Source organism: Rhodococcus sp. IEGM1428 (assembly GCF_050321865.1).
GTDB lineage: Bacteria > Actinomycetota > Actinomycetes > Mycobacteriales > Mycobacteriaceae > Rhodococcoides.
Window position 1 is genome coordinate 1 of the sequence record NZ_JBNQFW010000008.1, and the last position, 114,712, is coordinate 114,712.

General features: G+C 62.8%; 113 protein-coding genes and 3 pseudogenes (1 of these 116 cut by a window edge). 46 read left to right on the top strand and 70 right to left on the bottom strand.

Going from position 1 to position 114,712, the window contains the following annotated elements; genetic code table 11:
• Positions 1–525 precede the first annotated feature (525 nt).
• From ACQR3T_RS25700 to ACQR3T_RS25710, 3 genes are all read left to right on the top strand, one after another.
• A complete protein-coding gene (locus ACQR3T_RS25700; RefSeq protein ID WP_428695389.1) occupies positions 526–786 on the top strand; it encodes a hypothetical protein in 261 nt (86 codons plus the stop codon).
• A 132-nt stretch (positions 787–918) separates the two neighbouring features.
• A complete protein-coding gene (locus tag ACQR3T_RS25705) occupies positions 919–1,848 on the top strand; it encodes a hypothetical protein (protein ID WP_428695390.1) in 930 nt (309 codons plus the stop codon).
• Between the two features lie 141 nt (positions 1,849–1,989).
• Entirely contained in the window at positions 1,990–2,550 is a 561-nt protein-coding gene (locus tag ACQR3T_RS25710; RefSeq protein ID WP_428695391.1) for a hypothetical protein, read from the top strand.
• Between the two features lie 945 nt (positions 2,551–3,495).
• On the opposite strand, the gene ACQR3T_RS25715 is transcribed toward ACQR3T_RS25710, so the two are convergent.
• Positions 3,496–3,867 carry a transcriptional regulator gene (locus ACQR3T_RS25715; RefSeq protein WP_428695392.1) on the bottom strand — a complete coding sequence of 124 codons (372 nt, stop codon included), beginning with the start codon at positions 3,865–3,867 and terminating at the stop codon, positions 3,496–3,498.
• Entirely contained in the window at positions 3,864–4,565 is a 702-nt protein-coding gene (locus ACQR3T_RS25720) for a hypothetical protein (protein ID WP_428695393.1), read from the bottom strand. The genes ACQR3T_RS25715 and ACQR3T_RS25720 overlap by 4 nt, the downstream gene beginning before the upstream one ends.
• Before the next feature lie 171 nt (positions 4,566–4,736).
• On the opposite strand from ACQR3T_RS25720, the gene ACQR3T_RS25725 reads away from it, so the two are divergent.
• From ACQR3T_RS25725 to ACQR3T_RS25750, 6 genes and pseudogenes are all read left to right on the top strand, one after another.
• On the top strand, positions 4,737–5,591 hold the full coding sequence (locus ACQR3T_RS25725) for a hypothetical protein (RefSeq protein WP_428695394.1): 855 nt from the start codon (positions 4,737–4,739) through the stop codon (positions 5,589–5,591).
• On the top strand, positions 5,588–5,932 hold the full coding sequence (locus tag ACQR3T_RS25730; RefSeq protein WP_428695395.1) for a hypothetical protein: 345 nt from the start codon (positions 5,588–5,590) through the stop codon (positions 5,930–5,932). Before ACQR3T_RS25725 ends, ACQR3T_RS25730 begins: the two co-directional genes overlap by 4 nt.
• Positions 5,933–7,001: 1,069 nt before the next feature.
• Positions 7,002–7,235: pseudogene (locus tag ACQR3T_RS25735) on the top strand (glutaredoxin domain-containing protein).
• Between the two features lie 36 nt (positions 7,236–7,271).
• Positions 7,272–7,415: a hypothetical protein gene (locus tag ACQR3T_RS25740; protein ID WP_428695396.1), complete on the top strand. Its 144-nt coding sequence runs from the start codon at positions 7,272–7,274 to the stop codon at positions 7,413–7,415.
• Positions 7,416–7,493: 78 nt separating this feature from the next.
• Positions 7,494–8,090, top strand: coding sequence for a DnaB-like helicase N-terminal domain-containing protein (locus tag ACQR3T_RS25745; RefSeq protein WP_428695397.1), 597 nt, complete (start codon positions 7,494–7,496; stop codon positions 8,088–8,090).
• 109 nt (positions 8,091–8,199) lie between these two features.
• Positions 8,200–8,790 (top strand): DUF4333 domain-containing protein, encoded by a 591-nt coding sequence (locus ACQR3T_RS25750; RefSeq protein WP_428695398.1) that lies wholly within the window; start codon positions 8,200–8,202, stop codon positions 8,788–8,790.
• A gap of 24 nt (positions 8,791–8,814) precedes the next feature.
• Here ACQR3T_RS25750 and ACQR3T_RS25755 read toward each other — a convergent pair whose 3' ends face one another.
• From ACQR3T_RS25755 to ACQR3T_RS25785, 7 genes are all read right to left on the bottom strand, one after another.
• A complete protein-coding gene (locus ACQR3T_RS25755; RefSeq protein WP_135047241.1) occupies positions 8,815–9,027 on the bottom strand; it encodes a hypothetical protein in 213 nt (70 codons plus the stop codon).
• Between the two features lie 150 nt (positions 9,028–9,177).
• Positions 9,178–9,696 (bottom strand): hypothetical protein, encoded by a 519-nt coding sequence (locus ACQR3T_RS25760; RefSeq protein ID WP_428695399.1) that lies wholly within the window; start codon positions 9,694–9,696, stop codon positions 9,178–9,180.
• Between the two features lie 19 nt (positions 9,697–9,715).
• Positions 9,716–10,114, bottom strand: coding sequence for a hypothetical protein (locus ACQR3T_RS25765; RefSeq protein WP_428695400.1), 399 nt, complete (start codon positions 10,112–10,114; stop codon positions 9,716–9,718).
• Complete coding sequence (locus ACQR3T_RS25770) at positions 10,111–10,446, bottom strand: hypothetical protein (protein ID WP_428695401.1); 336 nt, start codon at positions 10,444–10,446, stop codon at positions 10,111–10,113. Before ACQR3T_RS25770 ends, ACQR3T_RS25765 begins: the two co-directional genes overlap by 4 nt.
• Complete coding sequence (locus tag ACQR3T_RS25775) at positions 10,443–10,961, bottom strand: hypothetical protein (RefSeq protein ID WP_428695402.1); 519 nt, start codon at positions 10,959–10,961, stop codon at positions 10,443–10,445. The genes ACQR3T_RS25770 and ACQR3T_RS25775 overlap by 4 nt, the downstream gene beginning before the upstream one ends.
• A 365-nt stretch (positions 10,962–11,326) precedes the next feature.
• Positions 11,327–11,962 (bottom strand): M48 family metalloprotease, encoded by a 636-nt coding sequence (locus tag ACQR3T_RS25780; protein ID WP_269601566.1) that lies wholly within the window; start codon positions 11,960–11,962, stop codon positions 11,327–11,329.
• A complete protein-coding gene (locus tag ACQR3T_RS25785) occupies positions 11,959–12,252 on the bottom strand; it encodes a hypothetical protein (RefSeq protein ID WP_428695403.1) in 294 nt (97 codons plus the stop codon). Before ACQR3T_RS25785 ends, ACQR3T_RS25780 begins: the two co-directional genes overlap by 4 nt.
• Before the next feature lie 215 nt (positions 12,253–12,467).
• Between ACQR3T_RS25785 and mobF the strand changes: the two genes are divergently transcribed.
• Complete coding sequence (gene mobF, locus ACQR3T_RS25790; RefSeq protein WP_428695404.1) at positions 12,468–17,018, top strand: MobF family relaxase; 4,551 nt, start codon at positions 12,468–12,470, stop codon at positions 17,016–17,018.
• Between the two features lie 142 nt (positions 17,019–17,160).
• On the opposite strand, the gene ACQR3T_RS25795 is transcribed toward mobF, so the two are convergent.
• Positions 17,161–17,904, bottom strand: a complete 744-nt coding sequence (locus ACQR3T_RS25795) for a hypothetical protein (protein WP_428695405.1) — start codon at positions 17,902–17,904, stop codon at positions 17,161–17,163.
• A 186-nt stretch (positions 17,905–18,090) separates the two neighbouring features.
• A complete protein-coding gene (locus tag ACQR3T_RS25800) occupies positions 18,091–18,591 on the bottom strand; it encodes a hypothetical protein (protein WP_428695406.1) in 501 nt (166 codons plus the stop codon).
• Positions 18,592–19,059: 468 nt separating this feature from the next.
• On the opposite strand from ACQR3T_RS25800, the gene ACQR3T_RS25805 reads away from it, so the two are divergent.
• The gene (locus tag ACQR3T_RS25805) at positions 19,060–19,413 is read left to right on the top strand and encodes a hypothetical protein (RefSeq protein ID WP_428695407.1); all 354 of its coding nucleotides are present in this window, start codon (positions 19,060–19,062) and stop codon (positions 19,411–19,413) included.
• A gap of 77 nt (positions 19,414–19,490) precedes the next feature.
• Here ACQR3T_RS25805 and ACQR3T_RS25810 read toward each other — a convergent pair whose 3' ends face one another.
• Entirely contained in the window at positions 19,491–21,224 is a 1,734-nt protein-coding gene (locus ACQR3T_RS25810) for a hypothetical protein (RefSeq protein WP_428695408.1), read from the bottom strand.
• A 745-nt stretch (positions 21,225–21,969) separates the two neighbouring features.
• On the opposite strand from ACQR3T_RS25810, the gene ACQR3T_RS25815 reads away from it, so the two are divergent.
• Both ACQR3T_RS25815 and ACQR3T_RS25820 read left to right on the top strand, forming a co-directional pair.
• Entirely contained in the window at positions 21,970–22,815 is an 846-nt protein-coding gene (locus ACQR3T_RS25815; protein WP_428695409.1) for a hypothetical protein, read from the top strand.
• A 1-nt stretch (position 22,816) separates the two neighbouring features.
• Complete coding sequence (locus ACQR3T_RS25820; RefSeq protein ID WP_428695410.1) at positions 22,817–23,350, top strand: hypothetical protein; 534 nt, start codon at positions 22,817–22,819, stop codon at positions 23,348–23,350.
• An 808-nt stretch (positions 23,351–24,158) separates the two neighbouring features.
• Here the strand turns inward: ACQR3T_RS25820 and ACQR3T_RS25825 are convergent.
• Positions 24,159–24,692: a glycine-rich domain-containing protein gene (locus ACQR3T_RS25825; RefSeq protein WP_428695411.1), complete on the bottom strand. Its 534-nt coding sequence runs from the start codon at positions 24,690–24,692 to the stop codon at positions 24,159–24,161.
• 396 nt (positions 24,693–25,088) lie between these two features.
• On the opposite strand from ACQR3T_RS25825, the gene ACQR3T_RS25830 reads away from it, so the two are divergent.
• Positions 25,089–26,543, top strand: a complete 1,455-nt coding sequence (locus ACQR3T_RS25830) for a hypothetical protein (RefSeq protein WP_428695412.1) — start codon at positions 25,089–25,091, stop codon at positions 26,541–26,543.
• Between the two features lie 41 nt (positions 26,544–26,584).
• Here the strand turns inward: ACQR3T_RS25830 and ACQR3T_RS25835 are convergent, their stop codons facing one another.
• The 16 genes from ACQR3T_RS25835 to ACQR3T_RS25910 all read right to left on the bottom strand — a co-directional run bounded on the left by ACQR3T_RS25835 (position 26,585) and on the right by ACQR3T_RS25910 (position 46,017).
• Positions 26,585–27,190: a hypothetical protein gene (locus ACQR3T_RS25835; protein WP_428695413.1), complete on the bottom strand. Its 606-nt coding sequence runs from the start codon at positions 27,188–27,190 to the stop codon at positions 26,585–26,587.
• A gap of 4 nt (positions 27,191–27,194) precedes the next feature.
• Positions 27,195–28,967, bottom strand: a complete 1,773-nt coding sequence (locus tag ACQR3T_RS25840) for a type IV secretory system conjugative DNA transfer family protein (protein ID WP_428695414.1) — start codon at positions 28,965–28,967, stop codon at positions 27,195–27,197.
• A complete protein-coding gene (locus ACQR3T_RS25845; RefSeq protein WP_428695415.1) occupies positions 28,964–29,848 on the bottom strand; it encodes a hypothetical protein in 885 nt (294 codons plus the stop codon). Before ACQR3T_RS25845 ends, ACQR3T_RS25840 begins: the two co-directional genes overlap by 4 nt.
• Positions 29,845–31,362, bottom strand: coding sequence for an ATP/GTP-binding protein (locus ACQR3T_RS25850; protein ID WP_428695416.1), 1,518 nt, complete (start codon positions 31,360–31,362; stop codon positions 29,845–29,847). The genes ACQR3T_RS25845 and ACQR3T_RS25850 overlap by 4 nt, the downstream gene beginning before the upstream one ends.
• A 44-nt stretch (positions 31,363–31,406) precedes the next feature.
• Positions 31,407–32,981: a hypothetical protein gene (locus tag ACQR3T_RS25855; protein ID WP_428695417.1), complete on the bottom strand. Its 1,575-nt coding sequence runs from the start codon at positions 32,979–32,981 to the stop codon at positions 31,407–31,409.
• A 97-nt stretch (positions 32,982–33,078) separates the two neighbouring features.
• On the bottom strand, positions 33,079–35,361 hold the full coding sequence (locus ACQR3T_RS25860; RefSeq protein ID WP_428695418.1) for a hypothetical protein: 2,283 nt from the start codon (positions 35,359–35,361) through the stop codon (positions 33,079–33,081).
• A 35-nt stretch (positions 35,362–35,396) separates the two neighbouring features.
• On the bottom strand, positions 35,397–36,140 hold the full coding sequence (locus ACQR3T_RS25865; protein ID WP_428695419.1) for a hypothetical protein: 744 nt from the start codon (positions 36,138–36,140) through the stop codon (positions 35,397–35,399).
• A 55-nt stretch (positions 36,141–36,195) separates the two neighbouring features.
• Positions 36,196–36,609, bottom strand: a complete 414-nt coding sequence (locus ACQR3T_RS25870) for a hypothetical protein (protein WP_428695420.1) — start codon at positions 36,607–36,609, stop codon at positions 36,196–36,198.
• A gap of 68 nt (positions 36,610–36,677) precedes the next feature.
• Positions 36,678–38,114, bottom strand: a complete 1,437-nt coding sequence (locus tag ACQR3T_RS25875; RefSeq protein ID WP_428695421.1) for a MinD/ParA family ATP-binding protein — start codon at positions 38,112–38,114, stop codon at positions 36,678–36,680.
• A gap of 53 nt (positions 38,115–38,167) precedes the next feature.
• The gene (locus ACQR3T_RS25880) at positions 38,168–38,785 is read right to left on the bottom strand and encodes a hypothetical protein (protein ID WP_428695422.1); all 618 of its coding nucleotides are present in this window, start codon (positions 38,783–38,785) and stop codon (positions 38,168–38,170) included.
• On the bottom strand, positions 38,782–39,432 hold the full coding sequence (locus tag ACQR3T_RS25885; protein WP_428695423.1) for a hypothetical protein: 651 nt from the start codon (positions 39,430–39,432) through the stop codon (positions 38,782–38,784). Before ACQR3T_RS25885 ends, ACQR3T_RS25880 begins: the two co-directional genes overlap by 4 nt.
• Before the next feature lie 55 nt (positions 39,433–39,487).
• Complete coding sequence (locus tag ACQR3T_RS25890; protein ID WP_428695424.1) at positions 39,488–41,110, bottom strand: peptidoglycan DD-metalloendopeptidase family protein; 1,623 nt, start codon at positions 41,108–41,110, stop codon at positions 39,488–39,490.
• Between the two features lie 115 nt (positions 41,111–41,225).
• The gene (locus ACQR3T_RS25895) at positions 41,226–43,370 is read right to left on the bottom strand and encodes a cutinase family protein (RefSeq protein ID WP_428695425.1); all 2,145 of its coding nucleotides are present in this window, start codon (positions 43,368–43,370) and stop codon (positions 41,226–41,228) included.
• A gap of 3 nt (positions 43,371–43,373) precedes the next feature.
• The gene (locus ACQR3T_RS25900; protein ID WP_428695426.1) at positions 43,374–44,042 is read right to left on the bottom strand and encodes a hypothetical protein; all 669 of its coding nucleotides are present in this window, start codon (positions 44,040–44,042) and stop codon (positions 43,374–43,376) included.
• A 45-nt stretch (positions 44,043–44,087) separates the two neighbouring features.
• The gene (locus ACQR3T_RS25905) at positions 44,088–45,410 is read right to left on the bottom strand and encodes a hypothetical protein (protein ID WP_428695427.1); all 1,323 of its coding nucleotides are present in this window, start codon (positions 45,408–45,410) and stop codon (positions 44,088–44,090) included.
• Between the two features lie 427 nt (positions 45,411–45,837).
• Entirely contained in the window at positions 45,838–46,017 is a 180-nt protein-coding gene (locus tag ACQR3T_RS25910; RefSeq protein WP_428695428.1) for a hypothetical protein, read from the bottom strand.
• A gap of 261 nt (positions 46,018–46,278) precedes the next feature.
• Between ACQR3T_RS25910 and ACQR3T_RS25915 the strand changes: the two genes are divergently transcribed.
• A complete protein-coding gene (locus ACQR3T_RS25915; protein ID WP_428695429.1) occupies positions 46,279–46,404 on the top strand; it encodes a hypothetical protein in 126 nt (41 codons plus the stop codon).
• 206 nt (positions 46,405–46,610) lie between these two features.
• A complete protein-coding gene (locus ACQR3T_RS25920; RefSeq protein WP_428695430.1) occupies positions 46,611–47,057 on the top strand; it encodes a helix-turn-helix domain-containing protein in 447 nt (148 codons plus the stop codon).
• Positions 47,058–47,199: 142 nt separating this feature from the next.
• Here ACQR3T_RS25920 and ACQR3T_RS25925 read toward each other — a convergent pair whose 3' ends face one another.
• Positions 47,200–48,219 (bottom strand): GAF domain-containing protein, encoded by a 1,020-nt coding sequence (locus ACQR3T_RS25925; RefSeq protein ID WP_428695431.1) that lies wholly within the window; start codon positions 48,217–48,219, stop codon positions 47,200–47,202.
• Positions 48,220–48,352: 133 nt separating this feature from the next.
• Here ACQR3T_RS25925 and ACQR3T_RS25930 point away from each other — a divergent pair, with 133 nt between their 5' ends.
• Positions 48,353–49,588, top strand: a complete 1,236-nt coding sequence (locus tag ACQR3T_RS25930; RefSeq protein WP_428695432.1) for a cytochrome P450 family protein — start codon at positions 48,353–48,355, stop codon at positions 49,586–49,588.
• 189 nt (positions 49,589–49,777) lie between these two features.
• Here ACQR3T_RS25930 and ACQR3T_RS25935 read toward each other — a convergent pair whose 3' ends face one another.
• From ACQR3T_RS25935 to ACQR3T_RS25945, 3 genes are all read right to left on the bottom strand, one after another.
• Positions 49,778–50,122, bottom strand: coding sequence for an SDR family oxidoreductase (locus ACQR3T_RS25935; protein ID WP_428695433.1), 345 nt, complete (start codon positions 50,120–50,122; stop codon positions 49,778–49,780).
• Between the two features lie 25 nt (positions 50,123–50,147).
• Entirely contained in the window at positions 50,148–50,510 is a 363-nt protein-coding gene (locus ACQR3T_RS25940; RefSeq protein ID WP_428695434.1) for a hypothetical protein, read from the bottom strand.
• Positions 50,511–51,262: 752 nt separating this feature from the next.
• Positions 51,263–52,504, bottom strand: a complete 1,242-nt coding sequence (locus tag ACQR3T_RS25945; RefSeq protein ID WP_428695435.1) for an amidase domain-containing protein — start codon at positions 52,502–52,504, stop codon at positions 51,263–51,265.
• Positions 52,505–53,074: 570 nt separating this feature from the next.
• Between ACQR3T_RS25945 and ACQR3T_RS25950 the strand changes: the two genes are divergently transcribed.
• The 5 genes and pseudogenes from ACQR3T_RS25950 to ACQR3T_RS25970 form a co-directional block, all read left to right on the top strand.
• Positions 53,075–53,497 carry a hypothetical protein gene (locus ACQR3T_RS25950; protein ID WP_428695539.1) on the top strand — a complete coding sequence of 141 codons (423 nt, stop codon included), beginning with the start codon at positions 53,075–53,077 and terminating at the stop codon, positions 53,495–53,497.
• Between the two features lie 289 nt (positions 53,498–53,786).
• Positions 53,787–54,890: a tyrosine-type recombinase/integrase gene (locus tag ACQR3T_RS25955; protein WP_428695436.1), complete on the top strand. Its 1,104-nt coding sequence runs from the start codon at positions 53,787–53,789 to the stop codon at positions 54,888–54,890.
• A complete protein-coding gene (locus ACQR3T_RS25960; protein WP_428695437.1) occupies positions 54,887–55,225 on the top strand; it encodes a helix-turn-helix domain-containing protein in 339 nt (112 codons plus the stop codon). Before ACQR3T_RS25955 ends, ACQR3T_RS25960 begins: the two co-directional genes overlap by 4 nt.
• Positions 55,215–56,693 carry a recombinase XerD gene (locus ACQR3T_RS25965; RefSeq protein WP_428695438.1) on the top strand — a complete coding sequence of 493 codons (1,479 nt, stop codon included), beginning with the start codon at positions 55,215–55,217 and terminating at the stop codon, positions 56,691–56,693. The genes ACQR3T_RS25960 and ACQR3T_RS25965 overlap by 11 nt, the downstream gene beginning before the upstream one ends.
• A gap of 89 nt (positions 56,694–56,782) precedes the next feature.
• A pseudogene (locus ACQR3T_RS25970) lies at positions 56,783–57,049 on the top strand (IS110 family transposase); the annotation flags it as partial.
• 34 nt (positions 57,050–57,083) lie between these two features.
• Here the strand turns inward: ACQR3T_RS25970 and ACQR3T_RS25975 are convergent.
• Positions 57,084–57,455 carry a cupin domain-containing protein gene (locus ACQR3T_RS25975; protein WP_428695439.1) on the bottom strand — a complete coding sequence of 124 codons (372 nt, stop codon included), beginning with the start codon at positions 57,453–57,455 and terminating at the stop codon, positions 57,084–57,086.
• 171 nt (positions 57,456–57,626) lie between these two features.
• Between ACQR3T_RS25975 and ACQR3T_RS25980 the strand changes: the two genes are divergently transcribed.
• Positions 57,627–58,241 carry a gamma carbonic anhydrase family protein gene (locus ACQR3T_RS25980; protein ID WP_428695440.1) on the top strand — a complete coding sequence of 205 codons (615 nt, stop codon included), beginning with the start codon at positions 57,627–57,629 and terminating at the stop codon, positions 58,239–58,241.
• A gap of 62 nt (positions 58,242–58,303) precedes the next feature.
• Here the strand turns inward: ACQR3T_RS25980 and ACQR3T_RS25985 are convergent, their stop codons facing one another.
• Positions 58,304–58,672, bottom strand: coding sequence for a nuclear transport factor 2 family protein (locus ACQR3T_RS25985; protein ID WP_428695441.1), 369 nt, complete (start codon positions 58,670–58,672; stop codon positions 58,304–58,306).
• A gap of 373 nt (positions 58,673–59,045) precedes the next feature.
• Between ACQR3T_RS25985 and ACQR3T_RS25990 the strand changes: the two genes are divergently transcribed.
• The gene (locus ACQR3T_RS25990; protein WP_428695442.1) at positions 59,046–59,237 is read left to right on the top strand and encodes a three-helix bundle dimerization domain-containing protein; all 192 of its coding nucleotides are present in this window, start codon (positions 59,046–59,048) and stop codon (positions 59,235–59,237) included.
• Positions 59,238–59,706: 469 nt separating this feature from the next.
• On the opposite strand, the gene ACQR3T_RS25995 is transcribed toward ACQR3T_RS25990, so the two are convergent.
• Complete coding sequence (locus tag ACQR3T_RS25995) at positions 59,707–60,558, bottom strand: NAD-dependent epimerase/dehydratase family protein (RefSeq protein WP_428695443.1); 852 nt, start codon at positions 60,556–60,558, stop codon at positions 59,707–59,709.
• Positions 60,559–60,647: 89 nt separating this feature from the next.
• Between ACQR3T_RS25995 and ACQR3T_RS26000 the strand changes: the two genes are divergently transcribed.
• The 3 genes from ACQR3T_RS26000 (at position 60,648) to ACQR3T_RS26010 (ending at position 64,175) form a co-directional block, all read left to right on the top strand.
• Positions 60,648–62,006 carry a PLP-dependent aminotransferase family protein gene (locus ACQR3T_RS26000; RefSeq protein WP_428695444.1) on the top strand — a complete coding sequence of 453 codons (1,359 nt, stop codon included), beginning with the start codon at positions 60,648–60,650 and terminating at the stop codon, positions 62,004–62,006.
• A gap of 510 nt (positions 62,007–62,516) precedes the next feature.
• The gene (locus tag ACQR3T_RS26005) at positions 62,517–63,074 is read left to right on the top strand and encodes a TetR/AcrR family transcriptional regulator (protein ID WP_428695445.1); all 558 of its coding nucleotides are present in this window, start codon (positions 62,517–62,519) and stop codon (positions 63,072–63,074) included.
• Positions 63,075–63,221: 147 nt separating this feature from the next.
• Entirely contained in the window at positions 63,222–64,175 is a 954-nt protein-coding gene (locus ACQR3T_RS26010; protein WP_428695446.1) for an aldo/keto reductase, read from the top strand.
• 324 nt (positions 64,176–64,499) lie between these two features.
• On the opposite strand, the gene ACQR3T_RS26015 is transcribed toward ACQR3T_RS26010, so the two are convergent.
• The 15 genes from ACQR3T_RS26015 to ACQR3T_RS26085 form a co-directional block, all read right to left on the bottom strand.
• The gene (locus tag ACQR3T_RS26015; protein WP_428695447.1) at positions 64,500–65,438 is read right to left on the bottom strand and encodes an NAD-dependent epimerase/dehydratase family protein; all 939 of its coding nucleotides are present in this window, start codon (positions 65,436–65,438) and stop codon (positions 64,500–64,502) included.
• Complete coding sequence (locus ACQR3T_RS26020; protein ID WP_428695448.1) at positions 65,435–66,625, bottom strand: aminotransferase class I/II-fold pyridoxal phosphate-dependent enzyme; 1,191 nt, start codon at positions 66,623–66,625, stop codon at positions 65,435–65,437. Before ACQR3T_RS26020 ends, ACQR3T_RS26015 begins: the two co-directional genes overlap by 4 nt.
• Before the next feature lie 48 nt (positions 66,626–66,673).
• Positions 66,674–67,819, bottom strand: a complete 1,146-nt coding sequence (locus ACQR3T_RS26025; protein WP_428695449.1) for a hypothetical protein — start codon at positions 67,817–67,819, stop codon at positions 66,674–66,676.
• A 63-nt stretch (positions 67,820–67,882) separates the two neighbouring features.
• Positions 67,883–68,341, bottom strand: coding sequence for a hypothetical protein (locus tag ACQR3T_RS26030; protein WP_428695450.1), 459 nt, complete (start codon positions 68,339–68,341; stop codon positions 67,883–67,885).
• A 73-nt stretch (positions 68,342–68,414) separates the two neighbouring features.
• Entirely contained in the window at positions 68,415–69,587 is a 1,173-nt protein-coding gene (locus ACQR3T_RS26035) for a glycosyltransferase family 4 protein (protein WP_428695451.1), read from the bottom strand.
• A gap of 20 nt (positions 69,588–69,607) precedes the next feature.
• Positions 69,608–70,279 (bottom strand): hypothetical protein, encoded by a 672-nt coding sequence (locus ACQR3T_RS26040; protein WP_428695452.1) that lies wholly within the window; start codon positions 70,277–70,279, stop codon positions 69,608–69,610.
• Positions 70,276–71,379 carry an AIR synthase related protein gene (locus ACQR3T_RS26045; protein ID WP_428695453.1) on the bottom strand — a complete coding sequence of 368 codons (1,104 nt, stop codon included), beginning with the start codon at positions 71,377–71,379 and terminating at the stop codon, positions 70,276–70,278. The genes ACQR3T_RS26040 and ACQR3T_RS26045 overlap by 4 nt, the downstream gene beginning before the upstream one ends.
• Positions 71,380–72,516: an LLM class flavin-dependent oxidoreductase gene (locus ACQR3T_RS26050; RefSeq protein WP_428695454.1), complete on the bottom strand. Its 1,137-nt coding sequence runs from the start codon at positions 72,514–72,516 to the stop codon at positions 71,380–71,382.
• Entirely contained in the window at positions 72,426–73,205 is a 780-nt protein-coding gene (locus ACQR3T_RS26055; protein WP_428695455.1) for an ABC transporter permease, read from the bottom strand. The genes ACQR3T_RS26050 and ACQR3T_RS26055 overlap by 91 nt, the downstream gene beginning before the upstream one ends.
• Positions 73,202–74,110 (bottom strand): ATP-binding cassette domain-containing protein, encoded by a 909-nt coding sequence (locus tag ACQR3T_RS26060; RefSeq protein ID WP_428695456.1) that lies wholly within the window; start codon positions 74,108–74,110, stop codon positions 73,202–73,204. Before ACQR3T_RS26060 ends, ACQR3T_RS26055 begins: the two co-directional genes overlap by 4 nt.
• A gap of 2 nt (positions 74,111–74,112) precedes the next feature.
• A complete protein-coding gene (gene hisG / locus ACQR3T_RS26065) occupies positions 74,113–74,769 on the bottom strand; it encodes an ATP phosphoribosyltransferase (protein WP_428695457.1) in 657 nt (218 codons plus the stop codon).
• Positions 74,762–75,481: a MazG nucleotide pyrophosphohydrolase domain-containing protein gene (locus ACQR3T_RS26070; RefSeq protein WP_428695458.1), complete on the bottom strand. Its 720-nt coding sequence runs from the start codon at positions 75,479–75,481 to the stop codon at positions 74,762–74,764. Before ACQR3T_RS26070 ends, hisG begins: the two co-directional genes overlap by 8 nt.
• On the bottom strand, positions 75,478–76,404 hold the full coding sequence (locus ACQR3T_RS26075) for a nucleotidyltransferase domain-containing protein (RefSeq protein ID WP_428695459.1): 927 nt from the start codon (positions 76,402–76,404) through the stop codon (positions 75,478–75,480). The genes ACQR3T_RS26070 and ACQR3T_RS26075 overlap by 4 nt, the downstream gene beginning before the upstream one ends.
• 49 nt (positions 76,405–76,453) lie before the next feature.
• Complete coding sequence (locus ACQR3T_RS26080) at positions 76,454–77,221, bottom strand: class I SAM-dependent methyltransferase (RefSeq protein WP_428695460.1); 768 nt, start codon at positions 77,219–77,221, stop codon at positions 76,454–76,456.
• Between the two features lie 165 nt (positions 77,222–77,386).
• Positions 77,387–78,409, bottom strand: a complete 1,023-nt coding sequence (locus tag ACQR3T_RS26085; protein WP_428695461.1) for a LacI family DNA-binding transcriptional regulator — start codon at positions 78,407–78,409, stop codon at positions 77,387–77,389.
• A gap of 131 nt (positions 78,410–78,540) precedes the next feature.
• Here ACQR3T_RS26085 and ACQR3T_RS26090 point away from each other — a divergent pair, with 131 nt between their 5' ends.
• The 6 genes from ACQR3T_RS26090 to ACQR3T_RS26115 all read left to right on the top strand — a co-directional run bounded on the left by ACQR3T_RS26090 (position 78,541) and on the right by ACQR3T_RS26115 (position 83,679).
• Positions 78,541–79,593: an ABC transporter substrate-binding protein gene (locus tag ACQR3T_RS26090; RefSeq protein ID WP_428695462.1), complete on the top strand. Its 1,053-nt coding sequence runs from the start codon at positions 78,541–78,543 to the stop codon at positions 79,591–79,593.
• Entirely contained in the window at positions 79,590–80,306 is a 717-nt protein-coding gene (locus tag ACQR3T_RS26095; protein WP_428695463.1) for a M24 family metallopeptidase, read from the top strand. The genes ACQR3T_RS26090 and ACQR3T_RS26095 overlap by 4 nt, the downstream gene beginning before the upstream one ends.
• A gap of 94 nt (positions 80,307–80,400) precedes the next feature.
• On the top strand, positions 80,401–81,201 hold the full coding sequence (locus ACQR3T_RS26100; RefSeq protein ID WP_428695464.1) for a glutamine amidotransferase: 801 nt from the start codon (positions 80,401–80,403) through the stop codon (positions 81,199–81,201).
• Positions 81,198–81,953, top strand: a complete 756-nt coding sequence (locus tag ACQR3T_RS26105; protein ID WP_428695465.1) for an ABC transporter ATP-binding protein — start codon at positions 81,198–81,200, stop codon at positions 81,951–81,953. Before ACQR3T_RS26100 ends, ACQR3T_RS26105 begins: the two co-directional genes overlap by 4 nt.
• A complete protein-coding gene (locus tag ACQR3T_RS26110) occupies positions 81,950–82,852 on the top strand; it encodes an ABC transporter permease (RefSeq protein WP_428695466.1) in 903 nt (300 codons plus the stop codon). The genes ACQR3T_RS26105 and ACQR3T_RS26110 overlap by 4 nt, the downstream gene beginning before the upstream one ends.
• Positions 82,849–83,679 (top strand): nitrilase-related carbon-nitrogen hydrolase, encoded by an 831-nt coding sequence (locus ACQR3T_RS26115; protein ID WP_428695467.1) that lies wholly within the window; start codon positions 82,849–82,851, stop codon positions 83,677–83,679. Before ACQR3T_RS26110 ends, ACQR3T_RS26115 begins: the two co-directional genes overlap by 4 nt.
• Positions 83,680–83,889: 210 nt before the next feature.
• On the opposite strand, the gene ACQR3T_RS26120 is transcribed toward ACQR3T_RS26115, so the two are convergent.
• Positions 83,890–84,096 carry a hypothetical protein gene (locus ACQR3T_RS26120; RefSeq protein ID WP_428695468.1) on the bottom strand — a complete coding sequence of 69 codons (207 nt, stop codon included), beginning with the start codon at positions 84,094–84,096 and terminating at the stop codon, positions 83,890–83,892.
• A 146-nt stretch (positions 84,097–84,242) separates the two neighbouring features.
• Between ACQR3T_RS26120 and ACQR3T_RS26125 the strand changes: the two genes are divergently transcribed.
• Positions 84,243–85,325: a M20 family metallopeptidase gene (locus ACQR3T_RS26125; RefSeq protein ID WP_428695469.1), complete on the top strand. Its 1,083-nt coding sequence runs from the start codon at positions 84,243–84,245 to the stop codon at positions 85,323–85,325.
• 217 nt (positions 85,326–85,542) lie between these two features.
• Here ACQR3T_RS26125 and ACQR3T_RS26130 read toward each other — a convergent pair whose 3' ends face one another.
• From ACQR3T_RS26130 to ACQR3T_RS26155, 6 genes are all read right to left on the bottom strand, one after another.
• Entirely contained in the window at positions 85,543–86,148 is a 606-nt protein-coding gene (locus ACQR3T_RS26130; RefSeq protein ID WP_428695470.1) for a hypothetical protein, read from the bottom strand.
• A gap of 51 nt (positions 86,149–86,199) precedes the next feature.
• A complete protein-coding gene (locus ACQR3T_RS26135) occupies positions 86,200–87,315 on the bottom strand; it encodes a hypothetical protein (protein ID WP_428695471.1) in 1,116 nt (371 codons plus the stop codon).
• Positions 87,316–87,542: 227 nt separating this feature from the next.
• On the bottom strand, positions 87,543–87,755 hold the full coding sequence (locus ACQR3T_RS26140) for a hypothetical protein (protein WP_428695472.1): 213 nt from the start codon (positions 87,753–87,755) through the stop codon (positions 87,543–87,545).
• Positions 87,756–88,290: 535 nt separating this feature from the next.
• Complete coding sequence (locus ACQR3T_RS26145) at positions 88,291–88,503, bottom strand: hypothetical protein (protein ID WP_358375265.1); 213 nt, start codon at positions 88,501–88,503, stop codon at positions 88,291–88,293.
• A gap of 582 nt (positions 88,504–89,085) precedes the next feature.
• Positions 89,086–89,718 (bottom strand): DUF6461 domain-containing protein, encoded by a 633-nt coding sequence (locus ACQR3T_RS26150; RefSeq protein ID WP_428695473.1) that lies wholly within the window; start codon positions 89,716–89,718, stop codon positions 89,086–89,088.
• 108 nt (positions 89,719–89,826) lie between these two features.
• The gene (locus ACQR3T_RS26155) at positions 89,827–90,789 is read right to left on the bottom strand and encodes a hypothetical protein (RefSeq protein ID WP_428695474.1); all 963 of its coding nucleotides are present in this window, start codon (positions 90,787–90,789) and stop codon (positions 89,827–89,829) included.
• Between the two features lie 2,140 nt (positions 90,790–92,929).
• On the opposite strand from ACQR3T_RS26155, the gene ACQR3T_RS26160 reads away from it, so the two are divergent.
• Both ACQR3T_RS26160 and ACQR3T_RS26165 read left to right on the top strand, forming a co-directional pair.
• Positions 92,930–93,199 (top strand): Rid family hydrolase, encoded by a 270-nt coding sequence (locus ACQR3T_RS26160; RefSeq protein ID WP_428695475.1) that lies wholly within the window; start codon positions 92,930–92,932, stop codon positions 93,197–93,199.
• A 409-nt stretch (positions 93,200–93,608) separates the two neighbouring features.
• Complete coding sequence (locus ACQR3T_RS26165; protein ID WP_428695476.1) at positions 93,609–94,070, top strand: hypothetical protein; 462 nt, start codon at positions 93,609–93,611, stop codon at positions 94,068–94,070.
• 345 nt (positions 94,071–94,415) lie between these two features.
• On the opposite strand, the gene ACQR3T_RS26170 is transcribed toward ACQR3T_RS26165, so the two are convergent.
• The 3 genes from ACQR3T_RS26170 to ACQR3T_RS26180 form a co-directional block, all read right to left on the bottom strand.
• A complete protein-coding gene (locus tag ACQR3T_RS26170) occupies positions 94,416–94,691 on the bottom strand; it encodes a putative quinol monooxygenase (protein ID WP_428695477.1) in 276 nt (91 codons plus the stop codon).
• 479 nt (positions 94,692–95,170) lie between these two features.
• Complete coding sequence (locus ACQR3T_RS26175; RefSeq protein ID WP_428695478.1) at positions 95,171–95,320, bottom strand: hypothetical protein; 150 nt, start codon at positions 95,318–95,320, stop codon at positions 95,171–95,173.
• Complete coding sequence (locus tag ACQR3T_RS26180) at positions 95,313–95,474, bottom strand: hypothetical protein (RefSeq protein ID WP_428695479.1); 162 nt, start codon at positions 95,472–95,474, stop codon at positions 95,313–95,315. Before ACQR3T_RS26180 ends, ACQR3T_RS26175 begins: the two co-directional genes overlap by 8 nt.
• 105 nt (positions 95,475–95,579) lie before the next feature.
• Between ACQR3T_RS26180 and ACQR3T_RS26185 the strand changes: the two genes are divergently transcribed.
• The 3 genes from ACQR3T_RS26185 (at position 95,580) to ACQR3T_RS26195 (ending at position 98,534) form a co-directional block, all read left to right on the top strand.
• Positions 95,580–95,945 (top strand): hypothetical protein, encoded by a 366-nt coding sequence (locus tag ACQR3T_RS26185; protein WP_428695480.1) that lies wholly within the window; start codon positions 95,580–95,582, stop codon positions 95,943–95,945.
• Between the two features lie 337 nt (positions 95,946–96,282).
• The gene (locus ACQR3T_RS26190; protein ID WP_037174519.1) at positions 96,283–96,495 is read left to right on the top strand and encodes a hypothetical protein; all 213 of its coding nucleotides are present in this window, start codon (positions 96,283–96,285) and stop codon (positions 96,493–96,495) included.
• A gap of 374 nt (positions 96,496–96,869) precedes the next feature.
• On the top strand, positions 96,870–98,534 hold the full coding sequence (locus ACQR3T_RS26195; RefSeq protein ID WP_428695481.1) for a hypothetical protein: 1,665 nt from the start codon (positions 96,870–96,872) through the stop codon (positions 98,532–98,534).
• Positions 98,535–98,738: 204 nt separating this feature from the next.
• Here ACQR3T_RS26195 and ACQR3T_RS26200 read toward each other — a convergent pair whose 3' ends face one another.
• The 5 genes from ACQR3T_RS26200 to ACQR3T_RS26220 form a co-directional block, all read right to left on the bottom strand.
• A complete protein-coding gene (locus ACQR3T_RS26200; protein WP_428695482.1) occupies positions 98,739–99,911 on the bottom strand; it encodes an ATP-binding protein in 1,173 nt (390 codons plus the stop codon).
• Between the two features lie 366 nt (positions 99,912–100,277).
• Positions 100,278–101,273, bottom strand: a complete 996-nt coding sequence (locus ACQR3T_RS26205) for a hypothetical protein (protein WP_428695483.1) — start codon at positions 101,271–101,273, stop codon at positions 100,278–100,280.
• A 208-nt stretch (positions 101,274–101,481) separates the two neighbouring features.
• Positions 101,482–101,688: a hypothetical protein gene (locus ACQR3T_RS26210; protein ID WP_008720325.1), complete on the bottom strand. Its 207-nt coding sequence runs from the start codon at positions 101,686–101,688 to the stop codon at positions 101,482–101,484.
• 472 nt (positions 101,689–102,160) lie between these two features.
• Complete coding sequence (locus ACQR3T_RS26215; RefSeq protein WP_428695484.1) at positions 102,161–102,403, bottom strand: hypothetical protein; 243 nt, start codon at positions 102,401–102,403, stop codon at positions 102,161–102,163.
• 5 nt (positions 102,404–102,408) lie between these two features.
• Positions 102,409–102,654 (bottom strand): hypothetical protein, encoded by a 246-nt coding sequence (locus ACQR3T_RS26220; RefSeq protein WP_428695485.1) that lies wholly within the window; start codon positions 102,652–102,654, stop codon positions 102,409–102,411.
• Between the two features lie 937 nt (positions 102,655–103,591).
• Between ACQR3T_RS26220 and ACQR3T_RS26225 the strand changes: the two genes are divergently transcribed.
• Complete coding sequence (locus ACQR3T_RS26225; RefSeq protein ID WP_428695486.1) at positions 103,592–103,948, top strand: hypothetical protein; 357 nt, start codon at positions 103,592–103,594, stop codon at positions 103,946–103,948.
• A gap of 275 nt (positions 103,949–104,223) precedes the next feature.
• Here the strand turns inward: ACQR3T_RS26225 and ACQR3T_RS26230 are convergent, their stop codons facing one another.
• Together ACQR3T_RS26230 and ACQR3T_RS26235 are read right to left on the bottom strand one after the other, a co-directional pair.
• The gene (locus ACQR3T_RS26230) at positions 104,224–104,592 is read right to left on the bottom strand and encodes a hypothetical protein (RefSeq protein ID WP_428695487.1); all 369 of its coding nucleotides are present in this window, start codon (positions 104,590–104,592) and stop codon (positions 104,224–104,226) included.
• A gap of 162 nt (positions 104,593–104,754) precedes the next feature.
• Complete coding sequence (locus tag ACQR3T_RS26235; RefSeq protein ID WP_428695488.1) at positions 104,755–106,371, bottom strand: PucR family transcriptional regulator; 1,617 nt, start codon at positions 106,369–106,371, stop codon at positions 104,755–104,757.
• Positions 106,372–106,508: 137 nt separating this feature from the next.
• On the opposite strand from ACQR3T_RS26235, the gene ACQR3T_RS26240 reads away from it, so the two are divergent.
• From ACQR3T_RS26240 to ACQR3T_RS26260, 5 genes and pseudogenes are all read left to right on the top strand, one after another.
• Positions 106,509–108,041, top strand: a complete 1,533-nt coding sequence (locus tag ACQR3T_RS26240; protein WP_428695489.1) for a CoA-acylating methylmalonate-semialdehyde dehydrogenase — start codon at positions 106,509–106,511, stop codon at positions 108,039–108,041.
• 16 nt (positions 108,042–108,057) lie between these two features.
• On the top strand, positions 108,058–109,452 hold the full coding sequence (locus ACQR3T_RS26245; protein ID WP_428695490.1) for an aspartate aminotransferase family protein: 1,395 nt from the start codon (positions 108,058–108,060) through the stop codon (positions 109,450–109,452).
• A 182-nt stretch (positions 109,453–109,634) separates the two neighbouring features.
• Positions 109,635–109,784, top strand: a complete 150-nt coding sequence (locus ACQR3T_RS26250; protein WP_428695491.1) for a hypothetical protein — start codon at positions 109,635–109,637, stop codon at positions 109,782–109,784.
• Between the two features lie 19 nt (positions 109,785–109,803).
• Positions 109,804–110,079: a hypothetical protein gene (locus tag ACQR3T_RS26255; protein ID WP_428695492.1), complete on the top strand. Its 276-nt coding sequence runs from the start codon at positions 109,804–109,806 to the stop codon at positions 110,077–110,079.
• A gap of 35 nt (positions 110,080–110,114) precedes the next feature.
• Positions 110,115–110,348 (top strand): annotated as a pseudogene (locus tag ACQR3T_RS26260) (NAD-glutamate dehydrogenase domain-containing protein); the annotation flags it as partial.
• A 90-nt stretch (positions 110,349–110,438) separates the two neighbouring features.
• Here the strand turns inward: ACQR3T_RS26260 and ACQR3T_RS26265 are convergent.
• Positions 110,439–111,830, bottom strand: coding sequence for an NAD(P)/FAD-dependent oxidoreductase (locus ACQR3T_RS26265; protein WP_428695540.1), 1,392 nt, complete (start codon positions 111,828–111,830; stop codon positions 110,439–110,441).
• The gene (locus tag ACQR3T_RS26270; protein ID WP_428695493.1) at positions 111,830–113,251 is read right to left on the bottom strand and encodes an NAD(P)/FAD-dependent oxidoreductase; all 1,422 of its coding nucleotides are present in this window, start codon (positions 113,249–113,251) and stop codon (positions 111,830–111,832) included. Before ACQR3T_RS26270 ends, ACQR3T_RS26265 begins: the two co-directional genes overlap by 1 nt.
• A gap of 167 nt (positions 113,252–113,418) precedes the next feature.
• Between ACQR3T_RS26270 and ACQR3T_RS26275 the strand changes: the two genes are divergently transcribed.
• Positions 113,419–114,712: the 5' portion of a PucR family transcriptional regulator gene (locus ACQR3T_RS26275; RefSeq protein WP_428695494.1), read on the top strand. It continues 314 nt past the right edge of the window; 1,294 of the gene's 1,608 nt are visible here — the first part of the coding sequence; its start codon is at positions 113,419–113,421; its stop codon lies off the right edge, out of view.

Sequence of the window (114,712 nt, forward strand, 5' to 3'; positions counted from 1 at the left end):
CGTTGATCGCGAATTCGATCGTCTCGCCGGACTCGTCGTCGATGACCGACCCGTCGATATCGTCCACCAATTGGGTTGTCACTCGTTTGGCCACAGCCGCAAAAACCTTTCATCGACACATTCGCAATGCGCAACCGCATTCGTCTTCTCGAGGATAACCAGCGTCGATATCCGCATTCTTCATCGACACGGTAATTCGAGCCGCAATCGAGCCGAATCCGATTTCCCGGAAACGGACACACAGGCTGTGAGAACGTAACACCGCTGGGCCACAGGTGAGCTATTGAAGCAACCATAGGCGTTGCAGTGCAACAGTATTCGGTCGCGTGAACGCGTCCGCACGTCCCCTTCGGGGCCGCCCCATATGGGTCACCATTTTGGTCGTACGAGTCGTCCCAGTCTGACATGCCGGGGACCCCGTCCAATCAAACCGCGGTCGCACGCTCCCAAGACGCGGTTTGACAGTCCACCCTCGTCATGTCGATAGGGGACGTCTCATCCGAACCTTTGGAAGGTGTCCCTGTCATGAACAGCAACGAATTGCTCAACGATCACCAGATCATCACCGGCCTCATCGGCAAGGCCACTCACTGCCCCGCCGAAGATCCGCGGGCGGCCCGGTGGGCCACCGAAGCGCTCGCGCTTGCGCGCGCAGTAGAGCTGCCACTTCTCATCGAGGAGGCCGAGGGAGTGCTCGGACGGATCGAGCACGACACCACCTGCCGGTGGTGCGCCGGGCAGCCGGGAGCAGCCATCCCGGTCGGATCCTTCTGGTGCACCCACTGAGCCGGACATTCCCCCCCTCTGGGGTCCCGGTCCCACTACGGGGGCCGGGACCCCCTTTTTGTCTCCCATTCCGTTACGTCAACGTAATGATATGAAACGTAACGATATGAAATGAAATGGTAGAGTTCGGTCATGACCGCAGCCGAGCCGCCCCGTAAGCCAGGCCGACCCCGCATTCACGCCAGCGCGTCCGACCGGGTGCGGGCACACCGAGCCAGAGCAGCAGAAAAGGCCGGCAAAGGCGCGGCAGTTGCCGGTGTCGACGAAGCCGACACCGCAACCCCCGAACTCGCCGTCGCCTCCCTCGCCGCTGTCCTGCCGGCCCTGGCCGCGCAGGCCGAACAGATCACCGCATTGGTCCAGCGGGTCGAATCCGCGATCGGGACCGTGTCGGACCCCAAAGCCCTCGACCAGCGTCTCGAGCTGATGCGCGCCGAAACCGCACGCACCGTCTCCGCCGCCGAAGAGCGCGCCGCGGCCGCCGAAGCGGCCGCGCATGCTGCGACCGTCCGCGCCGACGCCCTCGACGCCGAGAACGACGAGCTCCGCTCCGATGCCGCCGACGCATGGGAGCGGACCGAGGCAGCGGAGCAGGCAGCGGAGCAGGCCCGCACGCAGGTCGAGGAACAGAAGGTCGCGCACCAGCGCAGCCTCGACGAGCTCGACGCACGCCAACGCGCCGACATGACTGCCCTACAGGACAATCACGACTCCATCGTGGCCTCGCTCAACACCAGCCACCGCGAATCGATCGACCGCTACGACGAGAAGGAACGCCGCCTCGAAGCCGACCTCGCTGAGGTGCGCGCCGAGACGAAGACCCTGCGAGCAGATCTCACCGCAGAACGCGCCGCCCACCAGGACGACAACCGCACCAACGCAGCAACACTCGCCCAGCAGCGGACAGACGCCACCAAACGCGAGGTCGAGCTACGCCGCGACTACACCGAACGCATCAACGAACAAAAAACGATCGCCGCCGACCTACGCGAAGAAATCTCGCTGCAACGCGCCGAACTCGATCGACTCCGCGGCCTCGAGGAAGACCGCCGCCACAACTGAAAGGCGGGGTCCGGGCGTCACGCGGGGGAGTGGACGCGTTCACGGCACTACCTCGCCGCCTCCGGCATCGACTCCGCATCCGCGATGAAGGGTGCGCATCCGGAACAGCAAGCAACAAACCAGGAGAGCAGGGAGTGCGGGATGCGGTTCGACTACTCGACCATGACCGAAGGCTTTCGCAGTGAACGACCGATCCCTCTATCGAGCCCTCCGGAGCTGAACAAGACCGGGAGCGCAGTCGTATGGCTGTCCAGCGTCGCGGTCTACTCGTTCGGGGTGATGTTCTCGGTTTCCGCGTTGACCAGGCAGTCGGATCTGGGACTGATTCTCGGTGCTGAAGAGCACGTGGACTCTGCGCGGTATGCGTCGATTCTGTTCGGAGTCGAGCTGGGAGACGGAACAAAGCTGGCGATCGATCGGCGCGGACCGCGAGGGGTCGTCCTGGAAGTTCGGAGCTCCAACGGGAACACCGGGGCACTGCACGGCACCATCTTTCTCGGTCCCGTTCCGCCTCCCGGGCCCCTGCACATCGTGACCGCGATTCCCCGGCTCGGCGTATCGGAAGCGGCAGTCACCATCGACGGCAATCAGATCATCGAGGCGTCCGAACAGGTCGAACGCCTGTGGACGGCACCGCCGCCGTCTCACGGGCTGGGCGGAGCGGGCCTCCGCGGTGGCAGCTGGTTCAGCCGCCTCGACTGATCGCACACAAACAGTGGAGGAGGCCCCTCACCTTCGGGCCAACCCGCCCAGCGTGCAGTCCGATATCACCGGTCGTGCGAAACGCTGACTATTGCTGCCCGACAGCGCCTTTACAGTTCCTCTCCCGATGCATCGGGTTCATTCATTCGAATGACACTTTGGTGCCAACGGCTGGACGAACCGGGCGGTATGTCCTATGTTCAGGTAAGGCAATTGCAAACAAATTATACACCCATGGGGCCGCATACGTGTGGACTCTGCCCTTTGAGTTGCCCTCTTGATTTCCGTTGTGCGACAACATGTACCTGGCCGACCGGAAGAAACAAGACCGAGCGGTTTACATCGCGGCGATGTTGTGCTTAGCTTCAGCTTGCGAGGAGTGAACAGGTCACGAAAGTGGTTACGCCGCAACACTGTTGACCTATCAACGCGTCAACGAAGGTGCTTCGGTCATGCCCGCGGGGCCGGTCGGCACCTGTCCGTCTCGCGTTCGGTTCTTCTCCGACAAATGATCAAAGGGGCCTCCTCGAATGAAAATGAAACGAATCTCAGTCGCGGCCGCATCGCTCGCATGCTGTGCTGCTGTACTCGTGCCGTCCGCTGCCAATGCGCAGGAACAGCCGAGCCCACCGCCGTCGGCAACGACCCAAGGAACCAATGGCGAAGTGGGGACACTCGACGCCAATGTCTCGAACGGTTGGGTCAGAATGTACCTGTCCGGCTACCCGAGTCGCTGGTACGCGTCCTTGAGCAACAACGTTCCAGGTGGTGCCGGACTCGGGCACTACGAGGTCACGGGCCGAACGGCTTCTACTGGAACAGCCCCGATCGGGTCAATCCTCAGACCTCGGCCACCGGTACAGGAGCGGGAACGGTGTGCGCGACGTTGTGGATCAAACAGGCCAACGGCAGCTACCAGAGTGCCGGTCGACCCTGTGCGAATGTCTACTGAGCCGTCCCTGTGACGGGGTCGGTCGATCCGGCTACCTGATCGACCTGCTCGATAATTGACCGCAGCACCTGGATTTCCTGTGCGAGAGCGACTTTGCCCTCCCGTGTCAGCGAAATCCAGGTGCGCGGTCGTCGTTCGTGGTACCCCTTCTCGGATCGAACGAGAGCCGCGTCTTGGAGAGCTTTCAGGTGCCGCGAAAGGTTTCCGGCATCCATGTCGAGAATGCGTTGAATTCGCGTGAACTCCACCGAGTCTGCTGCGGACAGCACGGACATGATTCCTAGACGGGTCTTCTGGTGAATACGTTCGTCGATTCCAGTCGACGGATGCCGAACCTCGTCTCCCGACGTCTCGCCGTCGCTCACAACTCTCGCCCCCGCGAGGGCACTCGATCGACAGCGAATGCGACACACGCGCTGACGAGAAGGACCACCGCAAAGAAGTAGACATTGATGCTGACGGACTGCTCGATCGAGATGTTCAAGCCCGACGCACGTAGAGGGTTGTCCACGTTGTAAAGATTCGCGACCAGTGCCGCTCCAAAAGTCAGGGCCGAAACCAGGCCCATAGGCCAGTCCCGAACCTTCACGGCCCACGCGGCCAGGACCAACGGAATAGCGAACAGGGGGAGTAGCCCGCGCATCGAGAGGCTGGAGCCGACAGCGGGCCAGAGCGACGTCACGAGATTCGGCCACACCACTGTGCACACGACGAAGAGGCAGTAGGCGACTATTCCTGCAAGGGCAGGCACGACGTGGCTGATCCGGACGCCCTCCCGCCGTGCTCGAGCCCACACATACGAACCGACCGTGAGGTACACCAGCGGCAGAAACAGCAGCCAATAGAACTCGACGAGCGCCGGGGAGGCCGCGTAAGTCGCGCCTCCCATCAAGGCGTGCAATCTCAGATCCGGGTCGAGCGCATACATCGGACCGGCCACCGCAACCAGAACGGCCAACACGACCAAATAGATCCACAAGTGTGGACGCCCCTGCGCCGCCTCCTGTTTCACCCGAATTGCATGCTGCAGCGATGATCGTGCGTCGTCGGCCTCTGAGGTCACTGCATCTCCTGAGGTTGTTAGTTAACAATCTATTGTCGCCAAGCATGCCGACGAACTGCTCATCTGTCAACAGTCGGTCGCGCCACCCTGGCGATGCGGGGATTCGACAATCGAACGCATGTTCGACTACCTTGGTGGTAGTTTCTGCAGGCACGGCGAAAGGTCGATCCCATGGCCATCGTTGACGCCATTCGCGACCTCACCGGACTCGACAGAGCTACTCAACTCGACGTCCTACGCCGCCGCATGGCTACAGTCCCCGGCGGCCGCCGCGACCACGCACCCACCGACCTCCCCAGCATCACCGCACCCGAACCAGTGGCACCCATCGCAAGCGGTACGGACCTCGCAGTCGGGGCCGACGACTCGGAACCGCTCAGCGCCGCCGTGCGCGGCAAAACCCTCCGCACCATGCCCGTACCCCCACCACTCGCCGCACTGCTCCCGCGCCGAGCTCTGGCCCGCGGAACCGCCATCACTGTCACCGGCGCCGGATCGATACTCATCGCCCTCGTCGCCGAAGCGTCCGCCGCCGGCCACCACGTCGCTCTCATCGGCCAACCGAGGCTGAGCCTGCTCGCCGTCCACGAACACGGCGGCGATCTCGCGAAGGTGCATCTTGTGGATCCTGGAAAAACTGATCCTCTCGACGCCGCCAGCATTTGTCTCGACGGGGTCGATTTGGTCGTGACAACCGTCCACGGCCGAGACGTACCACCCACGCGCGCAAGAGCTTTACTCGCCAGGAATCGTCGGCAGGCGAGCGTGCTGATCCTGACCGACGGACACATGCCCGGTATCGATCTCACGATCACATCGACAGTCCACAGCTACGGCGGAATCGAGCAGGGGAGAGGCCGCATCAAGTCCATCACCCTCGAGACCACCGTCCATGGCCGCGGAACCCAACAACGCACCGGCCGCTACACCCTCACCGCTCCCACCTTCGGTGAACAAGGCCTGCGCTGGACACCCGCACCCGCCGACGAACTCGCAGCTCACCGGCCCGTCGCGGTCGCGCAATGACCACCAACAACGAGGCCGGCATCTTCGACGCCTGGCCCACCACCTTCGAGCCACCCACCCGCCGCATCGTCGATCCACCGAGGTCAGTGAAAGTGAGTGTGGCGCTCGCGATCGGGCGATCCGGAGGCGGACGATTCCGCGACACCACGGCCTTGAAAGTGAGGGCTGAGGGCTTGGCCATGGACACCATCGTCGAAGGAAACCTGTTCGCATGGGCCCGGACCAGTGTGGGCGATTGGCTTGCGCAAGTGTCGTTTTCGATCCCCACGGGCAACAAGAAGGGCCGACTCGACCTTGATCGGCAATGGGTCCCCGCCGACGCCATCACACCCATCACATGACCGACACCACCACCACAGTAGCCATCCGGATCGGCTTCGATCACCGACAATCAACCCGAGGGCCGCATCCTCGTCGAAAACGAAACACCAGGCCCCGGCGTCTACCCCTACCTCGTCAAACCCGACACCCTCGTACCCGCCACCACCTGACCGCTCTAACCACGACGCCGACGGAGCCACCAAGCGCGCCGAGAATGAATCCCTGCCGCCCGCTTCTCTGAATCCACCCGTAGCGGAAACCGACACCGCGCACAAAAATTGTCCAACGGCAACGGAATTGGATTACTGCATCGTGGGCAATCATCCAAACTCGACTGACTCGTCGACGACTCGAACACAGGGTCGCTGTCCATGAACCGAGAGACTGCCACACACCACCGACACCCACCGCCAACAGCAGAGCTACCGCGACACCCAGCGTCCTCACCCTCCGTCGCTCCCGCACAATCACGTGCACAGCCGTACCCCACACCACGCCGCCGTAGAGCACAGCTCCGGCGGCGCTCTGCGTCCCACCACCAGAGGCCGGCCACGCGCACAGGCAGGCCCCGGCGGGCCACACGCACCCCAACGGGCTGCACCGAACCGAACTCCGCTGCGCTCCGCACTCAACAGAGCGAAAAGAATCAATTTCTTTCGACGTAGGTGGCTTCTGGCGAGCATCCATCACCCGTGACCGCCGGCTCAACCCCTCGCTCCGCTGCGCTACGGCCCCGAGGCTCCGAACACTTTTCGTCCCGTACTCGCTGCGCTCCCACGAAAACTGTCCGTCCGAAGGGTTGCCCCGTCGTTCCCGTGCACTGGTTTCTCTTCCCAGCCACCACAGGCAAAAGAAATTCCAGGGAAGCGGTCAGGAAGGAGGGGTGCTATGCGAGACAACCTCGATAAAGAATGTCGATAACTATTAACAACGGTCCTGAAATGAGAATTCAAGGATGTTGAGTAGAACTCGAAATAGCAAGGGCAGCAACGGAAACAGAAGCAATAGCGCCGCTGTAAAGCGTGGCGCAAAACCCCCTATTGCCGTAGAATGGAAGCCAACAGCAGCAATTCCTACAAGGAGGCAGATATGTCGATCACCGTGTACACGAAACCGAATTGCAGCTAATGCGACGCAACGAAACAACGACTCGACAAGCACGGCCTCGACTACCGGACAGTCGACATCACCAAAGACGACACCGCACGACACTTCGTCACCTGCGAACTCGGCTACCTCCAGGCACCCGTGGTCGTCGTCGACGAGGACACCCACTGGTCAGGGTTCCGGATCGACGCCCTCGACAAGCTCGCCGCCGCCTGAAACCCACAAACCCACAAACACAGAAGAGGCCCCGCCATGCGACTCGTACCCGCCTACACCCCCGATCCCGACTACATCGACCGCCAGATCGACGCCGAACTCACCGCAGAACACCCCACAACACGCCATGCCGACCAGGCCGAGAGGGAGCACAGCGACATCGACAAAGCCGCATCCTGACCACCGACGCGATGCAGCACAGCCGGTAGCAACGTCCCACCGGTACGACGTCCGACCCGACACGAACACGAGGCCCAGATGAACGCACTACGCGCAGTCCCCACACCCGGATACGACCCGGCAGCGCAGGCACGCGCGGACCTCGCACCCGTCGAGGACCTCGATACATCGGTCGAACCCGGATACGACCCGGCCACCGACCCCGAAGCGATGCTCCTGTGTGCACTGATGGACGTGCGCAACCAGAGCGCCGACGGTGCGGACGTCGAGCGGATCACCAGCACGCTCACCGCGGCGGACTTCGAGGATCCTGCGCACGCGCGCATGTACGGCCACATCGTCGACCTCATCGCCGCTGGCCAACCCCACGACTTCGCTTCCGTCACCGGTGCACTCATCCGATCCGGAGCAGACGGGGCCAAAGACGCCCCGCTACGCAAACGCCTCATGGGCATCGTCACGGCCGGCGCGCATTCCGTCGCGGCCGTGCACTACGCCGACAACGTCCTGTCGCAGGCCTACCGACGCAGCTTCCACATCGCCGGCCAGCGACTGGCACAGGCCGCAGAAGAAGCACCCGAAGCCGACCTGTTCGACTACATGGTCGAACTCGGCACCCGGCAGCGGGCAGCCTTCAACCGGCTGAACAGCTTTCGGCAACCAGCAACGGCATGACCGCCGTTCGGGCAGTGCCTCGCCGCGATCGTGGCCCTCGAATCGTTCGGCGGTAGCTGACGGCGGCGCTACGGTTTACTCCCGGCGGCGACTATCGAAGGTGAGCACTGTGAACATCACGTATCGACCAGCTGCGCGACGAGCATCGACGCGGCGTGCCCGGGTGATGCTGCTCGGCATGATCGGCACCGCCGCAATCGCACTCACCGGATGCTCGACAACCGAAGCCGGTACCCCGAGCCCTCAGACGTCGGATGACGGGCTTGTCGTCGCTAGCAATAACGGCTGCGCCACTCTCGGCCGAGCAGTGCTCGAGTATCTTTCGACCGGCGACAATCGCGGTGATCCGAACCTGGATCTGAAGTACGGAGACTCGGTCGGCGTTCCGCGACCTCAGGCCCGAGCGATCGCAGATCAGGCCATCGTCGACTGCGACACCCAGATCGATGTCAGCGGCGGCGACACCGGCAGTGCCACAACGCGCACACTCGATCAGAACTCTGCCGAGGACGGCGTGCGGAAAGTGGTGACCGACAACTACGGGGCATCCGACGTCTCGAATGTGCAGTGCCCGACACAGATCCCCGTCGTCGACGGCACGAGCGTGACATGCTCTCTGACCGTCGACGGAGCCGACAAAACGGTGACGCTCACGTTCACCGGATCCGACGGCGACTACGAAGTGAGCTTGCCGAAATGACGCAGGCAATGCCCTCGACAACTGCTACGGGGAAAACCCACTTCGGGCAGAGCTGAACAACGCACCGAGCGTGATCGCGAACGCGAACACTGCCACGAACACCACGATCCGAAACACCCCACCGGCGAGCATTCCCGTCGCGCGCAACGGCGCGAACTTCCACGTGCCGTCCGCTCGCTGTCCCGACCGCAACACCACGTACGCCAGGATCGCAGCGGCCACGAGATACACAGCCATCTCCAGCCCACCCCTTTCGTTCCTCGTGTCTTTCACTCGCGCAGACGATTCGACGTGACCGGCCTCCGATGGCTGTCAGTACACACCCACCCACCGACACAGTCGGTGCCACAACCGACCGGCGATCACCGCCCGACGCACGTTCGGGACTCAGAACAGCGTCGGGGAAGCCTCATCGAGCAACGCAGCACGCACCGCGTCCTCGTCCCACCCACCGCGCACCGCATCGCGTAGCCGCCGCGACCGCGCCGCTCTCGCGGCCCGATCGGGTCCGTACCAAAGCCCGCGCTGACGCCGGCCACCGCCGCGGCCCTTGGCTCCCATATCGAGCAGGTTCTGCGACTGCGTCCCGTCGACGACATGACGCACCCCGAACCCGCCCGCTGCCGCGTCCGGATCGAGGGTGACCCGTACACAGATCGGGTTGTCGCACAGGTGCAATGCCGTCACCTCGTCGGTGAGCGGCACACCGAGCGCACGGGCCAACGCGTACCGGTGCGGGCGCACCACCCGTTGCCGGCCATTGCGTGTCAACCAGAACCGGCCGTACCCGTCGTCGGCTACCGCGCCGACCCAGATCGCACACGAATCATCGCGCGGGCCGCGCACGATGTAGCGCTCGAACCGCGCGAGTTCTGTTGCCCCGCCGATACCTAACGGTTCCGGCACCGGCCCGGCCCGCCGACCATCACCTAACGTCTCCCGGACCGAACGCCGGCGACTGCGCTTCTGCTGATGCCGGCGCGGTCTCGGCGTCGTGGATCGTCCGGAGCGTCTGCACGGCGGTGAGCTTGAGGACTGGGTCTGACGTCGCGAACACCCCGAACTTCTCCAACCGCGAGATGTCGACGGGGGAGTGCACGGCCGCGAACACTTCCGCGTCGATCGCCGACTCGAAGTCGCCGCCGGCCGCGAGAGCGTTGATCATCCGCAACAGGTCCGCGAACTGCGGCGCGGTCCGCGTGGTGATGAGAGGGCCGTAGGTGTCGAACGCCTCGTTCGCTTCCGCGGTTTGCAGCAGCGCGAGGATGTCGAGCTCGAGGACGTCGGTCTTGCTCAACGCCGGCTCGCTGCGTTCGCCGGTCATCGCGCACCCGCCTGACTCATCAATAGTTCGCCGACGGCGTCGGAGATCTCCGTCGGCGTCCCGGTCGCGTCGAGCAGGCGCAGTCCGGGGTCGACCGGACCGCCGCGCACGATCGTCGCGGCGAGGTGCTCGTACTCGCGGGTGATCGCCAGTACCCAGGATTGGGTGACGACGAACTGGGTTGCGTCGAGCAAGGTGAAGAACTCCCCGTATGCAACCGGTGCTCCCGGCTCGCCGGCACTGTCGGCGTAGGTGATCGATGCCGCGAACGTCGACGGATCGGGCCCCACCGAGTTCGACACGACGACGCCGAGCGCGCCCAGGGCGCTCACTGCGCACCCTGCCCGGCGGAGGCGAACTCCTGCGCCGCAGGCGGCGTCGCGGAGTTCGGTGCGGACTCGGAGGGAGGGGGAGTAGCGGCGTCGGCCGACTCACCCGAACCAGGCTTGGCCGACTCGGTGGCGGCGCTGGCAACACCGATGCGCACCGGCCGCTTCTTGCGTCCCGATCCCGTCGAAGCCGGCTTCGGGGACGCGATGACAGAGGTCGGCACCGTCAACCCCATGTCCCGCAACTGCTGCGCGGTCCATCCACCGTCGAGTGCGGCCCGCAACGCGGTAGTGACCGCGTCCTTGGCTTTCTCGACGGTCTTGGCCGACGACCGTTTCGCGGCGTGAGCTTCCTTGATTGCCGCGTCGGCGGCCGCACGCGCCTTCGCGTCGTCGGCTTCGGCCTCGACGACTTTCTGCTGTGCGTCGGTGATCGCTTCGACCTTCGCGATGCGCTCGTTGATCGCCGCTTCGGCGGCCGCGCGGATCGCGCCGGGGTCCAATTGGGTGACAGTCATGGTGTGTGTGGGCCTTTCTCGTCGAACCGACCGCCCGCAGACACGGGGAGAGTCGGTGAGGGTGCACGTGATCGACGTTCGGCGGAGGGCCCACACGGCACCGCTCGAACGCACTGCGAACTCTACCGTCCGGCGTCGCAAGACGACAGCGGACGGACGAGATGAACCACGTGCACGACCGGTGCACGGCCGGGAGGCGTGCTCATCGTCGGGCGAGGGGATCGGGTGCGGTGCCCCCAACTGTGCACCGGCCTTCATCCTCATATGGATGCCCGAGATTCCTCTCACCGCTCCGCTCGATCTCAGGCACCCACAATCGGGGCCGGACACACAACCGGGGACATCGCACCGGCACGCGGGGTAGGTCATTGCGGGTGTCGCGCCCGGCGCATCCGATGCGACGGGTGCGTGGGACTGATCCACGACGCCGACCGGCCTGCATGTTCGGCAAACACATCGAGAAACGCATGAACCCCCGGCGGCCCGTACAACGACGCGGCAACGGCATCGGCGCGGTTTTCGTCCGGCCACCGTACGGCCGCCATCCAAGACGCTGCCACCAGAATGAGGACGGTAGGAACCCACGCAACCCAGGTCGGCATCATCGGTCCGAACCGCCCGGGATTGGCCCAGGACTCGGCCAGGGCGGGCACTACCGCAGCCGCCACCGCACCGCACAGCACCACGTAACCGGCAAGGAGAACTCTGCGCCGCCGGCGCAGTCGATCGCGATCGAGGCGGTGGCCCAATTCGTGAGCGGCAAGGGCTTTCGATGCCAGCGACTGCGGGTCTGGCTCGGCCGCCACCCAACCACCGAAGACCGTCACGGTGTCGTGCTGGTGGTGGTAGCGCATCGCGCCCTTCAGCTCCGACGTGCAATCGAATTCAACGGCGGGCGGAGTGGTCATGCCCAACGCTGTCGACACCTCGGCCACCATGTCGACCCATGCTTGTCGCTGCTGCGGAGAAAGGGTGATCTCCGCCGGCTTCGTCTCGGTCACTTCTGGCCGCCTTCGCCCGGCAGCAGATCGCCCCCGAGCTCGTCGGTCAGCCGCTCCGCCTCCTCGAAGGACACTCCGACGATCGCCGCTGCGGTCTTCAACATCCCTGTCGTGTCCACCAGCTCGCGCAGCACGGCCGCCATTGCCTGTTCGGCCGCGTCACGTTGTGCCCGCGCTGCAGCGAAGCGCCGCGCGGCCCTCTCGCGCTCCCGCACCGCTGTACCCGCCTCGCGGGTGGCCTTCTGCCATCCCCGCTCACGGGCGGCTACCCGATCTCCTGTCGACCCCATGACCCCGTTGCCTCTCCATCTCCTGACCCCCGCGACCCCAGCTCCGACCGCCCCAAGTCTGTGACCTGGCCGAAGGCATCTGAGGGCTTGGCCTTACTGCACAGGCTTCGCCTGCCAAAAGCCTAGATGATTTACACACCTCTTGCTGAAATCCAGACTTTGGGGGGGTTCCGGCCTTCCGCCTGCCCGCCTGCGGCGTCTAGGGTGGCGGTGTGATGACGCTCCACGTACTGCACGCGGGCGATGGCTACGAGTATCTGACCAAGCAGGTGGCCACCGCTGACCGCGAACGGGAGCACGGCCAAGATCTGACCGATTACTACACTGCGCACGGCACACCGCCGGGTGTCTGGTTCGGGGCAGGCCTGGACAATCTGGAACAGATGCAGGCCGGGATCGACCCGACTGTGGCCGCGTCGATCACCGGCGGTGGGCAGGTGTCCGAGCCGCAGATGAAAGCGCTGTTCGGTAGTGGGCTGCATCCGAACGCCTCAGCACTGATCGAAGATTCAATTACCAAGGGCGCGAACGAGAAGGCCGCGCTCAAAGCAGCCCGCCTCGGCCGCAAGTTCCCCGAATTCTCCAACGACATCGAGCTGCTCCGTGAGCACAAGGCCGCCGTGGGGGAGTTCCGCAGCGAGCACGGGCACGCGCCATCGAAAGCGCAGTCGCAGCAGATCATGGACGAGGTCGGAACCTGGTTGTTCACCGACGGCCACGGCCGACCGCCGGAAGATCACCGTGAGCTCCGGTCGTGGATCAGCGCGCAGAAGTCCCGCGTCCGCCAGCCCGTCGCCGGCTACGACTTGGTCTTCACCCCACCGAAGAGCGTGTCGGTGATGTGGGCGCTCGCCGACGACGGGACCCGCCGAGAAATCGAGCGCATCCACAAAGAGACCGTCACCGACGCCCTCGGCTGGATCGAGAAGGAAGCGTGCTTCACCCGCACAGGCAACACCAGCCAGGAAGTCCAGGACACCACCGGTCTGGTCGCGACCCTCTACGACCACTACGACTCCCGCGCAGGGGATCCAAACCTGCACACCCACGCCGTCGTCTCGATCAAGGTCTGCACCGAATCGGACGGAAAGTGGCGCGCCCTCGACGGGTCGATCCTGCACCGGTACGCGGTGCCGGCCTCGCAGCGCTACAACGCCACCATCATGTCCAAGCTGCACACCGAACTCGGTTTCACCCTCGCCGCCCGCTCCACCGGCCACGGCCGGCAGGACGTCGTCGAAATCGAGCAGGTCCCGCGCGAGCTGTGCGAGATGTTCTCCTCACGCCGCAGCCAGATCGAAACGCGCAGAGACCAGCTCGTCGCCGAGTACCGCGCCGAACACGGCCGGATGCCGTCCCCCAAAGCGATGTACTCGCTCTACCAACAGGCCAACCTCGACACCCGCGCCGGCAAGCAGGAACCGCAAACGTTGCGCGAGATGCAGAACGCCTGGCTCACCCGGTCCGCGCAGATCCTCGGCACCCCACGCGAGGTCGACGCTCTCGCTGCGGGGTGGCAACAGGTCCAACGAGACCACGCCTCCGGCGTGCGCGAGGTCGGCGAGCACATGCGCACCCTCGACTCCCTCGACGACGAGGTCGAGCGTGTGCTCGAACGCCTCGAGGACAAGCGATCGAACTGGGCGATCACCCACGTCCACTCCGCCGTCGATGCGAACTTCGCCGCCGTCGCCTTCACCGACGACACCGCCCGCCGCGCCGCCACCGCCGCCGTGATCGACCGTGTCCTCGCAACATCGGTACACATGCCGCTCCCCGAGCTGCCCGAAGCTCCGACAGCACTGCGCCGCCGCGACGGCGAGTTCATCCTCACCCGCCCCGGCACCGCCTTGCACACCTCGCACAGCGTCCTCGCAGCAGAACACTCCCTGCTCGACGCCGCACAGACCCCGGTCGCGTACATCGCCCCGCAAGCCGCACTCGACAAGGTCATCACCGCCGCCGCGACAGGCAAGGACGGACGCACCCTCAACGCCGGGCAACGTGAACTCGCCGAACATTTCGTCGGGAGCGGCACCCTCGTTGCGGTCGGTATCGGACCGGCCGGCACCGGCAAGACCACCGCCATGAAGGCCGTCGCCGACACCTGGAAGAAGGCCGGATATCAGGTCATCGCCCTCGCCCCGTCGGCCGTCGCAGCGGAGACCCTCGGTGAGGAAATCGGCGTCACCGCACACACACTCGCCACCCTGACCTACCCGTGGCGAGGCAAGAACGGCAACGAACCCCTGACCCTGTCCGACCGGATCGACATTCGGCCCGGCGCGATGCTGCTCGTCGACGAAGCCTCCCTCGCCTCGACCAAAGACCTCGCCACCATCACCGAGATCGCCGCCACCAAAGGCGCAGTCGTGCGCCTGCTCGGAGATCCGAACCAGCTCGACGCCGTCGAAACCGGCGGTGCGTTGCGCCTGCTCGCCGAAGAGACTCGTGCGCCCGAACTGACCACCGTTGTGCGGTTCGGTAGCGACACCGAACAAGCCGAGAACTCGCTCGATCTGCGGCACGGTGACCCGGCCAGCCTCGAGATGTTCTACGACCGCGGTTGGGTCCACGACGGCACCGCCACGGAGATGAAGGACGCCGCCGCCGGCGCGTACCTCGCCGACATCGCAGCCGGGAAGTCCTCGCTCGTCATGCTCTCCACCGGCGAGGACGTCCGCACCGTCAACCTCGCCATCCAAGAGCACTTCCGTAGCCAAGGAACGGTGAAGTCCCGTCGCACCGCCGAGCTGTCCGACGAACTCACCGCAGGGGTCGGTGACACCATCCTGACCCGCCGCAACACCCGCGCCCTGCGCACCAAAGGCGGTCGGCGTCGGAACATGTTCGTCCGCAACGGCGACCTGTGGACCGTCACCGCCGTGGGCAACGACGGCTCGCTGACCGTCCGCAGCAAGACTCACGACGGCACGATCACCCTGCCGGCCGACTACGTGCGCAGCAAGACCGAACTCGGCTACGCCGCCACCGTGCACCGCAGCCAAGGCATCACCGTCGACACCTCGCACACCGCCGTGAGCGCGACGACCAACAGAGCCGGGCTCTACGTCGCACTGACCCGCGGGCGCACCAACAACGAGCTGTACGTGCCCGTCGAACCGGGCGTCACCCTCGACACCGAAGGAATGCACCTCTCGGAGATCGACACCCCGAACTCCCGCGAGGTCCTCACCCGCATCCTCGCCAACGACAACGGCCACAAGGCCGCCATCACCGCGATACGCGAGGCCGCCGAACACGCGAACAGCCCCGACCGGCTCCGCGAGGCATACCTCGCCGCCCACACCCGCCTGCGTGATCACTGGCTCGACACCGTCCTCGACCGGGCACTGCCGGCAGCGCTACTGGCGACCGCGCAAGCCGAACACCCCGGAAGCCTCGCAGCACTGCGCGCGACCCTCGCCGAGATCCACGACCGCGGAGACAGTGCCCGCCACGTCCTCGTCGACGCACTCGCCGCCGGCGAGCTCCACTCCGCACGCGACGTCGCGAGAGTGCTCAACTCACGCATCGTCGAGGCCCACAGCTCTGCCGCCACCACCGACATCGACACGGTGGCCGGCGCTACTGGGCGGCCGGAACACGAGCTGCCCCCGCTCCCGCCGCGCACACCCGGCACCGACAAAGAGCTCGACGACTACGCCCGACTCGTCGCCGACCGCTACACCACCGTTCGGCCGGCACCCGCCGAGACCGATGGCATCGGCCGACGGATCCGCGACTACGACGCTGCCCGCGCCGAACTCGACACCGCACGAGTCCAGCGCCCCATCAAGGCCGCATTCGACCCCGCGACCGCCGAACGCCTCATCGCCGAACCCGGCGTGCACCGCCTCGGCCGACACCTGCGCACCGCAGCGCTCGCAGGAATCGAACCCCACGAGGCACTGGCCTGGCACGCCCAGCAACTGACTACACGCGGCGACGACGTCACCGCCCGCGCCCTCATCAAAGACCTCGTACCCGCCGTCACCGACGCGGCCGAACGCGCGAACACCAGGTGGCTCGCCGAGCACGGAGACACGATGCGTGAGCACTTCCCGATCGCGATGGCCACCGCAGCACGCAGCGACGATCCCCGGTGGAACACCGCGATCGCCCGAATGCGGGAACTGACCGCACACGGCGGCTACGACCTCGACGAGCTGTGCCGCGACATCCACACCGCCACACACCCCGGCGTCCTCGCCGGAGGCATCGTCGACGCACTCGACGACATCGCGCCCACACACCGGACACCGGTCGACCAGGACGCACCGCACTGGGTGCCCTCACCGGACCTCGACGCCCACCTCGTCGATCCCGTCCTGGGCGAGCAACTCGACAACCGATACGACGACATCGCCGCCGAGCACGCCGCCGCCGTCGACCGGATCGCCGCCGTCCCCGACCCGGCCTCGACCCCGGACCTCGAATTCACCCGCCACCTCGAGCAGCGGCCCGACGACGACGCCCTCGCGACCGAATGGAATCGCACCGCCGCCGAGATCGCCGCCTACCGAGACCGCTACCAGGTCACCGACACCACCTCGATCGCCGGCGACCGACCCGAGAACCGGGCCGAGCACGCGCCGTACAACACCGTCCACACGAACATCGACACCATGCACGACCACATCGAGCAGCAACGACGCGACGAACAGCAGCGACTACAGCGCGAGGCCGAGAACATCGAGCACCACCACACCATCGCGCAGCAGAACACCGAACACGGACACCAGCGGCGCGGCCCGCGGCTGTAGCTCCGACGGTGGGCCGAACCTCACACCGAAGCTGAGCTGCTACACCGCGAGATCCGGGGAGTATTCGGCATCGAGTTGGCATGGCCCTTCGAGCAATTCACTGTTGGTGGACGTTGGTCTTAGAGGTCCGGCCGGCCGGTGGCTACGTGGTTGTCGGACGGTTTCCGGTCCATTCCTCGTGTCGGTAGAACTGGCTTGCAATTTCGACGTTCACCGCCGGAGCATTGTCACCGGCATGTGTGCGGGTCTGGTCGATCATCGCCTGCACTGTGTTCACGAGTCCCTCGAAGCGCCCGATCTTGAGTTTCGGATCCGTCGGTGAGTATCGCGCTATCGACCGTTTCGATGCGAGATCATCGAGGACCTGAGAATGAGAGGCGGGGCTGTTCTGCGCAGCCGCCCACTGTCGTAACCATTGACGCCGCGCGCCGTGATCCTGGGTGGGCTGCGACTGGAGCAACATCAACGCCTGCACGGTCAGCTCGGCCGCGGCGAAGAGCATTTCCATTGCAGGAGAGAGGTTTTCCTCGCCAACAGATTTGGCTGCGGCCAAATATTTCTCGGCCTTGAGAGTTAACTTTTCAACCTGGTCTAGATTCTTACGAAAGTCGAACCCGAGGACCCCTGCAGCACCGGACCGCCAGTACGCCACCCAGCCGCTACTGGGCTGCACTACCCCTTCTTGCGGCTCGACGCGGTCCAGATACTGGTGGCCGTCGTCCTCGCGAGAGATCGTAACTAGGAGTTTGCCGTCGACCTCCTCGTCTATGTAGATCGCTGGAGTTTCACCATTCGCTGGTAGCTCGACCAGAAATCGGCCGACGGTATGAGGGTCGTCTGGAAGGCCTCTACTGCGGAATACTGGAGCAACGAACATCTCGATCATGTTGTGGATGACCGCGGTGTCGAACTGGGCGTCGTCTTCCATTTCGGCAGGTTACACGTGCGTCGTCGAGCCAGCCTGCAGGTGACCCACACACCTGGGCAGTACGGATGTGCAGAACCGCTACGTACGACGATCGTGGTTGTGCGACCAGACCTAGGATGAGTGCGCACCGCGTCTTCCTTATGGTCACCTTTCGGTTGCAGCCCAATCTGCCACGAACAGTAGGGATCCGGGCGCAGGCGACTCAATTCTGTAGCCGGTCGCTTCGCCGTACCAGTGCTCGAGGCAGTGTGCGATGCGGTCCGCGTGGTCGGCGAGTTCTCCCGTTGTGCTCCTTGTCCCTGCATGGGGGACGTCTCGTAGGACTTCGAGGAATTCGTGGCGGCAGGTGCCTCCGTATCGGTTCCACACGGGGCTGTAGCCGAGTCGTGAGGTGGCAGCGGCGTGGCCGAGACGGTCGCACAACCCGTTCATGCGGCGCGTCGTAAAGCCAGCGACGTCCGCCGATGGGTCCTTGACCACAGACATGAAGTCGTCCAGATTGCGTTCGAGCTCGCCCACGAAGTCGATGTCCTGCGGCCAGTCGACCGCATAGAGTGCGCGCTCGACTCGCAGTTCGTCGAGTAGCTTCCACGCATTGGACAGCCAGAAAGCAGCGTCGGTAGCCAAGGGGCGTGTTGGCCGCACGGAGCTTTCTCCTCTGGAATGCACTGCGGCGTGGAAAAACTCGTGTGCAAGGTATCGCGATGAGCTTCCGGTCGTCCCTTCAGTTTCGACACGACGCCCGTCGCGGCTGAGGAGTCGATAGTTGAGAACGACCTCGGCATGGCCGTCTTCACCGCAAAATGTTCTCGCGACGGTCAGTGCATTGGCGCGATGGTTGACGTCGTAGTGGGGAATACCCAGGCGCTCGGCGACCGACAGGGCGAAATCGCCGGACAAGAGCACAGGGCATTCCGGGACGTGTGCGCGCTCAGCTGCGGCGGACACAATTTGATTCCAGGTGTGCTGACTGAAGGTGGTCGTGGTCAGATGTTCGAGGTGCACTGTCATCCCTCTCGTTGGGCAGCGTGTGCAGGGCGTGGGGGCTCGAGGATTCGGCGTCGGGGAGTGTCAGGCAGACGGTGTGTCGGCGGAGCCCCCTACATTGCACACGTGCGAGAGAACGAGATTGAGGAAGTAGCAGGCGTTCCTGAGCAAATCCTCGACGACCTCGCACAGACCCTCGTCGAGAAGCTCGACATTTTGCTCGACCGATTAGCCGATCGAGCCGTCACCGTTCCCGACGCGGGAAGCTCGGCCTGGAGATCGCAGTGGCATGACCGCGACAGCGATGCCGGCCGCGAACGGAATTCGCATCGCCTCCACGTGCGTGCCTTGATTGCGACCAAGGCAGGAGTGAGCCTGCGTGATCCGGGAGAACAGGACGAGTTTGCGCCGCCGGTCGCGCCCAAGATACGTCCGCGACGCGGGCAGCGTGTCAATGAAAATCAATTGACCATCTTCTGACCCTCCATGTCCGCGGATTCGCACGGCGTGAGTATCACTAGAACACTCGGGTCCTTGAGCTTGAACTCGATCGGCGGTCATCGTCTGCGACGGTTGAGGATGAGTCGGTCGAGGGCTTTCTGGTCATCGATCATTCGCTGGGGTATGGCAGCGGGAATCCCGGCCTGGTGAAGAAGTTCGCGCACCGAAACTGGAAGTGGTTGCTGGCTTGTCCAGCCACCGAGTAGATCGGCTATGTCTCTGTCGGGGCGCGAGAAGTGTTCGGCAATCCCCTCGAAGAGTGCAAGGTCGCCGATCTGGAGGGGGACCGGGGTGCGGGTCGATCCCCGAAGTTCCTCGAAGGACGGTCTCGATCTGGTCATCCAATCGAGCTGCACAGCGGTGGTGTTCGAAAGGCCATTGTTCGGGACCACGACGTAGGGGTAGAAGACTGGATTGTCCTCGATACCGAAGGGGAGGGTCTCTCTGACCCGTTTTGCCGTCGAAGCAATCTGCTTGAATTTTGTTGCCACGAAGGACGCTTCGATATCGGCGTTGAAAGTGTCGACGTCGCCGAGTCCCTGTGCCAAATTGGCGCTCAGGTGGTGGTTCGTAGCATCGATGACAAAGCAGGCGCGGCCGGCGACCAGCATGAAATCGCAGACCGACGGTGTGTGACCTCTGCTCTGAGTCCACTCAGCTTGCATCTCGGTTTCGCTAACCAGCCGGGTGATTTTGGAGCTGTAAGAGGCGATCCGTTCGAGGACATCGCCGGCTACCCGCTCGAAGGCGTAATTGATGGCCTGGCTGAATGCCTCCGCCGTCGATCCTGGTTCCACTGCACCGAAGGCGAAAAATGTCTGCCAGTAGAGCTGCGAGCCGAAGAACCGGTCGATGACCCACTGGTAGCGCAGTCCGAGCAGTGTGTCGGGTTCTGGCAGGAGGAAGGGGCGTTCGGTAAAGACGTACCGCTGGTCTGCAACGGGGCCGTTCGCGCGGTCACGGCGAAGCCTCTGCTCGAAACGGGCCGCGGCGTAGGCCATATTGTCGATCACGAACTGCACTGCGTCAGCAGTCGCTCCTGCCTGGATCAACTGTTCGCGTGTCCAGTCGAACCGCCCAACGATCATGGCCTCGGTGATGATCTGTCCCACCACCATGACATCGAGTAGCGGTACATGATTTGCGATCTCGAAGGCTTCGGCGGGTGTTGTGCCGATACGGGTATCGGTCACTCGGTCCGGCCATGGCCGAAACCAGAGGTCGTAGGTCGAGGCCTTGATGAGTTCGAGCTTGAGCGGTTCGTTGCTCTGGAGGTTCACTGTCTCTTCGAGGGCCTCCCTGCGGACGGCGGCCACATTCTCTTCCGGGGTATATGCCTGGACGGCCGCCATCTGTGCCCTGATCTGGGCGGGGTCGGGATTGGCGACGGCATCGAGAGGATTTACCGCGCCGGCGTGTTCCGTTGAGATGGACATGACCAACTCGAGTATGTTGGCGACCTCGATGTCTCGGACAGCGGAGTCGACATTGCTGCTGCCCCGCTCGAGAGCCTCGCGAAACAATTGAGTCATGGACCGCGGGGGGATGAGGCGATGAGTGGATCCGACCTTGGTCATGAGACGGCCAGCCCAGGTGGCGTGCGACTCCGAGAGCAGGTTGCGTTCCACTCGACCCTCCGACTGGTCGGTGGTCGACGCGACGTCGAGCCGAGACTGAACAGTGGCCAGGGTGCGAAGCAGTGAGCTGGAGTCGAATTGCTTGAGGTATTCGATGCGATCCACATGATTCATCGCCGTCAGTCCGGCGTGATCCGAGATCACCGTGGACATGGGGGTGGGTCCGTGCGCGATAGTCGGACCACTGGCCCGCGTGGCGCGATTCGGCGCTTTCGCAGATCGCGCATCTCGGCGCCGGTCTTTCGTCGACTTACCCACGCGCGGTTTACCCCGACTAGTCACAGACGCCCCCATGTTGTGGCCGGTGCCCGTCTCTCGGGCCGACCGTGCTTTGTCCTAGTTGCGAGTATTCCGGAAACGGCGGCAGTCGAACGACCGAACACTGTCAACTGATACTCGTCAGCTATAACCGGTGCCGGTCAGTCGTACTGCGGCAACGACCACTTTGCCGAACACACACCCGACATGACCGCGTGGGTGCGCTCTCCTACGGGGCAGTTTGTAGGTCTCGGTGTTCTCGTCGTATTGCCGCCGTCCGTCGTCGATTATGACTGCGGTGAAGCCGTCCAGCTCGATCCGCGGTGCTCCGATACGAAGACCGTGCCCTCGACGAGGCCGGGGCGTGCGGGCGATGCAATCCAATCTCGAACACCGCTCTCGTCGCCGCGAGGGCAAGTAATGAAATTGCACGGCAAGAAGTTTCTGCGGCATCAGCGCAAGCGAACGTGCGCCCACCGCCATAACGGACCTGAGACCCCTATGCAGCTAGGCGTTTCAAGGCGTTTCACTTGGCGTATCAGCGATGTTTCACGGTGTCTACACTGTGGCACCTGGAGGGGCAAATGGCTGCCGCTCAGGTGATGTCGGTCCAGACGCTCGCCGGGGTACCTTCTGTGTCATGAACAGCGACCCCTTTTCTGGCTTGCAGGATCAGAAGCCACCTACTCCGGACGAGGCCGTGCAGGCGCTTCTCGACGCCGGAAAACGCGGGTACGTCACACTTCGCAACGTACTAGCTCAACACCCTCCCGGAACCGCTGCTGGGACACGCGATGCAAAGCTTGCCGAGTTCGTCACCCGCCGTCAGGAACGAGCACTCGACGCCTTCTTGCTTCTACATGCTTTACAGCCGGTAGGCATCAGTGCTGACCCCCTACCCCTCGGGGCGTGGGCGAACCTCCTCAGCACGCGGAACCCATGCAGTGTCACCACCGTGTCGAAGACTTTCCGCATCCTTGAGGACATGGACTTGATTACCCGCCGCCGCCGCGGACCGTCCACCGTAATCGAACCGCTGCACGAGGACGGAAGCAAAGACCCCTGGTTCCGACCGGGCAGCAACTCGAGCATCAAGGAAGGCTTCTTCACCCTCCCTCACGAGTACTGGACGTCAGGGTATGCGGACCAGCTCCGGCTGCCGGGCAAAGCGATGCTGCTGATCATCTTGAAGGAAACCCAATCGCCCACTCGGCCGACCTTCTCGATGGCGGTCGAACGAGCCAAAGATTGGTATGGAATCAGCGAGAGAACAGCGGAGCGGGGGTACAAAGAACTTGGCGACCTCGGTTTGATCGATACCCGGATACAGCTGGTCGCATCGCCCAAACTTCCCGCGAACGTCCGGCGACAGGTGTATCACCGCGCACTGCGTGACCCGTTCTCGACCGCACGACGGGTAGCCCTGCAACGGACAGCGGCACGAGTCACCAGGACTCCCGCTCCACCTTCCACTGGAAGGCCGTGACATGACCACTGTCGAAATCTTCGTCGATGAATCTCGGCACGGTGACTACGTACTCGTTGCAGCGGTGGTCACGGCCGGCGATCTCGGGCGAGCCAAGAAGGTCATGCGTTCCCTGAAGCCGGCCAACCGGGACAGGGTGCACATGCACGATGAAGGTCGTTCGAGCCGGGCGAAAATCATCGCCGAATTCATACGGCAACGACCGGTCAGTTCCGCACTGGTCTTCACCGCTCCGATCAGGGGCCGTGCAGAGCGGCAGGTACGTAGTGAGCTCCTTCGCGCATTGACCCGTAAGGCTGTCGAACTCGGAGCCACCCGAATTTTGATCGAGTCTTGTGCCCAGGACAAGCAGGACCGGGCCGCAGTGTTGGAGGTCCTCGTCCCGCTGCGGGCTCACGACCGAGTCGTGGTGGTCGTCGATTCGCCGCGCTCCAACGAAATGCTCTGGGCGGCCGACATCATCGCCTGGTGTTACACGCATCGCGACCCCAAGCTTGCCGCCGCGAACCTCGTCGAGGTCATACCGTTGGAGTGATCGGGCCGACAAACGCAAAGGCCGGGCGACCACGCAAAGCGTGCGGGCTCCCGGCCTTACTTCCCAGGCTCTTCACCAGGGCATCGCAAGCGTAACTCTCATACGAGTATCTACAAGGATCTCTCATGATGGCACCTGACGGGGTACCCAAGAGCTTCCTGAGATGGCAGTCGGGGGTTCCTTCGCTGAGATGGACAACTCTTGCGGAGTTCTGAAATAACTCGGAACGGTCCTTGTAAGATGTGGGAATCATTCCAGCTAGACCACCACGGAACATCGTGAGCATTTGTAATCGCGATAATATCGCGTAACATCACTAGTGCCAGTACGCGTAAGTGTTCGTAAGTGTTCGTAAGTGTTCGTAAGACCCCAGCCCGGCCGACCAACAGGCCGGGGTCCCACGTCAACTACAACTACATACCGGTGAAGAGATCAGAGAAGATCTGTTCCAACAGCCAGCGAGCGGCTCCTCCGACCAGAGACTTGCCGACAAACTGACTGCAGCGTCCTGCTAGGACGCGAAACTTTCTCGTTTTGATCGCTACCACCTCCCTTCTTAGATCCAGCCGACCACCCAAGGGTGGCCGGCTAGACCTGTATTGAAAGGTCGGCGAGTTCATCTTAGCCTATGGACGGGTGCGCCGCTGTCGGACGACATGAAGGCACCTCGTGCGTGACTCAGTTGCCTCCGGACGTCGACGCAAAGTCCAGAGGCGGGTACATGCTCAAGGCCCGCCAGTCTCGTCCTCGACTCGTCTGAGAGTCAGGTCCTTGCCCTTCGGGAGCGAACCGGCGCAGTGGCGCACGATCATCTGACGGACCGCAGCAATCTCAATGCCGTTGTATCGCTATCCGGTGTTTCGGTGCCGTGGGGATTGCGGTTGCAGCTGGATATGGTCGCTTCGGTCCACAGTTCGTCGTCGACCGGCCAGCCTGCATCTCGAAGTGCGCGCACGGTGTGCCCGCTCTGGCCGGCATGTTCGTGACCGACCTCATCGAACGGCGTGTGATGGATGAATCTTCCGGCTGCGTTCGTGCACCACTCGGCATATTCACGGGTGTAAAGGATGAAGTTGTGCCAGCCGATGTCGACGAGAGGGCTCGGTGAGTAACTCACACCGGGACTGTCGGCCACCACAGCCAGGAAGCCCAAGGCTTGGTCGAGTATGCGTTCTGCGATGGAGGTGCGGTCCCGGCCTTCGATCTCGGCGGACACTCGAGCGGAGAATTCGAAGTCGTTCTCGATGCGCGCGACGAGTCGCGATCGGAATTGAGAGTCGACCGCGAAACGGCTCGTCGCAACCGAAGGATTGTCGGGATGACGGGGTCGGCGATCGAGCATGACAACATCGCCTCCACCCCCGCAGGATGAGCAGTTCGCGGTGGTGGCGAGTTCATTGGGGATCATCAATTTGCCTCTTCGAAGGAGATGGCGCGCAGCAAAAAGCTACCTTGACTACGCGGAGACGGCGGACGAGGACACGTTGCGTCGACCCAGGGAGGACGTCATCAGTCAGATGATCGGGCGCCAAGTACGACACAAGTCTCCCGGGTAGGAGATGTCAACCTTCTGGCTAGATGTAACTGGTTGTAACGGTGTCGATCTACCAGCGGTTAGACCGCTTACCAGCAGTTACGCACAGTACCGGTCGGTAGATCCTCGCGATTCGGACGGAGCGACTGGCATACTTCCTCTACGACAATGTGCCCCGTTGGGGCGCACTGCCAGGAGGCAACAATGGCTATCGATCGAAATGACTTTCCGGAGTACAACAACCACGAGCTCTTCCTTGCCTACATACGTCTCCACTTCCAAGACGCGCTGATTGCCGGTTTCGAGGACAGGCGACAGTCACCATGCAAGTTCGATGGATCGACTACTGCCTCCTCCAAGCGCTATCCCGCCCCCATGCACATGGCCGTGTGGTGGTACCGCACAACCATGCAAGAGGGCTCCACTCTGGCCGATGCGCTCAAAGCAACGAACCGAGAGACATTCCCCAAGGAATACCGAAAGCTAGAACCGCACTCCAAAAAAATTGGCAGATTCATTGCCGGCGAGGCAGCACTACCGGCCACGCTCCTCGACAAGCTGTGTGACGGACTCGGTGCCGACACCGAGCAGAGAACGTTCCTGAAGACCGTGTCGACCAAATCGGCCGGCGGATTCGTAACAAATGCACGAACCAACCTGGCCCATGCCAGCATCGCGCAGCATTCGAAACACCGCCGCACCGAGGCCGGAAGCGCACCGTCGACACTCCCCGCCGTGGAGACCCCCGGCAGAGGCTCGAACTCCACCAGTACGGTGATGCCGGTTGCGGGCACCGTAGTTGTAGATGAGGAATCAGTGGTCCTCACGCCACCGATCTCGGTGCCGTCGACACCCGACTCGCCACCCATGCCGACTCCGACTCCGACTCCGAAAACTGTCCGGCGTCGTAGGCCACGAACCGGGCAGTATCGCCCCAGACGGGGGCTGCTGCTTTCGTTCGGAGTTCTTGTGATGGTCATGGTGATGCTTCTGATGGTGACACTCACAGGCAGGTCAATGGTGACTGCCGTGGCCGCCTGGACCACGCCTTGGTTTGGCAGCATGGCCGGTGCCGGCCCGAAAACCAGCGATGGCATCCCATTCGACCCTGGTCCTGGCTCCGGAATTCTGGTGGTTCTCCCACCGGGGTCATCTCTAGAAGATCGCGATCTCGTAGAGACTGCAGCGAGGACCAGCGCAGCCACCCTGAATTTCACCAGCACGAACGATGACTACGACGATCTCCCGATCCAGATGCTTGTGCACGCACCCCCAGCTTCTGCAAACAACGCATCTCAACGACGATCGGTAGTCTCCGCAACCATCGAGGTATCGGCGCGAAGGCCCGATGAGCTTCCATCGAGCCAAGCCGTCACTGGGGACTCGGCGGACGATAGATTCGTCATGTACGACCAGCTCTACTCGGTGACGGGCTTCACGTGGTCAGGACCCAATTCCCACCGTGGATCGTCATACAGCTATCGCCTTGGGTTCGTAAACCCTGGCGCTCTTGCTCAAGCTGGCACGGTACTACGAATCGTGAACTCGGTGCTCCCGTGTGGTGTGACGCAGTTCGATGTCAACTACAAGCTGGAATTCTCCAACCCGGGTATCGAGGTAGGTCGAGCTATTTCAATCCTGTACGAACGAGCCTGCTAGCCCATTCCTAGCTCGACGCGCGTCAACTCTCAGTCAGACCCTCACCGGGCCGGGCGGTACGTCTCGGTTTCTTCGTCGTATTCCCACCGCGCGTCGTCGATGATGACGGCGGTGAAGTCGTCGGCGGGATCTTCTGCGACAGCGCGGTCGGTGTCGATCATGTCGATGACCTCCTCCATCGTCAGTTCCGATGGGGTCGCGGCGGGGACAGCGTCGTCCGGTATCGGCTCGATCGGTGCGTCGTCGCGCTCGTCGATGTCGGCGGCGATGAATTCGGCGAAGTCGTCGGCCACGGCCGGCGTCGGCGGGGTGAAGCCACACAAATGAGGGGTGCACTGCTCGAAGTCGGTGATCGACTTCATCCTGTGCACCATCGGCCAGAGAACTTGGTAGTGCCATGCTGCGGGCCCACCGTGATAGGCGTTCTTGCCCTGTTGGTACGCCTCACGACGCGCGAACATCGCTGCGGTCAGCTCCTCGACCACCGGGCCATGCTTGAACCAGCACGGAGGAATGGTGCGGCCGAGCTCGTAGCGGTCGCGCAGCCATTCCACCCAGGTGCCGAGCTCGACCCACAGTCGGGCGGCGCTGTCCTTGTCCAGGTACGGCCAGTCGATCGAGCCGGGGGTATACGCCGGGAGTGCCATGCCGTCAGCTCTTCTCGTGCCCGGTAGCGCAGTACTCGTCGAACGCCTTCTGATTGGCCTTCACTCGGGCGGCGAGCACGGGAACGTCCCAGACGGAGGGAACGTGCAGCTTGATCGGTTTGGCCTCCCGGTAACGCAGAAGTGCTTGATCGGCGGGCATCCGGGCGATGTCACTGCCGGCCATCACCGGGACCGACCGCGGCCCGGCCATCCTCGACGCGCTCATGTATTCATCACGCATCCCCAACCCCTTCGAGATCGTGGCCAGCTCGTCCGCGTCGCCGAGACCGGTCAGATACAGGCGAGTCGGGGACTCGTTGGACAGCAGCTGCCCGGCGACGTGGCCCCAGCGTTGTTCGTTCTGCAGCCGGGAGTGCACCCCGGCCCAGATCTGGATTCCGCGGCCACCGGAGTCGGTGATGAGCGAGGGCATGTTCGGGATCGCAGCCACGTTGTTCATCTCGTCGAGCACCATGCGCAGCGGAGGGTCGATCTTGTCGTCGGGCTGGGTCAGGCCGTGCGTCTTCGCCACGTGATAGAGCTCGGCCGACAGAACGGTGGTCATCGCGGCCGCCGACGCACTGCCACCCTCGGAGATGAGATAGACGGTGTTGCGGCCTTCGGTGATCAGAGAACGCAGATCCGCTGATTCGCTGAGCGGGACATTGAGCGAGCGCATCAGCTTCGGTGACGCCAGCGGCTCGAGCAGTCGTGTGCAGGCACCGATCATGTCGTCGGAGGAATCGGCTTTCGATTCCAGCGCCTGACTCAGTTCGGCGTCCCAATCCGGCAGATCCCTCGACAGCACCTCGTGTACCGCCTTGACATTGCGGGACGCGGCCCACACCCGCAGTGTGACCAGATCCTTGTCCAATACTGCTGCGGCATAGAGGTATCCGCGCATGAGCATCGCGGCTTTGCCGTTCCAGTAGCTCGCATTCGAGGTGCCGTCCATCGGCATGGCCTGCACCAACGCCGCGGCCCGCCGCATGGCCACTTCGGGGTCGTCGCAGCCGTCGAGAATCGACCACTGCATCTTGTTCGGATACACCGTCAGCCCGTCCGGATCGAACACCTCGACCCTGCCCACAGCCGCGCGCTCGGCCCACGTCGCGCGCAGAAGGTCACCGCGGGTCGAGGTGGCCACCACCGGCCCGATCGCCTCGACAACCGCCTTGTAGAACATGCGCCAGGTCTTACCGGATCCGGTGGGGCCTTCGACCAGTACACCGTCTCGGTACTGCAGAAACACCCCTTGTTTCTTGTCGTCGTACAGCGTGCCGATGCGGGTGGTCTCCGCTGCTGCCTCGATCCGGCGGACTGGGACGTCGGAGAGTGAGAGCCGGGTGGCCTTGGCTTTCTTCACCGCGCTCTTCTCGTCGATCCCGACCGTTGCGAGCGCGGCCCGGTCGGCGAATCCGTTCGCCCGCACCCGCCGAGATGCTGTGCGGGCCATGTTCTTCGCCGAGACGATAGCTCCGAGCAGGATGCATGCGGCCGCGATGATGCCGATGCACAGCCACGTCAGGACTGGGCCGCCCGGCTGTGAGTCGGCCGGCCACGCCGACGCAGGGTCGGATGGGTTGCTGAACAGGCCCGCCAACACCGGGATCACCCCGTAGATGCCGGCGGGCAGTGCGGGACCGGTGCCGGCGAGCAGCCCGGACAGGTAGCCGCCGCCGACCACGGAAACGAGCCCGCCGGCGACGAAACCGACAGCGGGCCCGGTGCCGTAGGGCAGTACCGGGGGAGTGGGGCGAAGTTCTGGTGTGCTCATCGGGGGCGGTCCTCGGTCGAGTCGGGCCGTGGAGCAGGCGCGGGAAGGTATCTGCGGACCACGTCGCTGCCGGCGACGGGAGTGGGCGAGGGTGTCGATCGTCGACGGAGTACGGCCGAGCAGAGGGTGTCGAGCTCGCCGTCGAGGCGCGTGATCGCCGCGATGTCTCGTCGCGGGTCCAGTGCGGCGATGTTGGCGCGCAGTTCGCCGATGCGGGTGTAGCGGGCGACCGCGGCGCGGTCAACGTCGCTGATGTCGGCGCTGTGGTGGACCTGGATGCAGCCCCGTTCGGTCGCTGGTGCGATGTCGCCGCCGACGAACCGATACGCCAGGACCCCGGCCACCCGTTCGGCGTCTTCGCTGTCGTAGAACCCTATCGAGGTTCTGGTGTGCGGCAAGGGTTCCGGCCTGATGCTGCACAGGCGAACCTCCACCGTCTCGGGGTCGTCGACCCGTGACGGATGCACAGGCGATGCGACGGCGTTGCCGAGTGTGTAGATCTCGGCCGTCAGAGCAGCGGGCAGCGGCAACTTCGCGCGCCTCACCCCGAGTCTGTATTCGTCGAGAATTGCCAGAGCGCACGCTGTCTCGGTCACAGAACCCGTTACGGATACTTCGTCCCACGCGCGGAACATGCCCTCTGATGCCGAATCCAGTGACGCTGTATCGCACTCGAAGACGGTGAAGTCGAGCGAGACCAGCGTGCCCCAGGACTGCGCGGCGTGCGTCAGAGCGAATGCTGTTGCTGCCGAACGAGAGCGGAACAGTCGACCTACCGCGGTACTGCCCGCCGCATCGAGGGTCGTCACGTCCACACCCACCAGAGTCGAGCGGTCGGCCGTAGGGTGCGAGAGCGCTGCGCGGAGTGAGTGGTCGGTCATGCTGCTGCTCCTTTGATCACTTCGTCGGTGTCGGTGAGCGCGATTTCCAGATCCGAGCGCACGTGTTCCATCAGGATCGGGTCGGCGTTGCTGTATTTGACCAGGCAGTGGCCCTTGGCGAGGGACATGATGATTTCGGTCGACCCCGGCGGCAGGTGGTACATGCGGGCGGTTTCTTCGGCGTCCTCGACCCGGTCCTGCCCGTAGAGGAAGACGATGCCGGCCTCTTTCATCAGCGCCCGCGCCGGCGAATCGACCGGCAGGTCGGAGATGTGGTGGAACGCCGAGACGGTCGACAGTCCCAAACCGCGCGAGAGCTTCATGTTCTCGCGGAAGACCTTTCCGGTGGAGCCGTCGGCGACGTGCCAGCCTTCCTCGACCAGCAACAGGGTTTGCATGTGCCGGGCGGACCGGGAAGCGAGCACGTTCGCCAACCAGGTGTTGATCACCGTCATGATCACCCGCAGGGCCGGACCCTTGTTCGGCAACGCCGAGACATCGAAGTGCACGAACGGATGATCGAGAGCCGCGCGAACCTCCGGTGAGGTCGCGCCGTCGACGAGGCCCTTGAGGTCGCCCAAGCACAGCTCCCGCAGCGCCAGACCGGGATTGAGGCCCCAACGCCGCGACTCCTGCGCCCACTGCTCACCGAACGCTGCTCCGCTGTCCTCGGAAGGGCCCAGGAGCTCGTCGGCGAGCTCCATCAGGATCGGTTCGCGGTTCTCGCGGGCGGCGCGGTCGTTGACCACTTGCAGGGCCAGCCCGAGTGCGGCTTTCTCGGTCTCGACCAGGGGGCGACCCATCGTGTCCTCGATGACTGCCCCGACGAGCGCTTCCTGGCCGGCCGGGGCGACTCCGTCGGTGCGTTCGACGCCGGTGGCGATCGCGGGATCGAGCAGGTTGATGCGCATTCCTGTTGTGCCGGTGCGGAATCGGATCGAACCAGCGCCCACCGCATCTGCGATTCCGCTGTATTCGCCGCCCTTGTTGCCCTGGCGTTTCTTGTCGATCACCACCACCTGCCGATTCGGAAGTGCGAGTTGGCGCAGGCACATCGCGGTCTTGATGAGCGAGGACTTGGCCTTGCCGATGTCGCCGATGACGGCGATGTTGATGTTCTCGATTTCCGATCCGTAGAGGGCGTACGGGTCGGTGATCACTCCGGATTGACTGATCTTGTTCAGCCCGGTCAGCAGGCCCTCGTGACGCACCGAGCGGCGCATCGTGGCCAGGTTCAGTGCTTCGCCCTGCCGGGTGGTCGTCCACGCGCCCTCGACGCGGATCTCGTACCAGCCCCACCGGTCCAGCCACTTCTTCCGCGTCGGCGGGTGCCGACGGGTGGCGATCAAGCCGGCGGACTTCGCAGCGGCGAGAGTGGTTGCCGCGTCGGCGCTTTCCTGCGGGTCGGGGACAGTACGCCTGATCCGCAGCCGCCACTTCGGGCTCCGACGCTCCCGTCGACGAGTCGGACGGGCAGTGCCCCCTCGGTGGTCGTCCTTGTGGTGGGTGGTCATCGTGTCGTGCCTCGTTCCGTGGTCGGCGTGGTCGCGGGTCCGGTTCATCGGGAGCGGGTCCATTTGGTGGCCGCGAGTCCGCGGCCGAGAGGCAAGGTGACGAATGCGGCGACGTCGTGGCGGTTGTCCTGCCATTCGATCTCGCCGATACCGCAGTCGTCGGCGGCCTGTTCGACGCGTGTGCAGGCCCGCAGGGCGTCGTCTTCGTCGTGGCCGGTGACCGAGACGGCGAGGGTGTAGATCATTCCGTGGTGCCCGGTGCCGGGCATGAGATCTTCACGGCGACGGGAGGATTCGCTGATCGCGACCTCCGATGCACCGTCGGTGATCTTTCCCTTGCGCTCTTCGGTGATCTGACGGGCCTTGTCCTGGGTGACGTCCTTCTTGGTCGCAGCGCGGGCCTTGGATGCCTCGACGAAGTCCATTCGTGCGGTGACCGTTCGGATGGTCGGTGCTGCGGGGATCTCGTCGTCGCCGGCGTCGGGTTCGACTCCGGTGAGCAGGGTCGCCAGCCATAGCGGGCCGACCTCGACCGGTTCGATGGCGCGGGTGGGGATGATGCCGACTCGGGTGTGCCATGTGCCGGCGACCTCGACCGATTCGTCCCGTCCGACGTAGGAGGGCCAGCAGTTGTCCCACCGGACGCCCCGGTGGGCGTCGAGGGGGTAGCTGGGGTCCTGGAATGCTCGCAGGACCGCGCAGGCGCGCTGTTCGCCGTAGACCTCCACGCGGCCCATTCCGGCGCGCTCGAGGGCGCTGACGGCGCGTGCGGTGTCATCGCGGATGACTTGGGCGATACCGCCGACCAGTGGGGCGTCCTTGCGTCGGGCGATGCGGGCGGCTTCGGCGAGGAACGAGGCCGACTTCGGGAAGATCAGCACTGCGTAGGAGCGGTGCTCTTCGGAGTACGGGCTCATGCGGTCGATCAGCTGTCCGTAGGACCGGATCGCCGGAACCACGGCCAGGTCGGGGTCGCCGGCCGCTATCTGTTCGGTGACCCAGTTCTCGTGCGGGACCATGTCGGCGGGGACGCTGCGGTGCAGCAGTTCCAGGCCGCGGACGAACGAGGACCGTTTGGCGAACCCGGCGAGTACTCGCCCGAACGCCGCCGAGGTGACCGCCCACGCGTCGTCACCGCGCAGGCCTTCGGCCAGGCCCTGTTTCGCGATGAGAACGGAGTAGTAGTCGTTGTCGCCCGGGGTGCGGTGTTCGAGGATGAACATGTCGTCGAGTCCCGTTCCGGCCAGGTCGACCGGCTCGGTGCGGTACAGCGGAACCGGAATCGTCCATCCCGGATCACGCTCGGGGTCGCCGTAGTGCGGATCGGTCGGTGAGACCCAGACGTGCTCGCCTCTCTTGCGTCGCTGCCGGTTTCGGATCGCTTTGACCTTGCGGGCCGCGTAGGACTCGTGCAGGCCGAAATCGAGGGTCGCGCACAGGACGCCGCCGATCAGCACGGCATCGATCGCCAATGTCCACGTCGACTGCCCGACCATGAACAGCAGATACAGGGCCACCACCAGCGTGGCTGCCCATGCGGCGACGACCGGCTCGGGGAACGGGAGCACTCCCCGGCGCGCGGTCTGACGGCCGAGAATCGCCGACCGTGGCCCGCTCACCGCCGCGCCCCCCGCCGCGCGGTCGGCGTCCGATACGGACCGAACCAGCCGATGTCAGCCGTGGCGGTCATGGTCTCTCCGTTCGTGTTGTGGGACATCAGTTGTCGCTGTCGGAGTGTTCGGGGGCGCTCTGCGCGGCCGCTCCGGCTTTGTTCATCGCGGCCCCGGCCGACGCGAGCGCGATCGGAGCGACGACAGTCGCGGCGCCCGCCGCCATTCCTGCTGTCTTTCCGGCGGCGGCGAGCAGCCTCGATTCCGAGCCACCTGCTTTCGCGCCGCCGTGGCCACCGTTCTTGCCCGGTAGACCGCCGGACCTCGATGCGGTCTGGCCGCTCTGCTGACCGGCATGGGTGCTCGATGCCGACGAGCCGCCACCCGGCCGGGAACCGCCGCCACCGCCACCGCCGCCACTGACGCGACCGGGTGCATCGGCGACACCGGCATTGCGCGAGGCCGCACTCCCGCCGCCCCCGGTCCCGCCGCCGCCGCCACCGGCGCGCATCTGATACATCCCAGCGCTCGATCCGATCATCTGACCCGTCGCCGACCCGCTACTGCCGAAGTCGGCGGAATCGGAGGCGCTCGGCAGGATCGGAGACCACTTGAGCAGCGCGAACGGGGCCAGTCCGACCATCACCAGGCACACAGCGATCGAGCCGAGGTCTCCGAGGGATTCGAGTTCGCCGTCGTCCGCGACCGCGCCGGCCGCGGAAATGTTGATGGCCGCGAAGATCGCAGCGAGGATGACGAACAGCAGTGGCTTGGACAACACGATGCCCTTGGACAACACGATGCCCAGGAACACCATCACCGGTCGCAGGGCCTTCTTGCGCCAGGTCGGATGCACCCACATGCCGAAGGCGATCGCCGACACCACGCCCAGGATCGGCAGGGCGTTCGCGTGCATCAAGAACCCGAAGAACAGCGACAACGCGCCGAGGAACATCAACCCGAACCCGACGATGGCACCGACGGCACCGCCGATCAGGGTGGTATCTGTCAACGGGCCCAGGACCGAGGAGATGTTGTCGACCACCTCGTCGGTGGAGCTACCGAGCAGTGAGACCAGACTGACCGAGAGCTCGTGCGCGAGCGTGATCAACAGCTGCGCGAACGAGGGCGCGAACAGCATCATCATCACCCCGGCCGGGGCGTAGGCGAACAGGTCCTTGGCCAGCTCCATAGCGGGTCTGCTGCCGTCGGAGGATTTGTAGATCGCCAGCAGCACCATCAGCGCCATGACGAAGATGCCCAGACCAGTCGACATCGCGTAGACCTTGAGAAATTCGGGGTCGGTGGGGTTGAACTCACCGACCCCGGCGAGCCCGTGCAGGACCGATGTGGTGGTGCCGACGGCAGCGCTCTTGAGCTTGTTCGCCCAGGAGTCGATGACGTCGGAGGGGTCTTTGACGAAGGCGACGATGTCGCCGACCGCGCCGACGGTGTTGTCCCATACCCAGGAGAACCCGTCGACGTACATCTTGCCGACCTTGTACTGCGGGGTCGCCTTGAACGCCGACTCGAGGGTCTCGCTCAGGCGGTCACTGAAGCTGGTGTTCTGATCGATCCAGTTCATGGTCCCGCCGAACAGCTTTCCGACCCTGGTGTTCCATTCTCGGCAGGTCACCTCATCGTCGCGGTCGGTTGCTTTGCTGCAGTTGACGTACATCGCGTGCATGCACAGCGAGCCGGGCACTCCCTCGGCGCACGCGTCGGTCCAGGCCTGCTCGGGAACCTGGTCAGCATTGGGCTGCGCCTTCATCTCGGCGAGCGAGGCCGCATCGGGAGTCGAAGCCCACTCGAAGCCCCAGGTGCTCGAAGTCTTGGTCGTCCACCTCGCGAGATCCTGTGCGCAGGTCGGGGCGGGAGGCTGCATCGTGGCATCGCCGGCGGGATAGACCGGCGGATAGAACGATTCGAGCACCGCATCGTCGGTGATGGACAGCGCGGCCTTGCGGTTCTGCTCGACCCCGAGATCGACACCGGTGGTCTGCGAGCCGACCGCGCCGGCATCGATGAGAACCCCGATCAGGACCGGGTCCTTGCGCACGGACACCGCGGCGGTCCACCGCGCGATGCGGTCGTTCTCGGTGGCTGTCCAATACAGCAGGCGGCCTTCGTTGCTCATCACCGATCCGACGTACTGGCCCATATCGCCGCCCTTGTCCTTGCAAGGCCCGGTGAACCACGGTGCTGCTTTGAACTCGTCGGTACCTGCGATGTATTTGCGGAGATCCGCAGGAAAGGTCTCGGGCAGCTTCTTCGCCGTCGTGGTCGCGGCCGACCCGCCACCGGGAACCGGTGCCGGAACAGCCGAGGGCTGCGCGGCCGCGGGCCACGCGAACCCGACGGCCGCGATGACCGCCACCGCGATCGTCAACAGAATCCTTCGCCACATCGCAGGCCGACCCTTCATCAGTTGACGTAGAAGGCGTAGAAGCCGTCCGCGGCCTGCTTGGCGAGGGAGGACTCATCGGCGGGGAACTGTGCTTCCTCAAGGGTGGGGCCGGACTTGTAGCTCCAGTCCTTGGCCTTCCAGTCGTCGTTCTCCCACACCATCGTCACGGTGGTAGTGGAGTAGATGGCCAAGATGCCGACCTTGTCGCTGTCCTGGCTGACCCGGCTCTGGCTCACTCCCATGCCCCAGACCGACACCGTCGCCGAATCCTGCGAGAAGTTCTCCACTGTGACGATCATCGGAACGCCGTTGACCGTGCCGCGCCCGGTCTCCTGGCGCTCGGACGAGACGTCGAGGACCTCTGTCAACGCCGGTGTCGGTTCTGCCGCTACGGCAACGTCTTTGAGGCGCTGAGCATCGATGCGACCTGCATAGGCTTGGCCGTTGGCTTGGGTGAAGTTCACCGCGGCGGTCTGGGCGCCCGCTTGGTCGCGGGTGTAGCCGGCGGGGACGCCGTCGATGGTGGTGGTCGGGCCGTGCGCGGCGCGGATCGCATCGGCACCGTCATCGGTGGAGCTCTCGCTCCGCCCGGATGTCAACACGACCACGGCAATCACGACGACGAACGCCACGGCGGCGGCGATCATCGCCAGCACCCACTTGGGCAGCCCGAACAGGCCCGATCCTGGCGAGCCGGACGCCGATCCCGTCGCGCTGGTGGTCGAGCCGGAGCTGCCGACTGCGGAGAAATCTCGTGCCATGTCAGTTCTTCTTTCTCATCGAATGGGGTTGAATCGGAACGTTGTTGGTGATAGGTCAGCCGGGATTGGCGACGAACATGATTGCGCCGACGATGACGCCGCCGATGGCCAGAGCGCCGACCGCGACCCCGGCGACTTTCGCCTCGCTCATCGAGTCGCTCATCTCCGCGCCGTATCCGCCGGCTTTCGCAGCGCGCATCTTGTACAGCGCGACAAGCAGTTTCACCGATGCCCCGGCGAGCAGGACACCCCAGATCGAGGCGGCGACCCGAGCCCACACGTTCTGGAAGGCCGGGCCGAGGAACTCGAACGACGGTTTGACACCGCTGATCGGGTTGAAGTCCTGGGCGGAGGCGGGGCCGGCGAAGACGACCGCGAGGGTGAGCGCGGCGGCGGTCATCGCTGCGGCCTTCCCTGCGCGACGAGCGAGGGTGCGGCCCCTGTTCGGTGTGGGAGTCGGTGTGATCATCGGTGGTGTCCTTTCACTGGAAACAGTCAGTGGGGCAACGGAGTCGGGTGGGACAAGGGGTTCGGTGGTCATCGGAACGGGTCCTCTCGGGGTGGTTGGTCTCGGGGTGGGACGGCTCGCGGCCGCCACTGCTCGCGGGGCGGGTGCGGGTCGTAGTCCTCGCCGTTGTCGTAGCTTTGCGGAGCGGGCTGCGGGATCGAGTACGGGCGGCGTGCCGGGCGGCGTTCGGCCTGCGAGGGTCGCGTGAACTCCTGCGGGGCATACACATCGGCGTATTCGGCCGCACGCTCGTACGCGCGATCGGCAAGCCTGTCGGCGATCTCCGCGGCCACGTTCGTGTACGCCTCGACGGTCGCCTGTCCCAGTTCGTGATAGCGGATCCGCTCACCGCTCGCGAACTTCGGCTCGTAGGGCACCCGCATGATGCGGCCGACCCCGCCGAGCGCGGCGAACTCCTGCTCGAGCTTGCCTTCGAGCCGCAATGCTGCGTCGACGGAGTCCTTGTCGCCGGGCAGAACGACGGTCAGGATCAGCGCCGAACGCACCAGATGCTCGTAGCCGCGGGCGATGATGCCGTCGAGCATGTTCATCGTCAGGATCGCCATGTCCCGGCGCAGCGGAAGCGGAATGACCAGCATGTCGGAATGCTGCACGGCCCACTGCCAGTTGCTGGCGGTGGCGTTGTTGCCGGTGTCGACGATGATCAGATCACGGTGACGGCGCAGCACAGCCATCAACGCTGCGCATTCGTCCCACCCGATGCCGCTCTGGCGGCTCGTCGAGCTGTCGGAGGCCAGGACTTCGTCGTGGGTGGGCTGCAGGCGCAGGTAGTGCCCCAGGGTGCCCGAGACCGCGTCGGCGGAGGCCAGCGCGCGGGCGTTCTCGAGTATGTCCCACGGTCCGAGTTCGGGGTCGGTGGTGCGGTCGGCGCGATGTCCGAGAGTTCCGGAGTTCTCGCACGCATCCCAGGCGACGACTCCGCGGCCGCGGTGAGTGCCGAAGGTGTTCGCCAGCGCGGTGGTGGTGGAGGTCTTGCCGGCGTCACCTTTGAGGCCGATGACCGAGACGACCATGCATCCCGGGAGCGGCTGCTGGACCCGTCGCACCGACTGCCGGAACCGGGCTTCGGCGGACTCGGGCAGAGGTGGGCGGGTCAGTCCCAGCGCGGCGTTGACCCGGCCGCGTAGTCCCCAGAGTGCGGGGCGGTTGTCGAGCTCGGCGGTCTCGGAGTCGAAGTCGCGGCCGCCGTATTCGGCAGGAATGTCGATGGCAGGTTCTTCGTTGGCGGCCAACGCATCCTGACCCACTTGGTAGGGGTCGGAGAACACCTCGCTGTCGTCGCTGTCGTCGAATGCGTCGGCGTCGTGTTCGTCGCCGGTGTCCTCGTCGACGGCAGGTTCGGGTTCTGGGTCGCTCTGGCGGCGCAGGCGTTGCTTGCGGAGGTCGACGGCGGTTTCGGCTTCGTAGTTCTTGCGATGCTCGCTGTACGGGTCAGGAATGCTCATCGGAGTTCCTTTCGGGGAGGGGGCGGATCCGGGGTGTGCTGCGCGGTCATCGGTCACAGTTGTTGCACCGCATCGACTTTCCAGCGGCCGTCGTCGTCGACGACGAGGACGGCGACCTGGACGGTGTCGACGCCGGCGACCGAGCCGTCGGCGGCGATGGCGGTCTGTTCGACCTGGTACATCCGGTGCACAGCGCTCGCGGTGTCGATCGCGCCCTGGTTGGGCACGTTGGACACCGTCGGCCAGACCTGGGCGTCGACCGCGGCCCATTCGAGCCACTGACCGCCCGGGCTCCCGGTGGGGGTGGTGGCGAGGAGCTGTTCACGGAAGCGGTCGGTCAGAGCGGACCCGGCGCGGGCGGCGGCGTCGTTCGGCCCGGCGTCGACGGCGGTGTTCCAGGTGAACCACGTGGTGACCACTGCATCGGCGACCGCGACAGGATCGCTGTCGTCGACCCCGGCCAGGGTGTCCGGTACCTGAGCGGGGGTGGTGGCCGGCGGCCGTGTCGCGGTGGCGCTGGGGGCCGCGCCGGGGGTCCACTGCTGCGCCGGTGCACCTGCGGTGGTGGTGGTCGGCGACGGGGTGGCGGTGTCGGTGGAGGAGCAACCTGCGGCGAGGCCGACGGCGACCAGGAGGGCGGCGGCGATGGCGGCGTTCCGTGCGGCGGTCACGACGGGTCCTCGTCGACGAACAGGTCCGAGAGCCGGATCGCTTGCCAGGCCTGGAAGCCGGTTTCCTCGCACCAGTCGACGGCGCGGTTGTCGTCGGTGATGTCGAGTTCGAGGGCGACTCCGTGGCTGGCTGCCACTCCCGCCAGTGCCGTTCCGTCGACGTGGGGGTTGCTGATGTGGAGCAGCAGGCGCACTGCCTCGACGCCGGCGTCTTCGCGGGCTTTGCCGGCGAGGAAGATCGCCTTGCCGGCGGCGGAGTCGTCGGCGGAGGTCTGGTTGCCTTTGCGGAACACCGTGTCGTTGCGGTGGAAGGTGCCGTACCAGGCGGCGTCGTCGACCGGTCCGAGAATGGCGAAGCTGCCGCGGTCGTCGCCGGCGGCGAACAGCTCGATCAGAGGTGCATTCTCTGCAGCGGCAGCAATCTCGTTTTTGCGGGTGATTGCTTCACGCTCGCGGAGCTCGTCGTAGTCGATGTCGAGCTGTTTGACGAGTTCGCGTTTGATCTTCGGCCACATCGAGCGTGCGAACAGGTTGTTCTCCTTCGCCCACGCCCGCAGGTCCGAGCTGGTGTATTCGCGGAGGGTGTCGGCGGCCGAGTGCACTGCTGCCGCTGCTTGTTCCCATTCGGTTGCTGCCGAAACGGTCATCGTGGGGTTCTGCCTTTCATCGGTGGACGGGTAGGGCGGGCATGGAAGCGTGTTGTCAGACAAAGCGTTTGGCTTTCAGTCCGGACGCGGGCGGGGTCCAGGGTGAGATCTTCACGACGTCGCCGGACTGGGGAGCTTCGACGACGGTGTTCGCGCCCATCCAGATGAAGATGTGTCCGGAGTGGGGTTGGATGATGTCGCCCGGTCGCAGGTCGGCGGGGTTGGCGATGGTGGTTCCGCGGGAGTCGGTGATCTGGGCGGAATCGAGGTGCGGGAGCACGATGCGGCCCGCGGTGGCCTGGGCGACGGCGTATTTGACCAGACCTGAGCAGTCGAACCCGACTTTGGCGAAGTCTCCGTACATATCGGCGACCCCGCCGTCTCGGGTGCCGACGGTCGGCCCGTTCTCGTCGCCTCCGCCCCAGGCGTAGGGGGTGCCGAGCCACCGGGTGGCGGCGTCGACGACGGCCGATCCGGACGACGGGCCGCCGGGAACGATCGCCGCGACCGGTGCGGTGAACTCCTCGATCGCGAATTTGCGGATGTTGGTGATGTAGCCCTGGGTTTCGCTGTTGGTGCAGGTGTGGCCCTGGGAGAGAGTGGCACCGGGGCCGCAGTTGTACATCGACAGCGCCAGATCGACGACGTCGCCGGTCAGTTGACCGTCGGCGAGGCCCTTCTTCGACAGCTCGACCATCTTGCAGTCGTAGGAGGCCATCGACATCACCGCGTCCGCGACCGAGTTCATCTCCCGCTTGCCGTCGCCGTCTCCGTCGACGCCTTCCTGCTCCCAGGTGGAGGGGAGGAACTGTCCGGGCCCGGTGGCACCGGATCGGACGTTGTAGGCGTTGACGTCGAACTTGCTCTCCTGCTCGAGCTGCCCGGCAATGAGTGGTGCGGTGATCTCCGGGCAGGTGGCCGCTGCTCGGTTGATCCAGGGCTCGAATTCCGGTGGGACACTGCCCGGTTTGAGGTCGGATCCACCGACCGCCGGGCGGGCGCATCCGGCACCGCCGATAGGACGGACCGAGGCGGCATTGACGATCGCCGGGGAGGTAGCCGCGTCCGGAGTCGTGGGGGCGGCTGGTGTGGGTTCGGCGGCACCGGCGAGCCAGGGTTGCGGGTCGGTCGGTGTTCCCGCGCCGTCGGGCAGTCGCCCGCCCTGCCAGACCTCGAAATGCAGGTGTGGTCCGGTCGATCCGCCTTCGTTGCCGATGCCGGCGATGTGTTGGCCGGCGGTGACCTGATCGCCCTTTTTCACCGTGATCGTGTCGGCGCTCATGTGGCCGTAGACGGTGGACAGGCGCTGGCCGTCGATGGTGGTGTCGATGATGACCCAGTTGCCGAACCCCGCGGCCGGACCGGCGTCGGCGACAGTTCCCGACGTCGCCGCGTAGATCGGGGTTCCCAACGGCCCTGCGAAGTCGACGCCGCGGTGCATCGTGCCCCACCGAGGCCCGAAACCCGAGGTGATCTCGTAGGTTCCGGCCAATACGGGTTGGGTCTTGTTTCCCGGCCCCGGGGCCACCTGCCCGGCCACCGGGGCGGTGGGCAGGCAGTCGTCGACCTTCTTCGGGTTGTCGCTACCCAGCACCAAGCCACCGACCAGCACCACCGCGGCCGCGATGACCGCGGCCCCGGCTTTGATGCCGTTCGAGGTGGTGCTGGACTTGCCCATATGCCTTCGACGTCCTTTCATCTGATCGGTGACGCGAGGTCACATGCGCTGCGGGTGGACAGGTGCGGTGGGCCGGATAGGTGTTCGGGGGCAACGGGTTCGGTGTCCGGCGCGGTCAGCCTCCGATTGCTTCGGTGTAGATCTCGACCATTTCCTGCAGGGCGGTGCGTTTGCCGTCGACGAGCCACTGTCCGTAGGACTCGTGCACCCGTGAACCCAGGAAGCTCGCTGCGGTGACGCCGGCGTCGACGACCTGCCCGAGAGCGGCGGCGTCCGGTGAGGTGACCGTCGCCAAGGCCGAATTCCCCAGTCCGACAAGGTCGCTGCTCTGGGCTTGGCTGCTCATCAGCGCGGTCATCGCATCGGTGGGTGCGTGCAGTTGGTCGGCGGACATCTTCTGGCTCGGTATCAGGACGCCGAGTGCGACGTTGGCGAGATCGGTTCCGATGGGCAGCAATTGTCCGAGTGCGAGGAGGTTTCCGGTCTCGACGACCTGCCATGCGACCTCTTGGAGCTGGCCGACGTCGCGGGCGAGGCGGATGACGTCGACGTTCGCGAGCAGACCGGCCACCATCGACGTCGCGGCCGCGGTGCCGGACGGGTCCGGAATCAGGCTGATCAAGCGCGCGATCGAGGACAGATCGACCCCGGCAGCCATCTTCACCAGCGGAGAGAGCTGATTGTTCAGCTCACCCGAAACACGGTGCGCTTCTTTGATGTTGCCCGAGAGCAGGAATCCTGGGAGGGCTTGCAGGTTGGCCGCGACGCCGTTGTAGTCGACCGACGTCACCCCGGTCACCACGCCCAGGACCTGGTTGATGATGGTGACCGGCCTGATGGCCGACAGAACCGATGTCGCGGTCGCGAGCTGATCTGCCGGGGTGCTGGCCAGCGGAGACACTCCCGTGCTCAGGGTCTGTGCGGGTCCGGACAAGGCCGCAAACGTGCTCGCAGCATCGGTGGGAGCCGCGCCGGCTGCGGACGGGACCGACCCGCTCAGAGCCGATGCGCCCGACAGGACGCTGCTCGCCAAGCTCACGACCTGGTCGGCGGCACCGACGATCTTGGGGATGTCGATCTGATCGAGCGCGTCGACGACTCCGCTGGTCGCTGCTTCCGGTGACCCTTCGGCTGCGGTGCGCAGGCCCTCGCGTGCGGCGGGGTTCGCCGCCATCCAGGACTGTGTCTGGGCGACGGGGGCGAACGTGCCGGACAGGAGCTTGGCCTGCTGGCCGATCTCGGCGATGTCGAGAGCTGAGGAGGTCGAGGTCGGAGCTCCGGCGTTCTGCAGCTTGTCCACCGACGCTGCCAGCGAGGATGCAGCACCGGGTGCGGCGGAGAGGTCGGCGAATCCGTAGTCGGAAGTGACAGCGTCCAGGAACGACGACGCACCCGAGCCCGCGTCGGTCCCGGTGGTCGTCCCGGTCCCGGTGGTCGAGGACGTCGACGGAACGGGGGTGCTTTCGGTCGAGCTCGAGGTGGGCAGCGTCGATGTTGCGGTGGATTGGCCGGTCGTGGTGGCCACGGTCGCGCTGGTGCCGGGTGTGACGGTGGCTCCGGCTGCTGTTTCGACGGTGCCGGGCGGGTTGGCGAGGATTCTGCCGAGCGAGGCCAGGAAGGAGTTCGAGGACGTTTCGGTGTTGCAGTACTTGTCGTCGGGGTGGCAGATGTCGAAGACCTTCCCCGACAGGGCACCGAAGCCGCGGGCGTCGGGTCCACCGATTCCCTGACCGTCGAGAGCAGGACCGACGACCTTCGCACCTGTGGTGCCGCGCTTGGGGTTGGCCAGCAATGCGACCGCGAGTACCGAGCTCGGCGGAGTGGGCCCGGACCCGGTCCCGATATCGACCGCTACGTCGTTGGCGATCTGAGCGCCCTGCGAGTAGCCGCCGATGACGAATTTCGAGCCGGGGCAGCGAGTGAGGGCATCGACCGTGGCCCGATCCCCTTCGGTCTTGGAGGTCGCGTACGTCATGCCGGACTGGAGGAACGCCTGTGCGGGGTAGGAGGGGTAGACGACCTGGATCTGAGATCCGTAGCGGTGCTGCAACTCCTGTCCGACTTGACCGAGCATTCCGGCCGGTTTGGTGGGGTCGGCATCGGCGCGGGTCTCGGTGGTTCCCGGTGCCAGGACCGCCACGTATCGCGCGCACGGCGACCCGGCTGCGGGTGCGGCCGAGGCGACCGGGGCCACGAGGACGAGTCCGGTGGCCACGGCGGCGGTCAGGGCGGCGAGTCGGACGGAGACGGCACTGCGCATGGTCTATTCCCCTACTTCGGTGATCGATTCGATGAGATGACGCCCGTCGACCACGGAGGTGGTGACGCGCTGGGTTCGGTACTTCGGGCCGGGTGTCCCGTCGGGTTGGACGAGACTGACGGTGAGGGTGAACAGCCCGGGCAGGACCGGATCGAGGTCGAGGCAGTACGTCGAGCCGACCGGGGTCGCGGCGATACCCGCGTCGAGGTTCGCCACGCTGGTGAACGGCGGGGCGGCCGGGGAGAGGAGCTCGAACGCGGCGGCACCGGACCGTTCGACGTACAGGCGGTGCTCGAATGCCCTGATGGCGTTCTCGCCGCTGTCCTGCCCGCCCGCGGGCATCGAGCAATCACCCTGCGCGGACTCGGCAGGAGTAGACGTCGGTGAGCTCTCGCTGGGAGGTGAGGTGTCGGTGGACGGCGGCGGTGCGGAGGTGACCAATGCATCGGCCGGTAGCGGGTTCTGGGCGGGTGTCGAGTCGTCACCGGTGGCCACGATGACGCCGGTGAGGATCGCGGCGGCCGTGGCGGCAGCGCCGCCGAACAGCAGGGCTGCTCGGCGACGACTGCGGCCACGGGATCCGGTCGCGGCGCGCGCTGGCTGTGGACGTCTCGGTGACCGGCTCGGGCCGGTGGCGCTGACGATCGACGAACCGTGGTGCTCACGCGCCATGAGGGTGAATCCTTTCGGGGACAGATGAATCCGGGGAGTGGGCGATCATGCAGGGGCGAAGGCGGCGTTCAATCCTGCGAGGGCGGCGTTGGCCTGATCGACGATCGGGGCTGCGGCAGTGCTGACCGCGGCGACGGCGTCGGCCACGGCAGGCTGTTCGAGGGCCTTCGAGGTGAACCCCTGTGCTGCTTCGACGGCCGGTGCGGTCCAGATCGACGCGTCGCTGACGGCCTTGTCGACGATCGGTGCCGCGTTGTGGACTGCGGTGTCGGCGGCCGCGAGAACCTGGCGGCCGTTCGGGTCAGCGGCGAGGGTGTCGCGCACCTGTCCGGGCAGGTCGATCGTGGCGGCCGGCGGGATCGTGGGGACGCTGTCGGCGGCGGGGGGAACCACTGCCGGGGCGGGGGCCGGTTCTTCGATGATCTGCTGTTCGCCGCCGGCGACGGTGGCACCGAGGATGCCGCCGATGACGGCTCCTGCGCCGGTCAGTCCCAGCACGATCGGTGCTGATAACGCAGCGCCCACGCCGGCTCCTGCGAGTGCGGCGGCTCCGGGGATGAAGACCCAGCCCACCGGTCCACCCCAGATGACCGCACCGGTGCCGGTAGTGGCGGCAACGCCGAGTCCTCCACCGATGGCGGCGGCCGTTCCGGTGATCACTGCGGCCGGGACCACCGATGCAGCCAGGCCGACCGCGCCACCGGTGATGACACCGGTGGCGGTACCGGCTGCGATGCGGTCGGCGCGTGGGGCGTCGGCGAATCCGTTGTCCACGAGCCAGTTACCGCCGTCGGCTTGGATTGCCTGGGTGGTGTTGTTGAACTGCTCGACGAAATTGCGGTCCACGATGTTCGGGTCGTACGGCACGAGTTCACCGCCGACGAGGAAATAACCGTCAGGTGCGTCGATCGGTGCGATGACCTTGCGCTGCACCGTCGGGACCGGCGGCGGTGGCGGTGGAGTCGCCTGCAATGCCGGGGGCGCTTCGCTCGGGGCGGGCTGCGGGGTAGGGGCTTCGTAGTAGGTGTTCTGGTAGTACGAGGACTGCTGGTTACCGGCCAGGTAGTCGTCGTAGCTACGTGACGGGGTTTGCTGGATCTGTGGTGAGGGCTGGTAGCCGGGTAAGTACTGACGTTCTTCCGGTGCGGCCGGCGGCGGAGTGGCCGGAGCCGTTTGCGGTGTGCCGGTGACGCCTGGCTGCGATTCCTGTGGGGCGATGACGCCCGGCTGCGAGGGTGCGGCCTGAGCTGGAGCGGCCTGCATGGTCAGGCCTGCGATCGTCACCGCGGCCATGGCGGGCAGCGATTTGATCACCCGCCCTCGCGTGTTGGATGAGCGGTGGTGTCCGGTGCCCGGTGTTGCTGGCATTGTGTGTCGATCCCTTCCTGGTGCGACCCGGTATTGGGTCGTTCTGGTGAATGCGGTTGTGGAGCAACCGTTCTGACGACAATTGGTTCTAGATCAAGAGCGAGGAGAAGGTGGATGGGTGCGTGCGATCCATAGGTTGTGGGCCAGTCGCACGCACCCATTGCTAGTGGCTCAGAGCCAGCCGAAGACCACTGACCAGAACCAAGGCTGCTGGGAAATCCACATCGGGGTATCGGAATCCTTTCTGTGAGAACGGGTGTGAGGAACGCCGGTGATGTCCCGGCGGGGTCAGGCAGTTCGGCACACGATGAGGCGGTCGAAGCGTCACTGCAAGACCCGCGCCGATCCACCGATTGAGCTGCAGGCGTCAGGAGCTCCTGCAGCTCACGACTGGGTGTCAGGCGGGACCCCCAGTCGAGATTGGGGGTCAGGCCACGTCGCTGAACTCGGTGGTGAGTCGGGGTTCGTTGGCGGGTTCGCGAAACGTCATGTCCGCGTCGGTCCATTCGCCGAGGAGCTCGCCGGTGTCCTCGCACCGCAACTGATGCACGTCGTGCGTGCCATGGCGCAGCGAGCAGATCGCGAAACCGAAAGTTTCGGTGATCATCGCCGGGCAGAGTCGCGGGTTACGATCAGAATTGAGGTGTAACACCGAGTCGAGATGAGAAGATGTCATTGTCGTCCTCCGAACCGATTGCAGTTCGTCTTGCGGCAATGAAACGGGTCGCACCCCGGTTCAATGCCTGCTTCGGTAATTGGTCGTGGAGCTCGATGGAGAAGAGGCCCTCAGCGTCGCCAGAGACGTCCAATCAACGATGGCGCTGAGGGTTTCCGTAATTTTTGGCGTGAGTCGCCACCGTGATCGCGGATGGGCGAGCGGGCGCAACGAAAGATGCGCGGCGGCGAGGTGCCGGTCCGGCACAACCTCGCCCTCGCCGCCGCACCGATGCTGCTGTCCCGTGCGGCCGGCATTCTGACGCGATCTGTGGCCTGAACTCCGGCTCGTTGATGCGTCAAGTTAGGTTTCGCCTCGACTGGGGCCAGCGGCAATTGCTCAATCGGCACTGCATTCCCTCCGTCTCGGCGTTTGTATTAAATCTATACCCTACTTTTATCACCATATTTATCAACCCCATGCGGGGACTGTATGGAACGGATTCGGGCACAGTTATGGCTCATGAGGAACGAGGAGCCCCGCGAGTGAGTCGACGCATATTGCGCGGCTTCTCGCGGGAGGCCTTTGTCGAGCAACGCGACAAGGCGAAATGCAGCCGCGCCGACCTCGCCCGACTGGCCGACATAAGCGTGGGCGCTGTGTTCGCGTGGGAGACCGGTACCGCCACCCCGCAGGTCGACACCTTGCTCAAAGTTGCTGAGGCACTGTCTGTTCCGATCGGAGCGTTCATCGAATTGAACGAGAACGACCGGTACCTGGGTGACCTCAGGGTGCTGGCCGGATTGACGCAGCCGCAGCTTGCGCAGAAAGTTGGAATGTCGACTACATCGCTGGGCACCCTCGAACGAGGGGAGGCGCGATTGAAGGACGACGTGGCGCAAAGGTTGGCAGAAGCGCTCGGGTGCTCGGTCGACCAGGTGGAGGCGGCGTACCAACGTACGCGGCAGCGGCCACCCGGCGTCGCGCCCTGACACTGACCTCAAAATCGACTCCCCGAATCTGCACAGCTCAAAATAGGCCTTGCGCATATGCAGCCGTCTCGACCAGCGAGAGCGGGGAGATCCCCCTGTGGGGGGCGCGTCTAGGGATGGTACAGAACCGGCTTTTGGGTGTCTACGCCTCGAGTCGAATAAGCACGAACGCTGCGTGGACGCCTCCTTCGAGGGTCACTGGCTCGATCACGACGTCGGCGGAGAGGTACTCGCCGTCGATCCCCATCACCCGCACTTGCCCCTCGCTGCGCCCGATACTTTCTGCCCGTCGCATCAGGAGGATCGCTTCGCCGAGATCGTCCGGGTGGATGGCTGGGGCGGGCTCGCCGGCAACGCCCTTCCAGGCAATGCGATCCGAGGCCGCCGTGACCCAGCGGATGAAGTTCAGTGTCCGGAGGCTCACGATGGCGGCGTGTTCGCCTTCTGCGCGGGCCATACGTAGATAGTGGCCTTCGAGGTGCATCAGTGATTGGGGTCCGTCCTGGACGACCTCGCCCAAATTTTGGCTGACGCCGACCGAGCAACGATGAACTTCTCCTCCACGCTCGACGTCGAGAATGCGGAGTGAGAAGTGGGCCCGCCATTGCGAACCGTCGCGACGCTCGACGATCCAGTCACCCTGGTAGCCGGCCCCGACAGTCTTCGTTTCGATCAGGCTCAGAGCGCGGGATTCCCCGCCATCCTTCATCACCACCTGATCGAACATGGCTCCGATGTGTCGCTCCTGCCCACGATGCTCGGGTGGGAGGTCGGCCATCGCGGCCCATTCCTGGCTGCCCAGAGCGGTGTAGGTGGTCAGATCGATGATCCACGCGCCTGCATCGTTGTGGACGGGCGGGGGTTCCATGCCCAACGGCACCGATACGAGCCACACTGCATGCATCCGCCCCTCGACGAGAAGGGGATGAGCAATGATTCGGCGGTCACCATATTCCGTGTCGAGAGGCTCCTTGGTTCGACGAAGCCCGGTGATCACGGAGCGAATCGTGGTGAGACGATCGTCGCTGAACATTCTGCTGAGCTTCATGAATGGCTTAGGGGACTTCCCCTCAGACACGATCGTGGGATCTCGGCTCTCGTCAAACGTTTCGATCAGTAGCCAATGCCGCGTCTTCTGACCGTTTGCCTGGTTGTTTGTCACGATCTAACCTCCCCGTTGGGACCCCGACAGGTCACCTGTATCGACATCTCGAAGCCCGCAGTATGTCACTGTGACTCGCGTCATCGGCGCGGATGACCTGTCATTCCGATCAACAGAACGGACACTCTTGCCGATGCCGCAGCACGTGACCTTCGACAGCGCATTCTTCCAAGAACCACAACACCTCTACCGGGCGTTGCGCAATGATGGTCCGCTGCACAGGTTTACATCGCCCACCGGAGTGACTGGATGGATGATCACCGACTACGACGTAGCCCGCCGCGTTCTCAATGATCGATCTGTGATCAAAACTCAGGACACGATGGCCGGGGCGGATCCAAGTGCGCAGCCGCGCGAGCTGTCGGCTCGCCTACGGTCGTGGTTGAGGGAACGAACATCACCGTGGATGGTCAGCCATATGCTCGCTGCGGAGCCACCCGATCACACGAGGTTGCGGGGCGTCGTTCAGAGCGCGTTCTCCCCCGCGGCTCTCAGAGCGCTGGAACCCGCTATCGAACAGTATGCGACCGATTTGATTGCCAAGCTGGATTCTGAATCCGGTTCGGAGCCAGTTGATCTGGTGGAATCCTATGCGTTCGCGCTTCCCGTTCAGGTCATCTGCCGAATCCTTGGTGTTCCCGACCGACACATGGGGGCCATCGGTGAGGCATCCAGAGTTTTGTCCGACGTGATCGTGGCAGATCCCGATGACCTCCGACGAGCCGCTCTGACGCTCGCCAAGATCATCTACCCGCTGATGCGTAAGCGCCGCCGGCACCCGACGGACGACGTTCTGTCCCTGTTGATGCAGGCCAACCGAGCGAAGCAACTCTCTCTGCAGGAAGCGATGTCTACAGTCGCGCTGCTCTTGATCGCAGGCCACGAGACCACCGTGAACCTGATCGCAAACACGACGCACCTTCTGCTCGAAGACCGCACTGCTCTGATGCGTCTACAGGCCGGCGACACTCGCTTGCGTGACGTCATCGAAGAGTCCCTTCGATTCGAACCTCCACTGCCGACAACGACTTTGCGGCAGGCAAGTATCGACCTCGACATCGACGGAACTCTCATCTCCGCCGGCGACATTGTGATGATCAGCTTGGCGGCAGCGAACCGAGACCCCGCCAAGTTCGACCAACCGGACACATTCGATCCTGCCCGTGCAACTCGAGGAAGCCTGGCATTCGGCCACGGGATACACCACTGCATCGGGGCGCCGCTGGCTCGGCTCGAGGCCGAAATTGCGCTCAAGAAGCTGGTCGCGGCCTATCCCGACATGCACCTCGACACCGATATCGGAGACGCTGTGTGGCGCGAAAGCATCGTGTTCCGTGGGCTTCGATCGCTGCCGACACGCCTCCACTAGTCCTTATACGCTCCCTGTTCTTTTCGCACTGGCCGCGGACTTGTGCAGCGTATCGACGCCCGTCTTTGCAACGATGCCGAAATTGACACGAAAGCGGGTATTACAGTCGTTGGCGAAGCCACGGAACGACCAGCAAGTATGCGGGGCCGAACGACCTCGTTGCGATGTCGACAGCGCGAGCGTCTGCTCCTACGAGTACGCGTACCGCTCCATTCGCAACCCCGTGCAGTATTTGGGCAACAACAGCCTCGGGATCAGTCCGCGCGAGCCGGTCGAAGGTTTGAGCCACTGAGCAATGATCCACGCCTGGTGCGACCTATGCGGGGCAATTGACGTCTTCACCCCACCGGGATACACGCACGTCACACGCATACGATCTCCGAATTCTGCGCGCATCTCCTGTGTCAGCGCTTCTGTGAAGCCCCGAACGGCAAACTTCGATGCGTTGTATGCGGACGAGTTGGGAGACGCCATCAGCCCAAATGCGTACGAGACATTGCAGATGCGGCCTGCGGCAGACGTTTTGGCTATCACAGGTAGAAAAGCTTTCGAACCTCTCCTATGGGCTTCCGCTCAGGGAGTACTCGATGTAGTGGTCGTCCCACCAACGCACATAGACTGATGAATTGGTTTCGAAGCCATCGCGTCCGTAGATGCCGAACATGAGTGGGATGAAGTGGCCGTGGATCGAGATCGATTCTCCTTCTGGGAGTTCGAGCAGTGTTGCACGATGGGACTTGATGTAGGTGCGTCCATCGAAGGGAAGGGTTGTTGGGGCGTCGTAGATCCATAAAGGGCTTCGATAGAGCAGGCCGAAGGCCGCGTACGCCGCAATCAGAACCGCTGCAATCACTTTGACACTCAGCCGGGCACGTGCGCGGCCGTGTCGGGGTTTGTCCGAATGAGGCTTCGGTGTCGTCACGATGTGGGGACAGGCTGCACGGATAGGTGCGAGACTTTCCACACTCCATCAGCGTCGACGGTCAGCTCCGCTGTGACATCCTTTTCCGAGCGCGGCGATGTTGATTGCCAGGTGCCGTCGTCCGCCTTCTGGCTCCAGGAAAGCCATGTTACGGCTCGTGCCGCGATAGTTGCTGTGGATCCGCTGATCACCGGGGCTTGCGAGGACAGTAGCTGTGCTCCGCCGTCTGTCTCGCGGTATCCACCTGCGGCTTCTGCTGTCAGTGTGGTGTCGAACGCGCGGGTCTCAGACGCGAGCGCCCCATCCGTGAAGTACTGAGCTAATTCTTGGGGGACCCGCCCTTTCTGCTCATCGATTTCGTTGGACGTCACATCGGACTGCGCCGTCTGTGCGGGTGCAATTGTGACGGTCTTTCGGGTGGAAAGAGCCTGCGCTAAAACACTCTCGATCGACGCAGGGGCTTGTGAGGATGGTGCAGTGTCCGAAGTCGGGGCGGCAGGGCTACTCGATGTGGGCGCGGTACTCGTTGTCGGGGCAGCGACCGGCGGCGTCGTGGTGCTGACCGCCGGCGGTGTCGTGGTTGCAGGGGGATGAACGGTGGTGGTAACCGTCGACGTCGGCGAACTCGGTGTTGCGGAAGGCGTGGAGGGCGTGGAGTAGGCCACGGCAGACGACAGTGAGGCTGTACCTATTGCTATAGCGGCGAGAAGGGTCAATCGGTTCAATCTACGCATGTTGGATCCGTTCCCGGTTCAGCTGACGCCGTCATTGATGTGGACGAAATATACTCGCGTGCTCTTCCAGTCATCGTTACCTTTCCACATGGACCAGAACGAGTGCTGTCGGGCATTTGTGTGCCCATCGACGCTGCCTGCAATTGCCGACTGATCACCGCTCGGTGGCAGCTCAGTGTCGTAGTCGCCGACGAAAAACGATGCGTGGTCGATCACACCGTCATCGGTCCAGTCGTAAAACATGACATCGCCGGGCTGCATTGCTGCTGGAACATTGACTGAGCTTTTGTCACTGATGCTGGTGACGCTACCTAGGTCTGTGGCGATCGTCCCGTTACCGGAGTTCGAGTTGTGAGTGAGTAACCACTGTCGCAGATCAGGTGCAACCGAGAACGAATGTGTCCAATATCGGGCACCGGTTTGACCGACCTGGCCTTCGACACCGAACCAGTTGTTCGCGTCCTCCATCGCCGCAATGGAGGGCGTTCCGCGCCACTCGAGGCCGCCTTCATGTAGGGCTTGTGATGCGAAACTGGTGCAGTCGTCGCCGAACATCGGATACTGGTCTGTGTTGAATCCGTCCCACCACTGTTCTGCGTAGGCGACGGCCTTGGCGCGGTCATAGCTTGCAGGCCAGGTGATCGATCCGCCTTCGAAGTCTTGTCTTTTACCTCCGTTGTAGTCGTACTCGTCGCTGGTGGGAAATCCGTACGAGCTGTTTTCCCACCCGGCGGCTTCCCATTGATCTCTGATAGCACCCCACACTGGGTGCGCTCCGGTAGCCGATGACCAGTAGATGGAGCCGCCTTGGAAGTGGTTGAACTTTCCGTTGTTCCGATCGACGCTGACCTCATCGGTGGTGGGGAATCCGAGTGCTCCAGCCTCCCATCCTAATTGCGCCCATTTGTCTCGTATAGCACCGCCGATCTCGTTTGCGCCCGTGGAATCGGACCAGTAAATCGATCCGTTTTCCATGGTGTTGTATCGACCTGTGTTATTAGGAGTGGAGGTTTCACGTGTGATGGGGTAACCGAGTGTGCCTGTTTCCCAGCCCCAATCTCTCCACTTGTCCCGTATCACGCCTCCGATCTGATGAGCTCCGAGGTCAGAGCGCCAATAGATGGAGTTTCCGAGTGCGGGTGCGGGGCGCTCGAAAACCTGAAATCGTCCGTCGTCGGCTGTGTGAAGTTCATCGGAAACGGCGTATCCGACGTTGTCCGGCCCAACCGCGAACCATTCTTGCTCGATGTCTCCACCCACGTTATGCCCATTGCTCGGTGTGTCCGCGCCCGCTGGTGTAGCCGCCAACATTGACAGTGCAACCGACAGTGTTGCCGCACAGGTAATTGTCTTTTTAGTCCATTTGGTAGCAGGTCTCGGCTGCACTGGCCTCAATCTTTCCTTGATGTACTGGAGCCCGGACGGTAGATCTGTTGTAAGGGGACCGAAGTAAGTACAAAGGAAGATACAGCGCGGATCTGCAGTAAGGGAATCCGAATTCGTTTCGTTCAGATTGCAATTGGTCAATATCTTCGCATTTTCTTGGTCAAGTTATTGCAATGTGAACAGGTGGTTCGATTTTATTGACTGTAGCGATACTTTAGTTCAGTGCATGTGGCTGATATTTTACCTGAAAGCAATCTCTAGGGTGGTTATGCCGACTCGGCAAGCAGCCCCTTTGGTTCCAATTCAATGGTAAAGCTTGGAGTAGGATTCGGCATGTTCTGGAGCGGGCGTGTTGCCAGGTCCTTTAACTGTTGGCCAAATAAGCGTTCCAGTGGCCTGTGAAATATCCCGCATTCCGCGGCATCCGCCGACTCCCCAGGAGGACTGGCAGCGACACATGGCCACGACAAGCGCCTCGCGTTTCACTGTCGCAACCTGATCGGGCAGTTGCTGAACGGCCCTCGGGTGAAGCGCATGCTTGCAGACGATGGGGAGGTCATCGCCGCGGACCTTGTCGCGCGGCTTCGAGCTTCTCGCGCCCGATGGCCGGTGGGCCGGGCCATCGACGAGACCATCCGGAAGCTGACCGGCGATGCACTGTTCGACGATTGCTGGCGTCGTCCATACGTCGGTGTACCCGCCGGCAACTTCGTGACGTATCGAAGCCCAGCTGGCCGAAGAAACCCGCTTCCAGCACAGCACATGGCGTTCTACCCCCGCGACGCTCAACACCTCTGGCTAATCCGTGCTGAAACCCGACAGCGGCTGAGGAGGCTACGTGGATTCGACTCGCAATATCCGCACTGACAATCATTGCCGATAATATAGATTATGTCAAGTAAACCTCTGCATGTTGCATCTGATGAATCATGCAGCTCTAACAGGCTGACTGCGTGCACCTCTTGTTGAAGCACGAAATCTGTTCAGAGTGAGAAGGTTACGTGCTGTCTGGCAGGCCGCCCGTTCGGACGTCCTCCCCAAGGCATCGTCAGCCTGTAGTTTTCGCAGCTCAACATCATTCTCTGGCAGTGCTATTGACAGTAATGATGCATCTGGTGAATCATTGAATCGTTGAACGAGACGGCGGAGGGGTGTCATGGGGGTCGACAAGAGCGGACGCGTCATCCTGGTCGACTCGGTGACACCACTGCGTCCCGAGGAACAAACGGTCGAAGACATGCTCACGGGATGGCGGAACCAGCAGCTGTGCCGAAACCTGCAGCTCGGGACCATCGAGCAACGACAGCAGGTCGTCATACGGTTCATCGACTACACCAACGAGTTCCCGTGGGCATGGACACCGGCCATGGTCGAGGAATACTTCGGAGACCTCCGCTCGATCCGGCGAATCGCACACTCGACGATCCGTAGCCACCAGACCTCGCTCAAGCTGTTCTGCTCCTACATCAGCAACCCCGACTACGGGTGGGATCGACTGTGCGAGAGCCGCTTCGGTACACACCCCGCTCAGGTGTTCTTCGAGTGGAACACCGCAGCACACGTCCAGGACAACGAGCAGACACCGGCCAAGCGGGCCTTCACCAAGACCGAGCTGCAACTGTTGTTCGACCACTCCGACACCCAGGTCGAGACGATCGCGGCGACAGGCCGCAAGGGATGGCTGCCGGCCTACCGCGACGCGGTGATGCTCAAACTCGCCTACTCCTACGGGCTGCGCTTCAACGAAGTACGTCACTTACAGACCGTCGACTTTGCCCGCAATCCCCACGCACGAGAGTTCGGCCGCTTCGGAGTTCTCAATGTGCGTTACGGCAAAGCCAAACGCGGGTCACCCCCGAAACGGCGCAGCGTCCTGACGGTCTTCGACTGGACACCTGAGATCGTCGACGACTGGCTCACCCACGGCCAGCCCTATCTCGATGCGGGACTCGATCTGTTCCCGTCCGAACGTGGCGCGCTCGTTGCCGAATCGACCTTGATACGCCGGTTCCGGCGCTACTGCACCGAGCTGCAGCTCTCCCCCGGGCTGGACCTGCACTCACTGCGCCGCTCGTACGCCACCCACCTGATCGAAGACGGCTGGGATCCGCTGTTCGTGCAACAGCAGATGGGCCACGAGCACGCCAGCACCACCTCCCTCTATACCTGCGTGTCGAGCGACTTCCGCACCCGCACGCTGCGGCGAGCCTTGGATGCCACCGTGAGCGACGCTCTCGGAATGGAAGGAGAAATCTCGTGAAACGCACCGTCGACTACACCTGGCGCCTACCCGAGCTGATGGCCGCACACGGCATGCACAACAGCACCGACCTCATCCCCCGCCTACTCGAACGAGGAATCGCCCTCTCCCGCCCTCAGGTCTACCGCCTCGTCACTCAACGACCCGAACGTGTCTCACTGCAGATGATGGCAGCGCTCTGCGACATCTTCGGCTGCGGAATGCAGGACCTGGTCACCGTCACCGCAGCAGACGAACGCAAGAAGCGAACTGCAACGTCATCGGCACCGAACGTCGTAGAGCTCAACAAGACAGTCCGACCGCGACGCGCACGAGTGATCCGCGATGACCATTGAGATCCGACCCCGTAACACCGTTCGAGGGCGACCGAGAACCGGTGGCGGATTCACCTGCGATCGATGCGGACGCGAGGCCGGCAAACCGCGCGTGCGCTGGCCCGACGGCAAGATCTGCGGAACATGCTTCCACGCCGCGGTGCGCACCCACGGATACTGCGGAGCATGCGGATTCGAGCGCATGCTCCCCGGACGAGTCGAGGACACAGCGGTCTGTGTCGACTGCGCCGGAATTGCTACCAACTTCCACTGCACCCGGTGCGGCACCGAATCCGAACACTACCGACGCGGCATCTGCGCGCGCTGCGCACTCCGCGACGACCTCACCTCGCTGCTCCTCGACAACCCCGCCGACCCTGCCACCATGAACACACTGGTGGGCATCTTCTGCGCCGTGGACCGCCCCGAAAGCATCCACACCTGGAAACGATCCGCCAAGGTGCACGAGCTGTTGCGCCAGCTGGCAACCGGCCAGATTCCAATGACCCACGAAGGCCTCGACAGCGTCGGCGACGATCGCCGCACAATGCACCTACGGGGCATCCTCGAACACCACCAACTGATCCCGCCGCGTGACCGCTACCTCGCCCTCTTCGAGGACTGGATCGCCGCAAAGATGACCGCTGTCGGCCAACCCTCGGTTCGGCGCTACGCCGAACAGTTCGCGACCTGGCACCACCTCAAACGAGTCCGCGCCATCGCAGCCGCAGGCAAACCCACCCGCGGACCCGTCCACGCCTCCAAACAGGACATCGCCGAAACCATCAAGTTCCTGACCTGGCTCCACGACACCCACAGCCGCACCGCCGCGACATGCCGCCAACTCGACGTCGACGAATGGCTCGCCACCGGACCCACCACACGCCAGGTGATTCGAACGTTCTTTGTCTGGGCCAAGACAACCCGCATCAACCGGAACGTGACGATCGCCCACCGCTCCCCCGCCCCGACAGCCACCTTCACCCAAGACGAGCGACTGCACTGGATCCGAGAACTCCTCACCGGCAGCAGTGAATCTCTCCCGTATCGAGTGGCCGGGATTTTTCTCCTGCTCTACGCTCAACCGATGGTCAAGATCGCTGCACTGCGCAACGATCACGTCGCTACTGACACCGACGGACTGTGGATCACCCTCGGCGCCGAACCTGTCCCGGTGCCCGAACCCTTTGCGGTGCTTGTTCGAGGTTGTATAGCTTCACGCACAACGCAACTCACCGGCACCGACAACGGCTGGCTGTTCCCCAGCGTCCGCACTGGACGCCACCTGCACCCCAACACGATGATGGACCGAATCCGATCACTCGGAATCAACCTGCTCGGCGCGCGCACAACATCCCTACGTACTCTCGTCACCCAGGTACCACCGCCGCTCGCAGCCGAAATGCTGGGATACAGCTACTCCGTCGCCCACCGCCACGCCGAACTGGCAGCGCAGCCATGGTCGCAGTACGCCACACAGCGAAAGTAGTCTGAGCTTTTCGCGCATTCAACAGCTGCGCAACAGTACGAAAAAATTGGAGTCGGTGGGTCGTTTGGTGCGATAGCCGACACACGGTCGGGAGAGCACCCCGCGGTGAGCATCGACAACGTGTCGGCAACACCAGACTCAAACGCGCACTGCATCTTTCGGCGTTCTCCTCGCTGAGGGAGCCAGCATCGCGTGAATACTATGACCGCAAACGGGCAGAAGGTAAAGACCACCGGTCGGCGTTGGTGTGCCTGGCCAGGCGGCGCACCAATGTGCTCTACACGATGTTGAAGACGGGATGCGAGTACGAACGCCGGAAAGTCCGGCGGGCTCCCGTGGCTACCGCTGCGGCGTAGCGCCTCGCCCCGACAGCGTGAACGCTGTCCGTGATCAGGAGTTGTCGAGCTCGCGGAGCTGGCTGGTCATGTCACCACCGGCGTCGCCGGTGTTCACCGTACCTCGAGGTTCGAAGAGCAGAGCCTCTACTTCTTCGGCCGCTTTCGGGCAATGCTCCACCCCGCGTGGCACAACGAAAACATCGTGCGGCCCGAGTACGACATCGCGGTCCCGCAGCTGGATGGTGAGCTCGCCGCTCAGGACGAGGAACAGCTCTTCGGTGTCGGGGTGGGTGTGCCACACGAATTCACCCTGCAGCTTGACGACCTTGACGTCGTAGTCGTTGATGCTGGTCAACCTATGGGGCTGCCAGTGTTCGGAAATGGTCGCGAGAGCGGTCGTGATGTTCCGGACATCTGCAGTCATGTGAGGACAGTACCGATTCACCGTTCTCATCTCGTGCTGATGGGTCGCAGGACGGAGCCGGGGCCGACGGCTCGCCATCGGGCGCGTGGAGTGAACGCGTTGGTGGTGCTGGGCTGTTCGCTACGGTGAGGCGATGACGTACACGCGGCACGAGCCGATCGCAGGCAGAGCATGCTGATCCAGCACCGGGGCCTCGGTCCCGACGTTCACCCGGACGCGTTCGTCGCGGCGACGGCTGTTCTCGTGGGTGACGTCAGAGTTGCTGCAGGGGCTCGGGTGCTTCACGGTGCCGTTCTCTCTGCAGAGGATGGTGCGGTCACCATCGGTGAAGACACGGTGGTGATGGAAAATGCTCTCATCCGTGGCCGCGCCAGCCACCCTGCAGCGATCGGTTCGGCTGTGATGGTCGGCCCCCACACGCACATCAACGGAAGCGTCGTCGGTGATGAGGCCTTCATCGCCACGGGGGCTGCTCTTTTCCCGGGAAGCCGGATCGGTGCCGGAGCCGAGGTCCGAATACATGGCATCGTCCAGGTCAATACCGTGGTCGGCGACGGTGTAGTGGTTCCGATCGGCTGGGTCGCTGTCGGTGACCCCGCGCAATTGTTCTCACCGGATCGCCACGACGAGATCTGGGCCATTCAACGGGAACTCGGTTTCGGCCAGACGGTCTACGGGGTGGGCAACGACGTGTCGATGCGCGACCTCATGAACGGCCAGTCTGAGTTCTACGGCCACCACCGGGACGACACGATCGTCGAACCCATCGGCGGCAAGAACGACTAGCCATCCGCGACACTGTCGCTCGGTGACACTTGCTCGAGCGTGTCGGTTCCGTGGATGTCGCCTCAGACCTCGTGCCAGGTCTTGGCCACGATCCTGAAAACGCCATCAATATTCGCCAGCGTGAGGTGGTCCAAGAACGTGTGCTCGTGGATGCGCAGTCGAACCTTCGCCACCGCCATGTCCGGGGAAAGGAAGTCGATCGAGATCATGGTGTCGTCCCGAGGCTGCCCAACAGACGCGGGTGACTGCCGCAGGCGGATGACCTCCCGGTAGTCGCTCACGGGCATTGCAGTGAATGCTCCGTCTGTGACATCGAAGAGGCTTGCCGTCGGGTGGAAGATCTGATCGAACTTGTCGAGATCGCATTCATGAAGCGCCTCGAAGTAGAGCTCGATCGCCGCAGCTGCAGGCGGGACGGACGCGAGCGACATAGCGTTTCCTTCGGTCGGGAACCGTCAGCCTATCGAGCCGTAGCGCTGGAGTACTCAGAAGAAGGCCAGCTGAGCGTCGTCCACACGTCCACGACCGGAACTCGCCCTGCTCGATCTGGCCGACGGTCCACGTCGAGTAGGAACACCGAGTGCACAGGGGTGTTTCGAGCAGAGCTCCGTCACCGCCCGGTAGGTCAATTCGGCTCGGACACGAGACCGTTCGGCGGAACGGGCACGCCCCACCATGGTGTCGCGCTCGTTCCACGCCGACTCCCACACTCGTGAGCCCGGCACCGGTGCGGCCAGAGCCCGGTCGGCCAGCCGGTCCAAAAGCTGATCGATTCCACCCCGATCGGAGCGGATCGTTGAAACGATGACTACCACCGAGCACGAGCACATCGGCGCTGTCCGCGATCGCCTCGCAGCCCTGTTCCCCGATGTGCCGCGCTCGGTCATCGATGACACGATCGCCGCCGAGCATGCCCGGTTCGAGGGCAACTCCATTCGCGACTTCGTTCCGTTGTTCGTCGAACGCAAAGCCCGCGAGACTCTGCAGACCCAGTAACTCTTCCGGCCGAACTACCTGCATTGGAACGGTTCTCGGCTGAATGCTGCGCTCGCCCGGCGGATTGCGGCATCTCGATAGGGATTGTCAAGGGGCAAGTTCGGCAGATTGTAAATGGACAGGGGCACCGGTTCTGAGCAACCGTGGACAGTCGAGGATGAGCCTTTTGTATTTGATCTCCGTTGCCCGGTCTCGGATTCGATGACCTTCCGCGTGTGGGGTGGGGCAGTGGCTTCGGGGCGAGGTGTCGGCCTCGGCGCTGCCCATCCTCGAGTGAGGCGGTGTAATGCGGGCAGTAGGGCCCAGTTCAATGTTGCGACCAGGATGGTGGCGTTGAAGACGACGACCGCGAGCCGGGGCCAGTGCTCAGTGATCGGGATCGGAGCGAAGTTCAGGACCAGACTCACAGGTAGGACAGCTGTGTAGGTGATGACGGCTTGCCGCCAGGTTGCGGGGCGAAATGCAGGTCTCACAGGGTGCAGAATCCCGCGCGCCAGCTCGAGTGCTGCAACTCGAGTCCGTTGTCACGGGCGCGTGCATTCGATACTGGGCGACCGATGTTGCCAGAGGCAGAGATATGTGCCGCCACCGATCCGTCGCCGCCGACCGCGGTGGCGAATCGAGGTACCCACTGGTGTCCCGTTGCGGGTTCGTCGTCGACGATGTTCCACGTCCCGCTTGTCCATCCCAGAGCGATCAGGGTCGCGTGAGCAGCGTCAGAGGTGTGCAGGAACGACGCCACGGTCTCGGTCGCCGCCAAGCGGCCTGATCGTGCATCCCGCCCGTACCGTCCGCCGCGGGAGAACCAGGTGCCAGGCCCGTAAAGTTGGCCGAACCTCAGCACGACATGTTCTGGTACCTCGGTCACCGCCGACTCGAGGGATCTCACCGCACCGATCGTCGTGCGCCTCGGCTCGGTGGTGTCGGGATCGAGAGGTTCCGCTTCTGTGGCCGGCGTGGTGCTGGAGGGGTAGACCCAGGAGATGCTTTCCGCGACCATCCTCGGAGTTCCGGCGGCCAGCGCCGCATCGACGAGATTCCGTGTGCCTGCGACGCGCAACCGTGCGTTGCTGGCCGAGTCTCCGGTGCTCAGATCGGTCAGCAGATGCACGATCGCATCTGGGCCGGACTGACTCACGGTCTCGAACATGGCGGCCCGGTCGAGTGCATCGACGACCACCGGGGTCGCACCGAGTTGGCTGATGAGTGCTGCACGGGCAGGAGCCCGAGTCGTAGCGGTGACCTGGTGGCCGGCGGCAGTGAGCAGCGGGATCAGCGCGCGGCCGAGCACACCGGAACCACCGGCGATGAAGATGCGCATAAGGAACCTTTCACGATGGGAACGACAACGACGTTACGTCGAAGCTGGACCAGCAGACAGATCCAGAACAACGGCATTACATTGGTCCAATGGTTGCTTTCCTTCGCCTGAATCCGTCGTTGCCGAAGGTGCGTGCGGTCGAGCACTCCATCCGCGATGCGATCACGCGAGGTGATCTCCTACCGGGAGCCAGATTGCCTGCCACGCGAGAGCTCGCCGCCGAACTCGGCATCGCCCGAAACACCGTGGTTGCTGCGATGGATGATCTGGTTGCCGAAGGTGTGCTCGAGGCTCGCCCGCGAGCGGGGACTTTCGTCGCCCGCAGAACCATCTCAGCCCACCCTGCGGATACGACGGTTCCTGAGGTGCGACCCACATTCGATCTGCGACCGGGTCGACCCGAGCACGGTTCCTTCCCGGCCGCGCGATGGCTCGCGGCCACCCGGCGCGCCACCTCATCCCCCGAGCTCCCACATGTCCACGGCGGCGTCTTCGAGCTACGCCGCCAACTTGCGGCGTATCTCGGTCGAGCCCGTGGCGTGGACACCACCGCGGAGTCCATCGTCATCTGTGCGGGGTTCCGCACCGCCTGCACTCTTCTCGCAGCAGCACTCGCATCCCGAGGGACGGCATCGATCGCGATCGAAGATCCGTCACTGCCCGCGCTCGACCGGCCCTGGCGCACTGCCGGGCTGGCCGTGACCGACCTCGCCGTCGACCACGACGGTGCCGACGTCGAGCGGCTCGGCAACGATATCGGTGCGGTCCTACTGACTCCGTCGCACCAGTTCCCGATCGGCGGGGCTCTCTTACCGGTCCGGCGTCAGATCGTCGCCGACTGGGCCACGGCGAACGCGAGCTACATCATCGAAGACGATTACGACGGCGAGTTCCGCTTCGATCGCCGCCCGATCGCTGCCCTGCAGCGAACCTTGCCCGACCAGGTGATCTACGCCGGGAGCACGAGCAAAACCCTCGACCCAGGACTCCGGCTCGGCTGGCTCGCCCTTCCACACGACCTCGTCCAGCCGGTCATCGACGCATCCGAAGAACTCACAGGTGCCGCCCCGACCCTCAACCAACTCGCTCTCGCAGACCTCATCCGCACCGGACACTACGAACGCCACATCCGACGACAGCGCCGCGAGTACGCCCGCCGTCGTGCCTACCTCCAACACGCGCTCCACCGCGCGGGCAACGATGCGCCCGGCATCCCCGCAGGACTCCACGCACTCATCCCCGTAGACGAAGAACACGAGATCCGCGCACTCGAGCCCGAGTCGATCGACGCCGATGGTGTCGCAGTGCACGCACTCGCGCGCTACACCCGCAGCCGGCCACAACGGCCCGCGATCATCGCCGGATTCGCCACACCATCACGAGCCCAATTCGAGCCAGCAATCGAAGCGCTCGTCGCATGGCTGAAGGCGCCGCCCAACACCGATTGAAGCTGCGCCGGTGACTTCGGCGGTTGCCAGCGGCCCTGGGTGTACGGTCCGGCAATGCCGGTCGATGCAGATAGTGAGCGACGATGGCCGGGCAGCAACCCGCCCGCTTTTGAGTTGCGAAGGAGATAGAAGCACGTTATCCAGTGGACGTCTGCATGTGCTGCGCTGTAGGGCTTTTCGCAAAGACTGCCTGTCGCTATGGTTCATGATGTCTTGTCGCATTGGGAGTGGTCGTGCGGCGACTGGGCCGACCATCTCGGCGAGGGATACTGGATTGACAAAGGAGTGATCGGTGTTCCCGCAGAAGGTCGGCTTGCGTCGGTGGTTCCGACGGAGTGGACTTCGATGGTTAGTCCATTTAGGAGCGTTGGTGCATGGGTGTACTGCGTCGCTGGCATCGACGCCGAATGCGGTGATTTCGCCGAGGTCGGGCGGTTCGTCCTTGCTGGCTGACGGGTACCGTGGTGCGTTCCGTCGATAGCGATAGCGACCGTGAATGGCAGGAGTGGCATGGGTGACTCGAAGCGGCCACTGCGCGCCGACGCGGCCCGCAACCGGGCGCGGGTCCTCGAGGTTGCGTACGAGGCACTGGCCACCGAAGGCACCTCGGTATCGATCGACGAGATAGCCCGACGGGCGGGCGTCGGAGCCGGGACGGTGTGGCGCCACTTCCCCACCAAGGCTGCGCTGTTGAGCGCGGTGATCGTCGGCCGCGTCCACACACTGGCCGACACTGCCAGAGAGCTGCTCACCAGCGGCGATCCCAGCGAGGCGGTCTTCGAGTTCCTCCGTGTGGTGATTGCCGAGGGTGCCCTCGACCGCTCACTCGCCGATGCGATGGCAGGCTCGGGTATAGATCTTGACGTCGTCGCACCGGGAGCCGAGGACGAATTCCGCACTGCGCTCGGCGAGCTGCTCGTCGCAGCGCAACGCTCCGGCTCGGTCAAGGCCACTATCACTGCGCCTGACCTCAAGGCACTGATCGTCGGAGCCCTCGCGATGCAGGCCTACGACGCCGAGGTCGCCGACCGCGTGACCGAGATGGCCATCCTCGGCCTACGTCCCTGAGTCCATGCCCGGATGGGCGCTGATCACGCCATCATCTTCTCGCACGCAAAGCGAAGATGTGTACGTTGATTTAAGCGGGGCGCACGCCCCGGTTAATTTGGAGCACATCCTGTGTCGCCTTAGCGGCCACACAGAAAGGGCAACGTCATGCGAACACGAATGCTGGGAAGTTCAGGGATCCAGGTCGGCGAGATCGGATTGGGCTGTATGGGTATGAGTTTCGCCTACGGCGCAAACCAACGCGACGCCTCGGAATCATCGCGGGTGATCAACACCGCGATCGACCTCGGTGCCACCCTCATCGACACCGCGGACGTCTACGGCCCGTTCACCAACGAGGAACTGGTGGGTACCGCCATCAAAGGACGCCGTGATGAGGTGACGTTGGCGACGAAGGTCGGGATGGTGATCGATGACCGAGGCGGTCTCGTTCCCAACGGACACCCTGACCACATCCGATCGGGCGTCGAGGCCTCACTGCAGCGACTCGGCACCGACGTCATCGATCTCTACCAGCTTCACCGGGTCGACCCCCAGGTTGCGCTCGACGAGACGTGGGGGGCCATGGCCGAGCTGGTCGAACGTGGTTCGGTGCGGGCCATCGGACTGTCCGAAGTAACCGTCGACCAGCTCGATACTGCCCACGCGATCCATCCGGTCGCCAGCGTTCAGACGGAGTTGTCGCTGTGGAGTACCGAGCAGCTCGATGACGTCGTGCCGTGGTGCGCAGCCCACAACGCAGCGTTCATTCCATACTCCCCTCTGGGTCGAGGCTTCCTCACCGGTGCCTTCGGCTCGAGCGACGATCTCGAGGCCGATGACTGGCGTCATAGCAACCCTCGGTTCAGTGCAGAAGCGATCGCCGCCAACCAGTCACTGCTCGACGCCGTCCGTCAGGTCGCCGACGATCGCGACGCCACGCCGGTGCAGGTTGCGTTGGCCTGGGTCCTCGCCCAGGGCACCCATGTCATCCCCATCCCGGGAACCAAGCGAGAGAAGTACCTACGCGAAAACCTCGAAGCCAGCGCTTTGGTTCTGTCCGCGGACGACCTCGACACGCTGGCGTCGATCTCGACCCGCGTGGTCGGTACCCGCTACTGAACCTCTACTCGGCTAGCGGAGCGGGGCGACCGGACTCGATATGCACAGGTGCCAGCACCTGCGACGGTGCCGGAGCGCGAAGCAATACGACGAGTTCTGATATGCAGGGTTACCTGTAACCTCTGCATATGCTGTGCGGCTGCGGTTTTCGTGTTGGACGCATCTTCAGGTGAACGCGATCTGTCCGTGCGGGCACTCGGTGGCCAACCACCATGATCAGCTAGGCTCAGCGTTTTACGTGTTGCCCTCAACATGCCGCAGGCGGAGTCCGGCGACACCCACACATCCGCGATCACGAATCGTTTAGTCCTCGGGATATCAAGATCAGATAATTCCTGTGCAGAACTTGCGCCACACCTCGGCGGACCCGCGGTGCGGTCGCCAGCCGGTGGTTTCTTGTAGTTTCGCTGAGCTCAGGATGGGGTCGCCGTACGACACCCAGTGCCCGGAAAAGGGACTGGCTCTCAACCGGAACGCTACGTCGGCGGCGAACGAGGCACATCGCAACGGAACATCTAAAACGGTGCCACCAGAGATGTCGTATATCTGCCGTACGTTGATCGCATCGTCCGGTGCAACCTGAAATACACCATCGACACCGCTCTCGACCACGGACACCATCGCGTGCGCGAAATCTTCGACATCGAGAAATTGGTACCAGGACCGGGTAGGCGATGGATAGATACCGACCCGACTTTGAAAAGCTTGCAGTGCGGAGTTTCGAAAGTTAGGACCCACCACCATCGATGGCCTCAGAACAATCAGACGTGTCCCATGGCTACCGTTACGCGCGATCAACTGCGCTTCGACATCGCGCTTGTGCTGTGAATATGTGTGTCGTCCAAATGACTTCGAAACCTCACTTTCTACCCTGTACCGGGGTTTAGTGCCTCGATCCGCCAACCCGAGAGCATTGGCACTCGACACGAACACAAAGGTATCGACGTTGCGCCGAAGGGCGTCCTCGTACAGAAGAAGCGATCCCATGACGTCTTCGTCGAACGCCGCACCACGGTCTCGACTCTCCTCGACGTTGAAGGCGCAATGGACCACTACTGTGTTTCGCTGGAAGACTCCGTCGGGTACGGCGCGACCCAGCGCCCACCCGACACGCTCAGTGCCTGGCGGTGCTTCGCTCCGCGTCAGGCACGTAACGTCAGAATCGCGGGCCAGCCAGAATTGCGCAATGTATCCTCCGATGTCGCCCGATGCACCCGTGATTACGATGTGTCGAGCACGGACGGCTTGTGCGCCACCGTTCATGCTGCCGGAGTCCGCTCCAGTTGACTCAGGACGGTAATGAGTCTGTCGACATCAGCCGTTGTGTGATCTGCCGTCAGGCATACTCGAAGGATTGCCTGCTCCCTGGGGACGGCCGGGTAAATAGCTGCACCCGCGTAGATCCCGCTTTGCCACAACGCATTCGTCAGTCGAATGGCGTTTTCCGTCTGGCCTACCATGAGCGGAACGATCGGTGAGAAGTCGCGTTCGCCGTGATCTTCGCACCATCCGTGCGTGACCAACTGGTCAACCGCGTACCGGTGAACAGTCCGAATGCGTTGTCGAAGTTCGTCCCCTTCTTCTGACATGCACACGCGCAGCGCCGCACGCACGGCCGCGACGATTGGCGGAGGACTGGACGTGGCGAAAATCATAGAGTTGGCAACAACTTTCACGGAATCGACGAACTCTTCGGTTCCGGCAACGAACCCGCCCAAACCACCGAGCGCTTTGGATAACGAAGCCATGACGAAGATGTCCGCGGAATCGTTCAGTTCCGAGTCGGCAGCGGCCGCAAGACCGCCACCAGCGTAACCGTACAGGCCCAGTGAGTGCGCTTCGTCGATCATCAGTAGTGCACCGAACTTGTGTGTCAGCGTGGATATTTGGCTGATCGGGGCTATTGACCCCTCCATCGAGTAGACACCGTCCACCACGACCAGTGGTTGACTACCTTCGTACTGAGACAGGAGCCGCTCGAGATCGGCCATGTTGTTGTGCTCGAACCGCTCGACCCTGCATCCACTCATGCGGAGGCCGTCGCGGACCGACGCGTGTGCGTATCGATCGACGATCGCGACGTCGTCCCGGGTCATCATCGAGGACAACAGTCCGACGTTTGTCTGATATCCGGTGGGAAACACGCACGCCGCCTCGCGGCCTGTCAATGCCGCAAGGTCGTGCTCGAGGTCGAGGTGCAGGCTGGTTGTCCCGTTGAGCAGTCTGCTTCCGGTGGTCGAGCAACCATAGGTCGAGGCGGCTCGTTGCAGTGCCGAGACGACCTCGGGGTGGTCCTTCAGACCCAGATAATTGTTCGAGCCGAACACCAGCGGACCTCCATCCGCACGCGGGGTTAGTGCTCGAAAGTAGGGATTGGCGTCGAGGTCGTTCAACATTCGTTGCAGGCGCGCCTGCGGATGATCTACGACGCGAGCTATGAGCGGGTGCATGTCTCAAACCCTTCTTCGAATCCATGGCCAGCCCGCAACGGGGCTGTTCTAGACGTAGTTCGGTAGCACATATCCGCCGCCTTTCATCAACGAGTCGATTGCTGCCTGGTTTTCCGCATCGTTCGGCGGGTGGAAACGATATGCCTGCAGTGTGAGAGCCAATCTCGTTGCGGGAGAGTCTTGAATGAACCCCATTCCGCCGATCAGTTCCATGATCGTCGAGAACCATTCGTCGATCGTCCGCCGGAGCGCCATCCTTGCCAGCAGCAGGTCAGTGGACAGGGCAGCGACTTCTGACGCTGGGCATTGATCTGCCCGCTCGGCCAGTCCGCGCAGCTGCCGGTCGTGCAAGTCGAAGGCCGCCGAGATCCGTGCCAACTGCTTCGCCTTCACGTCCGCTAGAGGGCGTTGCGCCAATTCGTCGACCAATCTGAACGACGCACCGACGTACGAGGCGCTGATGAGCAGTCCGAACAGAAAGTATCCGAAGAGCTCGGACAGTGCGTCGTCTTCCGAGACATCCTGTCTGAAAACGAGTTCCGCGGGTACCTCGACGTTCTCGAACACCAGCGCGTCGGACTCTGCGGCAGCAAGTACGTTGGAATGCCAGAACGGTTGTGTCGACAGGCCCTGGGTCGAATTGGGCACCAGTGCGACCATCCGCATGCCGTTCTCGCGGTCCCGCCCGCTTGTCATGGCGAACGTCATCGACCGGGCAAGGCTGCAGGGTGCCTTTCGCCCGTTCAAGACGAACGTCTCACCTTTTTTCTCGAAGGAGAACTTCGGGTCGAACACTGACGAATATGGCTTACCTTCCGAAAATGCCGACGCAAAAACGGAATTGGCCCCAACGACTGCTCGGATGACCTCTACTTCCTCATCCGGCGCTCGTGTGGCATGAGATACCAGCGTCTGAATGGAAACGTGGTGCATGGTGGTAGCGGCGGCAAGCGACGGAGAATAGGACCCCAGCCGCACCTGCATATCGTATGCTTCGGCAGACGTGAATCCGAGACCACCGAGATTCTCCGGAGCCACACTGCGAACCAGAGGGCTGGTAGACCACCGTGGGATGACCGAGGAGTCGTTGCCTTCGAGATCCTGGAATGTCTTCTGCGCCAGATCTTTTACGAAAGCACTGACTTCTTGTCGATCGGTGTCCGGGCCCGTCCTGGAATGATGAACGCTGTTCATGGCTACTTCCTCGTCGTCTATGGGTTGCACCGGAATTGATTGAGCTGCGGCGGAATTTGTGCTTCAAGTGGTTCTGATGAGGGCCGAGATGTCGTGCAGTGTCTGCTCGACGGAGACGTTTTCAGTGTCGAACGTGGGCACATCGAACCTTCGGGCCAGCTCGTAAAATTTGGCTCGGTACGACTCGAATTCCTCTGTGGGTCCTGGAGTTTCGCCTCTACTGGCGCACCGAGCGATCATGGTCGCAGCGGGGGCATCCAAGAAGACGGTGGTCGGCAATGGTTGCCAGCTGCCCCAGAATTCCGATGGAAGGTCGACGTAGATGGATGCCCAGTGCCTGTCCATCCACAGAATGGAGCTGTCTGGATGAAGGGACTGCATTCGTAGCACTGCGCTCTGCGCCAAGCGGGATCCTGCCGAGAAGTCTCCGTTCTTGAGCAGCCAGGCGATGTGATCACCCAGAGAATCACTGAAAGGACGCACGGCCAAGCCGCCGAATGCTGCTGCTAGAGCTCTGGTCATCGACGTTTTTCCGGTACCGTCGTGTCCGTCTATTGCGATGATCCGAGGTGCGCTGGAACTTCCGTTAGAACCGTCAGTCACGGTAAACACCGTCCAACATCTGGTTCAGTAGCGCGGGATCGTAGCGCTCTGCGATTGTCGGTGACGACAACCGGGCACCACGCCGGTAGTGAACAAGGCCCTTGACCACGCGGACGATAGCAGCGGCAAATGCCCTGATGTCGCCTACCGGAACTAATTCCCCGGAAGTCCCCTCTATCAGCATCTCCCTGTTTTCACCGATGTTCGTGACCACCGATACCAGGCCCGACACTGACGCCTCAAGCAAGCTGGAGCTGAAGCTTCCAGAGGACCGCGCATCGAGGAACACATCGTGGTCGGCAAGTACATCCGGCAGCGCTGCGTTGGGCACGGAGCCGACGAACACGATGACGCCGTCTGGCACTTCCAACCGCTGGAGAACCTTCTCGATGTCGCGAGTGCGTCGGCGGTCCGGTGAATCGTCCTGCCCCACAACCGTCAGAGAAATACTTGGGCACGCACGGTAAGCAACAGCCACCGCCTCCAGCGCAGCTTCCAATCCCTTGCTGACATTGAAGGCGGATTGCACAATGAGCAACCTGACTCGACCCTTCGAGTCGCCTACGCGTTGCGATCGACGCGCACAGACAGCTCGAAAGGCAGACAGATCGACGAACGGCTTCAAAATCGCGATTCTGGTGGGGTCGACACCGTACAACTCGGTCGCCAAGTGCCCCATCTCTTCCGACGGAACGGTGACCATGTCCGCTGCGGCGAAGATTGCCCGTGCGGGGGGACCGAGATCAGGATGTTCGTATATGTCCTGCGTCAGGTCTCGCCCGAACGTCGAGACGATCAACTCGGCCCGGAGTTGCCACTTCGCAATCAAAGCGGCCTGGGCTGTGTAGCCGGCGTAGAACGCGTGGATGCGGTCCGGTCTACCCTCTCCAGACATCCCGCAAATGACGTCGAGGATCGAGCACACGCCGCGTAGAACCGTGTTGGAGTCGATTTCAGCGTCGGTCCGCAGCGGGTAGTCCGGTATGTCGGGCAGCGTCGTGATGGACACTCGCCCATCCACACTCGGATCGACAGACGGCCGTGTCTTGGCTATGACATCGACGTCGTGCCCACGCCGTTCCAACCGCTGCATCAACTGCGCCGCGAACAGAGTACTTCCTGATTCGTATTCGAGGTCTGGAGTGGGAAGGAGGAGTATTCGCATGGAACCGTCGCCTGTCCTGGTCAGATCAGCACAGCTACGGGAAGGAGATCGGCTCTGGGCAGAATGCCCTCCTTGTTCGGCGGTTCGAGACTGTTCTCGCTCAGGTCTGCCAAAAGCGATCCGTAACTCGACTGATGCTCGACGATGACGGCCTGCAGTCGATCGCGAACGTCACGAAGCGAGGGCAGAATCGGCGCTGTCGCAGCGAGCTCTCTGCCCCATCCGTTGACCCGTAGCTGGGTCCGCATCGAGTAGTGGCCGGTGAACTTGAGTGCAACCGGGAACCGATAGAGCAGCTCCAAAGACTGCGCTACGTCCAAGATTCCACCCGGTCCAGTCAGATCGGTCGTGATACCGACACCAGCGGCACGGAGCAGTTTCTCGATCTGCTCGTCTCCCGCTATGTAGACGTTGCCTCGATACACCTCCATGCTTCGGAAGAGCGCATCCCATGTCGACATGCAATAGACGACGGTGAGGATGTCCTGCGCCAAATCGATAGCACGGGGCGGCCGCTCAGCCACAGTGCGCAACAGAGCCAACATGTCGGATTCCTGATCGATAGGCAGGTCCACCGTGGATCGCCGGTCGTGGAAGTACGAGACCAGGTCTTGGCCGGAAATACTGTCGCACACCGCTTCCAGAGCAGTCAGACGCAAGTGCGGCGCTATCACTCGGACGTTCGTTTTCATCGCAGCCTCATCGCATCCGCGTCGAAGACGACGTCGTGCGGTTCGATGGCGACCGATCGCGTGCCCGGCTCCACCCGACCGGCGTCCCACGCGTTCAGCCCGACCGCTGCCGCGGCGTCGAGCACCCCTGTCACGGATCGCGGACGAACGTACAGCGCGAGTCCGGCCCCCATGTTGAACAACGTGTAGGCCTCCGCGGCGTCCAAGGAACGCTCCCGAACGAAGAACTCGAACAACGGAGGCACGGGGGGTAGCTGCTCGATCACATACCTCCACTCCCCCACTGGACGCATGAGCTTGAGGAAGCCGTGACCTGTGATGTGGTTGATGTACGAGATCTCGCAGTCGGAGTCTTCGACGAGCCGACGTACGAGGGGCGTGTAGTTGACGGTCGGAACCAAAATGGCACGACCGAACGTGGTCCCTGCACTATCGATACTCGTGTTGTATCCATCGGGGAGATCGCCCGCGAGTCGCCGCATCGCCGAGGCACCGTTGGTATGCATCCCGCTGCTTTCGACGAGGATGATTCGGTCACCTTCGGCGATTGCTTCGCCCGTCATCGGTCGCTTGCCCTGCGGAATTGCCCCCACCGCAGAACCGGCAAGCTCGATGGCACCCTTGGCCACGATATCCGGCAATGCAGGTGACTCACCTCCGCCCCAGACCGCACCGGACTCTCGGCAGGCCAACTGCCAACCGTTGATGAGCGCCTCAGCCGCCTCGGAGTCGTACCATGTTGCGTCACCGACCGACCAGTACGCGTTGACGACGAGGGGCAGTGCGCCGACGCACAGTAGATCGTTGACAATCGCAGCAACGGCGTCCTTCGCCACGGCGTCGAAGTAGTTTTCGCCGGTCTCTGACAGGACTCGCTCCGCGATCAGGGACTTGGTTCCGAGGCCTTCCACGACGAGCGCAAGTGTCTGCGTCCCCACTGTGAAGCAGAACGCAGGCTCGCCGCGCGTCGAACCGAACACATCGAATCCGTCGTTGTTGACTGCAAGGTCGTCCGTCTTTGCCGCAGCTGCGACTGCCAGCCGTTTGATCAGATCCAGCCGACCGTAATCGACGCCGGACCGTTCGTATTCGCTTGACATTTAAGTAGCCTCTCCGTTGTTGCCGATCGGGCCTGAGGCCGTCAGTCCGACCATAGGTACCACTTCGGACATGAAGGCCTCCGCGCTGGTGGTGTCTGGGCCGTCGGAGAAGTAGATCTGAAATCCGCGGCATCCGGCCTCGTGATAGCCGGATACGACTTCGGCGACGTCCTCGACGGTGCCGATGAACATGCCGCGGGATTTGTTGTATTCGTTCTGTTCGGCGGGTGAACGATCAGCGCCGGGGCGTGTAAGCCATCGGTCGTAGTCGCGTCGGCTCTCGAACAGTAAGCAGTTGGGAGAATGCGTCCGCTCGATCGCGTCGAAGTCACGGTCTGCACGGTCGCAGTGCTGGCGAAGAACAGCGGACTTCTTTTTGAACTGATCGAGTCCGATCTGCCAGTTGACCATGTCGGCCCGCTCCGCTGCTATGCGTAGCGTGTGCCGCTCACCGTCGCCGCCGATCAGGAGTGGCGGTGACGGTGATGCCGGCCGTGGGGCGCAGGTTGCGCCGGCTAGCTGAACGTATTTGCCATCGAAGTACACGTCGTCTTGGCTCCACAACATCGTCAAAGCAGTTGCCGTCTCCTCCAGCAATCGCACTCGTTCGCGGGGCGACCTGTAGGGCACGCCGTGTCGGGCGTACTCGTCTTCATCCCAGCCGGCTCCGAGTCCGACCACGATGCGATTCCCTCCGGCCAGAATGTCGACGCACGCGGCCTGCTTTGCCAGCTGGGATACCGATCGATACGACACGCAACTCACGAGAACGCCTAGATCGACGGTCGGGAATTGAGCTAGGCCCGCCAGAGTCACCCACGGGTCGAACAGTGGCGCGGCGAGCCGGTCTGGATAGGTCTCAAAGTGGTCGAAGACCCACAAACCGTCGTAACCTGCAGCCACCGCGGATCCTGCGAAGTCGACAACGCTCCTCCACGCCTCCGAACCCGATCGGTCCGCGTGCTCTTGTTTCCATCCTTGCGGAACGAATGCACCAAAACGCGGGCGTTGATCCACGTTCGTCACCACCTCTCCGTAGCTGCTCATCACATTGCCCTGCTTTTGTCGGCATGGAACGAAAATGTCTTCCACACGAATGCGCCGAGTAGGACTGCCATCAAAGCCAACACGAGACATGATCGGACTGTCGATTCGAGATCGAATCGACCTTCCTCGGCGCTTCTGATGACCTGCACAGCCCAATAGTGCGGGGTGGCATACCCCAAGGCGCGGGATATTGCAGGTAGATGTTCTGTACGCACGATTGCACCGCCCACTGCTGCGAAGCAGATCAGCAGTAGGAATGTCAGCGACTGAAATGATTGCGGTCCGGGACATGCCACGAATAATGCTGCGCCCAAGAGCGTTCCGACTGCCACCAGCAAGATGTATACGGCTGATACTCCGAAAAGCCCGGTCGACAAGGGCAGAGTGCCGGTGAGAACAGCGTAGACGGTGAAGAACACCAGGGACACCATCGATAGAAGCGCAGCCGGTGCCAGCTTACCCAATAGAAATGCAGAACGCGGTGGTTTGTGAAGGCTTTGTCGGACGAAAGTTCGATCGGTGTATTCGTCGTACAAGGCCAATCCCGCGTAATTGACGACCAGGAAGCTGAACATCACAGCCCAACCCAACGGACCACCGTACAAGACAGAGTCACCGTCGGCAGCCGCGTTCCCGAGCAGTGTCGTGAGAAGCAAAGGCAACACAATTACCAATACCAATGGCGTGCGGATCCGCCACATTATCTTTGTCTGGAGCGATGCGTAGGATTTGAACAGTTGAAATGGCGGGATGACTGTCGATGCCGTTTGTCGTGTCATAGGCCCGAATCCCGTTCGTCTCGGGACTCTCCCACCGAAGTCTTCATCGCAGTTCGAACAGAGGTGGCACGGTAGTCGACGTATGCAACGTTCTCCGAGTCTCCTGCTGATTTCTTGAGATTCTCGACGAGTCCTAGCATCGTGCCGTCGAATTGCACGGTCCGCCGTACAACCCGACTGCTCCTGTCCGTCAGTGTTCCCAGCTCGATCGCCCGCGATTGTGCATGTCCTCGGTCGAGAATTTCACCCAGCGGACGAAGGTGGCCATCGGTCAACACGACTACGTCGTCGCACATCTCTTCGAGGTCCTCCGGGTAGTGAGCGGTCACCAAGAGCGCGCAGCCAGCGCTCTTCCAACCGGCGACCAGGTCGATCAACAGCTGCCGGGAGGAGAAGTCGAGCCCTGCGGTGGGTTCGTCGAGAATGCGGGTCGTCGGCCGGTGGACGAACGCGGTGGCAAGGTGCACAATTCGTTGTTGACCGCCCGAAAGAGTGGCCACCCTTCTGTCGGACAGTCCCTCGAGTCCGAATTCTTCGAGTGCTGCATCCACCACTTGAGTGACTTCGCGGCTTCTCACCAGCATCGATGCTGCGCATCGTAGGTTCTCGACAACTGTCAGCAGTTCATACAGCGCGACGTGCTGAGTGGCGTATCCAACGTCGAGGACACCTCGCTCGGTCAAGTATTGGACCTGGGCATCGTTAGTGCCGGATAGCGTCCTTGTCAGGACGCCCAGCAGCGTTGTCTTGCCTGCTCCATTCCTGCCGGTCAGGCCGACCGACGAGCCAGCAGGTAGGTCGATGTCGAGGCCTTCGAACACCGGTTGATCTTTGCGATGGCTGTAGCTCAAGTCACGGGCGCTCAAGACGAGAGGCCCTCTACCGCTGGTTGGGTCGTAGGGCATCGTTACACGCTCCCGCCGGCGGAGCCGACCTTCGTCGCACCGACGGCGGAGTCGAGCAGCGCATCCAGAACTGGCCGCAGTGTCACCCATTCGTCGCGGCGCGGCAGGCCAGAACGAGCGATGACGTGCATGTCCGAGGTGTACAGCGTTTCGAGCACCGACAACCCGTTCGCAGCCAGGGTTGCGCCCGTCTCTACGCAATCCACGGCTACGTCCGCTAGAAGGGGCACGTAGGCTTCGGTGGATCCGGACACGTTGATAATCGTCGAAGTCCACTGTCGCGCGGTGGACAAACTGCTCGTGAGCACTGGAAATTCGGTTGCTATACGCAGGTCGGAGCCACTGTCGAGATTCGTGCCGTCCGGTCCGATGACGCACATCGACGTTTTGCACCAGCCCAACCGCCCCAGACGGACAATGTTGGTTCCGACGCACTCTGTGATCCACTCGTCGCTTGCTACGCCCAACGACAGGTACCCACTGCTCACGAGGTTCGGGATGTCTCTTGCTTTGAGTAGATGGAACGACATGCTGCGAGTGCGGCCAGAGACCGCCCGTTCGTCCAGCTCGACACCCAGCCTCTTCAAGACATCGGTGGCTGTCGGCGCAAACCGGCCCTTCGGGAGGCCTACGTGAACCATCGTGGTTGCCTCAGGCATTGGCAGGCTTCCGGTGTCCGTACTTTCGCATCTGACGTACGACTTCGTCGCGCATGCTGGCTTGCAGCGCGTCGGTTACAGACACGCCGCAGATGTTTCCGAGACAGAAGACCCATGCGGCCAACTGGCCGAGTTCCTCCGCAATGCGGGTCTGGTGTTCGCCGCGCCTGATTGCTTGCGCCAGTTCACCGAGCTCTTCGAGAGTCCATACCAGTGCGTGTTCGACCCCCACTCGGCCGTACACCTGCATGGCCTCGGTCTGCACTTCGGGCATTGTCAACCGGCGCAGCGACACCGACTTGCGCCACGCGGTATTTTCCGCGCTCACCTCTTTGAGGCGGTCGAGTAGATCCGAGGGGAGGTCCGTGCCGACCACGAGGCTCGGTTGTACCGCGACCGCTGCCACACCGCGGAGTTCATCGGTCAACTTCTCGACCACGGAGTCGTCGATGCCAGTCCGTCGTTGCAGCTCGACCAATGCTTGGCCGACGGCGTGCCTGGCCGCTTTGGGTGCAAGCGGCCTGACTTCCTCCGACGACTGGTCGAACGATTGCACCACCACGAGATCAGGCCTGTTGGTGGCGGCCTTGTGCAAACCCTGTGCGGTACAGAAGTCTGGAATCAAGACGAAAACGTGATCGAGAGCGTCTGTCTGTGCCGAAGCAGGGATTGGTTCGGCGTCGTTGCGGCGGCTATCGGCTACGGCGCTCACGTTGCAGCTTCCCACGGCTTCGGCATAGTGGCCTCCGCACCGTCCACGCGCGCGAGAGTGATCGGAAAGTGCTCGGCGATCTTGGCCGATATCGGAAGCAGGCCGGGAAGTTGTTGTGCAACAACTCCAACGAGCTCGTTCATCCGGTCTACCTGCGTGTCGAACGTGGTGTTGTCCTGGACTCTTGAGAGCATCAGGTCTATCGCAAAGTCGACATCGAATGGCGGCAATTGAGCTGCCGCCTGTCGGAGCAGCGGAATAGACCAGCGTGCGTTGTGATTTGTCAGACCAGCGGCGGCGTTGAGAGCACCGACGATATCCGTTGCACTACGCATCAACGAGAAACTCGCCGCATCCCATTGCTGAAGGTTGGCGTGCGATATCGCGTCTTCACGATGGGAGAAGTGGTCGATCATCCGCGTGATCGCAACCACCTCGGGTAACCGATCGACGAAAGCGCCTGCACGCGAGCGCACAACAGCCTCCTCGTTCGCCAACGGAATCGATGTCGCCAAACGATGAAGTAGCTTCCGGTCCGACTCGTCGTAGATGATCGGAAAGGTGTCTATCGAATCGGGGTCGTCCAGGCAATGAACGAGAACCCGCATCGTTGCAGACACACGCTCCAGTTCCTTGGGCTCATACGTGTCGATACTGACTTCCAGACCTGACGGATGAATGATGGTCGACGTCTCGACGCGCTCTTCTCGAAGCGTCAAACTAGCCAGTCGAGGCCCATCGCCGATGAGAATCAGATCGAGGTCGCTTTCGGCATTTGCCAGCCCCTCCACAACACTGCCGGCAAGAAGCAGCAGTTCGTTTTCACCCACCGGACGAATCAGATCGACTATCTCCTCGAGCTTGAGTCCGAACCCGTGGAGAAAGGCCCGGGCATTCTCTTCCATCTGTTGCTCGAACTGCACTGCGGTGTCCTTCCGGTCGACTTGGAATATGGAGCGGAGGTACAGCGCCTCAACCGGGAGAGCAGATGAGGGTCAAATCGGAGTGCTCCAACCCCGGGTACACGAACGAACGCCACATGGTTCCCAGAACCCGCTGAGGGCGGAGGAAGAGGCGAGCAATTGGGAAGCTCTCGCTATGCCTGAACATCACTCGCCGCATGTCTTTGGCGCTTATTGTCGCGACCTGCTCGAATTCGTCGTCGATGACGAAGCCCGCGTCCAACAGTTCCTGCCGAAAAGATTCCCGAGTGTAATCGTGTTTGTGGTACTTGTAAATGTTCGTCGAGTCATACGTCGTGGCAGAGATGAAGAGTTTGCCGTTCGCGCTCAACGCATTTCGAAATTTGAGGAGTACCGATCGAGGGGACTCCACGTGCTGCAACGCCTCGAAGCACACGATCGCATCGACTGCTTCCGGCAGACTGTCGGTGGCGTCGAAATCGAAGCGGCGATACGTGATGTTGTCCGCGTCGTAGTGTTCTCGGGCGTAATCGAGACACTCGCTGGAGATGTCGAGGGCAAGCACTTCCTCGCACCGTTCGGATATCATCTTGCTTCCATAGCCCGCTCCACAGCCCGCATCGACGACGAGGCCCCCGCTCAGCCGACCGGCAACCTCCTCGTACCGTTCGAGGTGCTGCTGGAGCAGCGTCGAGGCCATGACGTCGTCCGGTTCCACGGACAGAGGGACGACGCGTTCGCCGGTGTCTTTCAACGTCTGGGTCACATGTACCTGCCCTGAGTGCCATTCGGCGTACCGGCACGAGCCGCTACGCATCGGATTGTGCTCTTGGACTGATACTTACCGGGATTTCACTTCTCGGCAACCAAAAGGGGTTACAAAAATGTAAACGTTTGCATACGTGCCCGTGACCGCAACGAGCAGAGCCTGGTCGGAGAGTTCGGAGAGTTCGGAGAGTTCGGAGAGTTCGGAGGCACCGAGTCAGAGCGGGCCGGGATCCACCCGGACGGTTGATTCGCGAACAACCAGCTTGGATCCCAGGGATGATCGAACGGTCGCGGAGTGCCGTGAGCCCTCGATGGCCTGCGCGAGCAGTCGAACCCCCTCGAGGGCAATATCTTCGAGAGGTTGGGCAATCGTCGTCAACGCGGGCGTGCTGAGCGCAGCAAACGGTATGTCATCGAAACCGGTTACGACAATGTCGGCAGGAACCGACACCCCAGCGTCTCTGCACGCTTTGAGAACCCCCAACGCGATCAGATCGTTTCCGCACACCACCGCTGCCGGGCGGTGCGGTGACGCGAGAACGATCCGGCCGGATTCCACTCCCCATTCGAGCGAGTAGTCGCCGAGCAGAACCAGCTCCGGGATGATCGACAGATTTTGCTTCTCCGCATGCCTGAAGAACCCGGCCTGCCGTAGCTCAGAGGATGAATCGGTGGGCGTCGCGCTGATGAATGCCACAGTGGCGACGCCTAATTGACGCAAGTGTGACACGATTAGTCCCTGTGAATAGTCGTCATCGATACCGACCCAGTCGGTGTCGGTGTCACGCGCCCGACGGTCTATTTGAACAACAGGCACCTTTGCCGCCGCTGAACGGACCGCGGGCGCGCTCTCCCATTCGTTCGTGGGGCTGATGATGATGCCATCGACCTGACGCTCGATGAGCGAGGTCAATCGTTGCGCCTCGACAGTGCTGTCGGTCTGCGCATCACACAAGAGCACTTGCCATCCGCGGCGAGCCAATTCGTGGTCCACGTTCTGGACGAGGGCGGTGAAGAACGGGTTGGCCAGATCCGGCACGACCATGCCGATGGTGTCGCTACGTCGGCGGCGGAGAGAGCTCGCGATGACATTGCTCGAGTAACCCAACTCTTCGACTGCCGAAACGATTCGGCTCGTCAACTCGGGTGAGACTGTGCGCGAACCCGACAGAGCACGAGAGACCGTGGCAGTCGATACGCCCGCGCGTTCGGCCACCTGCTTGATCGTTGGAGTCACGGTCGTCCTCTCAGAAAATTAAACGTTCGAACCGTGCAACGATATCGCCGCATCTGGGTATTCTGACCGCAGGCAAACGTTTACATCGATGAAACACCTGGTGGTTGCGCCGTCGAGTGGGCGATGGTTCAGTGGAAATCGGATACCCCATCATCCCCACCCCCAGCACTCGTAAAGGGAGAACCATGAAGTTCAACTTTCGCTCGCGGGTGGCAGCACTCGCCGTAACGGCGATTGCCTCAACCGGGTTGGTCGCCTGCGCCGACAACTCGAAAGAGGAATCACCGGATGGTAGGACCGCAGTCAACATGGTGATGGAATGGCCTGTTGCAGATGCGTTCTGGACGCCATTCCTGGTCGCGCAAGCCAAAGGTTACTACTCTGACGCTGGTATCGACCTGACCATCACTCCCCCGCCCACCGTGTCTGACACGATGAAATTCCTGGGCACAGGACAAGCCGACATTGCCTTCACGACCACCCTCGACGTCGTGTTTGCTCGGGACCAAGACGCGCCGGTCATTGCAACGGGCGCTTACGGCGACACCAACAATTGGGGCCTCATCGCCCGCGACCCGTTCGACCTCTCCGACATCAAAGGCAAGACAGTCGGAATCTACAACGACGCGTGGTCGAGAGCGCAGCTGACCATCATGCTCAACTCCGTCGGCCTCGACATATCGGACGTCCAGTTGGTGACAGCCACCGACAACACGGTTCCGCTCCTTCTCGAGAATCGCGTCGACATCATCACTGGAGTCACCAACGCCGAGTCCCCCGACGTCCGTATCAATGGTGGCTTCGAACCGTTCTTCATGCCTGCCAGTGATCACGGCGCTCCCGACGCACCCATCTTCGTCGTGGCCGGCAACACCGAATGGCTCGACCAAAACCCCGACACAGCAACGGAATTCATGAAATCTACCCTGCGGGGACTCAACGATGCCCTTGCTGACCGGGACAGCGCGATGAAAATTTTCTCCGATGCATATCCCGGTTCGGACATGGCATTCATCGTAGATTCGTGGAACGCGACCGCCGACATCCTGCAAACCCAAAACCCCCCACTGACGCAAAGCGACGGCACCTGGTCGGCCTTGCTCGATGCCGCGGTCGAACAAGGCCTCGTGAACTCTGTCGGCGAACCCAGTACTTACTGGACCGACTCCTACATGCCGCGATGACCTATTTTCAGTCCAAGCCCGCAGCTACAGAACGTGCCCTCGACACCGGCGCAGAGACGGTTGCCTCCCATCCGCCCGCCGGGCTGGTGAAAGCTCAGATTCTGGCCAGAGACGTCGCAAACGCCGCTGCAGAGTACGCGTGGCCAGGAATGACCGAACTCGACCTGGCCCGCTGGGCAGAAGAAGAACTCCGAGCAGGTGGATCATCGGGCCTATGGACCAGGGTCAACGTCGGTTTCGGCGCGGGCACACTGATGTGTTTTCCGACCGAAGCTCCCACCGACAGAATGTTATGGAACGTCGACTGCGGGCACATCGACGTTCACCCGGTAGTAGACGGATGGTGGGGCGACTGTACAAGGACGTTCGTAGTCGGAGACCAGCCCGAGTACCGCGAAGCGCAGGCTCTGATCCAGTCGATTCACGACACCGTTCTCACAGCTGGCTACCCAGGTATGCCGGCCTGCGAGCTGTGGCAGGTGTTCGACGATTGCATCGCCGGCTCTGGATGGACCCACCTGGACAGACTCGGCAATATCGGTCATTCGATCGGACGGAGCGTCTCGTACACAAAGGGCTACATCGACCGGCACAACACGACGCCGATGTGGGAAGCCTGGGCAGTGGAGCCTTTCATCGGCAATGGGACATTTGGTGTCAAGGTCGAAGATGTCGTCTGGTTCGGCCCGCAAGGATGCCAGGTACTCCGTTGATCGACCCTGTGGCGGTTCGCTTTCGTATCGCCACTTAGCGAAAATCCCCAACAGATACCAGTTGGACCCAGCACTCAGAAAGGCAGGAACTCCCATGGCGCGAGTCCTCGTCGCCGGCGAATCCTGGACCACCACGTCCATCCACACCAAAGGCTTCGACTCCTTCACGACAGTGTCCTATCAAGAAGGGGCAGACGACTTTTCGCACGCTCTGCGCTCAGGAGGCCACGCAGTCACATTCATGCCCAATCATGAAGCAGCGCAGAAGTTTCCGTGGTCGGAGCAGGAGCTTAACAACTTCGACGTCGTGGTCCTCAGTGACATCGGCTCCAACACACTCCTGCTACCGAACGATGTCTACTTGGCGGGCAAACCTCAGCCGAACCGGCTCCGCGTGCTCCGTGACTGGGTCCGCGCCGGCGGCTCGCTGATGATGGTCGGCGGATACCTCAGCTTTCAAGGTATCGAGGCAAAAGCGAACTACAAGCCCTCCCTGATCGCCGAGGTACTTCCGGTTCTCATGGAAAGCGGCGACGATCGCGAAGAATGTCCCGACGGTGTCACACCGACGCTGTTCGGGCCGGAACACCCCTGTACGATCGGTCTACCCGGCACCTGGCCCGACCTTCTCGGCTTTCAACGACTGACGCCGCGCTCGGCCGCAACAGTGCTGTCGCAAGTGAACGGCTTCCCTCTCCTCACAGTAGGCGACTACGGCCAGGGCCGATCCGCAGCATTCGCCAGCGATATCGGTCCGCATTGGGCACCAAGCACTTTCACTCGCTGGGACGGGTTCGCTCAACTGTGGACCCAGACCATCTCCTGGCTCGCGAGGGAAGACACCACCACTCCCCCGAACGATGCGCTTGTGACCGTGAACGAGCGCATGCCGTGAGCCTCGTCCTCAGTAGCCTGGCACAGTCGTTCGGGGACGTTCACGCACTCGCCCCAGTCGATCTCACAGTCGAGGAAGGCGAATTCGTTTGTATCGTCGGTCCGTCCGGATGCGGCAAGTCGACGATCTTCAATATTGTCTCCGGACTCCTCACGCCCACCGCGGGCACCGTCACGCTCGACGGACGCCGAATCAACGGTGAAACCGGGCACGTAGGCTACATGCTTCAAAAAGACCTTCTACTGCCCTGGCGAACGGTACTGGACAACATCGTTCTCGGAGACGATGTCCGCGGTGGAGCGTCACGCGCGGCCCGGCAATCCGCAGCAGAAATGGCACAGCACTACGGGCTCGGTGACTACCTGCACCATTACCCGCACGCCCTGTCTGGTGGTATGCGGCAGCGTGTCGCAGTCATGCGCACATTGGCCCTGGACCACCCCGTGATGCTGCTGGACGAGCCGTTCGGCGCGTTGGACAGCCACACCCGGCTGATGATGCAGCAATGGCTACTCCAAGTCTGGCAGGAGCAAAGCAAAACCATCATGTTTGTCACCCACGACATCGACGAGGCTCTGTTCCTCGGCGACCGAGTCGTGGTGATGTCGCCGCGCCCCGGGCGCGTCGACGCCGTGCTCCCCGTCGACCTGCCCCGCCCGCGCGATGTCCACGTCACCACAGACGACAGATACATCGAGCTCAAATCGAGCATCTTGGACCTAATCTACGGCCGCACATCGGAGGCATCATGAGATCTCGGACAGGATCGCTGACGCCACCACGATTCTGGGTAGTCGCCGCCCCTCTCGTCGGCCTCGGGCTCATCATCGTCGTATGGGATCTGTCGGTTCGCCTGTTCGACATCGCTCCCTACGTCCTCCCCAGCCCAGCCCGCACGTTCCGGGCCCTACATGAGAACTGGCCTACCTTGGGCCCGGGAATTCTCATCACCGGACAGGAGTTCGTTCTGGGCTTTTTCATCGGTGCCGCAACCGGTTTCGCATTTGCGCTGGTGATGTCCTGGTCCAGTGCAGTTCAACGCTTCCTGTACCCGATTCTGATCACCTCGCAGGCCGTACCAATTGTTGCGATCGCTCCCGCCCTGGTGATCTGGCTGGGTTTCGGCATGGCACCCAAACTGACCATCGTTGCGGTCATAGTCTTTTTCCCGGTGGTCGTGAACGTTCTGGACGGCCTCGCATCCGTTGACAAGGATCTGATCAACCTCGTCAGAGCAATGGGAGGGACTCGCTGGAGGATATTCCGCTCCGTGACACTGCCTGCAACACTGACTCCCCTGTTCTCCGCTCTGAAGATGACAGCAACGTTCGCCGTGACCGGTGCGGTCATCGGCGAATGGACTGCGTCGACGACCGGTGGGCTCGGCGTTTCCCTGCTCGAGGCACAGTCCCGCCTCGACGTCGCATCGGTATTCGCCGCGATCATTCTGCTAGTTGTCCTCGGTCTGGCGGCATTCGCAGTCGTTGCCGGAGCCGAATCGCTCTTCACACCCTGGCGACGCTCGGCCGCCCAGCCAGGCTGGAGACGACGACTCCGCCGCGCCGATCTCATCCAAAGGCCGGTGCCCGCCGAATCCTTGGACAAGATTTCTCACGATCCTTCCAAATCGATCAAGGCAGAAACCTCATGATCCGCGTAGCGAGCGTCCAAACCAATCCCGCAATGAACGCCGTAAGTGACAACGTCGAGGCCATGGTGGCGACAATGGGCGACCTGGCCCGCGACCGAGTGCAACTAGCGGTGTTTCCTGAACTGGCAACCACCGGCTACATGTTCACCGATGCCGAAGAATGCCGCACTGTGGCCGAAGAGATCCCAACCGGACCGACGACCGAACGTCTACTGCATGCATGCGCCGAATACAACATGCACCTGGTATTCGGCATAGCAGAGAAGGACGGTGACCGACTTTACAACTCGAGCGTACTTCTCGGCCCGACCGGATATATCGGAAAATACCGAAAGCTCCATCTGTGGAATAAGGAGAACATCGTTTTCTCCCCCGGCGACCTCGGCCTTGCCGTTCACGAAACCGCACTCGGCACAATCGGCATTCTGATCTGTTACGATCTCTGGTTTCCAGAGGCAGCACGAACCCTCGCTCTCGACGGAGCCGAAATCCTCTGCGTCCCAACCAACTGGGTGCCCATCGCCGCCGGGAACGGGCCGGACGGATCTGCAATGGCCACGGTGCTGTGCAGCGCCGCAGCACACTGCAATGGGATCCCGGTGGTGGCGGCGGACCGCTGCGGAACCGAACGCGGACAGGATTTTCTTGGCCGCAGCGTGATCACAAGCCATACCGGATGGACTGCAGCCGGACCTGCCCCTACCCTCACCGAGCACGTTCTGGTCGCCGACCTCGACACGGCCGCCATCGGACCAGGGCGGCGATGGAACGACTTCAATAACCCGATAGGTGACCGTCGGACAGATAGCTACCGAATTTCCGACTGAGTTTCGCCGATTGCAGTGAGTCCACCCGGCAATCTGTCTGGAGCGGCATTGTACGGAACCACACGTCGTACTGATGTCGATATTCGGCCAGCACCAACTGCAGGAATTGTGGAGTACGCGAACAGGAACCGGCTGCCCCAAACGCCGTGCAAATCCGGGCATCATTCGTCGTATGTTGTCGTGATGCCCGGACCGCATGCGCGGACGAATCTATTCGGCAAGTGTGGCGATCGATTGAGCCCACAGGAAGTACTTGTTACGACCCAAATCGCCGATCGTCGTAATGTCGAACGCGGCTTTGAGATGGTCGGCGTCGCTGCGGGTTACACCTCGCAGTGAGTAGACCGGAGCGTTGACGAGCTCGTCAAGCTTTTTGTTCTCGTACGCCTTGTCGAGCTTGTCGGCAATGCCGCCCATGTAAACCTCCGGTGGTTCGTAAGAAGGCGAGCCTGGTACAGGACCGCCGGAATACAGAATACTGGGGAGCGGGAGTGCATATGGTGCTCTGTGCTTGCTTCACCCGATACTTGACACGGCGACGGAGAGTTAGGATCAACCGAAGAATGGATTCCGTCGGACTTCTCACCGAGCTGGTCACCCAGCCCACTGTGTCGGGTGATCCCCGCCCTCAGCGCTTGTCGATGGACGCAATCGTGTCCGTCCTCAGGGCCCGCGTCGGTGACCTTGCCATCGACGGCGATCCGGATGGTCCCCACCCATGGCTGTTGATCACCAATCCCTCCCCACCGCCGGCGACGCGACTGATGTTCGCCTGTCACGTCGATACCGTTCCGCCCGGTGATCTGTCGAACTGGCAGTTCGATCCCTTCGCCGCAGATGTCGAAGACGGTGTTCTCCGTGGCCGCGGCACCTCGGACATGAAGGCCGGACTCGTAGCCGCCACCGCCGCAGTGCTGGACGCCTTCGACAACGGGGTTCCTGCCGCCTTGTTGCTCACCAGCGACGAAGAAATTGGCTCTTTCGGTGCCCGTGCCGCTCGCAATGCCGTCGCCGACTGCGCGGTGGGAGCGGTGATAGTACCCGAGGCAACCCGAAATCGCGTCCACCTGGGGCATAGAGGAGCACTGTGGGTCGATGTGACCACCAAAGGAATTGCCGCACACGGAAGCACTCCACAGCGAGGTGAGAGTGCCATCATGAAGCTGGTCGACGTACTGGCGCGGGCCCGCTCCGAGCTCCCACTGTCGACGGATCAGTTCCTGGGCGCAGAGACGTTCAACGTGGGGTTGATCGACGGCGGCTCTGCTCCCAACATCGTCCCCGATAGAGCGCACGTCGTCGTCGATCATCGCACCGTCGGCGACGGGTCCGATCTGTTGTCCTGGTGGCGCGATCAACCCGAGGTCGATCGTGCCGATGCTCGGATCGATCTACCCGGGGTTCGCACACCCAGTGGCAACGGATGGGTCGGGAGCCTTCCGCTTTCCGTTGCAACAGAACCGGTCACGTACTTCACGGACGCGTCCATCATCGCAGCCGCTGTCCCCGCCGCACCGATCGTCGTGTGGGGGCCGGGGACACCTGCACTGATGCACGCCCCGGACGAAACCGTCACGCTCGACGAACTCGATGCGGCGATCGTGGCCTACACCGCGGCGACGCGTGCATGGCCGACCGTCGACTGACGAATCAAGGATTCTGGCTGGGGACTGTGACAGCGACCTATCCATTTGCAGGACAACCTCGAGTTCGGGCACGGTCTCATCGACACCGAGTCCAAACCCGTCGGTCGTAGCCCCGTCGGTCGTAGCTATACGGCCAGTCTTGATATGCAGGGTTACCGGCAAACCTCTGCATATACTGTGCCGCAGCGTCTTTCGCTTTACAGTCGGCGCTGCAGGTCTAAGGAAAGTCCCAATGGAGTTCGCCGCCCTCGACGAAGGGAACCCATCCTTTGCACGGGTGGTGGGTCTCGAGGGAGTCTGCGACGTCGTGGAGCATCGCTCCGATCGAGGGCCAGCGCATGGTGCCTTCGTCGACGACGTCATCGCTCGCGAACCCCACGACGCATCCTGCGGCGTCCCCGTCGCGAGTGTCGACGACTAGTCGGCAGCGGGTGTTGTCCGCAGCGATCGGAATGAAGCTGGGAAGGTAGGTGAACGCGGTCGTTCCGGCAGGATCTGCCATCAGCTGTCGGCCCTCGATCTCCTCCAACGCTGTGGTGGTCTCCGCCCAAATCCCCACGAGACTACGCCAATCGACGACGAGCTCGGCAACTGTCATCGGCCTGTGACCGGGCAGAACCTGGGGGAAGACGTTGCCCCGGTCGCTACCGTTGTGCAGAGCGAACCACTCCCTCAGCTCTGGTGTCCATGTCTGACCCGTCGCACTCTCGGCGTCTCTAATGATCCTTAGTTCGGCGGGTGGATTGAGTCCAGCGGCAGTGACAGGGGCGTACGCGTCGCACCACGAAAGTAGCCTCCCCCACTGGTCCGCAAGGTGCGTCATGAACCGATCGTAGCGGCGGAGCAGATCACGCTTCGAATCATCCTCGAAGCGTCATTCATCCGAAATTACGAAGCGTTCCCTCAATGTCGCGATGAATCCTTCGTATCCGTCCATACCGAATGTGTCCAGGGCCCACATGTAGGTCTCCAGGGCGCGATGCAAAGAGTCGTAGGGGACGGGCTCGTAGAATCCAGCCAGCGTCTTCACAGCCTCGTATTGCTGAAGCGACTCGCGCCTGGACGGTACGCCGGGAACGATCCGTTTCGGGATGGTCGGATCCCACTTCACCCGTTCGGCCAGATCGAAATAATCCTCGTCGAGCCGGCGCTGCCCGATTGCACGATCCGCCCACTCGGTGACCCAAGGGTAGTTGTCGAGCCCGCTGACCGCGAAACATGTTCTGATACAGAATGTCTTGAACTCGTCGAGTATCTCGTCGTCTTGCTGCGCGAGCCAGTCGACCAGCGGTCGGTCGAGGAAGGCCAGCTGTCTCGCGTACTCCTGGTGCTCGAGCTTGCCCTCGAGCGGTCGACCGCCACGAGTCCGTTTCAGAGCACCGACAGCGCGGCCGAGATCTGACTCGGGGTCGACCTTTCGAGTGACGCCGTTCTCATCGCGGATGTAGATCATCGACCTGTCCGGCCACAGCTCGGTGTCGTTCGACGGCTCGTCGGACCACGCCTTATCCGTCTTTTTCAGCGTTGTCACCACAGGTGGTTCGGTGAGGTCGTCGCGGTGTGTGGGCCAGAATTGGAACAGGTAGTCCTCGACCGGCTCTGGCACCTCCTGCGAGGTCGACGTGTCGCGGCCACGTGCATGGGCGCGAACACGGTAAACGCCCGCGGGGATCTGCCCCAGACCCTCCGATGGGTGCCCGTCCAGTGATCGCACTTCGATCGCGGCCGACGCGGCGATGACCGATTCTTCGATCACCTCCCAGTCGTCGTACTCGGCGGCGGGCTCTGCCTGCCACACCTGCACAGTTACGCGAGCAGGACCGTAGGACACGCCCGTGTACGTGGCCAGAAATCCGGGACCTACCTCGATCAACGTGCCTTTCGCCTGCACGTCGAGAGTGTCTGTGTCGTCGTTCGCGACAACGAATTGATCGTGATCGACCTCGACGATTCCCGAGGTCTGCAGAACAGGTTCAGTATCTCCGGCCACGCAGACGAGCCTAGCGTTTTCGCGAGTCCGCTTGCGGGGTGCGAAGCAATACGGCCAGTTCTGATATGCAGGGTTACCGGTAAACTACTGAATATTGTTGCAGCGCAACACTTATCGTCGTCTGCACGTCTCGGCGGCGGATCGATGCGATGGGTCCTGACCCAAGAAAGAGGCCCTTGATCGGCTGCGAAACACTGTGCCGCGGTTCATGCGTTGCTCGAAACGAATTAGGTGGGCTTCTCCGGTGTCTCGGCGTCGAGGTAGCCCCACCAGTCGATACCGTTCTTGTCTTGCCGGAGGTTGTTCGCGACGGTCCCCAACGGCTCTCCGATATCGAAATCGGCCACTTCTCGGCCGAAGCGCTCGGCGGCTGCCGTCTCCGCAGCAGGAGGCGGCCCCGATTGTGTCATCCGAATTCCCAGAGTCTTCGCGACAGTCATGTACCGGTATACAACGCAGAACGCATCCGGACCGTCCGTCCACGCGTCGGCAACACCGACACCCCACGCTTCGGACAACGAGCTCGTCGATAGGCGACGCAAGCATGAAGCCAAAGCGGATTGCGCCCATGTCGACGACAGCTCACCGTACTGTTCCAACAGTTCACGGTGCCTGGAGGTGTATCGACGGGCCGATGGAGAATAGGCCTGGGCAGCAACTGTTCCGGCCGGAAAGTAGTCTTCGCGCAGTCCGTGCTGGTTTCGATCCATGATCTGCAGCTTAAGACGGGCAGCGGCACCCTCGGGGAACCGTGACAGCGACTGCCCGCACACGCCCCACGTCTAGGCGCAGAGCAATACGACCATTCTTGATATGCAGGGTTACCGGTAAACTACTGCATATTGTTGCAGCGCAACACTTGTCGTCGTCTGCACGTCTCGGCGGCGGATCGATGCGATGGGTCCTGACCCACGAAAGAGGCCCTTGATTGGCTGCGAAACACTGTGCCGCGGTTCATGCGTTGCTCGAAACGAATTAGGTGGGCTTCTCCGGTGTCTCGGCGTCGAGGTAGCCCCACCAGTCGATACCGTTCTTGTCTTGCCGGAGGTTGTTCGCGACGGTCCCCAACGGCTCTCCGATATCGAAATCGGCCACTTCTCGGCCGAAGCGCTCGGCGTCTGCCGTCTCCGCAGCAGGAGGCGGCCCCGATTGTGTCATCCGAATTCCCAGAGTCTTCGCGACAGTCATGTACCGGTATACAACGCAGAACGCATCCGGACCGTCCGTCCACGCGTCGGCAACACCGACACCCCATGCTTCGGACAACGAGCTCGTCGATAGGCGACGCAAGCATGAAGCCAAAGCGGATTCCGCCCAGGTCGACGACAGCTCACCGTACTGTTCCAACAGTTCACGGTGCCTGGAGGTGTATCGACGGGCCGATGGAGAATAGGCCTGGGCAGCAACTGTTCCGGCCGGAAAGTAGTCTTCGCGCAGTCCGTGCTGGTTTCGATCCATGATCTGCAGCTTAAGACGGGCAGCGGCACCCTCGGGGAACCGTGACAGCGACTGCCCGCACACGCCCCACGTCTAGGCGCAGAGCAATACGACCACTTTTGATATGCAGGGTTACCGGTATGAGCTGGAATCAACTGGCGCGCAGTACAATTCGACCTTACCTGCTGAGGTCTTGTTATAGGTTCCGTGTGACCAGCTCAGCCGATCTACGCACTCCTGTGATCCCGGAAGTCCGCACTCTCCCAGGCGTACCGGCTTTCTCGGCCGCGCGGCGCATGTCCAGGAGTTCGATAGGCACCGTGGGTATATCGGTCATTTCAGCGTCACGTTAGTTACAGTGAATCGACTTGTCTCAAGTAGGTTGCTTGTTATTCGCACCCCTGTAAGTCGTTCTGCGAGCGCAAATGATCCCGCAACGTGGTGAAATTCCCGTCCTGGCGTTTCGTCGAGGTCTATCCCGCCGACTTCGGAGATCAGGGCGACGATGTGGGCGCGCGATTCCGGTGGCTGGCGGTCGGCAAGTACGCCCAGCAAGTCTGATTGCGGCAGGAGAGGCTCGAATGAGATTTTCTTGACACCTCCCGACCACCACACGAATCTGTCTGCACCGTGCGAAACAACATCATGAGTCATGACTATCTCGGACATCGCCGTATCTGAGATACCGAGAAATCCCGGTGCCTGCAGCAGCATCGTCCACCCGTCTCCGATATTGGCAATTGCGACCGGCTGGACTTGCACCCCATCGGCGTCGTGTTGCACGCCCAGGTCATAACTCTCGCGAAGTGCGGCTTTAGCGCCGACTGCCGAGAGCCTGTCATCGGACACTCTGAGGCTGGTCAGAATATCTCCTGTAGTACTCGCGTCAACGAGCGCCAAGCAGTAACCGTCGGAGGTGAAGAAGTCGAACTCTTCGACCCAAAGGTAATCACGATAGCTCGTCACGTCGTCTCCATCTCACTGTGCGTACCGGTACGGCCGGGCGCTCAGTCGCTACCTAAACAAACGGAGGATCCCGTGTCATGGATCTTGCCCGAACGTTTGCATGTGCTGTCACCCAGTGCTCGAGAGCGCGGTGACGATGTTCGGCGACGCCATGATTGGAATGAATCCGTCACCGAGTATCCGGCGGCAGCCGTCGAGTTCGACGGCGATAGTCACCGGTCCCCAATCGCTCGTCGCAGGGTCGGTGACAGTAACAGCCACGACCGAGGTGGCGGTTTCGGTGCATGGGGTTGCTGCCGGTAGATCTGCTAGTACCTCTTGGCTCAGAACAGGTTCGGCGATGTCCAAGGTTCGAGCACCGGTGAATGCAGGCACGGGTCCGGTCGTGTCGAATCGGCAGAACCCGGAGGCGAAGATCGGGAGGTCGAGAAGGGACCGTGGTCCCGGGATCGGCAAGGTGGTTAGCGCGGATGGGCAGTTGAAGAGCAGGTCGATCGCGGTTGGATCCAGTCGTGCATAGAGCTCGACTGCGGAGATCTCGGTCAGGGATTGGATCTCGTACAGTCCGAGCGTGTTGTCGAATCCGCACTCACCGATCGGATACGTCGGCTCCAGTGCACGGCCGTCGGCGTCGATCAGCCACATGTCTGTCAGCGGCGGCATGCTGTATTCGCTGGTCCCGCAGAAAATTGGCCAGGCCGGTCGTGACGAGGGTGCATTCAAGGCCTCGATCACCGGTCCGAAGTCGCCGCTGTAGTGCCGCTCAAAGTAGCTGACGGTGCCGTCGGCCGCCACCGTGTCACCGGTAAAGGTGTCGCACACGACCGCCGAAGTCGGGGCGAAGGTGGTCGGGACGGTGCCGGCAGCCGGCCTCGGTGAAACCGCAGACCTGTCCGCAGCAGTCGGAATATCGGCCGATCCGCTCACGTTTTGCGGAAGCGGGCAGACGAACGAGTCCGCCGACCCGATCTGTGCTGCGGTGCGGGGTTGCGGAGTGGTTGCGACTCCGTACGCGGTCATGGCGAGCAACACGGCGACGAACAGAGTCAGCCCTGCCCGTCGTCCGTTCACTGTCGCAGCATAGAACCACTTCTCCCTCCTGGCCGTGACCGGCGAGAGATCGCGCCGTGTACTGTCGCCGCGTTTGCGGACCAGCTAGCGTCGATGCCCCGCTGTTCGAATCCGCGACCAGCCTCGTTCGATAGTCGTCGGAGCAATGCGGCAAATTTTGATATGCAGGGTTGCCGGTAGACCTCTGCATGTGCTGTGCTGCAACAGTTTTGAATAAGAACTGCCTCGGTGTGGCGAACGCCGGAAACGGAGGCTGGAGGACAGTCGGGCAATGGGTCAAGCAGAGCCCCGCCTGCCTGCTGTACGACGATACGTGCGGCGTCCAGGCGGTTGACCGGGCGTCCTCGAACTGGAGAGGTGGTTCAGTCATCTAGCTCGACTGGGTAGATGCTGGACATGGAACGATCGATAATGAAGCCCGGTCTAGCCCTGCGGGGCGGGACCGGGCAACGACTCAAGGAGATATATGGAAGCGCGTCAGCGACTGATCGTCCTGGTCCTGGCCGCGTCAGCAGTCATCAGTGGCGTCTTGGCATCACCCACCTCCCAGGACCAACGAGGGGCGAATGCTGAATCGTGGTCCGAAAACTTCCTGAAGTGGCATCAGGGTCCTCTGATCACCCTTGTCGCAGTGGCCGTGGTTGTTGCCGTACTCGTTCCACTTCGAGCCCGCGGTGGACGAAACCTCGCGAGATCGTGTGCCGTAGTTGTCGCGGGATGCGGGTTTGTGAAGTCACCGTGGATTCTGGGTGCGCTCATGTACATGGCGTTCAACAACGCAGCGGCCCTCGCCGCGTTATGTGCTGTTCTGTTGTGGGCGACTTCTGCAGCGATCCTGGTTGGTGTAGCCAAGCGAAGCCCTGTCAGCCAGTCCTGATCCGACCACGACAAACCCGCAGCGTCACAGCCACGGGATTCTACTTGCTGTCCGCACGTCAGCCGGTCTGGTCGATTCACGGGTGTTGGTCTCGCCGGGGTTCCGCTGTCCAGGGCTTTGCGTGAGCACCGATTCGACTCGGAGTCCCGTCATCGCGGACTCAATGGGTGGTAGCGCACTGCGGCGAAAGGCTTTTGGGCTGTGGCCAGACACGTGACTGTTCAATTGGTCGACGACGTCGACGGCTCGATCACCGACGACGAGTCCGGTGAAGCGATCGGGTTCGCAGTCAACAGCGTCGAGTATGCGACTAGCCGGACCGCTTCAAGCGTTTAGGAACATCCTGGGTCGGCGTGAACCTCGAATCCGTCTTGCCGGTCGAGGTCGTCGAACGTGCGCACCTTTTTGCATAGGTACTCGCGGTCGATTCGCCATTCCCCGTCCGACTCCAGGACGAACGGAACTGCACCTGGATCGGTTTGAATGGACTCGCCGTTCGGGAAATCGTATTTCATAGTCCTTGTAACGACAGCGCGGTTTGGACCGTCCTCGGACACGTCGAGAACGGTGTTGGTTACCGACATATCTCGAGATGTCTCGTCCGTCGGATCCAAGACTTGCGGAACGGGACCCTCGCCCGAGATGGCACTTCCAACACTCCGTGCAGCTGTCCCGGGATTGCTGATTGCGTTCAACTTGGCTGTGGCAGCTTCGGATGTCGGTAAGTGCGAATCCGGGTTGGGCTGCGCGTTGATCACAGCGTAGGTGCCGACCGAAACAGCGGAAGCCACGAGCAACGTACCTATGCCGGCGACAATCGTCGTACGTTTCCTCATCGAATCGCGTCTTTCCGTCAATTAATGAACACCATGGGCTCTATACGGTCCCGCCTCGTATTCAAGCGATTGCAGAACTGGGGTCTTTGGCGTTGAGCCACCATGGAACAAAGGGGCTGATAGCACCGAGAGTGACCGGGCCGAAATATCCGAATGCTGCCGGGTTTTGAAGCAATGTTGGCACTGCTATCACTCCCATGGCCACTGCCAACAGCCCTAGCCCGGCAAGTACCCGAAACCGTCTTGATGCCTTCACGTTCGGCCAACGCAGGCCGACAGTCTTCTCTAGGAGAAAAGCGACCAGGAGGAGGACCAGGCCTACACATACGCCCATCGCGACTAGTGAGACGATGATCTGATACGCAGCCATTGGTGGACCTCCTCGTGGCTCTGAGCCTACCGTCCGGCGTATGCCGTCGTTGACGGCATGGTCACATCATCTGACTTCGCGGAACAGGTCTCCACGTCGTTCGGCAGTCTCGAGATCCCACTGGCCGCTCACGGCCTCGATCTCGGTGACGTCGTCCAGCTCAGATCCTACGTCGTGGACCCCAGCTTCGAGAAACTCGGCGTGATCGGGCAGGCGGTCACGGGCCGATGCGGTGAGGTGCCTCCCACTCAAACCGTCTTAGGTGTCACAGGGCTTGCCGTGCCTGACATGCTTTTCGAGGTCAAAGCGACTGCGATCATGGCCTAGCGGTCCGGCCGGTTGGTACGCACGACACATCGCCCGCAATAGTTCTGGGTGCAGCGTGGACGCTGGAGTGCGCCCAGCCGACAATACGACCAGTCTTGATATGCAGGGTTACCAGCAAACCTCTGCATATACTGTGCCGCAGCGTCTTTCGCTTGCAATAGCAGTCCAGCTGGCACTGCGAAACTGTGCCGCGGTTTATGCAGTACTCGAAAGCCAGCCGCCGAACGAAGTAGGTCGCAGCGTTAGTTGAAGTCGAGTCCCGGTCTGGTCAGACGACGCCGCCAGGTCTCCCATGCGCGTCGTGCGACCGTCATGAATTCACCGTCGTCACCGCGTCTACGTGTGAACGGGAGCGGTCAGGCAGCGACTTCGAGGTCGCAGCGCATTGCCGACGTGTTCTAGTAGAACAGTGGACTGGGTCGAGAAAGAACTGAGGGTTGCCGCTGTTACCGGTGCCTGCACAGGTGCGGGTGTCATGCTCCCCTGGGCTCTTGAGCGGTCCATGTCCTGGTTGGCGCTGCTGGTGTTTCCTGCGTTCTGCGGTGCGGTGGCCGGGCTGTTGGTCGGTGTGATCGCGGTCGGTGGTGGCCGCTACGCGCTGTGGTCGAATCGAGTGTGGCCCGCACGATCACACCGCACCTGGCGCCATCGATTCGCCAGTTGCACCGCAGTGGCAGTCACGCTAGTGACCGCTGCCGCCATGTGCTGGCTCCCCGTCGCTGCCGGTGAAATCTCCACCGATACAGACGAATTCTCGCTCTGGTGGATCGCACTGGCAGCAATAACGGCGTCGAGTTACCTATTCGCTTACTTTCTCGCACCAGCGATTGACCTCACCGCCCGAACAGAGGACCGCCTCGGTGAGGTCTAGGTTCCGTACCCCGGCCCGCTCAGTTTCTTCCTGGGGTGTGTCAGCGTGCAGGTTCGGCGATATCGGCGTGGAAGACAACTTATGCTGGCACGGTGGGAACGGCGTTGAACCGGCGGGGCTCACGCTTGGCGACTGCGTCGTCGGGGCACTCGCCGACAATGCTGACGGCCGCCGACGCTGGAAAATAAGACCAGTATTGATATGCAGGGTTACCGGTAAACCTCTGCATGTGCTGTGGCGCAGAAGTTTTCGCCCGATTGTTTGGTTGAGACAGTGGTAGAACCTCCGCCGCCGGAAGTATCAAGCATCCAGTAGCTGGGTGACTCGAAGCGGACCGGGGCGTAGCTATGCGTCTGGCATCGTGAATTCGCGAACGTTGGCGTCGATGATCGCGGCGGTCTGCTCGGAATCCGGACCGGATCCACGAAAATCATGTAAATGCTGCTCGGTCGCCCAGCGTTCGTACACGTTAATTCGACCTGGTTCGACGAGGTCCGCCCCGAGTGCGAAGTCGAAGCACCCGGGGGCGGTGCGAGCCAGCCGGACCACCTCGGCGCAGCCGTCGAGATAGTGCTGGCGGGTGGTCGGGTCTACGGTGAGGTATCCGGCAACGATGATCATGTGGATGTAGACAATGTCCGCGTCCGTAAGTCACCGCTAGATCTCGGTCTGCATGGCCGTGTCCGCAGAGCCGTACGACCAGTCTTGGCGTGTAAGTCAGCAGTAGACGTGTGTATATGTTGTAGTGCAGCGCTTTTCGCCAGGCATTAGAAGTGACGTTCGACCGCCAGCACCCAGACGAGTTTGAACCTCCTGGATCGGGATTTTTTGTCGGATGTTCAATCTTGTTCCGTTGCACGACGGCGCGGATACACAGGCAGATGGCATGCGCTGCCGGGAATGTTGTCGACACGGCCACGGTCGAAGCTTGCGACCGAGCCGTGGCGCAAGCACGTGAGGTCAGCACACGCGGCCTCAGTTCCCTCTCGCTCGACCATCAGGCCGGGAACTGCGAGCCGGGTGAACTTGAGCAGAGTGCTGGTCGGCTTGACGTCGGCCGTACCGAGACGCGACGTCAATTCGCCGTAGTGCTGGAACAGCTAGCCGATGTCGGTGGTGTAGACGTTGAGCCGTAGCAGGTTCGCGAGTGTCATGTTCGTCTCGGCCAGAACGGTTTCCACGCAGTCGAGGCTTCGGGTCCGCTGCGCATCGACGTCGTTCAAGAACTGAGGTGCGCCGTCGTCACTCATTGTCGTCTGCCCGGACAGGTACAGCGTCCGGCTCGGTCTTGAGACGACCTCGCCCCTGGTTGAATCCCATGTCCACCGACCACTGCACCGGGTTGACTGCCGTTCGTTCCATCGCCGCGAGCTCCATTCGATGGTTCGGGTCTGACTGCTTCATCGAGCCATGCACGCTACGCCGACATCTTGTGACGTGTTTCGTTCGATGCGACGCAACCGCGCGCGCATTGTGGCTTCGTCGGTGCCTGGTTCTACAGTTTCGCATGTGAGCAAGAACAAGCCCGTCGGCGTAGTTCCGGTGCCTGACCGCGCGCTCGATGACCTCGCCGAGGTTCTGCTCGACAGGCTGGATCAACTTCTCGACCGGCTGACCGACCGGGCGTTGGATGCACCTACACCGGGATCGCGTGTCTGGGAGTCGGAATGGAACGACCGCAATTCGGCCATTGGCCGAGCTCGCGCCTTCGAGCGTGCCCGGGTTCGAGCGGAATTGGTGCGACGCGCAGGGGCCGGCCTCGGGATTGTCGACGCCGCTCCCCCGCCGTCACGGCAAACGCAGGTAGCTCGGCCACCGTGCAGAGCGCGGGCCGGTCGTGTTCGTGTCGATGAGGCTCAATTGACATTCTTCTGAAGTGAGATTCTGCCGAGCTGGTCAACCATCGCTAGCTCGTTTGCTTTGCCTTGGCGTCATCGAGGTCGATGACGTCCTTCCATCGATCGGAGCATCCTGAGGAGGAGGAGGCAAAGGAATCAGGATGGTCTGGGTGGTGTCTACGCCGGGCACTCTCCCTCGCCCAGACAACAACCGGACTGCGACCATTGACGATTGTTCTCACAGGGACGTGCGATTGAACAACATGGATGTAATTCGTCGGGACGCCTTCGGCGTGTCTGAAGCGATCTAACGTGATTCTGCATCAGGATGATCACTGGTTGGGACCGATGATGCAGATGAAGGAGGCCACGCGATGCCGATGCCCAGTAAGGGTGACCGGAAGCCGTTGACTGTCCGAATCCCGCTAGAGCTGATCAAGACGCTCGAAGAACAACAGAGTTCAGCAGGTGTGACGTCTCTGGGTCAATACCTGGCCGACCTCATCGCGATCGTGAACGACCGCGAGGACCTCGCACTTGAACTCAACCGACCGCAGAACCAAGGGGTGTTGCCCCTGACTGCGTGATCGTTTAGTCCCGAACCGACATTCGGGACATTCGTTCAACTGAATTAGCGCGGCATAGACAACGAAAAACCCCCGGCGGGCGGGCCGAGGGTTCTCGAGATCAGAGAAGTGAGTGACTAGCTCGCGACTCGTTCTGTGCTGCTTTCCCCGAAGGGACTGTCTTGGAGGACATGTCTCAGGGTACATCGTGCCCTGAAGTAGGTACAAGATTGAATGCTCGTGTCGTCCATCCGGATGCGACTGCGGGCCGACTGTGGCATCGATTCGCACCGGCCATTGCTGCGCGCCGATCGATGAGGCTCTACGACCCGACGACGCGTAAATACGTGTCCGCGGGGCCGTTGACGGTCAAAAGACCAGCATTACCATCGGCTGTGCCGCTGTTCTCACGCGGGCGCGCCGGCATCGTTGCTCTGGACTTCGACACCAAACACCACGGCCACGCCTCCGTCGTCGCCGACACCCAGCGTCTGCTGGCCTGGTTGACCGAATGCGGTGGCCGCGCCGTCGTCGACGAATCGACCAGCGGCGGCCGACACGTACTCATCCCGCTGGCACCGGGAAGAACAGTCACCGCCGACGAGATCCGGCCGTTGTTGCGCCTTCTCTCAGCGCGCCTTCCCACGTTGGACATCACACCGATGACCAACCACAAAACCGGGTGCATCACCGTGCCGGGCTCGCAATGCAAAGAAGGTGGCTACCGCACCCTCGTCGACCTCGACCCGGCGACAGCGTCCGACATCCTGACCGTCGGGTCCGATGCCGGCACACTCCAGCGGCTCGAAGCCCTGCTCGGAGGAACGGGCCGAGCGATCACCAGCCCGATCGACGCTCACATCCGAGCCGAGACGTCAGCTGAACGCGTCCTCGGCAGCAGCGATGACGCTCGGTTGCATCCGCGCTTCTGCCGCTCTGCCCCGCCGCCGCGCTGCGTCCTCGACTTCGCCAGCACCGGCCGCATCGACACCCGCCGGTGGCCCTCACGCTCGGAAGCACGCCAGTCCGTCATCACCCACGCGGTCCTCGCCGGAGCCAGCACCGCCGCCGTCCTTGCCCGCGTCACCGAACCCGCGTGGGCGGGGGTACGAGCCGCGTACGCCCGTTACGCCGAACCTGAACGCGCCATCCGACGCGACGCTGCCCGCGCCCTTGACTGGGCCACATCGGCACTCCCCGATCCAGTCCGGGATACCGGGCACAAGCAAAAGCACACAGGGGGTACGTACGATCCGGTACTTCGTTCATGGCTTACCCACGCTCAAACCTGGGTTACTTCGGAGTTTCTTCATCGGCGAGATCGTTGGACTACTCATGCAGTCGTTCAAGCCTTGGCGTGGGCTGCGGCAGTGTCAGGGCACATAGTGGAAGGTGTTCCCACAGTCGGTGTCGGTGGGCGGTCACTGTCCATCGCCGCCGGCATGCTCCCGGAATCAACCGTGTGGTCAGTTCTGGAGCGATTGAGGGATATGGAAGGCTCACCGCTGTTGCTGATCGAACGCGGCGTGGGTCAGAACCCCGACCGGTACGCGTTGGTGCCCACACACGCGGGTCGAGCGGCGCTAGGCGACACCGTGGCAGGGGCAGCAGAGGTGGAGTCGGTACACCCGGCATGGAGTGTCATCGGCTGGCGTCACCGCATCCTCTACGACGCAGTGGTTGCCGCAGCAGAGCCTCTCACCCCGGACGAGTTGTTCACCGTCGTCGGGGTGGGACGCACCAGCGGGTACGAGGCCCTGTTGGATCTGCGCGTTGCCGGTCTGCTCACGATCGACAACGCCTACATCGGTATCGGGCCCGTCGATCTCGACGACATCGGCCACCGTCACGGCCTCACGTTCGCGGTTCGTGCCCGCATCGTGCGCCACCGCGCCGAACGCATCGTCTGGCGAGAATGGCTCGCAGCCCGCGAGGAGGCACGCACCCCGCCGGAACCGGATCGATCGGTGTTCGCGGTCGCCGACGATCACCCGGCCGATCCACCCGACCACGACTACATCCTGGCCGTGATGAACACCGGCCCACCGGACCCGTTCTGACGCACTGTGAACCGGTCACGAGTCCAGGGCAGACGCGGGCGCGCCGGCCTTGTTCGCATTTGCTGCTCTCGCCCGCCCGCAGCGCGGTTGCACGCTGCAATAGTGGACCGAACTAGCTTCCTACACCGACGTCGCTGTGTGATGCCGGTGCTGCGCGATCCGTCTACGTGCTCCACTTCGGCCCAGGTGACGTTCTATATGAGGTCAGATGACCGGTGCGTTGGGTTGGCGGCGGATGAAGTCCGCCATTCCGGGGACGGTGAACGCAACCAGGCCGCGGGCGGGAGACCAGATGAGGCCTTTGCGTATGCAGGATTCACGGTGCGGTGCCATCGATTGTGGGTTCGATCCGAGGGCTTCGGCGAGGGTTGCCGTTCGCGGAGTGTCTGTTCCGCTGCGTGCGATGGCAACCAGATAGCGTTTTTCTGCTTCGGTGGCCCGTAGCCACCTCGAGCTGTAGAAGCCGGAATCGAGCGAGGCGTGGCCGGTGTCGACGGCGTCCTCGGCGTCGGCGAGTGTGAACGGGGATTGCTGGGCTGCCTGCCAGAGCTCGTGACCGAACACCTGAAGAAAGTACGGGTATCCGTCGCTCGCCGCGACGATGTAGTCGGTCGCTTCGACAGAGATGTCTTGGTTCAGCCTGGTGATGGGTGTGACGATTGCATCGCGGGCCTGATCGTCGGCGAGCGGACCGATGGTCCTGTAGTCGAACTGGCGCTCGGCGTACGACCGTGCGTCGGCCAAGGCTTGCGCGAGGTTCGGAAGACCTGCGCCACACACAAAAAATGGCCATTCGCGCTGGGCCGCGCGGTGTTGGGTTGCCAGGATCACCTGCAGGAGAGCCGGCTCGAGTTCCTGCATTTCGTCGATGAACAGCCCCAGCGCGGTGCCGTCCTTGCGGAGTTCCTCGGTGAGATCTTCGACGAGGTCCTCGAATTCGACCCCCAGGGTCGGCTTCTCGGTACTGGACGAGCGAGCGAGCGCGACTCCTACACCGAATGCGGTGGCGGACACTGAGAACTCTTCGGTCAACTGCCGGATCTTGTTCGCGACCGGGCCGGCGAACTGGCGACGGCGTACAGCGCGAGAGATATCTTTGGCGATGCGCCGTCTCAGGGCTTCGGCACCTTCTACGCTGGTCTGGGCTTCGACCTCGACCACCACCCAGTTGTGGCGGCGAGCTTGGTCCGCCATGGTCGCCAGGAGTGTGGTCTTGCCTACCCCTCGGAGTCCTTGGAGCATGAGCCCGCGGTCGTAGCGGCGTTGTTTCGCGCGTGCGATCAACAGGTCGAACCGTTCGAGCTCGGCCGTACGCCCGACGAGTTCGGGGGGTCGGGTGCCAGACCCTGGTGTGAAGGGGTTCAGTCCGTACTCCATGGGTTTCAGACTATCGGATTGTATCTGGTTGTATCGGATGCGGTCTTATATTTGTGGATACAATCTGATAGGCGAAGCGACTCGGCGTAGATCCGGGCGCACTGAGTCGACAAGCCGCACCCGGGTCCATCGGAGTAGTTCGGTGTCGATGTCGGCTGATGGGCAGGAAGTGGCTACCGCGTCGTCAAGAATTGCTGACAGTGTGCGGGTGTTTCGGGACTGGCTCGTCGGTGACACGTCATTCGTCGCCGTTATGCGTTGAGGTGCTGGACTCCTATTGGGGCAACGAGGGGGGTGTCCGGTCGCTGTGATCGATGAGGTGTACGACGGCGGGGTCTCGGTGCGCCGAACCTCGGGCCCGACGTGTCAGGTGCTACCACCGCTGTCGGATGAGTCGAGGAGTTGCAGGGTGCGTTCGAGGAGTTGCTCGATGCGGTCCTCGACTTCGTCGACCATGTCCGGTACATCGGCCAGCGCCGTGTGGGCGCGGCGACGTGCCTCGACACCCGATCGGTAGTACCCGGAGTCGAGCTCCGCAGAGACCGGCTCCGGAACTATCGGGTCACTCCGGTCGGTACCGTCGGACGGTCTGATGATGGGGCGACGTGGGGTGTGCAGTGGAGAAACGCCTGTGCGGTGCCTGGCGATCACTGCTCCGACCTCGGCCGCGGTCATCGCCGTGACCGGTAAGGGCAGGTGGCCCCACCGATCGATCGGCACCGCGACCGGACCGCGACGCTGCGGCAGCCCGGCCATGTCGGGGAACGTGTTGCGCTGCAGATGTTCTGCCAGCAGCGTCGTCGAGGGATAGCGCTCGGAGAACTGCAGGACCGTGTGCCACCGGTCCCATATCGTGGCCGGCTCGACACCGGTGGTGTCGTTGGGGGCGATGTCGACTCGGTGGCGGCCGCCTATCCACACACTGTCACCATCGATGGTGATGTCTGTGCGGTCGAGTCCTGCAATGGCCCTGTGGGACAAGCCCGCTCCGGTGAGAACGAGGAGGACGGCGTCGCGGCGGCCGAACAGTGCAGCCGTCGATCCGGAGGTCGGCAGTCCGGCCGCGATCACTTGGTACTGCTTGGCATGCCGGATCGTTCTGTCGCTGCGTGCGGAGTCCAGTGCGATCCGGATCGAGGTGACTCGTCCGGGAGCGGGCTGGCCGGCGTGGAGGTGAGTGCGGTTTATCGCGGAGACCCGGCGCAGCTGGACCGCGTCGCCAGCGGGGTTCTCATCGAGGAACTGCGCCAGCGTGATCGGCGACGCGGGTAGCGCCTCGACGTCGGCTGCGGCGCACCAGTCGGCGAACAGCGACCACTGGTAGCTGTATCCGCTCACCGTGCTGCCCTGTCTCGGTGTCACAGGTGCGACGGTACCGGGCTGGGGCCGACCGGATCGGACAGAGTTCGCCGCAGTCGCTCGCCGCGAACCTGGGTCGTACGCGCGCGGACGGCTATCAATGCCGACGATCGATGGCGCAGTTACATCACAGGCAACGAGCGTTGATCGCGGTGAAGCCACAGGACTGGGCACGTCCTGTGGCTTCACCGAGCGTGCGTACTCGAAAGTCTTACTCGGCCAGCTTGGCGATCGACTGCGCCCACAGGAAATACTTGTTGCGTCCGAGATCGCCGATGGTCTTGATGTTGAACGCGGCCTTGAGATGCTCGGCATCGCCCGGGCTGACGCCCTGCAGTGCCTCGACGGGTGCGTCGACGAGCTCGGTGAGTGGCTTGTCTTCGTATGCTTTGTCGAGTTTGTCAGCGATTCCAGCCATGGAGGTGCCTCCTTGCGTCTCGGGTGGCGGTGCCGGTTCGACACCGCCACCCGAGGGTACGGAATCCCGCTAGGAGCAAGCTGTGCACAAGGGCCCGTAGTGCTGATCCCCCTGGCCGGCCAGGGGGATCATTGGCGACCCGTTTCTCGAGACCCATGTCTTGCAGAAGCGGAGGAACGTCAGCAGCTACATACGGCAGTTGCTGAGCTCGAGTGTCGTCTCCAGTTGCAGGGGGCAACGGATCACCGCTGATGAAGGCGTGGCCGAACGAGGGAGCACACGGCCTGCATGACGTGGGTGCCGGAATCGATGCCAGGACCGCACTCGAAACACGTTGATGCGCAGGGGGTGATCTCCGCTTCGAGCTGGCCATGGCAGCACTCGCCGCACGCGCCGACACGGTGATCGACACTCCCTACCCGGGGTGCAGGAGCCGACCTTTACGAGCCCGCTGCGGGCGAATGCAGATGACTTATCGATGAGGGCGCTGTGTGGTGCCGGTCGCGTGCTCGGAGTAGTCGATGAGGCGGTTGCGGAGTGCAGGATCGATCAGCCCGGCGCGGTCCGGATTGGTCAATCGGGTGAACAGTCGACGTTTGTATTCGTCCATGTCCACGCCGAATTTGACGAATACCTCGTCGGTCGGTGCGCCGCCGAACGGCTCCCACATCGCGGCGAAATCCACCAGCGCGTCCCCCGACTTATTCGTGGCCATTGCTGTCACCGCGCCGCGGCAGCGTCACTGTCGTCGAGGTCGCTCTCGTCGACGAACACCAGAACGCCCGTATCGAGGGCGATCGCCCACCGATGTGGTTGCGCCCAGTCCCGCCCCAGTCGATCGCCGGGAATCAGTGAGTCCGCGAAGTCCTCGACAATCGTTCCACCGACCACGCCGTCGTCGCGTCGAACTCGGACCTTCTCACCAACGGTGCGCCCGGATTTTGTGTCACGTCGTGTATCGGTCATGACGGTATTGAAACAGATGGCAGCACGCGTGGTGCGTACAGGACTGCAAGGAGATCCGTTGTCCACGAAACGTATCCGTTGCGTGACACCGAACTCTCCGACGTAACGGACAGATCTCTCGGAATTGCACCGTCCTGTGCGCCCGGTCAATCGGATCTCCTCCGGTGACATGAAGTGGTGCACACGTATCTGCTTCTTCGCGTCGCGTGATTGCGTGGTCTATCGCCAGAAAGCCCTTGCGTGGTTGCCGCTGGGGTTCCAGCAACTGACATCAATGCCGGTCTGGAGTGGAACGGCTTCCACTCGGCAGTAGGTATGTCGCCACCGGGATCGTGGCAGCTTCCAGGAAACAGGTCCTGTTACTTGGCCGCCGCGACACCGCGGCCTGGACGCGAGGCCGAGTCCGTTCGGACCTACCGTCCGTTTCTGATCTCGGGCGGGACCTACCGTCCGTTTCTGATCTCGGGCGGAGCGCATCTATGGATCTACAACGAAGGGGTGCCCCGTGGCGTAGCGAGAGGGTCGGCCATAGACGGTGGCGTCGTGATCCAGCGTCCGAATCGGCCCATCTTCCGGAGTCGCGGTAACCCCACGCTTCTTCGGTGAATATGACCAACCGCCATGTCGTAAACCATTGAGCAACAACTTAGGTGCGGATCTCCCAGGGGCTGTGATCGCTGGAACATGTCTTGGTCGACAATGGAGCAATGCTCGTCCCAGTGATCTTTGACTCTCAGCAGTATTCGCGGGCCGCACCTCCGGGACTCGGTGAGCACGTGCGCCTCGAACTGTTCTGGAACGAACCGTTCTCCCATATGTGGGCGGGGTTGAGACCAGGATGGTCCCTGACCGCAAAACTGAGAGCAACGGCCGCTCCCCCACTCACGCACCTCGACGGGACACCGGAACAGAACACCGAAATGCATTCTCCACAGGTATGTACGGTGCGCTTCGATTCAAGTACACGGCACCGATTCCGGTACCTGCATCGGTCACCATTTCGGGTGCACTTCGAGTCACGGCCTTCGACACACCGAACAGAGCGCTCAATGCACCGCTCAAGGCCTGGTCGAACACCGTTGACGACGACCACGTCACCACGGGAACAGTGCAGCGCATCCAATTGGTCTCGATCCTGATCGATTTCGCCCGCGGCCCGCATGCAGGGTGGTCTGGTCCTCAACCCATTGCCGGCACCGAGTGGTTCTACGACCTCGTCCAACCGCCGGAACAGCTACACCACTACCTACCTGGCAGACACGACGACGAACCGGAGCCCAGAGTCGCGGCCTGAGGGAACCTCGCCGGAACGAACTATTGCTGCTCGATCTCAACGTCGACCAGTAGTCGGGCATTCGACCGGTTCCATTCGTCGTGCATCATCGGTCCTCCCGGATAGGCCGACGATTGCGCGCAAGCAACGCTCCGGCGCGCGTCGGTGATACGTCGCGACCGTGCACGGTCGTCACGACCAGATCGACCCCGTTCGGACAAATCGATGCGAGTCGAGCGGGTCTGTCGATCCTGGATCCACGAGATCTCCACCATGTTCGTGGACGGCGAGCAGGCTCAGGCGGTGTTGGCTGATGAAGGCGATGTGGTAGCCGGCGGCGAACAGGGCGATGAGCATCGATGACGGTGATGGCGGTTCCGCCGGGCCAGAGCTCGGCGTGGGAGCAGAGCGGCGAACGGCGGACTGATAAGGGCATGGTCCGGAGGGTTTGCCGCGTACAACGGCGACGGCGGTTCCGGATCGTCGTCGACGACAGGCTCGACCCCGATCGAGGGGTTCGATCCGTTCGGGCGGGCGCTGGTGGGCAGGTCGGCGGGTGCGTGGTCTCGGCGGCCGGAGGCGGCGGCCATGCGGCGGCGGAGGACATCGAGTCGGGTCGCCTTGCCGAGTCCGGTGAGGCTTTCGATCAGGTCGACGGTGGCCATGTGGATCGACCTTTCGCCGTGCCGGTGGGAACTACCGACACCTATCAACGGGTCAGAAGAGCCACACATGATCGACACAACGTGTATCTGGAAATTTACTGCATCAGCGTCGACTGGTGACGCCGACCGCATGGTGTGTCCATTAGCTCGGGCCGGTTCGAATCATGCTGGAGAGGGCGGTATGTCGAGGATGAGCATCGCAGCATGAAGCGATGTGCGTGACTCGGAGTCGTCGAGATCAACGCCCAGCATTCGTTCGATCATCGCAAGTTTGGCGTAGAGAGTTGGCCTCGACAAGTGCGTGTTACGTGCAAGGACGGTCTTGTTCCCAGAACTGTTCAGAAATTGTCGAAAGACATCGAACAGGTCGTCGTCGTGGTGAGCACGGTGATCGAGGAGACCACGTAATTCCGATTCTGCGAACGCCTGAACACGTGGATCCTCACGCAACGATGCCAACAGCCCGCGCAGCCTGATGTCGGTCGAGCAGTAGTAGCTGCTACCACTTGGCGGCATTGACAGGGCGACGCCGGCGATGTGCGCGGAGTCGGCCAACCCGACCACTGCGTCGATGACTCGAGCTGCCGCGGACCCGACGCCTATTGCACATCTGGTGACGCCGTCGAGCCCGAGGACCGTCGATTCGATTGCACGGCAAGCATTGCCGAGGGCGTGCTCGACCTCCTGTCGTTTCGAGGGGGCAAGAATCAAGTCGATCTCACCCGAGCGGCGGCTCGCTGTGAGCGCGGTGTTTCGGGTCGACCTCACAGCGTGCCGAATAGCGTCCTTGATCGCGACCTGCTGCCGCTGGGCCATGACCTGATCACTACTCGGAGCAATTACGACAATGCGCACCGTGATGGGCACGTACCGCACTGATGAATGCAGGCCCAACGCACGGGCACGGGTGGAAGCTTCTACCTCGTCGAGAATTCGGCCTCGTCGCAACTCGTCGATCAACCCGCTCTGCGCCTGCTGTTCGAACGCTGCGCGGTCCTGCTCGACCATCCTGTGTAGCGCGAACGCCTGTGCTGCGCGTTCGAGGGCCATGACAGTGCGAGGTTCGGGCACGCTCGACATCGGAACGATCAAACGGCCCCATTCGTTGCCGTATTGACCCACCTGCGCAATGAGCCAGTCTTCCGGGCCGGACACCACAGTCTCCGCGTCCGACGGAGCCAATCGAGAACGCCGTTCCCAGACTGCAAGCAATGTCGATGCCGGTGCGCCCGTACTGGAAAAAGCCAGCACCTGCCTGTTGAGGTCCTCCAATACGACCGGCTTCCCGATCAGGTTGGCAACCGCATCGCTGATATCGCTCAAATTCGCGCGATTCATGCTCAGTGCAGTGAACACCTCGTGGACATGGCGGGCGAACGCAGCTTCCTCGTACTGCTCGGCCACGATCGATCGGTGGACCTGTTCGGTGACTTCGACGAACTTGATGGGTCTGTTCAGGACGACCACGGCCACACCGAGCGTGTGCGCAAGGTCGGCCAACTCCTTCGGTAATGATCGGAGATGGGGACCGAGCTCCACAATCAAACCGACAGCACCGGCGGCCGCGAGTCCTCTCAGGTATCGATCAGACCGGGCCGCGTCGCGAAGCGGATTCCCCGTTGTGAGTACCAGTTCGCCACCCTGCAGAAGCTCCGACAGGTCGTCGACGTCCGATACGTGCACCCACCGAACGGGTCTGTCCGATGGCCCGCCGAGTAGTCGAGGCTCGCCGGACTGAAGAACCGGGAGCTCCAAAATCTCGGTCAAGGTGGGAAGCATGTACGAATCGTAAAGTAATGGACGTGATTCCTTACAACTTGCGTCAGGATTGACCGGTGTCGATCGGGCAGGCTGAGCAGGTCGCTTGAACGCGGCGGCCGTCAGTCGCCAGTCGTCACTTGTAAGGATCCACAGCCATGACGCAGAGCACCACGCGAACGATTTCGCATTGGCTCGACAACAAAGAGTTCGCCGGTACCTCCGGCAATACGTCACCTGTCACCAACCCCGCTACAGGTGAGGTCACCGGGCAAATGACGTTGGCTAACCTCGATGACGCCAGAGCCGTCATCGATGCTGCTGCGGCGGCGTTTCCCGCGTGGCGGGACACTTCTCTGGCCAAGCGCACACAGATTCTTTTCAACTTCCGCGAACTGCTCAACAAGAACAAGGGCGAGCTGGCGGAGATCATCACCAGCGAGCACGGAAAAGTACTTTCCGACGCGCTGGGTGAGATCAGTCGCGGTCAGGAAGTGGTCGAGTTCGCTTGTGGCATAGCGACGTTACTCAAGGGCGGCTACACAGAGAACGCGTCGACCAGCATCGATGTCTTCTCCATTCGCCAGCCTCTGGGACCCGTTGGCATTATCTCCCCTTTCAACTTCCCCGCCATGGTCCCGATGTGGTTCTTCCCGGTCGCCATTGCATGTGGCAATACCGTCGTTCTCAAGCCATCGGAGAAGGATCCCACCGCCTCGATCTGGCTTGCCGAACTCTGGGCCGAAGCGGGGTTGCCCGCGGGAGTGTTCAACGTTCTGCAGGGCGACAAGCTCGCCGTCGACGAACTGCTCGAGAACACGAAGATCAAATCGATCTCCTTCGTCGGCTCGACCCCGATCGCCCAGTACGTCTACGCCACCGGCACCGCCAACGGTAAACGCGTCCAAGCTCTCGGCGGGGCGAAGAACCATGCCATCGTCCTGCCCGACGCCGACCTCGACCTCGCGGCCGACGCGATGGTCAACGCCGGGTTCGGCTCGGCCGGTGAACGATGCATGGCGATCTCGGCCCTTGTCGCCGTCGGCGACATCGCCGACGACCTCGTTGCGAAGATCGTCGAACGCACCACCCCGCTCAAGACCGGTGACGGCACCAAGGGTGCCGACATGGGACCGCTGGTGACCAAGGCGCATCGCGACAAGGTTGCCTCGTACGTCGATGCCGGAGAGGCTGCCGGTGCCACGATCGTCGTCGACGGCCGCACCGTCCAGGCCGACAGTGAGGCGAGCGAAGCGACGGAAATGCGACCGGCGGATGGGTTCTGGTTGGGGCCGACGTTGATCGACCACGTCACCACCGACATGAGCATCTACACCGACGAGATCTTCGGGCCGGTCCTGTCTGTGGTGCGTGTCGATACCTACGACGAGGCACTCGCGCTGATCAATGCCAATCCTTACGGCAACGGGACCGCCATCTTCACCAACGACGGCGGCGCAGCCAGGCGCTTCCAGAACGAGGTCGAGGTAGGCATGATCGGCATCAACGTGCCGATCCCGGTGCCCATGGCGTACTACAGCTTCGGTGGCTGGAAGAACTCCCTCTTCGGCGATTCCCACGCGCACGGCACCGAGGGCGTGCACTTCTTCACCCGAGGAAAGGCTGTCACCTCGCGCTGGCTCGATCCCAGCCACGGCGGCATCAATCTCGGCTTCCCCGAGAACAACTGACAGAGGCAGGACAATCATGACGTTGACAACGGAAACATCCGAATCGGCGCTGCCGCGCGGCCTCGATCTCGATTCCGAACTCGAACGCGGACGCCGGGCTTACGAACTCGACCGAACCCACGTCTTCCATTCCTGGTCCGCTCAGGACCAGATCGACCCGATGACGATCGTGGCGTCCGAGGGATCGTACATATGGGACGGCAACGGGCGACGGCTACTCGACTTCTCCAGCCAGTTGGTCAACACCAATGTCGGCCACCAACACCCGAGAATCGTCGAGGCCATCCGAGAACAGGCAGCACGGCTGTGCACGGTGGCACCGCAGTACGTCAACGATGCTCGATCGGAAGCAGCACGACTGATTTCCGAGCGCACCCCGGGGGATCTGAACAAGATCTTCTTCACCAACGGCGGAGCAGACGCGAACGAGCACGCAGTTCGTATGGCGCGCTTGCACACCGGCCGATACAAGGTACTCGCGAGATACCGTTCGTACCACGGCGGAACCGACACCGCTATCAACCTCACCGGTGACCCGCGACGGTGGCCCAACGACTACGGCAACAGCGGTGTCGTCCACTTCGCCGGCCCGTTCCTCTACCGGTCGCAATTCCATGCCACGACCGAGCACGAGGAGTGCCAGCGTGCTCTCGAATCACTCGAGCGCACAGTGCAACTGGAAGGCCCGAGCACCATCGCTGCGATTGTCCTCGAATCCGTTCCTGGCACAGCAGGAATCATGGTTCCGCCAGCCGGCTACATGCGGGGCGTACGCGCGATCTGCGATCGCTACGGCATCATCCTCATCGCCGACGAGGTGATGGCCGGCTTCGGCCGGACCGGACACTGGTTCGCGATCGACCACTTCGGAGTGATACCCGATCTGATCACCTTCGCGAAGGGAGTGAACTCCGGTTATGTTCCTCTCGGCGGCGTGGCCATCAGTGCGGAGATAGCGGCGACCTTCGCCGATAGGGCGTACCCCGGTGGCCTGACCTACTCCGGCCACCCATTGGCGACCGCCGCAGCAGTGGCAACGATCAACGCGATGGAGGACGAGCAGATCGTCGATAACGCTGCTCGTATCGGGAACGAGGTGCTCGGGCCCGGCTTGCGAGACTTGGCGACCAAACACCCCTCCGTCGGTGACGTACGCGGTCTCGGTGTCTTCTGGGCCATCGAGCTCGTCGCCGATCGCACTACCCGCGAACCGCTGGCCCCCTACGGCACCAGCAGTCCCGCGATGGCCGCGGTGATCGCCGCGTGCAAAGCGAACGGCATCCTGCCGTTCGCAAACTTCAACCGAATCCACGCTGTGCCTCCGTGTACGGTCAGCGACACCGAGGTCGTCGAAGGCCTGAAGGCCCTCGACGCCGCCCTCGACGTCGCGGATTCACACATCGTCTCCTGACCCATCGGTCAGCACGCTGGTTCGTCCCGCGATCAACGGTGCCCGCGGGACGAACACGCATCACTGCTGTAGGTGCTCGGCAAATCCTCCGTCGAGATCGACGTCTACGCCACAACGGGAACTACACCGAAGATCGCGTTCTACAGCAACGACCGGCCGGTCTCGCTCGAAGCGTTCTGCAGTTGGCCAGTTTCGACTTGGCATCACCGATCAACGGACCGTCACACTGGAACGCCGCGACGGGTTTGATCTGCTTCGACCACCAGTTCACCACCACCGCCCCACAGGGTTTGGACGAAGGCTCGGTACTCGGAAAGATCGACCCGCCGTGACCGACGCCGTGCGCGCCGTGTGGGCCGACTGAACCGAGCTCGACCGATTCGCCGTATTGATCCTGACCGCCGGACTCGGCTGGCGCGAGATTTCGTCCTGGGTGCTTACGGGCGGTACCTCGAACAAACCGATCTGCCGTTGAGTCTGTACCGCATCCAAGCGATCTTGCTCGACCACTCGAAGACTGCCCGCGCACTGGTCGACCTCTTTCACGCGCAGTTCGATCCCGCACTCACAGATGACCCCTCCCGCCGCACGAACCTCGTCGAGCAGTGCCTGAGCGCCGTCGAATAGCGGCTCAAGTGATTCGCAATCTCTACGTGGACACAGTGTTTCGTGGGTATCGGGTTGATCACCACAACCATGCGGACGAATTTCTACCGCGACGGCGGAGTCGGAGAGCAGCGGCGCGCCACCTGTCGTTCAAATTGTCACCGGAATTGATCGACGAGCTCCCCCATTCGCGCCCGAAATACGAGATCGACGTCCGCTCCCCCGGCACCGAAGGTGTGCACCCACGGTTCGGGTCGTTGGCACGCGGCGGGCCGCGCTGGTCCGGTCACCTCTACGATTTTCGAGTCGAAGTGCTCGGCCTGGCCACAACTCAGTCGGTCAAGAACGGCGACGTCGCCTCAGGAGAGCCTGCCGCCCCCTTATCGTCCGGCGATCCGGCTTGCTATTCCTGCGTAGACGCTGTTGCGGCGGAGGCGTGCGGCTTGTTCCCGACGGTCTGCTTCGCGGTAGAGGGAGTACACCGTCCGGGTGCCGATCCACCGCAGGGGCTCGACTTCCCAATTGCGCCTGTACTCGTGACCGACCCAAGGAAGTGCGGTCAACTCGGTGTCCTGCGACAGGACGAGGTCACGCAGCGTTCGGCCGGCGAGATTCGACGTCGTCACCCCGTTGCCGACATAGCCACCGGCCGTTCCGAAGCCTGATTCCGCGTCGTATCGGACGTACGAGGACCAGTCGCGGGGCACTCCGAGTACTCCACACCATGCGTGTGCGATACCGATGTCGGACAAACTCGGGAAGTATGCGTGCAGGAGTGACACCAGCGATCGCACAGTGGACTCTTGTGGCTGACCGTCGACGTCGATTCGTGATCGGTACCGATAGGGCACACCGCGCCCGCCGATTGCAATTCGTCCGTCTGCGGTACGTTGTGCATAGCAGTATGCGTGCGCGCTGTCGCCCATCAATTCGTTGCCGGACCAGCCTATTCGATCCCACTGGGAGGTTGTGAGCGGATCGGTGACGATCATTGCACTGTTCAGAGGCAACAGGGTTCGCTTCTGCCCTGCCAGCGATCCGGTGTATCCCTCCAAGCACGAGAGCACGATCGGCGCACGCACCCGCCCTCGGTCGGTGGTCATCATGCCGGGCTCGATCGATTCGACCGCCGTGTTCTCGTAGATGTCGACGCCGAGTCCGGCCACCAGCTCGGCCAGGCCGAGAACCAATTTCGCGGGCTGCGCCCGTGCACCGTGCGCGAACCACGCACCCGAGGTCGCCCCGTCGACCCGGAGTCGATCGTTCAGCTCGGACGAGGACAGGGACCAGATATCTTCTGCGGCTGTGCCCCAGAGTTTCTCGTGTTCGAGGTGTTGACTCAGCCGCTCGTCCTGCGCTGGTCCGCGGGCCACGGAGAGGATGCCGCTCTTGACGATGTCCGCATCGATTCCCTCGCGTTCGGCCACCTCGATTATCTCGTCGATGGACCGTTGCATGGCGGCCTTCATGGCCAAAGCCTGTGGTCGGCCCATGGATTCGGGTGGCGCCGAGAAGTGATCCGTCAACCAGCCGCCGTTGCGCCCGGACGCGCCGAACCCGGCGAACCGCCGTTCCACGATGGCGATGCGCAGCTCAGGGCGGGCCTTCGCGAGGTAGTACGCGGTCCACAGTCCGGTGTACCCCGCGCCCGCGATCGCGACATCGACGTCGATGTCTCCGCGAAGCGGATCCCAAATCGGAGCGTCTCCGATACTGTTGTACCAGTGTGAGATTCGGCCGTTCGTTCGCGCAAAGCTGCGTTCGGAGTCCATCACGAATCGAACCCCAGACCCAGTGCGTCCATGGTGCGCAAGAATGTGTTCCGTTCGCCTCGACGATGATCTGCACGATCGAGTGCCCACCGAGTCATGTTGATACCGATACCTGCCGCCGGTTCCGGCGGGAAGGGCAGTGGCTTCTTGCGTACGATATCGAGCTGAGTCAGTTCGGTGTCAGTCCCGGACATCAAGTCCACGAGCACCTTTGCCGCAAACCTGGTCGCGCCCACACCCAAACCGGTGAAGCCGGCCGAATACACCACGCGTCCATGGCGCGCTGTTCCGTAGAACGCCGAAAACTGAGTAGATGTGTCGATCACTCCGGCCCACCGATGCGTGAATTCGATGTCCGCCAATTGCGGAAACGTCGCGAGGAAGTGCGACGCCAACCGCCGGTAGCTGTCGGTGCGGTCCTCGTATTTCGGCGATATTCGCCCACCGAGATGGTAAATCGCGTCGTATCCGCCGTACAGAATACGATTGTCCGCACTTAACCGGCTGTAGTGAAATTGGTTGGCCATGTCGGTCAGTCCCTGCCGGTGCTTCCAGCCGATGGCAGACATCTGATCGTCCGAAAGCGGCTCGGTCATCAGCACATAGTCGTACACCGGCACGGTGAAGGCGCTCTTTCGCTTCAGCAGACCGGGAAAGATATTCGTAGCAAGCGCAATTCGATCGCACGAGACAACAGACCTCGCCGTCGAGACGGTGGCGCGGCCCGTGCGAGGAGTGTCGAGTCCGACAACTCTCGAGTGTTCGTGAATCCGAACTCCCAGTCCCACCGCAACCCTGGCAAGTTCCTTCACGAGTTTGGCGGGGTGCACCAACGCGCAGTGATCTCGCTCCCACACACCACCGAGAAACAGTGGACTGTCGATCTCACGGCGGACACCTTCCGCAGTCATGGCCGCGCCGATCTCGTCGAGCCAGGGCAGTTGGTGCTGCTCGACTGCCGCCGTGAGAGTTCCCGTCCGTTCCCACTGGCAGTCGAGTCTCAACTCGTGAACGTCGCGTTCGAATTCGTCGAGGTTCTCGGTGCCGAGTCGGTGCAGCGAGTCGTACTCTGTTGGCCAGCGGGAGCGACCGTTTTCTTCGCCGTGTGTGACGGAGGCTTCACAGAAGCCGCCGTTGCGCCCGGACGCAGCCCACCCGAGGGTCTCGCCCTCCAGAAGAAGGACATCGAGTGCGGGATTCTCACGCTTGGCCAACAGTGCGGTCCACAGACCCAGATACCCACCCCCGATCACGACGAGGTCGGCCGTCGCGGCCGTGGTGAGCGCGGGATAGGAGGACGCTGGCTCGACGTCGTCGAGCCAGAAGGCCTTGTGTCTGGACCCCCGTAGTGCGCGATCGACGCGGCGGGGATCAGGTGCATTGATTTCGTAAGCGGTGCTGTGCGCGGTCGAGTGGACCATCGCTGCTCCTTCGGTATTCGAGGTCGCGCTGTACCCGGTGCCTCGATGAAATCCATCGAGGCACGCTCAATACTGCCTGTTCGGGCACGGCGACTGCGTCGACAGACTGTAGGGTTTCTCACCAGAACAGCGACAATGTGTCATTTTCCGAAAAGTGAGAACGCGAGATGCCATTCCCCACCGTCAGCGACGTGGTGAACATGTCCTCGGTTCTTCCCGGCGGACCGGTCGTGCTTTCCGGTAACCAATGTCTGGACAACGAGGTTCGGTGGGTGCACACCACCGAACTTGCCGATATCGCAACCCTACTGCGCCGCGGTGACCTGGTTCTGACCACGGGTTCGCACCTTCCGTCCGACGACACGGCGCTTGCGGAGTTTGCATGCAGTCTCGCTGACGCCGGGTGTTCAGGTCTGATCGTCGAACTGGGGCGACGCTGGCGCAACAGTCTGCCGGAATCGCTCGTCGAGGGATGCGAGGTGTCGAACCTACCGCTCGTCGCCTTGACCCGCGTTGTTCGCTTCGCTGCAGTCGCGCAGGCCGTCGGCGAGAGGATAGTGGACGGTCAGCTGGCCGACCTCCGGGACGCCCAGCGGGTGCACGAGGTGTTCACCGAACTCAGTTTCACCAGTTCGGGGCAAACGGAAGTGCTCGCGGCCGTCCACCGGTTGTCGGGCTGTCCGGTTGTTATCGAGAACGAACAGCATCGGCCCCTCGATTTTCTCGCCGATCCTGGAAGTGCAAGCGGGTTTCTCGATCACTGGCAACGCAGGTCGTCCCAAGTATCGATCGCGGCAAGAACGGGGTGGGATGCCACGAACGGGTGGCTCGTTACCCGGTTGGGCCCCGACGGTCAATCCTGGGGGCGACTCGTCATCGGCTCGTACCTCGAACCGTCTCAGCGGCTGGTAGCCGTCGCCGAGCGCGCCGCCGCTGCACTGGCCTTACAGCGTTTGAACGCCCAGCACCACCACTCGGCGGCGCGCCGAACACATCACGAATTGATCCACGGTCTACGAACGCGCGCGATGACCGACGATCTGATCCAGCGATGCGCCCTGGCCGACTTCCCTGTCACCCGGCGCCAGTTTGTCGGAATGACTGTTCGCCAGTGGGCCCCCGGTGGGGCGGCCGGACTCGACGATGTTCTTGCCCACGTCGTGCGTGCCGCACACGCAGTCGCCGCTCCGGCGCTGGTCTGCGAGGAGCAAGGTGGCGTTCTGATTCTGCTGTCCCTCGCCGTTCTCGCCGACGCCGATACGGTGGTCGACAACCTGGGATCGCGTCTGCGCAAGTATCACGACGCCCTCGTTGCTGCCGGACGCACGACGCTGATGTACGACGAGATAGATCGAAGCCTGACCGAGGCCAATCAAGTTGCCGACGCCGTCCCTACGACCGGTGCCGCAACCGACAGTACTGTTGTCGTACACAGACTTTCAGACCTCCACATTCGAGGAC

Coding starts and splice junctions, on each gene's coding strand:
- ACQR3T_RS25700 (WP_428695389.1), top strand. CDS start 526: ATGAACAGCAACGAATTGCTCAACGATCACCAGATCATCACCGGCCTC.
- ACQR3T_RS25705 (WP_428695390.1), top strand. CDS start 919: ATGACCGCAGCCGAGCCGCCCCGTAAGCCAGGCCGACCCCGCATTCAC.
- ACQR3T_RS25710 (WP_428695391.1), top strand. CDS start 1,990: ATGCGGTTCGACTACTCGACCATGACCGAAGGCTTTCGCAGTGAACGA.
- ACQR3T_RS25725 (WP_428695394.1), top strand. CDS start 4,737: ATGGCCATCGTTGACGCCATTCGCGACCTCACCGGACTCGACAGAGCT.
- ACQR3T_RS25730 (WP_428695395.1), top strand. CDS start 5,588: ATGACCACCAACAACGAGGCCGGCATCTTCGACGCCTGGCCCACCACC.
- ACQR3T_RS25740 (WP_428695396.1), top strand. CDS start 7,272: ATGCGACTCGTACCCGCCTACACCCCCGATCCCGACTACATCGACCGC.
- ACQR3T_RS25745 (WP_428695397.1), top strand. CDS start 7,494: ATGAACGCACTACGCGCAGTCCCCACACCCGGATACGACCCGGCAGCG.
- ACQR3T_RS25755 (WP_135047241.1), bottom strand. CDS start 9,027: ATGGCTGTGTATCTCGTGGCCGCTGCGATCCTGGCGTACGTGGTGTTG.
- ACQR3T_RS25765 (WP_428695400.1), bottom strand. CDS start 10,114: ATGACCGGCGAACGCAGCGAGCCGGCGTTGAGCAAGACCGACGTCCTC.
- ACQR3T_RS25775 (WP_428695402.1), bottom strand. CDS start 10,961: ATGACTGTCACCCAATTGGACCCCGGCGCGATCCGCGCGGCCGCCGAA.
- ACQR3T_RS25785 (WP_428695403.1), bottom strand. CDS start 12,252: ATGGGGTCGACAGGAGATCGGGTAGCCGCCCGTGAGCGGGGATGGCAG.
- mobF (WP_428695404.1), top strand. CDS start 12,468: ATGACGCTCCACGTACTGCACGCGGGCGATGGCTACGAGTATCTGACC.
- ACQR3T_RS25795 (WP_428695405.1), bottom strand. CDS start 17,904: ATGATCGAGATGTTCGTTGCTCCAGTATTCCGCAGTAGAGGCCTTCCA.
- ACQR3T_RS25810 (WP_428695408.1), bottom strand. CDS start 21,224: ATGTCCACGGTGATCTCGGATCACGCCGGACTGACGGCGATGAATCAT.
- ACQR3T_RS25815 (WP_428695409.1), top strand. CDS start 21,970: ATGAACAGCGACCCCTTTTCTGGCTTGCAGGATCAGAAGCCACCTACT.
- ACQR3T_RS25820 (WP_428695410.1), top strand. CDS start 22,817: ATGACCACTGTCGAAATCTTCGTCGATGAATCTCGGCACGGTGACTAC.
- ACQR3T_RS25825 (WP_428695411.1), bottom strand. CDS start 24,692: ATGCTCGATCGCCGACCCCGTCATCCCGACAATCCTTCGGTTGCGACG.
- ACQR3T_RS25830 (WP_428695412.1), top strand. CDS start 25,089: ATGGCTATCGATCGAAATGACTTTCCGGAGTACAACAACCACGAGCTC.
- ACQR3T_RS25835 (WP_428695413.1), bottom strand. CDS start 27,190: ATGGCACTCCCGGCGTATACCCCCGGCTCGATCGACTGGCCGTACCTG.
- ACQR3T_RS25840 (WP_428695414.1), bottom strand. CDS start 28,967: ATGAGCACACCAGAACTTCGCCCCACTCCCCCGGTACTGCCCTACGGC.
- ACQR3T_RS25845 (WP_428695415.1), bottom strand. CDS start 29,848: ATGACCGACCACTCACTCCGCGCAGCGCTCTCGCACCCTACGGCCGAC.
- ACQR3T_RS25850 (WP_428695416.1), bottom strand. CDS start 31,362: ATGACCACCCACCACAAGGACGACCACCGAGGGGGCACTGCCCGTCCG.
- ACQR3T_RS25865 (WP_428695419.1), bottom strand. CDS start 36,140: ATGGCACGAGATTTCTCCGCAGTCGGCAGCTCCGGCTCGACCACCAGC.
- ACQR3T_RS25870 (WP_428695420.1), bottom strand. CDS start 36,609: ATGATCACACCGACTCCCACACCGAACAGGGGCCGCACCCTCGCTCGT.
- ACQR3T_RS25875 (WP_428695421.1), bottom strand. CDS start 38,114: ATGAGCATTCCTGACCCGTACAGCGAGCATCGCAAGAACTACGAAGCC.
- ACQR3T_RS25885 (WP_428695423.1), bottom strand. CDS start 39,432: ATGACCGTTTCGGCAGCAACCGAATGGGAACAAGCAGCGGCAGCAGTG.
- ACQR3T_RS25890 (WP_428695424.1), bottom strand. CDS start 41,110: ATGGGCAAGTCCAGCACCACCTCGAACGGCATCAAAGCCGGGGCCGCG.
- ACQR3T_RS25895 (WP_428695425.1), bottom strand. CDS start 43,370: ATGCGCAGTGCCGTCTCCGTCCGACTCGCCGCCCTGACCGCCGCCGTG.
- ACQR3T_RS25900 (WP_428695426.1), bottom strand. CDS start 44,042: ATGGCGCGTGAGCACCACGGTTCGTCGATCGTCAGCGCCACCGGCCCG.
- ACQR3T_RS25905 (WP_428695427.1), bottom strand. CDS start 45,410: ATGCCAGCAACACCGGGCACCGGACACCACCGCTCATCCAACACGCGA.
- ACQR3T_RS25910 (WP_428695428.1), bottom strand. CDS start 46,017: ATGATCACCGAAACTTTCGGTTTCGCGATCTGCTCGCTGCGCCATGGC.
- ACQR3T_RS25915 (WP_428695429.1), top strand. CDS start 46,279: ATGGGCGAGCGGGCGCAACGAAAGATGCGCGGCGGCGAGGTGCCGGTC.
- ACQR3T_RS25930 (WP_428695432.1), top strand. CDS start 48,353: ATGCCGCAGCACGTGACCTTCGACAGCGCATTCTTCCAAGAACCACAA.
- ACQR3T_RS25955 (WP_428695436.1), top strand. CDS start 53,787: ATGGGGGTCGACAAGAGCGGACGCGTCATCCTGGTCGACTCGGTGACA.
- ACQR3T_RS25965 (WP_428695438.1), top strand. CDS start 55,215: ATGACCATTGAGATCCGACCCCGTAACACCGTTCGAGGGCGACCGAGA.
- ACQR3T_RS25975 (WP_428695439.1), bottom strand. CDS start 57,455: ATGACTGCAGATGTCCGGAACATCACGACCGCTCTCGCGACCATTTCC.
- ACQR3T_RS25980 (WP_428695440.1), top strand. CDS start 57,627: ATGCTGATCCAGCACCGGGGCCTCGGTCCCGACGTTCACCCGGACGCG.
- ACQR3T_RS25985 (WP_428695441.1), bottom strand. CDS start 58,672: ATGTCGCTCGCGTCCGTCCCGCCTGCAGCTGCGGCGATCGAGCTCTAC.
- ACQR3T_RS25990 (WP_428695442.1), top strand. CDS start 59,046: ATGACTACCACCGAGCACGAGCACATCGGCGCTGTCCGCGATCGCCTC.
- ACQR3T_RS25995 (WP_428695443.1), bottom strand. CDS start 60,558: ATGCGCATCTTCATCGCCGGTGGTTCCGGTGTGCTCGGCCGCGCGCTG.
- ACQR3T_RS26000 (WP_428695444.1), top strand. CDS start 60,648: ATGGTTGCTTTCCTTCGCCTGAATCCGTCGTTGCCGAAGGTGCGTGCG.
- ACQR3T_RS26005 (WP_428695445.1), top strand. CDS start 62,517: ATGGGTGACTCGAAGCGGCCACTGCGCGCCGACGCGGCCCGCAACCGG.
- ACQR3T_RS26010 (WP_428695446.1), top strand. CDS start 63,222: ATGCGAACACGAATGCTGGGAAGTTCAGGGATCCAGGTCGGCGAGATC.
- ACQR3T_RS26015 (WP_428695447.1), bottom strand. CDS start 65,438: ATGAACGGTGGCGCACAAGCCGTCCGTGCTCGACACATCGTAATCACG.
- ACQR3T_RS26020 (WP_428695448.1), bottom strand. CDS start 66,625: ATGCACCCGCTCATAGCTCGCGTCGTAGATCATCCGCAGGCGCGCCTG.
- ACQR3T_RS26025 (WP_428695449.1), bottom strand. CDS start 67,819: ATGAACAGCGTTCATCATTCCAGGACGGGCCCGGACACCGATCGACAA.
- ACQR3T_RS26030 (WP_428695450.1), bottom strand. CDS start 68,341: ATGACCAGAGCTCTAGCAGCAGCATTCGGCGGCTTGGCCGTGCGTCCT.
- ACQR3T_RS26035 (WP_428695451.1), bottom strand. CDS start 69,587: ATGCGAATACTCCTCCTTCCCACTCCAGACCTCGAATACGAATCAGGA.
- ACQR3T_RS26040 (WP_428695452.1), bottom strand. CDS start 70,279: ATGAAAACGAACGTCCGAGTGATAGCGCCGCACTTGCGTCTGACTGCT.
- ACQR3T_RS26045 (WP_428695453.1), bottom strand. CDS start 71,379: ATGTCAAGCGAATACGAACGGTCCGGCGTCGATTACGGTCGGCTGGAT.
- ACQR3T_RS26050 (WP_428695454.1), bottom strand. CDS start 72,516: ATGTCTCGTGTTGGCTTTGATGGCAGTCCTACTCGGCGCATTCGTGTG.
- ACQR3T_RS26055 (WP_428695455.1), bottom strand. CDS start 73,205: ATGACACGACAAACGGCATCGACAGTCATCCCGCCATTTCAACTGTTC.
- ACQR3T_RS26060 (WP_428695456.1), bottom strand. CDS start 74,110: ATGCCCTACGACCCAACCAGCGGTAGAGGGCCTCTCGTCTTGAGCGCC.
- hisG (WP_428695457.1), bottom strand. CDS start 74,769: ATGCCTGAGGCAACCACGATGGTTCACGTAGGCCTCCCGAAGGGCCGG.
- ACQR3T_RS26080 (WP_428695460.1), bottom strand. CDS start 77,221: ATGCGTAGCGGCTCGTGCCGGTACGCCGAATGGCACTCAGGGCAGGTA.
- ACQR3T_RS26095 (WP_428695463.1), top strand. CDS start 79,590: ATGACCTATTTTCAGTCCAAGCCCGCAGCTACAGAACGTGCCCTCGAC.
- ACQR3T_RS26100 (WP_428695464.1), top strand. CDS start 80,401: ATGGCGCGAGTCCTCGTCGCCGGCGAATCCTGGACCACCACGTCCATC.
- ACQR3T_RS26110 (WP_428695466.1), top strand. CDS start 81,950: ATGAGATCTCGGACAGGATCGCTGACGCCACCACGATTCTGGGTAGTC.
- ACQR3T_RS26115 (WP_428695467.1), top strand. CDS start 82,849: ATGATCCGCGTAGCGAGCGTCCAAACCAATCCCGCAATGAACGCCGTA.
- ACQR3T_RS26120 (WP_428695468.1), bottom strand. CDS start 84,096: ATGGGCGGCATTGCCGACAAGCTCGACAAGGCGTACGAGAACAAAAAG.
- ACQR3T_RS26125 (WP_428695469.1), top strand. CDS start 84,243: ATGGATTCCGTCGGACTTCTCACCGAGCTGGTCACCCAGCCCACTGTG.
- ACQR3T_RS26130 (WP_428695470.1), bottom strand. CDS start 86,148: ATGACGCACCTTGCGGACCAGTGGGGGAGGCTACTTTCGTGGTGCGAC.
- ACQR3T_RS26140 (WP_428695472.1), bottom strand. CDS start 87,755: ATGACTGTCGCGAAGACTCTGGGAATTCGGATGACACAATCGGGGCCG.
- ACQR3T_RS26145 (WP_358375265.1), bottom strand. CDS start 88,503: ATGACTGTCGCGAAGACTCTGGGAATTCGGATGACACAATCGGGGCCG.
- ACQR3T_RS26160 (WP_428695475.1), top strand. CDS start 92,930: ATGGTCACATCATCTGACTTCGCGGAACAGGTCTCCACGTCGTTCGGC.
- ACQR3T_RS26170 (WP_428695477.1), bottom strand. CDS start 94,691: ATGATCATCGTTGCCGGATACCTCACCGTAGACCCGACCACCCGCCAG.
- ACQR3T_RS26175 (WP_428695478.1), bottom strand. CDS start 95,320: ATGAGTGACGACGGCGCACCTCAGTTCTTGAACGACGTCGATGCGCAG.
- ACQR3T_RS26180 (WP_428695479.1), bottom strand. CDS start 95,474: ATGAAGCAGTCAGACCCGAACCATCGAATGGAGCTCGCGGCGATGGAA.
- ACQR3T_RS26190 (WP_037174519.1), top strand. CDS start 96,283: ATGCCGATGCCCAGTAAGGGTGACCGGAAGCCGTTGACTGTCCGAATC.
- ACQR3T_RS26200 (WP_428695482.1), bottom strand. CDS start 99,911: ATGGAGTACGGACTGAACCCCTTCACACCAGGGTCTGGCACCCGACCC.
- ACQR3T_RS26210 (WP_008720325.1), bottom strand. CDS start 101,688: ATGGCTGGAATCGCTGACAAACTCGACAAAGCATACGAAGACAAGCCA.
- ACQR3T_RS26215 (WP_428695484.1), bottom strand. CDS start 102,403: ATGGCCACGAATAAGTCGGGGGACGCGCTGGTGGATTTCGCCGCGATG.
- ACQR3T_RS26220 (WP_428695485.1), bottom strand. CDS start 102,654: ATGACCGATACACGACGTGACACAAAATCCGGGCGCACCGTTGGTGAG.
- ACQR3T_RS26225 (WP_428695486.1), top strand. CDS start 103,592: ATGTACGGTGCGCTTCGATTCAAGTACACGGCACCGATTCCGGTACCT.
- ACQR3T_RS26230 (WP_428695487.1), bottom strand. CDS start 104,592: ATGGCCACCGTCGACCTGATCGAAAGCCTCACCGGACTCGGCAAGGCG.
- ACQR3T_RS26235 (WP_428695488.1), bottom strand. CDS start 106,371: ATGCTTCCCACCTTGACCGAGATTTTGGAGCTCCCGGTTCTTCAGTCC.
- ACQR3T_RS26240 (WP_428695489.1), top strand. CDS start 106,509: ATGACGCAGAGCACCACGCGAACGATTTCGCATTGGCTCGACAACAAA.
- ACQR3T_RS26245 (WP_428695490.1), top strand. CDS start 108,058: ATGACGTTGACAACGGAAACATCCGAATCGGCGCTGCCGCGCGGCCTC.
- ACQR3T_RS26265 (WP_428695540.1), bottom strand. CDS start 111,830: ATGGACTCCGAACGCAGCTTTGCGCGAACGAACGGCCGAATCTCACAC.
- ACQR3T_RS26270 (WP_428695493.1), bottom strand. CDS start 113,251: ATGGTCCACTCGACCGCGCACAGCACCGCTTACGAAATCAATGCACCT.